Genomic DNA, 114,779 nt, shown 5'->3' with positions numbered 1-114,779 from the left:
GACTGCTGGGTGGCGTCGAGCCGGGCGACACGGTCGTCATCCAGTTCGGCCACAACGATCAGAAGCAGCCCGAGCTGCTCGCCTCGCGCGGCGGCTATCGCGACCGCCTCGAGCGCATGGTCGAGCAAGCGCGCGAGCGGGGCGCCACCGCGGTGCTGTGCACCTCGACCGAGCGGCGCTGGTTCGACGGCGACCGGGTCACGCCGACGCACGGCGACTATCCCAACGCGGTGCGTGATCTCGCGGACGAGCTGGACGCGCCGCTCATCGACCTCACCGCGTTCACGACGTGGCTCTACGAGGACCTCGGGCCGGAGGCATCCCGCGCCCTGCTCAGCCACTTCGCCCCCGGCGAGCATCCAGCCTGGCCCGACGGCCTCGCCGACGACACCCATTTCCACGAGCGCGGCGCGCGGCGCATCGCCTCGTTCGTCGGCTGGTCCTTGCGTGCCGCCGAGCGCCGCGACGGCGACGGCGAAGCCCTCGGGTCGCAGCTCCTGAGCTGACGGCGCCTCTCGCCGGCCCCACGCCGTTTCGAATCGCGCACTTTGCACAGAACGGCGCCCGCGGGTTGCAAAGTGCGCGATTCGAAAGGGTGGAGGGGTCCGTCGGCGATCCGCCTCGCCGGGCAAACCGGTGGAGGGGCCGCACCCGGCCCAGGATTCGAACGCGTCGACGGCGGCTGTCAGCGGCCGGCGTCGCCGGTCGTGGACTCGCGCACGACGATCTCGGGCTGATACACGATGTTGCCGAGGTCGGGACCGGCCGTCCCGGCGATGCGAGCCAGCAGCAGCTCGGCTGCCGTGCGGCCCATCTCGCGGGCCGGCTGCCGCACCGAGGTGAGGGGCACGGCGGCGAGGGCGGCGAACTCGATGTCGTCGTACCCGACGACCGCCACGTCAGCGGGCACGCGCACGCCACCCGAGATCAGGCCGTGCACGAGACCGATCGCGAGGTGGTCGTTCGAGACGACGAGCCCGTCGGGCCGATCCGCCGGTGCGCGCGCGGCCAGCTGCTCGCCGAACGCCCGGCCCAGGTCGGACGTGGTGCGCTCCGTCCAGATCAGCTCGAGGCCGGCATCCGGGTGTCGCGCGACGGCCAGGCGCGCGCCGTGCAGCCGCTCGCGCACCTGGCGGACCTCCTCACGCGCGCCGACGAAGGCCAAGCGGCGGCGGCCGGCGGCAAGCAGATGCTCGGCGGCGAGCCGCCCGCCCGCGACGTCGTCGAACGACACCGACGGAACCTCTCCGCCGTCGTCGACCGCGTCGACGAGGACGACCGGGATGCCACGCCCGCGCAACCGCTGCAGCCACGGCTGCAGGGGCCCGAAGGGGCTCACCAGCGCACCCTCGACCTGCACGCGCTCGAACAGCTCGAGGTGGTCGCGTTCCTTGCCGATGTCGTCGCTGGAGTTGCCGACCAGCACCCGCATTCCGGCCGCGGATGCGGCATCCTCCGCACCGGCCACCATGTCGGCGAAGAACGGGTTGGCGATGTTGATGACCGTCATGCCGAGCAGCCCGCTGCGTCCTGCCCGCAGCTGCTGAGCCGCCTGAAGCGGCACATAGCCGAGCTGATCGGCCGCTGACCGCACGCGCTCGACGAGCTTCTCGCTCACCATGTGCGGCCGGTTGAGTGCGTTCGAGACCGTGCTGATCGACACGCCGGCGCGCTGGGCGACGTCGCGGATCCCGGCTCGCTTCATGCTCGCCATGGTAGGCGCTTACCGGGGGAGCGGCCTCGCAGGTGGATGCCACCGGGGAGGCCGCGTCGCCCGGCGCGGGTCTAGCGCTTCTTGATGTTGGTGATGGCGTCGCTGTCGGCCGCGCGGCTGTTGGCCGCCTTCTTGTCGGCCTTCGCGAGACGCTTCTCTTTCAGCGTCTTGGCGGGCGCGGTCTTGCCGCCCTCCTTGCGCGTGGATTTGTCACCCATGGGTTTCGCTCCTTTGAGAGCCGCGGTGACCCTGTGGTGCTGAGGCTACACGTACGTCCCTCCGGCGAGGTCAGGCCGGGGCCGGACCGGGCCACTCCCACGTCTGCAGGCGGCCGCACATGCCGAACGCGGGCGGGCCGTCGTCGCGGTCGCCGCGCCCGACCGCGGCGCCGGCCATGAGACCCGGCATCCCGTCCCCGAGTCGAGCCAGGGCCTCTCGCGTACGCGCCGTCTCAGCCTCGACCGTCGCGGACCACAGGCGCTGCCATTTCTCGGTCTTCGGCCGCACCAGCCGGGCCGCGCGTTCGTGCAGCTCGGTCAGCGCGGCCGGTCCCCGCTCGTCGATCGCGGCCAGCAGTTCGAGGTAGCCGCGCATGGCCAGATCCCGGCGGGCGCGAGCCGCGGCGGCGCGCTCATCGACGGTGCCTTCGGCGGGGAGTGTCGCGGCGGCCGCGTACGCCTCGGGGTCGTCGAGCACGTCGGACGGGAAGGTCATGACGGCGTCGCCTGCCTCCGGCAGCCCGGCGTTCTGCATGATCACGACGAGCTCGAGTCCGCCGTGGTTCACGAGGCGGTGCACCGTGCCGGGAGAGAACCACACGACCTCGCCGGGTTCCAGACGATGGATGCCGCGCCCCGCGGCGGACACGGTGTGCACCTCGCCCGAGCCACTGGTCACGACGTAGCCCTCGCTCGAGACGGTGTGCAGGTGCGGGGACCCGCCGCGCAGACCGTCCTGTGCCTCCCAGTCGTAGACCCGCAGTCTGCTCACGGCCACGCCGCCGGGAAAGAGGGGCGCGGTCACGGTGCGAGCTCCGCCGCGATCGCGCGCGTCTCGTCCGGCGTCCAGATGCGGTCGCCGAACACATGGCGGTGGCTCAGCGAGATGGTGGCGCCGGGTCCGAGCAGGATCGGCTCGTCGAAAGAAGGAGAGGGCGCGAGGATGGGGAAGGGCTCGCTGCGCACGAACCACCTGATCGGGGGAGCACCGGTGGACGTGCCCGCGAAGGCGAGCACGGTGCCTCCGCCGTCGAACTCGTCGTGCTCCCCCGAGACCGCAACCCATGGAGCGGTCGAGCCCATCACGGCGTCGGCGCCCGCGTCGTCGGCGAGCCCGCCGGCGAGCACCCGGCCGCCGGTCCAGGCACGGGGCATCCGGATGACGAATCCGGTGTACCCGGCGCGGGGCCTGCCCTGCGTCGTCGGGCTGCCGAGCTCGAGGGAGCGGTCCGAGATGTTGCGCAGGGTCGTGTCGAAGTCGAGCTGCCACAGGCCGCGATCCGTGTCGACGCCGTGGAACCGGTGGCTGCGGGTCTCGGCCAGCCATTCGTCGCCGGCCCGCGTGATCCAGGTCAGCTGTTCGGCGAACGAGACGTCGGCGCCCGACTCACGGACCGTGGTGAAGCCGTCGTGCCGCATGCGGCCGACGTTGTCGAGCTGCGTGTAGCCGGTGTCGCGATGGTAGGTGGGGCCGCCCCAGAAGTTCTCGCCCGACACGTGGGTCCACGTCATCTGCAGACCCTTGTGCCACCGGTGATCCCACGGGCGGAAGGCGGTGAGCGGCGCGCCGTCGAGCGTGCGCAGCGGGTGCAGGAATGGCTTCGGACCCTCGGATGCCGCACCGCCCGGGTCGAACGCGTAGCGGGCGATGTCCAGTCCGGCCGTCGTCACGATGAGCTCGGTCTTATCGGCGCGCAGCGCGATATCTGCCATGCGCCCATTGTGCCCGAGGCGCATAGAAAACGCTTCCCGTCGTTCGGGCGTCCGAGCGATATTCGCGACGGTTCGCGGTCAGGCGCCGAGGGCCTCGGTCACCACGGCCCGAGCCTCCTCCTGCACCTCCGCGAGATGCTCGGGGCCGCGCAGCGACTCCGCGTACAGCTTGTACACGTCCTCGGTGCCGGACGGACGGGCGGCGAACCACGCGTGCTCGGTCTGCACCTTGACCCCGCCGATCGCGGCGCCGTTTCCCGGCGCGTGCGAGAGCTTGGCGATGATCGGCTCGCCGGCGAGCTCGGTCGCGGTGACCGCGTCAGGCGACAGCTTGCCGAGCGCCGCCTTCTGCGCCGGCGTCGCGGGAGCATCCACACGCTGGTAGGCCGACGCGCCGAACTCGGCCTCGAGCTCGGCGTACCGCTGCGAGGGCGTCTTGCCGGTCACCGCGAGGATCTCTGCCGCCAGCAGGCACAGCAGGATGCCGTCCTTGTCGGTCGTCCACACCGAGCCGTCCATGCGCAGGAACGACGCTCCTGCCGACTCCTCGCCGCCGAACGCGACGGTGCCGTCGAGCATCCCGGGTACGAACCACTTGAAGCCCACCGGCACCTCGAGCAGCCGGCGGCCGAGGCGCTCGGCCACGCGGTCGATCATCATCGAGCTGACCAGCGTCTTGCCGACCGCGGCATCCGTCGGCCACCCGTCGCGGTGCGAGAACAGGTAGTCGATCGCGACCGCCAGGTAGTGGTTGGGGTTCATGAGCCCCGCGTCGGGCGTGACGATGCCGTGCCGGTCGGCGTCGGCGTCGTTGCCGGTGAGGATGTCGTATTCGTCGCGGCGGCCGATGAGCCCCGCCATCGCCGACGGGGACGACGGATCCATGCGGATCTTCTCGTCCCAGTCGAGCGTCATGAACTTCCACGTCGGGTCGACGTCGGGATTGACGACGGTGAGGTCCAGCCCGTGGACTTCGGCGATCAAGGCCCAGTAGTCGACGGATGCCCCGCCCAGCGGGTCGGCTCCGATCCGCACACCGGAGCGGCGGATCGCCTCGACATCGATGATGTTCGACAGGTCGCGCACGTACGCGTCGCGGAAGTCGTACTCGCCGATCGTGTCGCCGTCGAGATCCTTGAACGGGGTACGGGCCACCCCGTCGAGCCCGGACGCGATGAGCGCGTTGGCGCGGTCTGCGATCCAGCCGGTCGCATCGGTGTCGGCGGGCCCGCCGTTCGGCGGGTTGTACTTGAATCCGCCGTCGCGCGGCGGGTTGTGGCTGGGGGTGACGACGATGCCGTCCGCGCGGCCGGGGTCGGCAGCATCCCGCCCCCTGTTGTAGGTCAGGATCGCGTGGCTGAGGGCGGGTGTCGGCACCCACGAGTCGCGGGCGTCGACGCGCACGTCCACGCCGTTGGCCACGAGCACCTCGACCGCGCTGCGCTCGGCCGGCAGCGACAGCGCGTGCGTGTCGCGTCCCAGGAACAGCGGCCCCTCGATGCCCTGAGCGCGGCGGTAGTCGACGATCGCCTGCGTCGTGGCGAGGATGTGGGTCTCGTTGAAGCTCGCGGACAGGCTCGAACCGCGGTGGCCGCTGGTGCCGAACGCGACGCGCTGCTCGGGAACGTCCGGATCCGGCGCGACGTCGTAGTAGGCGGCGATCACCTCGTCGACGTCGATGAGGTCGGATGCTTCGGCCGGCTGTCCTGCACGAGTCATGCCTTCCAGTCTGCCTCTCCTCGAGGCCGGGCGCACGATCCGCCCTCACCGAGCCGCGCGGCCCCGGCGGCCGGGCACGTGGCTAGGCTGGCACGCGTGACTTCCGAGGCCCCCGCCGCGCAGGCTCCCGCTCCCGTCCGCCGCACCTACAGCTACCTCGGCCCCGCAGGCACGTTCACCGAGGCGGCGCTCGCGCAGGTGCCCGAAGCGCGGGGGCACGACTGGCGGCCTGTGCGCAATGTGGGCGAGGCCCTGGCCGACGTCGTCGATGGACGCTCGGATGCCGCGATGATCGCGATCGAGAACTCCGTGGACGGGGGCGTCTCGACGGCGCAGGACGCGCTGGCCACCGTCCCCGGGCTGCGCATCGTCGGCGAGTACCTCGTGCCCGTCGAGTTCGTGCTGGTGGGCCGCCCAGGCGCCCGCATCGACGGCGTCTCCCTCATCGCCGCCCACCCGGTGGCGTACGCACAGTGCCTGCAGTGGCTCTCGCGCACCCTTCCGGCGCACGCGCACGTGCCGGCCTCGAGCAACGTCGCGAGCGCGATGGGCCTCGTCGACGGGACGAGCGATGCGGATGCCGCCATCGCGCCCCCCGGGATCCTCGAGCATCACGAGCTCGAGCTGCTCGCGTCGAACATCGGCGACAATCCGCACGCCGTGACGCGCTTCGTGCTGGTCAGCCGGACGGTCGCGCCGCCGCCGCCGACCGGGGCCGACAAGACGTCACTCATCGTCGAGCTGCCCGACGACCACCCCGGTGCGCTGCTCGAGATGCTCGAGCAGTTCGCGACCCGTGGCATCAACCTGTCGCTGCTGGCCTCGCGGCCCATCGGCGACGCGCTCGGCCGCTACCGCTTCGTGATCGACGCCGACGGGCACATCGAGGACGAGCGCATGGCCGACGCCCTGCTGGGGCTGCGCCGTTTCAGCCCGAAGGTGATCTTCCTCGGCTCGTACCCGCGCGCGGACCGCGCGGTCGTGCATTACCCGGAGCGCTACTCCGACGACGTCTTCGTCGAGGCGCGCGACTGGCTGCGAGGACTCATCTCGGGCGAGCCCGAGGTGCAGGAGTAGCGCTGGGGGCCACCGCTGCGCGGGATCATCCTCCGGCGTGCGACCCGCGGCGTCGACTTCGGCGGCGGCGCCCGCCAGTCCCGAGCCCGCACGCCCTCCGGAGATCCCGCTCCGCTGACTTAGCGGGAGATGAAGGCAGCGAGCAGCTCGAGGGTCTGCAGCCGGCCGGGCGAGGCATCCATCGGCTCGTTCTCGTACGATCCCGCGATCGGCGAGATCATCACCTCGTCGACGCCGTGCTGCGCGGCGAAGTCGCGGAGTTCGGATGCCACGGCTTCGGCCGTGCCGACGAACCACTTCGCGCGGGCCGCGGCCATGAACGTGTCGCCGAGGCCCGCGAAGTCGTCGGCGCGGGCGATCGACTCCTCGACCGTCTCGAGCGGGACGAGCGGCTTATTGGTGCGCAGCCGCGCCGTCATGCGCAGGTTGGGCAGCGCGCGCGCCTCGGCCTCGTCCTGCGTTGCGGCGACCAGGACGTTCGCGGTGAGGAAGGTGCGGGGCGCGGCGAGGGTCTCGCTGGGCTGGAACTGCGTGCGGTACAGCGCGAGCGCGCGCTCGAGACCCTCGCCCGAGAAGTGGTTCGCGAAGACGTAGGGCAGACCGAAGGATGCCGCGAGCTGGGCCGAGTAGTCGCTCGAGCCGAGCAGCCACACCTCGGGCGTCGTGGTGGCCGACGGGGTTGCGCGCACCTCGTAGGTGCCGCCGCTCGTGAACCGCAGCGACGCGCCTTCGGACGACACGAGCGACGCGATGTCGCGCACGTTCTCGGGGAAGCGCTCGACGTCGCTGGTGGTGCCGCTCTGACGCAGCAGCTGGGTGATGACCGGGTCCGAGCCGGGTGCACGTCCGATCCCGAGGTCGATGCGGCCGGGCGCGATGGCCTCGAGCGCCGCGAACTGCTCGGCGACCACGAGCGGGGAGTGGTTCGGCAGCATCACGCCGCCCGAGCCGAGGCGGATGCGCGACGTCCGTGTCGCCGCGGCGGCCGCGAGAACCGGCGGCGTCGTGGAGGCGACGGCCGGCATGTTGTGATGCTCGGCGAACCAGTACCGGCGGTATCCGAGCTCGTCGGCACGCGCGACGAGGTCGAGCGATGCCGCGACGGCCTGGGCGCTCGTCTGGCCGGTGCGCACCGGCACGAGGTCGAGGACGGACAGGGCCGGGGCGGGGGCTGCGGTACTCATCGTGGACTGCAACCGCGCGCCCCGGCATCCGCATTCCGGATCCGGTGCGATTTCGCGTCGAGCCGGCCCGCTTGCATGGGCTTGCGGAATCCTGCAAGTTCTTGCGTACACTGAGCGACATGTCGAAGCGTCTTGCCGAGGTCGCGCGCAAGGTCGGGGTGAGCGAGGCGACCGTCAGTCGCGTTCTCAACGACAAGCCCGGAGTGTCGGATGCCACGCGTCAGGCCGTCCTCACGGCACTGGACGTGCTGGGGTACGAGCGTCCGACGAAGCTGCGGGGGGAACGCGCCCGGCTGGTCGGGCTCGTGCTGCCCGAGCTTCAGAACCCGATCTTCCCGGCGCTCGCCGAGATCATCGGCGGAGGTCTGACGCAGAACGGCTACACGCCGCTGCTGTGCACGCAGAACGCCGGCGGCATCACCGAGTCGGACTACGTCGACCTGCTGCTCGCGCAGCAGGTGTCGGGCGTCATCTTCCTCGGGGGGAACTACAGTCAGGCGGATGCCGCGCACGAGCACTACGAACGCCTCCGGCAGGTGAACCTGCCGGCTGTCCTCGTCAACGCCCGTATCGATGCCCTCGACTTCGCCACCGTCTCGACCGATGACGCCGCGGCCGCCGAGCAGGCCATCCAGCATCTGCACCAGCTCGGCCATCGCCGCATCGGCATACTCCTGGGTCCCCTCGACCACGTGCCGTCGCAGCGCAAGCTCGCCGCCGCGCGTCGGTTGCTGGAGCATCTCGGCTCGCCGCTCGAGGATGACCTCGTGGTACGCGGCCTGTATTCGCTCGAGTCCGGCCAGGCCGGGGCGTCCCGCCTCTTCGCCGCCGGCGCGACCGCCGTCGTGTGCGCGAGCGACCCGCTCGCGCTCGGCGCCGTGCGCGCCGCGCGCCGGGCCGGGCTGCGCGTGCCGGCCGATGTGAGCGTCGTCGGATACGACGACTCGTTCCTCATGAGCTGCACCGAGCCGCCGCTGACCACCGTGCGTCAGCCCATCGAGTCGATGGGGCGCACCGTGATCGAGCTGCTCCTGTCGCAGATCGCCGGAACGACCGAACCCGGTGACGAGCTGCTGTTCGAACCCGAGCTGGTGCTTCGCGCGTCGACAGGCCCCGTCGCCGCCTGAGCCGTATCCACCGACCTCGACCGAAGAATCGGCCACGTCCCTGAGGACGTGGCCGATTCGCGTCGTCTGCACGGTGTTGCAAGATCGTAATCTTGCGTGAATCTGTTTAAGACTTGCGTAACTCCATTGACCGCAATACATTCACCTCATCGAGTCTTTCCATCGACGATGAGGAGTTCCGTGGACACCGAGGTCCTTGCACGCGGCAGCCGCGCGGTTCCCGCGACCGACGACCCGCTGTGGTGGCGGTCCGCCGTCATCTACCAGGTGTACGTGCGCAGCTTCGCCGACGGCAACGGCGACGGCACGGGTGACCTCGCGGGCGTTCGGCAGCGGCTGCCGTACCTCAAGGACCTCGGCGTCGACGCGATCTGGTTCAACCCGTGGTATCCGAGCCCCATGGCCGACGGCGGGTACGACGTGCAGGACTACCGCGACATCGACCCGCGCTTCGGCACCTTGGAGGAGGCGGAGCAGCTGATTCAGGATGCTCTGGCGCTCGGCATCCGGACCATCATCGACATCGTCCCGAACCACATTTCGGATCAGCACCCCTGGTTCCAGGCCGCGCTCGCCGCGGACCCCGGCAGCCCCGAGCGGGAGCGCTTCTGGTTCCACCCGGGCAGGGGCGTGAACGGCGATGAGATGCCCACCAACTGGGTGTCGAGCTTCCAAGGCGATACGTGGACGCGCACGACGAACCCGGACGGGACCCCGGGGGAGTGGTACCTGCACCTGTTCACACCCCAGCAGCCCGACCTCAACTGGAATCACCCGGACGTCCGTCGCGAGCACGAGGACATCCTCCGGTTCTGGCTCGACCGGGGCGTCGCCGGGGTTCGCATCGACTCCGCGGCCCTGCCTGTGAAGGATCCGGCCCTGCCCCCGTTGGACGGCTCGTCCTACGCGCCCGGCACGCACCCGCACCTCGACCGTGACGAACTGCACGAGATCTACCGCGATTGGCGTCGAGTTCTCGACGAGTACGACGGCACACGCGTGCTCGTGGGCGAGGTGTGGCTCGACGACGCCGAGCGTTTCGCCCGGTATCTGCGGCCGGACGAGATGCACACCGCCTTCAATTTCGACTTCATGACACAGCCGTGGAGTGCGACGGCCTTGCGGACATCGATCCAGCGCACGCTCGTCGAACACGAGCCGATCGGTGCGCCGGCGACGTGGGTGCTGTCGAATCACGATGTCACCCGCCCGGTCACGCGTTACGGGCGAGCCGACTCAGCATTCGCGTTCGCCCGCAAGCGCTTCGGCACGCCGACCGACATCGTGCGAGGAACGACGCGTGCTCGTGCGGCCGCGATGCTCGCCGCGGCGCTGCCGGGGAGCATGTACATCTACCAGGGGGACGAGCTCGGTCTTCCGGAGGTCGAACTCCCCACGGACGTCATCGAGGACCCGATGCACTTCCGCTCCGGCGGGGTGGACCCAGGACGCGACGGATGCCGCGTTCCGCTGCCGTGGGCAGGAACCCGGCCGCCGTACGGCTTCGGCCTCGATGCGGACGCCGCGACGTGGCTGCCCCAGCCCTCGGATTGGGCAGACCTGACGGTGGACGCGCAAGCGCGGAACGCGGCATCCATGCTGTCGCTCTACAAGGCGGCGCTGCATCTCCGGCGTGAGAATCCCGATCTGCGCGACGAGCGGCTGCACTGGCTCGAACTCGGTGCCGACGTGCTCGCCTTCCGCCGCGGTGAGCGGACGGTCTCGATGACGAACCTCGGCCCCGTACCGGTGCCGCTCCCTGCCCACCGACGGGTGCTGCTGGCGAGCACGCCGACCTCGTCGCTTGCCGTCTCCGGTGCGGCGCTGCCTCCTGACTCCACCGTGTGGCTCGAAGTCTGAGCCTCACACCCCACCACACCAACACCACAGCAGGACCGAAAGGACCAGACAATGACGTCCACGACCCGACGCGCCACCCTCGGCGCGCTCGCCTTCACCTCGGCGGCCGCGCTGCTCGCGGGCTGCGCTGCACCCGGCGGTGAGTCCGACGGCACGGTGACCATCTCCGTCGCCATCGACGCGGGCCTCGAGAAGGAGGCGCGTGACAACTTCGACGCGCGCGTAGAGGCCTTCGAAGAAGCCAACCCCGACATCACCGTCGAGGCACAGGAGTACACCTGGACCGCCCCGACCTTCACCACCGATCTCGCGGGCGGAACCCTGCCCGACGTCTTCCCGATCCCGTTCACCGACGGGCGCGGGTTGATCGCCAATGAGCAGATCGCCGACATCTCGGAGCTCGTGGCCGAGCTGCCGTACGCCGATCAGTTCAATCCGAACATCGCGCAAGCCGGCCAGGCGGATGACGGCGCGCAATGGGCGGTCCCGATCGCCGCCTACGGCCAGGGCCTGCACTACAACCGGGCCCTGTTCGAGGCCGCCGGACTCGACCCGGACGCGCCGCCGACGACATGGGACGAAGTGCGGGAGGCCGCCAAGCAGATCGCGGATGCCACGGGTGAGGCCGGCTACGCCACCATGACCTCGGGCAACACCGGCGGCTGGATCCTCACGACACTTGTCAACGCGTTCGGAGGCCGCACCGAGAACGAGGACTCGACCGCGCCGACGCTGGACTCCGACCCGGCCGTCGCGGACGTCCTGCAGTACCTGCACGACCTGCGATGGAGCGACAACTCGATGGGCTCCAATTTCCTCTACGACTGGGGAACGATCAACCAGGACTTCGCATCGGGTCGCATCGGCATGTACGTGTCGGGCGGCGGCAATTACGGCAACCTGGTGACCCAGAACGCACTCAACCCGGACGACTACGGACTCACGGTGCTGCCGCTTCAGGGCGAGGACCCCGGTCTGCTGGGCGGCGGCACGCTGGCCGCAGTCAGTCCGAAGGCGACTGAGGCCGAGCAGGCCGCAGCGGTGAAGTGGATCGACTTCTACTATCTCGCCAAGCTCGCCGATGAAGAGACCGTCATCGAGACGGCCGAGCTCGCGGCGTCGCTGGACCAGCCTGTGGGCGCCCCCGAGCTGCCGATCTTCGACCAGGAGCAGTACCAGCAGTACCAGGAGTGGATCGCGCCGTTCGTGAACGTGCCGATCGAGCAGATGGCGCCCTATACCGACGCGATCTTCGAGCAGCCGCTGATCGCCGAGCCCCGAGTGGCGACGCAGGACGTCTATGCCCTCCTCGACACGGTCGTCCAGGCGGTGCTGACGGACGAGAACGCCGACATCGCTGCTCTCCTGGCCGACGCGCAGACGCAGGCCGAGGCGCTGTACGAGGCCGCAGCCGAGTAGCGCGGCGCCGGTCTCCCGGGGCACGTGACCGCGCCCCGGGAGACCGCACCACGCTCGCTGCCCGGAACGACACGACAGGACCCGCCATGACGCAGCTGACGCCGACGACGGCACCGCCGACTGCTGCCGACACGTTCGAGACGATCGAGCGTGCGGCGCAACCTCCACGCCGCCGTCGCGGCATGTCCGGCTGGTTCCGCAGCGACGGACCCCACACTCTCGTCTTCTTGATTCCGTTGCTGTTCAGCTTCGTGCTGTTCTCGTGGAAGCCGATCGTGGATGCCGCCGTCATGGCGTTCCAGCAGACGAACCTCATCGCTCCGGCCGAATGGGTCGGACTCGAGAATTTCGCGACCGTGCTGAACGACCCGCTGCTCGGCACGGCCGTGATGAACACTCTGTGGTTCGCGCTTCTCGCACTCCTTCTCGGCTACCCGATCCCGCTCGTGGTGGCGGTGCTGATGAGCGAGGTGCGCCGCGGTCGCGGGCTGTACAGCGCGCTGGCGTACCTGCCGGTCATCGTCCCGCCGGTCGTCGGGGCGCTGCTGTGGAAGTTCTTCTATGACGCCTCCCCGAACGGCGTGTTCAACACGATCATCGGCTGGTTCGGCGTAGGCCCGTTGCCGTGGCTGCAGGATCCGTCCACGGCGATGCCGTCGATCGTGCTGTTCGCGACGTGGTCCGCCGCTGGCGGCACGGTCATCATCTACCTCGCCGCCCTCATCGGCGTGGCGCCGGAGCTCTACGACGCGGCCGAAGTGGATGGTGCGGGGGTGTGGCGCAAGGTGTGGCACGTGACGATCCCTCAGCTGCGCGGCGTGCTCCTGGTGACCTTCATCCTGCAGATCATCGGCACGGCGCAGGTCTTCCTCGAACCGTTCCTGCTCACGGCGGGCGGCCCCGCCAACTCGACGATGACGGTGCTGATGCTGATCTACAAGTACGCGTTCCAGAACAGCCTGGGCGGGGACTACGGGGCCGCCACCGCGCTGAGCATCATGCTCGCCGTGGTGCTCGCCGTCTTCTCTGCCGTGTACTTCCGCCTCACCAAGTCGTGGAGCACCTCGTGAGCGCGGTCGAGACGCCGGTCCGCGGGCGCCGCAAGACGGCCGCGGACGCCGATCGCGGCATCCTGTCCACCGCCGACTGGGGGCGTCGCCGCGTGCGCGCCACGACTCGCCTGACCCACGCGATCCTGCTGCTGTCGCTGATCGTGGTCGGGCTCGGCCCGATCCTGTGGCTGGCGAAATCTGCTGTCACACCGACGCAGGACACGCTGCGCCAGCCGCTGGCCCTGTGGCCGAACGGGATCGACTGGGCGAACCTCGGCGAGGCCTGGACGCGCGTCGAGATCGACAAGTACTTCTTCAACACCGTCGTGATCGCCCTGGGAGTGTGGCTGGTTCAGGTGCTCGTGGCAACGACGGCAGGCTACGCGCTCTCGGTGCTGCGACCGCGGTACGGCAAGCTCGTGGTCTGGCTCGTGATGGCGACGCTGTTCGTGCCGAGCATCGTGCTCCTGGTGCCGCTCTATCTGACGATCGTGCAGCCGCCGCTGTTGGGTCAATCCCTGATCAACACCTTCTGGGCGGTGTGGCTTCCGGCGGGGGCGAACGCCTTCAACGTGCTGCTGGTGATGCGGTTCTTCGACTCGCTGCCCCGCGAGGTCTTCGAGGCGGCCCGCATGGACGGCGCCGGTCCGTATCGGCTGTTCTGGTCGGTGGTGCTGCCGATGTCGCGGCCCATCGTCGGAGTCGTGTCGGTGTTCGCGGTGATCGCGGCCTGGAAGGACTTCCTGTGGCCGCTGCTCGTGCTGAAGGACCCGGCGATCCAGCCGCTGTCCGTACGGCTGCCGCAGCTCCAGCAGTTCATCGAGCTGGATGTCTTCCTCGCGGCACTCGCGATCTCGACGGTCATCCCGGTTGCGCTGTTCCTGTTGTTCCAGCGGATCTTCCTCAACAGCGCAGGCATGGGCGGAGCGGTCAAGGGCTGACGGATGCCTGGTGCCCTGGCCGCGGCGGCCGTCGCGGGCGGCGTGCTCCGTGCGCTCCGAGCACGGGCAGGGCTTGACGCATCTCAGGAATATCAACCAAACTGATATTCCTTCGTCCCACCCGGGTCGGAGATTCCTGACTCTCGACGGTGAGATGAGGCGGCATGATCAGGGCACGAGCACGGACCACGCGAGTACGGACCAGGCGGATGTGGGCGGCGGGAGTGGCGGCGCTCGCGATCGCCGGCGCGACGCTCGCCACGGCTCCGGCCGTCGCAGACGAGCGGGTGTCGGAACCCGGCGTGTACGAGGGCTACTCACCCGAGCTCTACGACGAGTGGGTGCGCGAATCCCAGTACGTCCCGATGCGCGACGGCACGCGCCTCGCGGTGGACGTGTACCGGCCGGCCGTCGACGGGGTGGCGGTGGAGACGCCGCATCCGGTGGTGTGGGAGCACCAGCTCAGCCGGGCGTCGGTCACCGCATCCGGCGCAGTGCGGCTCGCCGGCGTCGAGAGCGGAATGGCGGAGCTCACGAAGCACGGCTACGTGGTGGCCTTCGTCGACCGGCGGGGCAACGGCGCGTCGTTCGGCACCATGCAGGGCTATCACCCGAGGGCCGAGGCGCGCGACGCCCACGACGTCATGGAGTGGTTCGAGGACCAGCCGTGGTCGACCGACCGGATCGGGGTGTTCGGCTGCTCGAACACCGGAGAGGCGGCGATGCACGCGGCGACCGCCGGATCGCCGCACCTGAAGGCGGTGTTCGCGGGCAACTACTCGTTCCACAAGTTCGACGGCTTCAACCGCGGAGGGATCCGCGCCAACTGGGGCGTCGGCCCGAACCGCACCCTCGAGCAGGATCTGACCAACCTGCCGGTGGACGGCGACGACGGGGGTGCGCTGCTGCGGCAGGCCGCGCTCGAGCATCAGGCGAACACGTCGCTGCGCGACATGTGGCGCGCGGCGCCGTTCCGCGACAGTCACGTGGACGCGGTCGGCACGCAGCCCTGGGAAGAGTTCAGCGTCGCGACCTATCGCGACGAGATCGAGCGGTCGGGCGCGGCGCTGTACAGCTGGGACGGCTGGCAGGACGACTTCCGCAAGGAGGTGCTCGTGAGCGCCGCCTCCCTCGCCAACCCGCACAAGGTGCTCGTCGGCCCGTGGGGACACTGCGGTTCGGACGGCTTCGACATCGTCGCCGAGCGGCACCGGTTCTTCGACTACTGGCTGAAGGGCGTGGAGAACGGGATCATGGACGAGCCGGCGTACACGTGGCTCGTCGAGCACGGCGACGGTCAGAGCGAGTGGCGCCAGTCGGATGTCTGGCCGAGCCGCTCACACGAAGCGTCGCTCTACCTGGGTCAGGGGCGCAGCGGCACGGTCGAGTCGGTCAATGACGGCACGCTCGGGCTCGATCACCCCCGCGGGCGAGGCGGGGCGGACGAGTACCAGGTCGACTACGCGCTGACCTGCCCCGCGCCGGTCGGGCTGGGGCAGACGTGTCCGCAGGACGAGCACGGTCTGACGTACACCACCGAGGTGCTGACCTCGGACGTGGAAGTGACCGGTCATCCCGAGCTCGAGCTCACTCTGTCGTCCACGGCACCTGATCAGAACGTCTTCGTCTACCTGGAGGATGTCGCCCCCGATGGATCCGTGCGGATCGTCACGGACGGAAGGGTCAGGGCGGCGCTGAGCGCCACGGGCGATTCGCCCTGGGATGTGCTCGGTACGCCTTGGTACCGCGGCACGGAGGCCGACTACGAGGCGCTCGCGCCGGGTGAACCGCGGACGATGCGCGTGGACCTCCTGCCGACGTCGTACGTCTTCCCCGAAGGCCACCGGCTGCGCGTGACGATCACGGGGGCGGATGTGCGCGAGAGCATGCGGACCGAGTTCGAGCCGGCACCGCTGCTCATCGTGCACCGGGACGCGGTGCTCGCCTCCAAGCTGGTGCTGCCGGTCGACGGAGCCCCCGGCAACGTGGGAGGCCTGCGCTCGGCGCGCTGACCCGCGGGGTGACGCCCGGACGGCGGTGCTCAGCCGCCGCCGTCCGGGCAACCGTTCAGAGCCCGTCGGTCGAGTGGCCGTTCGGCACGACGATCGTCAGGGCACCGGGCTCGACGCGGGTCTTGACCGACACCGCCTCGCCGAACTCGTCGCCGTCGAGCTGCACCGGCTGCGCCTCGTGCGTCGCGAGTTCGATGCCCGCGCCGCGGGAGTAGCGCACGGCGTTGTCTTTCGTGCGCAGCGCGAGCACGCGCCGGCCGGCGCGGAAGCGCCGCAGGAAGCTGTTGTCCCACGCGACGCGGCGCCAGACGAAGATCCAGCCGAGCGGGCCCTTGGGCTGGAAGATGACGATGTCGAGCGCGCCGTCGGTGATGGATGCCTCGGGGATAAGCTCGAGCCCCGCAGGCAGCGAGCCGCAGTTGGCGAACAGCACGCTCTGCACGCGCGCGGAGTGCAGGCGGTGGCCGGGGAGCTCGTACATGACACGGAACGGCCTGGCGCTCGCGAGCGATCGCGCCGCGCCGTCGACGTAGGCCACCCAGCCCACCGTCTTCTTCAGCTGCGGGTTGGTGTTGGCGATCATCGCGGCGTCGAGCCCGATGCCGCCCATGACCACGAAGGCATGCTCCGCTGTCTCGCCGTCGGGGCGCCGCAGCTCGGACCACCCGATGTCCATCGCCAGGCGATCCCCGTCGAACACCGCACGCACCATGGCCTCGGGCTCGGTCAGCGGCAGCTTGAGGTTGCGCGCGAGGAGGTTGCCCGTCCCGCTCGGCACGATCGCCAGCGGCACACCGGAACCGGCCATCGCCTCCGACACGGCGCGCACCGTACCGTCGCCGCCGGCGACCAGCACGGCCGTCGCGTTCTCGGCCAGCGCCTGGCGCGTGACGTCGTCGCCGAGGTCGTCGACCGTGGTCTCGTAGAACAGCGGCTCCGACCAGCCGGCGTCGGCCGACGCGCGGGTCACGATGTCGCGCAGGGCGTCGGCGTCGACCTTGGTGGGGTTGTAGACGAGCGCGGCCTTCGGGGTCGGGCGCTCCTCGGTGTCGGCGAGCGGCTCGGTGCGTCCTTCGGTGTCGACGCGGCGGGCCCGGCCCGTCTCGTCGTCGGCGGTGTCGGGCTCGATGTCTTCGGGCTCGCGGATGACCTCGTCGGGCTTCGCCGCCGCGGCCGGGTCGGGCGCATTCTCGCGGTGGCCTCCGGTATCCGCCGCCACCTCCTCGGCGATCTGCGCTTCGGAGGCTGCCAGCTCCTCGGCGTCGGGGCCGTCCGCGTAGATCTCGTCCGCCGGATGCGGGGCGTCGGGCTCGTCGGGAGGCGAGGTCTGATCACCGGTTCCGGATGCCGCTGCCATGCGTCTTACTCTAAGTGCGGGTATCAGTTGTCGAGCGAGTGCGCGGGCGACACCACGCTGGTGAACTGCCGGAAGATGTCGGTCGCGGTCGCAGCGGCGGGATCAGTGCGCTGGGACGCGGTCGTGTAGACGACCATCGTCCATCCCTCGTCGGGCAGCGTGCCGCCCGCGCCGTAGTAGCCCGGGATGCCGGGGTTCATGAAGACCCAGTCGTTGACGACGAGGAACCCCATCGCCCAGTACTGGTCGTCGGTGTTCGTCCCGATTCCGGCGGTCGTCGAGGCGAACTGCAGCTCGTGGTACTCGTCCGAGAGCAGCTCGCCCGATCCGAGCGCGTCGAGGAAGACTGCGACATCGCCGGCGTTGCTGCCGGTTCCGCCGGCGAAGTGGGCCCACGAGGGGTTCCAGTACGTGACGTCCTCCCATACGCCGCGCTCGCCGTCGTATCCATGGAGCACGGGTTGTGGCCAGTCGCCGTCGCGAGCGAGTGTGGTGTCGTCCATCCCGAGCGGGTCGACAATGCCGGTCTGGATCAGGTCGGCCACCGGAGTGCCCGTCGCCTTCGCGAGGATGCCGACCAGGACGGCGGAGTTGGTGTCGGAGAACATCCAGTCCGTCCCCGGCTCGAACAGCGGTCCGCCGGCCGTTCCGATGTCGATGATCTCGTCGATCTGCCATACGCGGAACGGGTCGGCGTACAGGTCGGCCAGAAAGTCGTCCTGCCCGGTGAACTGCGAGTAGCCGGCCGTGTTGTGCAGCAGCATCTCGACGGTGACCGTGTCGGCCGCGGGAACCTCGGGGTACCACTTCGCCACGGTGTCATCCAGGTCGAGAACCCCGGCCTGCACCTGCTGCAGCAGCGCGGTCGTGAGCATCGGCGTCGACAGATTGCCGAGCATGTGGTGCATGTCGGGTGTCGCCGGGATGCCTGGCATGGAATCGCCGAGGGCGCCGAAGAGCACCGGCTCGCCGTCGTGCCACACGCCGGCGATGACGGCCGACAGCGCGTCGGCTTCGAACTCGGCGCGCAGGATGCCGGCCAGTTCTTCCGATACCTCGTCGCCGTTGAGGCACAGTCCGCCTTCGAGCGTTGTTCCGGTCGGACAAGCGCCGGCGACGGGCTCGGGGCCGGGCGTGGAGGAGGGCTCCGCCTCAGGCGTTACGACGGTGCAGGCGCTCAGCAGCAGCGCGCACGCGAGACCGGTGACCCCCGCCATCCCCCGGCTGCGCATGCCTCACTGTACTGATCAGCACGCCGGCGGCGCACTGTTTCCAGAAGAAATGGGTGCGCGACATCGCGTCTTGATGCCCGGATGCCTCGGCGCGGTGCGCGACTAAGCTTGCAGCGTGATCGATCCTGTGCTTCTTCGCGACAATCCCGAGCTGGTCAAGCGCTCGCAGGAGGCGCGCGGGGAGTCGCCGGCCACGGTGGACGACGCCGTCGAGGCCGACCGCGCCCGTCGCGCCGCGATCACGGCCTTCGAAGAGCTCCGCGCCGCGCAGAACGCGCACGGCAAACGGGTCGCGCAGGCGCCCAAGGAGGAGAAGGCCGCCCTCGTCGCCGAGGCCAAGGAGTTGAGCGAACGGGTCAAGCAGGCCCAGCACGCGGTCACCGCCGCGGAGGAGGCATCCGTCGCCGCTCTCGCCCGGATCGAGAACATCGTCATCGACGGCGTGCCGGCCGGTGGCGAAGCGGATTTCGTCACGCTGCGCACGCACGGCGAGCGCCCGGCTTTCTCGTTCGAGCCGCGCGATCACCTCGAGCTGGGCGAACTGCTCGGCGCGATCGACATGGAGCGCGGTACGAAAGTGTCGGGAAGCCGCTTCTACTTCCTCACCGGGATCGGGGCGCGCCTCGAGATCGCCCTCATGAACCTCGGACTGGATCGTGCTCTGCAGGCCGGATTCACGCCGCTGATCCCGCCGACGCTCGTGCGCCCGGAGGTCATGCGCGGCACCGGATTCCTCGGGCAGCACGCCGCCGAGGTCTACCACCTTGAAGAGGACGACCTGTACCTGGTCGGCACCAGTGAGGTGCCGCTGGCCGGGTACCACATGGACGAGATCATCGATCTGACCAAGGGGGCCAAGCGCTACGCGGGCTGGTCGACGTGCTACCGCCGTGAGGCCGGCTCGTACGGCAAGGACACGCGCGGCATCATCCGCGTCCACCAGTTCAACAAGCTCGAGATGTTCGTCTACACGACACCGGAGGACGCCGAGGCCGAGCACCTGCGCCTGGTCGCGCTGCAGGAGCAGATGCTGCAGGACCTGGGCCTCTCGTACCGCGTGATCGACGTCGCGGCCGGCGATCTGGGGTCCAGTGCCGCGCGCAAGTACGACGTCGAGGCGTGGGTGCCGACGCAGAACGCCTACCGCGAACTGACCTCGACCTCGAACTGCACGACGTTCCAGGCGCGACGGCTCGACATCCGCCACCGTCTGCCGGCCGATCCTGGCAACAAGGGCGGAGGTAAGACGCAGCACGTCGCGACGCTGAACGGCACGCTGGCGACCACCCGCTGGATCGTCGCGATGCTCGAGACGCATCAGCGCGAGGACGGTTCGGTGCTGGTTCCCGAGGTGCTGCGTCCGTTCCTCGGCGGACTCGAGGTCCTGGAGCCGACCGCGTGACCCCTGCCGACGATCCGTCCGCCGAGGCGCGCCTTCCCGAGACCGGTGAGATCGACCTCGTCGAACCGGCCGAAGCGGCCGACGTCGTCGAGGAGCTCGCCCGCGAGACGACCGCAGCCCCCTCCGTCGTCGAGCGCATGCTCATCGCCCTCGACGTCGACGGCACCGTGATCCTCGAGGACGAGTCGCTCAGTCCCGGCGTCGTCGAGGCCGTCGCAGATGCGCAGAGCGCAGGCCACGAGGTGATGATCGCCACGGGCCGCAGCTGGGGCAGCACCCGCGGCATCCTGCAGCAACTGCAGATCGCCCCCGAGTACGTCGTGTGCTCGAACGGCGCCGTGGTGCTGCGGCGCCTGGATGCCGGCGAGCTGGAATACGAGCGCTGGCACGTCGAGACGTTCGATCCGCGCGAGGTGCTGACGCTGCTGCGCGAGCACCTGCCTCAGGCCCGCTATCTCGTGGAACTGCCCGACGGCATGCGCCTGTACACCGAGTATCTGCAGGACTGGAACCTCGGCCATGCGCGACGCGTGCCCTTCGAGGAGCTCGGCGCGCAGCCCGTCTGCCGCATCGTCGTGGTCTCGCCCGGTCAGGGCGAGGAGGAGTTCCTCGAGCTCGTCGAGCGCATCGGGCTGCACAAGGTGTCGTACGCCGTCGGCTGGACGGCGTGGCTCGACATCGCGCCGCAGGGCGTCGACAAGAGCACGGGCCTGGAGCGCGTACGCACCGCGCTCGGCATCGACCCGGCGCACGTGCTCGTGATGGGCGACGGGCGTAACGACCTCGGCATGTTCCGCTGGGCGCTCGAGAACGGCGGACGTGCGGTCGCGATGGAGCAGGGACCGCAGGACGTGCGGGATGCCGCGGGCGAGACCACCGTCTCGGTCCAGGCCGGCGGCGTCGCCGCCATCCTCCGCTCCCTCTGAACCCGGATCGTCGCCCTCGCATCACGCGATGTTCACCGCGGGTGCCTAGATTCCGCGCATGACACTGTTCGAGCCGCCGCCGCCACGGCCGACGCACGGTCCGTTCGATGTTGTTCATCGCGGTCGCCGGCTGCGCCGGACGGTCGTGAGCCTCGTGTTGGCGGCCATCGCGATCACCGCCGGAGTGTGGTGGGCGACCGCGGCCAACGGTGGCTCTCCGATCTGGTCGGCGCCGCCGCCCCCCGAGGTGGTCGAACTGGCCGATCGGGGAATGCTCACCGAGGAGGCGAGACAGCTCTGGTACGACGCGTCACCGCGGGTGATGAGCCGATCCATCGACCGTGAATGCGGCTCAAGTGGGGAAGGTGCCGACCGCCCGGAGTTCTACGGCTGCTATCTGCCCGGCCCGGTTCGAGGGGCCGGCCGGATCGTCGTGTACGACCCGCCCGACGACCGGCTCGCGGGCTGGACGCTCACCACCGCGATGCACGAGATGCTCCACGCGGCATACGACGAGCTGGGCGATGGTGAACAGGCCGAGATCGATGCGTTGATGGCGGTGGAACTCGCACGGCTGCCGGCGGATCACCCGGTGCGTGCGCAGATCGAGCGCTCCGTGCGCGGGTACGAGCCGAATCGCGGCACCGAGTTGTTCGCCTACCTCGGGACGCAGATAGAACTGCCCGGCGGCTTCGCGCCGCGCGTCGAGGAGATCTTCGCGCGGTACTTCACCGACCGGGCGAGCGTCGTCGGCGTCTACGCGCAGACCGAGGGTCTGCTCGCGAATCTGGTGCAGAGCTACCGCGACAACGAGTCGGCCCTGCTCGCAGAGCTGCAGGCCACCCTCGACGCCGAGGCGCAGTGCCGCGCCGATCGGGCCTTCCATGACATGCAGGTGGCGCAGTACAACTCCGATGCCGATGCGTACAACGCGCTGGATCCTGCAGAACGGGCGCAGTGGTCCGTCACGACGACCGGTGCGGACGGCACCAGCACGACGGTGAGCTGGGAGGCACACCTCGCCACGCGTCTGGACGAGCTGAACGCCCTCCTGCCCGACATCCAGGCCCGCGAGGCGGCGCTCGTCGAGGCGAAGGCCGCGACCGAGGTGCGTCAATCCGAGCTCGACGCGCAGTACCGAGACGTCGTCGCCCTGTACGAGGCCGCATACCCGGGCATCGACATGGATTGAGCGCGGCATCCGTGTGCCCTTCAGAGGATTGCCAGCCGCTGTTGGAAGAATGGGCCAGCAGTGCTGTCGGATAGACTCGACGCCTGTTCGACAGATGCCGCAGAGCCCATGAGGTGAGCGGCGGAAGTCGGGAGGGTTGTCCGAGCGGCCGATGGACCTGGTCTTGAAAACCAGTGGGCAGCAATGTCCCGTGGGTTCGAATCCCACACCCTCCGCAGAGCGTGTCGGGGGCGAACGGTGAGAGCAACTTCCCCGAGAGGAACCGAGTGAGCGAGACGAGCAAGACCGCCCGGCGCGGCCGTCGCACGGTCGCGCGGCACGGTGCGCTGTCGTCGCCCAATCCGCTGGCGTTCCTCCTGAAGATCCTCGGGGTGATCGTCGCCGTCGTACTCGTGTCGGGAGCGGGCGTCGCAGCATATGCCGCATACGACCTTGCGGCCAGCTTCGGTGACGAAGCCGTCGAACTCGAGGGGCAGGGCACCGTCCCCCCCGACATCGGGGCCATCGAAGGCGGCGTCGATCTGCTGCTCGTGGGCACCGATGAGTGCGAAGAGGAGTACGCATACCTCTTCGGCGCACGATGCACCGGCGCCGACGCGGGCGGCCAGCTCAACGACGTCAACATGCTCGTGCACATCTCGAACAATCCGCGCCGCGTGACGGTCGTGTCGTTCCCGCGAGACTTGATGATCGCGCAGCCCTCGTGCACGCGCGAGGACGGCTCGCAGGCGTCGGCGACGTCGAAGACTCAGATCAATGAGGCGTGGGGCCGCGGTGGCCTGTCGTGCGTCGTCAAGACGGTGTCGGACCTCAGCGGCCAGAACATCCCCTACGCGGCGAAGGTGAGCTTCGGCAACGTCATCAACATCACCAACGCCATCGGCGGGGTGGATGTCTGCATCGGCAACGGCGGCATCCGCGACCGCAACACCGGCATCGATTGGCCCGCCGGTCCTCGCACGATCGAAGGCATCGAGGCACTCCAGTTCCTGCGTACGCGGTACGGGCTGGAGAACGGCAGCGACCTGGCTCGCATCAGCAACCAGGGCCAGTACATGTCGAGCCTCGCCCGCAAGCTCCGCAGCGATGAGGTGCTCTCCGACCCGGCAACGCTGTACAAGCTCGCCACGACTGCGGTCGACAACATCACGCCCAGCCAGTCGCTGACCAACCCGATGACCCTGGTGCAGATCGCGCTGGCTGTGAAGGACGTCCCCTTCGAGGAGATCAACTTCGTGCAGTACCCGGTCTTCACAGACCCCGCTGACAGCAACCGCGTCGTCCCCAATCACGAGGCCGCCGACAAGCTCTGGGCGGCACTCGAGGCCAACGAGCCGATCGAGCTGACAAGTGACCCCAACCTCACCGGCGGTGTGGTGACGGTCGACCCGCAGCCCACCGAGGAGCCCGTCGAGACGGCGCCCACACCCGGCGCCACCGATACGCTGGCCCCGACTCAGACCGCAGTGCCGCTGGACGACATCCCCGGCCAGTCCGCCGCCGACCAGACCTGCTCGGCCGGTAACCTGAGGGCCAACGGCTGATGGCGCGATCGAAGGGCCCCTCTGGCGAGGGGCAGACGCCACTCGCGCGTCACGGCGTGCTGCGGACGCGGCATCCGTTCGTCACCATGTTGTCGATGTTCGCGGTCGTGCTCGGTGTCGTCGGCGTGAGCGCCACCGGAATCGCCGCCTACACGGTGTGGGATGCGGCCCAGGCGATCGGTGCGAACGCGGTCGTGCTCGACGAAGACACGCCTCTGCCGCCGTCGCTCGGTGCCATCGAGGGCGGCGTGAACGTACTCGTGGTCGGATCGGACTCGTGCGAGGGTCAGGACGTCGCCCTCTTCCCGCGCTGTGCGAACGACGACTCGCCGGGTGAGCGCAACGACGTGACGATGCTCGTGCACATCTCGGACGAGCCGCGTCGCGTGACGGTCGTGTCGTTCCCGCGCGACATGATCGTGCCGATTCCGTCGTGCCCCAAGGAGGACGGCAGCGGCAACTACTCCGCGATGTCGGCGCAGATGATCAACGCCTCGTACATGTATGGCGGGCTCAACTGCACCGTGCTCACGGTCGAGCAGCTCACGGGCGAGGAGATCCACTTCGCCGCGTCGATCCGCTGGACCGGCGTGATCAACATGTCGGACGCGATCGGCGGCGTCGACGTGTGCGTCGCGGGAGACATCAGCGACAAGCACACCGGTTTGAACCTCACCGCCGGCAACCACACGCTGGTGGGCGTCGAGGCGCTGCAGTTCCTGCGCATCCGTCACGGCATCGGCGACGGCTCCGACCTCGGGCGTATCTCGAACCAGCAGCAGTTCATGTCGTCGATGGTGCGCAAGCTGCAGTCCGACGCGGTGCTCGCCGATCCGGGCCGCCTGCTCAACCTCGCGACGACCGCGATCAGCCAAGTGCAGCAGAAGCAGCTCGTCCTGAGCTCGGGGCTCACGAACCCCACGCTGATGGTGCAGATCGCCATGGCCGTCAAGGATGTGCCCTACGAAGACATCGTGTTCGTCCAGTACCCGACCCGCTATGCCTCGGGTGACGGCGCCAGTCGCGTGATGCCGGTGAAGGATGCCGCGGACGCCCTGTTCGCCGCGCTCGCCGCCAACCAGCCGCTGACTCTGACCGGCGACGCCAGCCAGGGGTATGGCGTCGAAGTGACCGGTGAGGCGGTTCAGCCGCCCGCTCCGGTCGACGGCTCCGGCGAGACGCCGGCGGCGGAGGAGCCGACGGGGGAGACGCCGATGGGGGAGACCCCGGCTGCTCCGGTCGCGGAGGAGCGTGTCGAGCTTCCGTCCGACATCGCGGGGCAGACCGCGGCGCAGACGACCTGCACCCTCCCGGAGAACTGAGGCCGGTTCGGCGCAGGTGCGCTCAGCGGTTATGATTGCTGGGCGCAAGAATGCTGCTGTGCAGTGTTGTTGCCTGGAGACGTCGCATAGTCAGGCCTAGTGCACCACCCTGCTAAGGTGGAGTCCCCTTACGGGGACCGAGGGTTCAAATCCCTCCGTCTCCGCCAAAAACCCCCGGTCAGTCACTGTTTCCCACGAAGCATGCGAATGATGGAATCTGCGGTTTCGCATGCCGTAGACGACAAGTGTCCCCCGGAGTGTCCCCAACCCTGCAAGGTGTTGCACCCCAAACAGGTGGCACCCTGCTGCTAGTCGCACGGCGGTGTAGGTGACGTCGATCAGCGTCCGCGCGCCCATTCGTCGGGTGTGCAGAGGATCGCGCGACGAGAGCCCCGGCCGTGCGGCCGAGGCTCTCGTAGCCTGTCGTCAGATCAGCTCGGTTGCCGCGTGTCGGCGCTCAACGTGAAATCAGCTCCACTGAGTCGAGGGCGAGATCGTGCTTCAGGCCTGATGTGCCGGTCACCTGGAATCGCAGAGTGACGGTGCCGGGCGCCGTGATGTGCACTGTGCCGAATTCGAGAGTTTTGAACGCCTGCGATGTCGCGTACAAATCCTGCTCAAGGCCTTGAGTGTGCCCGTTGATGTAGAGCTGGAAGCGGCCGCGGTCGGAATACTTCTTGACCCGTACCTTGACGTCGTAGGTGCCGGGCGCCACCACCGGCATTGCGAAGTCGACATAGTCCCCGACAGCATTCGCCGTCAGCTTGGTCAACTTCCCGCCGCTGGCACCACTGTCGTTGACGATCGAGACGGTGTCGCCGGATGACGATGTCGCAGGAAGCGCTTCGGTCTCGTGAACTGCCCCGGCTGGCAGTCCTCCGATGCGCTCCAGGACTATCGAGTCCAGCGGGATTCGGTATCCGGAGCTCGCGGAGTTCTTGCCTGTGACGGTGAATCGAATCGTCTTAGGCCCCGCGTGCGCAAACGAGACTGTGCCGATGTTCGTCGACACGAACGCCCCGCTGCTCGCGGCATAGAAGTCGAGGGGGACGCCAGCGTCGGTCCCTTGAATCGCGACCTGTGCGACCCCGCGGTCGCCGGCATTCTTCGACTTCACCAGCACTCGGTACGTACCGACGCTCGGCACATCGACAGCGTGCTCGATGAAGTCTCCGACAGCGTTGGAATCGTAGCGGCGCCACTTTCCTCCGCTGGCCTGCGTATCGGTCGAGTACACCGTATGCAGGTCTCCGGACGATGCCAGAGGAAGGTTCTCGACCTCGAAGGTGTGAACGCTTTGCCCAGCCGCCACGCACGTGCCGCTCTTTCGGAGCACGACCGTGTGAGACTTCCCCTCCGATCCGGCAGCGTTGACGCTGAGTTGCACGCCGGGGGTCACCTGGCTGACGGTGATGGTCGGATCGCTTTCGACGACGCACGCCGCAGGGAGCGCGACGGTAACCGCAATGCTGCCCGTGTGGACGTGCGTCGGATCGGCGACCGAGACGGCGATCTCATCGGCAGTCTCACGGACAACGACCGAGGCGATCGAGTCGCTCGTGATGGGCCCTGCGGTCGTGCTCCCCATCCGCCAGAACTGCGCGGCGGTGATGCCCAACGAAGGCTTCGACACTGCCTGCGCGTCGGACGTGTTCGACAGGACCGTGATCGGTGGTGCTGACGCATATGTACTGACCTGTGCCGGCGTCGCACCCGGAACCACGATGTAGGAGTACGTGCCGTTCGTCGGATCTACGCCGTGATCCATCCACATCGACAGGTAGTTGCGTGTTTTGGAAGCGGTGTTCCCGAAACCGCTGTAGGTGTTGATGTCGCTCCACTTCGCGGTGCGGGACTCGCGGAGACCCTGGACTGTGGCAGACCCCGGGAAGACGTAGCCGATGTCGGCTCCGGAGACGTTCCCCTGCAGATGAGCCCAGCTGACTCCGGTCATCGATTCAGTCCACCCGAGCGCAGTGGAGCGGGTGATCCCATCTGCGGTGAACGTGTTGTTGCCCGTGTCGTTCAGTTTCCGGTTCTCAACAATCGTCTCAACCACCTTGCCGTCCGTGGCGGAGATCCCGGCGCCCAGCGCGACGATCTCGTTGTCGAACATGAACCACGCCTTCCTCGCATCGAGCGTCTGCCCCGGGGGCCTGAGTCGCATGCCGACCACACCGTATTCGCCGAGCGTTGCGCCGCCAACGGCGTCGCTCCCGCCCCTTCCCTGAGTGACTGTGGAGTCCTTCAGCACGGTCGTTCCGGGCAAGCGATACGAGTTCACCGTCGGCCAGAAGTCACCGGAGAACTGTCCGAGATCCTCGTTGTAGAGGTACGTCATTCCGTCGCCGGTGTGCCACCCACGCTTGTGCTCAGCGTTGATCGACTCATAGTTGCTGATACGGGTGGAGTGCATGCTGATCCCGAAGCCGAACTCCGGCCGCAGATGCATGACCCGATCCATCTCGGGGAACTGGGCATTGCGAACGAGAGCGCCGCGGGCGGAGGTCGTGCTGTCGCTCATGATCGCCTTCGCAAGAACGATCATGTTGATGCTCGCGAGGTCATAGAAGTTCTGGTAGCTGTCTTCGACTATCCAACGTTTGACCATCGATCGGATGGCGCGCGCATCCGCCAACGGCGCGAACTGCGAGACGCGAATGAGCGACTGCATCAGGTGGTGGCCGGTCACATGGTCTTGAAAGCTGAAACGAGAGATCTCTCTCCCGCGGACCATGTCGGCCATGGCACCCTCGTACATCAGCGGCTCGAAACTGTCGTAGACCCACCGCATGACGACCTGCTTGCGCGGGTCGACCACTTCCCAGGTTGACCCGTCGAGAACGAACATGATGTTCGCTACATCTGAGAGCAGATTCTTCCCGTACCCGCCGGTGTAAGCGATGCTCGTGTGCTGGATGAATGAGCCATCACGATAGAAGCCGTCACCGCTAGATGCGTAAGCAAAGACGTCGCTGAGGCCATCTCGAGCCGCGCTCACCTTCGCGCCATCTTTGACGATGATTCCCCGGACTCCAACCACCACGGCCATCCACACCCGATTCGCTCCCGTCCCAGTCACTGACGGAGAGAAACGCTCGACACCGGCCATGTAGTTGGTGCGTTGCGTCGCTGTGAACTCGTCGTACATCATCACGACGATGTCGTTCAGCTCGAGCGGCGTTCCGATGTCCCAGTCCCACCAGTTGCCGACATCCGGGGTGTTCTCGTTATAGAAGTTGGCGTACATCCAGTCCATGGCCGACACGATGTCGGTTCGCAGCTGTGGATCGCCCTGCAGGCTCGAACCCTCCACAGAGTACGCGAGCGCCATCTGCTTCAGTTTGCGGTAGGTCAGCTTGACGTCGCTGCCGCTCCCGCCGAGATTGCTCCACAGCCGCGTTCGCGTGGGCGAGGTATCCATCGAGTTCCAGTGGGTGCTCGCCGCGGCCTCGATATCGTCGGTCCGAGCAGTGATGTCAGGGTCGGATTGAGGCAGGCCGGCGCCACCTGTCACCATCTCGTGCCACTTGGCCCGCAACTCGTCGAACTCGTCGGCTGCGTACGCGTTCTCAGCGCTCGCGGTGATGCTGCCGACGATCAGGCTGGTCGTCAGAGCGAAGCCGATCCAGACCCCCCACCTTTTCGATCGTCTTGGGGTTGGGATTGGGATGACGCGGGACGCCCTCTGCATCGGACGGCTGGCGGACCGTCGTCCCAGGTGTTCAGCACGCATAGTTTCTCCACCTCTTTGTGAACGCACCACGTTGGTACGCTCACACAATATGGAGCGCGCCAAAATTAAGCAACGATTCTCTGAGTGGGCGTGCGACTTTCTGCGCGGCGCCGGCGTAGTCATCCAGGGCGTATTGGCGCGGTTTCTCACGGTAGGGCACGCCGCAGTTGTGATTCCCGCAGTTGCGGTGTAGCGTCTGATCCGTTCTGGAGCGCACCAATTTAGAGAGTCAAGGATGACCACCACGCATTTTGTAGCCGACCTTCCCGTCACCGATGTCGACGTGCTCGTCGCGGGTGGAGGATGCGCCGGATTCGGCGCAGCCCTCGCCGCCGCCCGCGACGGCGCCCGCACGCTGCTCGTCGAGCAGGCGGGCTTCGTCGGCGGCATTCTGACGCGTGTCGGGAACCCGTGGTTCGACGGTGTCGCTCACTTAGGCAGCGGGCGCATCGCCGTCGGCGGCATCCCGGTCGAGGTACTTCAGCGACTTGATCTTGCCGCCGTCGGCCAGACCCATCTCGAGCACCCCTTCCTTCCTCTGGATCCAGAAGCGTTCAAGCATGTCGCCGACGAAATGCTCACGGAGCAGAGCGACTCGCTCGACCTCCTCTTCCACACGTCGGTCGCTGGAGTGCGAGCTGCCGACGGGCGGGTCGACGAAGTGGTGCTGGCGAACAAGGCCGGACTCACCGTCGTGCGACCGAAGGTCACCATCGACACGACCGGCGACGGCGATGTCGCCGCATGGGCGGGCGCGCCCATCGAGCGCAGCATGCCCATGCAGCCGCTCACACTCCATTTCCGCGTGGGAAACGTGGAAGACAGTGACACCCTCACTTCTCGCATGCGGGAGGTCGTCGAAGACCTGCACGACTCCGGCGACCTCGGTCTGTACTTCTTCCATGCCGAACACGACGACTTCGCACACGCTCCCGACGAGCTCGTGTTCAACATCACGCGCATGCCCGGGGACGGTACCGACCCCGCCGACCTCACCGCGGCCGAGATCCGCGGTCGCAAGGACGCCAACGCACTCGTGCGCGCCTGGCGGGAGCGCGTGCCCGAGTTCCGCGCCGCGTACCTCATTTACAGCGGTCCCTCGGTCGGAGTCCGGGAGACCCGGCGCATCGTCGGCGACTACCAGCTGACCGAAGAGGACATCCGAACGAGCCGCCGGTTCGATGACGCCGTGTTGAAAGGCGTCTTCTATGTGGACATCCATCCGACCGATCGCGCGGGAACACACGACTACGACGCGTGGACGCCAGAGCCGTACGACATTCCGTTCCGGACGCTGCTGCCTCAGGGCTGGGACGACCTGCTCGTCGCCGGCCGCTGCCACTCGGCGACGCGTCGAGCCGCCGGCTCGTCGCGGGTCACCGCAACCGCGATGGCGATGGGGCAGGCCGCCGGCACTGCCGCTGCTCTCGCGGTCGCGTCCGACAGGCGGGTGCGCGATCTGGACATGACCACGTTGCAGAATGCGCTACGGGGCGCCGGCGTGATCTTGGACTGACTACTTGCAACGCCCACACCCAACAACCAAGGAGAGACGAAGATGTTTCAGCGCAGAGCAACATGGGGGATCGCAGCCGCAGCGGCTGTCGCCCTGATTCTCGCCGGATGCTCCGGAACCGGCAGTGACACCGGGGACGACACCTCGGAAGACCAGAACAATGAACCCGTGACCATCGACTTCTGGAGCATGCCGTTCGGCGGGCACACCGAGGAGGAAGTGGCTGCCTACGTAGATGAGTTCAATACGAGCCAGGACGACGTCATCGTCGAACTGACCGGCCTGCAGTGGGCCGACGGGCGCGACAAGATCATCCAGGCCGTCGGCGCCGGCACGGGCCCAGATGTGTTCATCATGGCCCCCGTCAACCAGGACTTCCTGTCTTCCGGGTCGCTCGCCTCGCTGGCCGAGCTCGGATACACCGAAGAGGATGTCGACCCGTTCCTCAACATCATCGAAGCGGCTGCCGGCCACGACGGTGAGATCTATGGCGTGCCGATCGGGTACTACACAAACCTCCTCTACTACAACAAGACCGTGCTCGAGCAGTACGGCGTCGATGGGCCGCCCGAGACGTGGGACGAGCTCAAGGAGACCGCGGCAACGATCACCACCGAGTCCGCGGCAGCGGGGGATCCAGTGATGGGATTCCAGATCAAGGGCATGGACGACCACCTCAACGCCATCAACCACACCTGGGCGAACTTCTTCTACCAGGCCGGCGGCGAGCAGCTCGTCGATGACTTCACCAAGGCGGATGCAGACTCGAATGCCGGACGCGAAGCGCTCGAGTACCTCCGCAGCTTCGTGGAGGAGGGCATCTCTTCGCCCGGCCCCAGCGCCAAGGGCGGGTTCATCGATGGCACCGTTGCCATGTTCACCTTCCAACAGCTCCACCTGCCCGAGATCACCGCATCGACGCTGAGCGACGAGTGGGCCCTCGCTCCCATGCCCGAGGGTCCCGACAACGCGAGCTCCTACACTGACGGAGAATTCCTCGTCGCCAACGCGGCATCCGAGGAGCTGGAGGCCGCGGGCGCATTCATGAAGTGGATGACCTCACCCGAGCAGGGAGTGCGCTACATGGAGAAGGCGCCGCTGTTCGCGTACGAACTCGACAAGGTCAGCGACGACATCCGCAAGCAGGTCGATGCGCTGGTCGAGGCTGATCCGAATCGCGGCGCGCTACTGGAGCAGCTGACGCGTGCGAACCTCGAGAACATCACGGCTGAGCGCTACGCCCAGGCCGCCCGGTGGGAGGCCCAGAAGCAGTACATTGTGGCGGCGATCAACGGCGACATCTCGATCGACGAGGCGCTTGCCGCGATCGATGCCGCCGTCGACGAGGCCCTCGAGGTGGCGAGCTACTGATGCGAAGGCGACGAAGCGGGATGAGCGCGGCCCGGCGCGAGAGCATCTCCGCTTGGCTGTTCATGCTCCCCGGGCTCATCCCGCTCGTCGCGTTCCTGTACTGGCCGCTCGGTCAGGCTTTCGGGCTGAGCTTCTTCCAGTGGAATCTCCTGGGAGATCCGAAGTTCGTCGGGACCCTCCAGTACGAGCGCCTGATCGCCTCGGAAACCTTCCACCAATCGCTGATGGTGACCCTGGTCTACACGGTCGGGGTCTCGATCACCGCCTACGCACTGTCGCTCGGCAGCGCGGTGATGCTCAACAAGGCGATCCGCGGAGTCAAGGCGGTTCGCACGGTGTCGCTGCTGCCTGCGATCATCCCGATGGTCGTGGCCGGCGTCATCTGGAAGTTCATCTACGAGCCGACCGGGGGCCCACTGAACCAGATGCTCGCCGTGTTCGGCATCGAGGGCCCCGCCTGGCTTCAGGACCCGGCCCTGGCGCTGCCCTCGGTCATGCTCGTGTCGGTGTGGAAGGACTTCGGCATCTATATGCTCGTGCTGCTCGGTGGCCTGCAGCAGATACCGCGCGACATCGAAGAGGCGGCATGGATCGATGGGGCCACCCCCACCCAGACGTTCTGGCGCGTGAAGTTCCCGATGCTCGGCGCTGTCAACCTCTTCGTGCTCGTTCTGCTGATCTTCAATTCGTTCAAGGTGTTCGACCAGGTGTGGGTCATGACCGAGGGTGGCCCCGGGAACGCCACCCTGACGATCATCACCTTCCTCTACACACGAATGCAGGTCGACATCGGGTTCGCCGCGGCAGGTACGACGGTGCTCTTCCTGCTCGTCCTGATTCCTCTCACGCTGCAGGTCATCGCCCGACGAAAGGTCAAGTCATGAACGCCGCCGCGAAACGCACGGGCTACATCGCGGCGATCGTCGCGATCGTGATCTTCGCCGGTGCTCCCTTCGTGTGGATGCTGCTCGCGTCCTTCCAGCCGTTGCAGAACCTGCTTGGCGCCCAGATGGACGTCGTCGCTTTCGGCGACGTGACGTTCGACAACTACGTTCGCTTGTTCGAGCAGAAGGACTTCGGACGCTGGTTTCTGAACTCGGTGCTGGTCTGCACTGTCGTGGTCGCCGCGAATCTCGTGCTGGACAGCCTGGTCGCCTACCCCTTGGCCCGAATGAACTTCTGGGGCAAGCCGATGGTGATGCTGCTCGTGGTCGCCGCGATCATGATTCCCGCGCAGGTGATCCTCGTTCCGCTGTATATCCAGATGCGCGATCTCGGGTGGCTCAATTCCTACGCCGCGCTCATCGCCCCATACGTCATCAGCCCCACCGGCATCTTCCTGCTGCGTCAAACCTTCATGGCGCTCCCGCGGGAACTCGACGAGGCAGCCTTCATCGATGGGGCATCGCGACTGCGCACGCTCTGGTCGGTGCTCGTGCCCAACGCGCTGGCCATGTACGGCACTCTCGCCGTGCTGAAGTTCATGTGGACATGGGGCGAGTTCGCCTGGCCGTCACTCGCCATCAATGATGCGGACCTGCGTACCATCCCGGTAGGTTTGGCAGGCATGCGCAGCCAATTCGCCACCGAGTGGGACCTATTGATGGCCGGTTCCGTGGTGGCCATCATCCCCGTTGCGCTGCTCTTCGCCTTCCTGCAGAAGTACTTCGTCGCAGGGCTAACCTCCGGAGCGGTGAAAGGATGACCGCCGCTAAAGGTTCGGCCACACCGGGTGCCCGTCGGCCGACGATGACGGATGTCGCTCGCGAGGCGAACGTCTCACGATCTCTCGTCTCACTCGTCCTGCAGCAACCCGAGAAAGTCGGCGATAAGCGCAAGCGCGCCGTGCACGACGCAATGCGCCGCCTCGGCTATCGTCCGAACGCTGCGGCTCGCCAGTTGGCGAGCCAGCGCACCGACATGCTGGGCGTCCTCGTATCGGATCTGCACAATCCCTTCTACACGGAGGTCATCGACGGCATCCTCGAGGCGGCGGAGGACCTGCGCCACCAAGTGATGATCGCGAGTGGCGAGCGCGACCCGGCAAAGGAGAAAGCCGCTGCAGAGGCATTCGTGGAACTGCGCGTGGAGGGGCTGATTCTCATCACCCCTACCATGAGCACCGAAGACATCGAGGCGATCGCCTCCGACGTGCCCACGGTGATCGTGGGCCGGCCTGGCCCGCGTCCCGCCCGCACCGGCCGCGTACTGACTGACGACGCCCGGGGCGTGGGCGTCGCGCTCGATCATCTGCTCGGGCTCGGACATGAGGACATCGGATTCGTCGCCGCGGGCGAGAACCCCGGTGCTCGTGCGCGCGAGGATGCCTTCGTGCGTGCCATGACAGCCGTCGGCCTGGCAGGCCGAGCGCACGTCGCGAATGCCGCTCCGAACCAGGAGGGCGGCTACGCTGCCGGACGCGAGCTGCTCTCTTCGGAGCAGCGCCCGACGGCGATCCTTGCGTCGAACGACCTCGCGGCACTCGGCGTCCTCGGCGCAGCAGCCGACCTGAATCTCCGCTGGCCCGCTGACGTGTCGGTCGTCGGCTACGACAACACGATCCTCGCCCAGCTGCAGCCCATCGCGCTCACCAGCGTCAACCAGCCGCGCCGCCTCATGGGCCGCACAGCCGCCACACTGCTGCGCGACCTTACCCGCGGCGGCGAGCCGTCGTCGGTCACACTCGATCCGGAGTTGGTGGTCCGTTCGACGACGGGACCTGCGCAGAGTAGTTGAACCGAGTTCATGCCCGCCGCCGCGGACCCGGCACTCACAGCATCCGCTCCGTGTAGTGCAAGGCGTCGCAGGTGTCCCCGAGCACCACGAGGATGCTGGTTCCCCACGATTCTGAAGTGGTTTGGGTGTGTCACGCGCGATTTTCGAGCGTCGAGCATCACCCGATGGGGGTCGAGACCTGCGCCCGTGGCCGGAAGGTGCGGGGCGCCCACGATCGACGCGGGGCAGCGGCGTCGCGGCGACTGCCCCGTCGTCATCGAGTGTCTAACTCACGGCGTGCCCCAGAACCTGTCTTCGGCCGCCCCGTCTTCCGAGAACAGATGCACTTCGACGATTTTCCCGTCCCGCACGGTCAGTAGGTCGACTCCTGCCATATCCATGGACGCGTCCGAGCGGCTGCCGGAGAATCGCACGGGCACGGCGACGAGCTCGCCGTTGACCATCGAGGAGCCGGTCACGTCAAGACGGAACGTCCCTTCGCTGGCGGCCATCATGCCGCCTAACAGCGCGCCCACGCCACCGATTCCGGAATGGTCTCCGGAGAACCGGTTCGCGCCGGGCTGGTGCCACACCACAGTAGTGTCCAGCAGCTCCATCGCCGCAGACACGTCGCCTCGGCCGAGGGCCTCGAAATAGGAAGCGGCAACCGCCGCGGGACTTTGTACGCTCATGTCGGTCTCTTTCGTCGTGAACTATCGCCTCATAGTTTCATTTGGTAACTTGTTACCTCAAGGTAACTGGGAGGAGGGTAGATGGCTCAGCCCGAGTGGAATGTGATGCTCGCTTCCTGCCCGTCAAGAACCTCGCTGGCACGAATCGCGAACAAGTGGACCGCCATGATTGTGATCGCCCTCAGCGGCGGCCCGCTGCGGTTCGGCGAAGTGCGCACAGCCGTCGAAGGCATCTCGGGGAAAGTGCTGGCCGACACCCTCCGAGATCTCGAACGCGACGGTGTCGTCACCCGAACGGCTTATGACGAGATGCCGCCACGTGTGGAGTACCAACTCACGGATCTCGGGCGCACCTTGCAGGAACCCCTCGCGGCGCTCGGGCGATGGGCGGAGCAACACATCGAGGAGGTCATCACGGCGCGAACCGCGTATGACTCGCGTTAGTGCATGGAACTCCACCCGATCACGAATCGTCACGGCGTGTGTGGCTCATAATGGCGGGATGACAGCGCCCGCCGTTCCTTCCCACATGCTCTTCGGCGACGCTGATGGGTTGACGGAACTGTTCGTGAAGGAGCATCGCGCATGACGGTCATCCCGACTCCGGACCTCATGAGTATCGCCGCGAACCTCTATCGGCTGCGCATTCCTGGCGGACAGGCCCACGCGCTGAACAGCTACATCTGGGTCGGCGCGGACGGAGTGACGTTGATCGACGCGGGCTGGCCCGATAGCGCCGAGCTCATCGCGGCCGCTATCGAATCCGTCGGGAAGCATCGCAGTGATGTGATTCGGTTGGTACTCACCCATTTTCACGACGACCACGCGGGATCTGCTGCCGAGATCGCGGAATGGCGTCCCGGCATGGTCGTTGCCGCCGGCAAGGCCGATTCGGACGTCATCCGCGGACGGGTCACGGGCGAAATGCCTACCCTCACAGAAGCGGAGCGAGCGATCCATCCGGGCTTCGAGAGGCCCCCGATGGCGCCGCCGTGCCGCGTCGACCTCGAGCTCACCGGCGGCGAGGTTCTGCCTGTCGGACGTGCCGGCGCGCGTGTCATCTCGACCCCCGGCCACACCCCGGGAAGCATCGCATTGCACTTGATCGACGAGGATGTGGTGCTCGTCGGCGACAGCGTCGCCGAGTTCGAAGGCGAGGTGATCCTCGGCGTTTTCAACAGTGACCGTGGCAGCCTCCGAAGGTCCGCGGCAACGCTGGCATCGACCGGCGCGACGATCGCCGGCTTCGGCCACGGCGACGTGGTTGGCGCAGAAGCTGCTCAGCGCATCGCAGCCGCGTCGGACCCGTTCGCCTAGCGAGGCACCGGAGACGGTCACCGACGGTACGACAACACGCCTACCCTCAAGGTGCAATCTGCCGGATCGCCACGAGGCCGGGTCACGGCGTCAGCCTCTCGAATCGTCTGTCGCCCCTTCCAAGTCTTGCGGGCCAGCCGACCGGGGGCACCGGGGCCTGAGCTGGAGCGTGGTCAGTAGTCGACGTGCGCTTCCTTCGAGATGTCGAGGTCCGTTTCTGCCGCAGACCACGCGCTGAGCGCGTTGTCGAGCTGTCGTCGGAGCCACGCGGCAGACAATGACTCAGCCTCGAGGAGTGCCAGGGCTTTCAGTCTTTCGTCGACCGTCCCCGCGAGATCTTCGGGCTCGAAGCGAGTGGATACCATGCGATGAACCTCTCTCTAGCGATCACGCGTCTCAGCGTGTTCCGACAAGTCTGCGCAGGCCCTCTTCATGCACCCACGAATCCAGCGTCGTGACGGCAGAGAGCGAAGGCGAACTCGGAAGCAGGTGGTCCCCCGAGACATTGAACCCCACAAGCGTGGCGTCATCATCCTCGACCACATAGCGCGGGTCGTTGTCGACCCGCAGAACACGGTTGACGAAATCCGGGAGCAGCATCTGCTCCGGACCACCGACGTCTACGGAACCGGCGAGCGGCCTCCCCATCGCCAACTCCACGAGCGCGTCGGCGACATCCGACGCTGCTACAGGCTGCACCGGCCTCGGCGGGAGGTGGACCGTGTCCTCGGTCGTGTTCCACTCCGCGATCCTGCGCGCGAAGTCGTAGAACTGAGTGGATCGCAGGATCGAGTAGGGGATGGGGCCCGACACCACGGCTTGTTCCTGAACCCCCTTTGCAGCGAAGTATCCCTCTTCGCCTGCATGGTCCGCGCCGACGATCGAGAGGACCAGGTGATGCTTCACGCCGGCTCTCTCCTCAGCCGCCAGCAGATGGCTCGTTGCTTCTTCGAAGAACGAACGTGCGGCGGGGCCCGAAAGATCGGGCGAGTTCGTCACGTCGATCAGGACGTCCGCGTACTCGAGCGCCGCGTCCAGACCTCGACCCGTTCTCGCGTCCACGCCGCTCGCCGGCGAAGCCACGACGACGGCTTGGGCTCGCCGCTCCAGCTTGTCAACGACCTTCCGGCCGACGTGGCCGGTCCCACCTAACACCACGATCCGCATTCTGGCTCGCTCCGTTCTGGACGCGACACGTGTTCGTGCGGATGGCGTCCTCAAAGTACAGACCACGGAACAGCACGATGTGTGACGGCGCGAGCAGAGTCTCCGAGTGGAGCTGAAGGATCTCGCCTGGCCTCGTTCGCCCTAGCCAGTGCCCATCGAGACCACTGCCGAGGCGAGAATCTCCACCAGAAGTGCCGCGTGTTCCCCGCGTGGGTCGAGGTCGGGGTCGAAGACGGTGACCGAGATCCCGGCGGCGTTCGGGGCGAGGGCAGAGACGAGTTCGATGAGCTGGTCGGGGTTCAGTCCTCCCGCGGCCGGGCTGTCGACAGCGGGCATCCATGCGGGGTCGAGGACATCCACGTCCAGCTGAAGCCAGTAGCCCGAGGGACCGGCTGCTCGGGCGATGCTCTCGGCGACGTTCGTCATGCCGAGGTCCATCGCCCGTCGCGCAGGGATGACAGCGCCGAGCAGAGAACTGGCTTCGTCGAGATGCTCGTCGTCGGCGCGGCATCCCACCTGCGCCACCCTCGCGGCGCGGAAGTACGGACCGCGGTCGTCGATGTCGGCGAGCTCGGGCCAGTGAAGCCCCACGCTTGCGGCGAGGTCCTCGCCGGCGACACTCGCGCACAGCCGGCTGTTGCCCGGATGCCGGAAGTCGGTGTGGCCGTCGATATGGATGAGTCCTGCGTCGGGCAACTGGGCCATGGCGAGGCCTACTCCGAGGAGAAGGCTGCAATCTCCGCCGATCACGAGGGGATGATGGCCGTCAGCAAGGATGGACGTGAGACGCCGAGCGAGTCGGCGAGCGTGGTCCACGATCGCCGCCTGGTTGCGCACCTGCCGCTGAGGGCGGTTGCCATCGTCGTCGACATAGCGCCCCGGTAGAACCACCCCGGCATCTACTGCGCCGTGCGCGAGTAGACGCCGGTGAAGGCCTGCCTCGCGCAGGGCTTCGGGGGCCTTGCCCGCGCCAGGGACGCCTCCCGGCTCCGGTGGACGAAGTCCGAGGTTCGTGGGGGATGAGAGCAGCGCGATCGCCATGTGTACGGCTCCGGTCCAGGTGCATCCGTCACTGTCGGGATGCGCCGACTTCGAGTATGAAGTCGTTCATGAGGGCGGCACACTCGGCGGAATGCGTTTCGAGTAGAAGGTGGCCTGCGTCGAAGAGGTGCATGTCGAGGCGTTCCAGCTCCCGGTGATATGCCAGCACCTCCTCGATCTCGAAGAAGACGTCGTGGCGCCCCCACAGCAGCAGCGCGGGTGGTTGATGCCGCTCGTGGAACTCCGAGATGCGGGCGAACTCCGCGACGTGGTTCGCGTAGTCCATGGCGATCCGGAACTGGACTTCGACGCCGCCCGGTTGGTTCATCCGTTCCCAATCGGTGTGCCACCCCTCCGGTGCGATGAGCGGCTGGAGCCGGTCCGGCACGCTGAGGTATTGAGCCCGAGTGCCTTCGAAATCGAGATACTCGGGCATCTGTGCACGGCGCTCGGGTGTGGGATCCGCCCAGTACGCGCGGACGGTGTCCCATGCCTCGCCGAGACCTTCTTCGTGCGCGTTGCCGTTCTGGATGATGAGCCCGAGGACACGGTCCGGTTCCGCCAGTGCGAGGCGATACGCGATCGGCGCGCCGAAGTCGTGCACGTAGAGGAAGAACCGCGACAGTTCCAGCTGGCGGGTGAACGCATCGATCGTCCGCGCCATGTTCTCGAAGGTGTGGTCGTAGTCCTGCGGCACCTCGGTGAATCCGAATCCGGGCAGGTCTGGCGCGATGACATGGGCGACCTCGGCGAGTGGCGTCATGACGTCTCGAAAGGAGTGCGAGGAGCTCGGGAAGCCGTGGAGCAGCAGCAGTGCGGGAGTCTCGGAGGTTCCCGCTTCGCGGTAGAACACTCGAGAGCCTTGGATCTCAGTGAAGCGGTGCTTGGTCTTTCTGACGGTTCTCATCGGTGATCCTTCCGCTGATGTTCCGATCGTGGCAGATGTCGATTCCCGGGTCGACGCCCAAGACGGCTGCCACCGGAGCCGGCCGGCCTGGCGGCGCGCCTGTCGGCTCAGCTCTCGCAGGGCTTGCCTCAGGCACCGTCTCACAACGGCCCCGCAACCCCATCGACCGCGCGACCGGCTGTCGCCCGTCGTCCGATCATGCGCGTGATCGGAAGCACGAGAACTCCGACCACCGCCAATGTCGCTGCCACGATGAGCAGAGCGCCTCCCGTGACCATCGAGCCTCCGACGGCAAGAGCAGTCGGGCCCACCGCCGCAAGCGCGACGACGAGGCCGAGTAGCGTGCCGGTGATGGCAAGGACCGCGGTCTCGGACGCCAGCACCTGCGCAACCTGCCGACGTGTCGCACCGGTCAGGCGCAGGAGCGCGAGTTCCCGTCGTCGCGCCAGGATCGTGACGGTCAGTGTGTTGATGACGGCGATCGCGGCATATGCGATCGTGATCGCCACCATCAGGCTGTTGATGATCGTCTGGACCCCCAGCCCTGCGGCGGCCATGCCGGCGATGGTGCGCGCGTCGCCGACGTGAACGCCTGCCGAGCTCGAGAACTCCGTGCGGAGCGCCTCTCGCAGTTCGCTCTCCGAAACGCCGTCCGCCGCTCGCACGAGCACCGTCGATGCTTCGCGAGGCGTGGTGTGGGGGGCGAGCAGGTCGGCGGGCATCAGGATCCGCTCGTATCCGATGCGGTCCGGATATGTCGCTACGAGCCGCAACGTGTCGGCTGAGCCATCGCCGAAGCGGAAGAGCACGTCGTCGCCGATCGACAGGCCGAGCTCCTCGGCATTCCGGGTCGGCAACGCGATCGACGCGCCGGTGAGATCCGCCAACGTGCCCTGCTCCGCGCGGAAGGTCGTCACCTCGGCAGTCGTCAGGCCGGTCACGCTCCAGGGGCGGTCCGGGTGAGAGGCGTCGTAGGGCTTCTCGATCCATCCGCCGCTCAGGATGACAGGCCCGGCGGCTTGTGCAGCATCCAGCGCGCCCGCCCGCTCGCTGACTCGTTCCGCCTGTCCGGGGGCCTGGATGACGGCGTCCGCGCGGAATGGAGCGACTGCGGCCGCGAGCGCCGCCCCGCGTTGGATCTCCTGCGAGGCCAGGTTGCCCACTCCGATGCCCACCACGAGCGCGATGCATGCCGTGACCGTGCTGAGTTGCCCCGACCTCAGGCGCAGGCTGTCGGATGCCACGACGCCCAGGGGACCTGATACGGATCGCACGATCGGGCGCAGCAGCGCGTTTGCCACCCGCAGCCACACGGGGGCGAGGAGGGCCGCAGAGATGCTCCCGGCGAGGACCGCCGGTCCGCTCGTGGCGGTCACGAGGGCCGGCGGCATGAGGGCCGTGATGATCGCGAGTGCGATCGCCCCCATCCCGAAGATCACGCCGAAGATCCATCTCGTCACGCCGACGCGCACCTTCGGGACGGCTGCTTCCTGCAGAGCGTCGATGGCGCGTGACCTTCGAGCGCTGCGCGAGGCGGCTGCTGTGGCGAGGAACAGGACGAGCAGTGGCGCGATGGCTGCGATCGCGACCGGGATGACCCCCACTTCGAGCTGCAGGGTCGGAGGAAACAGGCCGACTGCGGACACGACCCCGAACACGCTGGCCGTGATCGGGTATCCGAGCAGCACGCCGATGCCTATGCCGGCGACGCCGATCACCATGGTCTCGATCATGATCACTCGGCGGGCCTGCTTCCCGGTCGCACCCGTCGCGCGGAGAAGACTGATCTCGCGAGAGCGCTGACGCACCGACAGCGAGACGGTGCCCGACACGATGGTTGCCAGGACCACCAGCACGATGCCGGCGAAGACCGCTCCGGTGACGATGGCCGGGATGCGGGAGGCAGACACCGCGGGATTCTCCGCCGCGCCACGGCCATCGCCTTCGAGAACGACCACATCGGCAACCGACGCGTGAATGGCTTCACGGACCTCGGCGCGATCCGCTCCGGCGGCCGGATCCACGGCGATTGCGTCGACCGACCCTGATCCGCTCGCCTTGGCCGCCGCTTCATCCGAGATGAAGACAGTCTCCGGCGAGTGAGCGTCGCCGAGGATCCCGACGATACGCCGCTCTTGCTCCTCACCGCCGATCGTGATGCTCACGGCGTCACCCTCCGTCAGCGAATACGCCTCCGCCAGCGAGGCGCTGAGAGCGACTGTTCCGGCGTTTCGCGGCAACTCGCCCGAGCGCGTCTCGTACGGCCCGGCGGCCGCAGATGACGCGTTCTGCACGACGACCGGCTCCAGGTCGTCTTCGTGTCGAACGTGCCCTTGGATCAGGTAGACGGGGACCGCGCTCTCGACTCCCTGGATGCCGTCGAGCGTGGACGCAGCAGCAGGGTCGATCCGGCGCCTCTCCGGGAAGGGCCGATAGTCGGTGGTCCGATCGCCCTCGGGTGACAGCATCACGTAGTCGGGGCTTCCGATGACGATCATCTCCGCGCTGGAGAGGCGGTCGGCGGGAGCGGTGAGCCGGATGCCGGTCTCGAAGAAGCCGCCCGCCGTCATCACGAGCGCCGCGCCCAGGGCGGTGGAGATGAAGACGGCGACGAACGCGGCAAGACGGTACCGGATGCTGCTGAGAGCGATGGCCCACATCAGCGCACCGCCATATTGCTTGCGACGCGGGTCAATGCGCCCGACACCGTCTCGGGCGTAGGCGCCTCGAGCGAGGTGGCGATGTGGCCGTCGACAACAATCACGACCCGGTCGGCGTACGACGCGGCGATGGGATCGTGGGTCGTCATCAGGATCGCCTGGCCATGCTGCGTGACCGAATCACGCATGAGACGGAGAACGCTCGCTGCGGTAGCTGTATCGAGCGCTCCGGTGGGTTCGTCGGCGAACAGCACTTCGGCGTGGCTGGCGAGAGCGCGGGCGATCGCGACCCGCTGCTGCTGACCGCCGGACAGCTCCCCAGGGCGATGATCTGCGCGGTCCGCGAGTCCGACCCGTTGGATGGCTTGTAGGACGGCGGCATCCTCCGCACGCCTGCCGGCCAAGAGCATCGGCAACGCCACGTTGCGCTTCACCGTGAGCGCGGGCATGAGGTTGAAGGACTGGAAGATGAAGGCCGCGTGCGCGCGGCGGTACTCGGTGAGTTCGTCGTCCGACATGCCGCTCAGATCCCGTCCGGCTAGGAGCACCCGCCCCGACGTGGGCACGTCGAGCCCTGCCGCGCAGTGCAGCAGGGTGCTCTTGCCTGAGCCGGAAGGTCCCATGATGGCGGTGAACGAGCCGCGCGGGACCTCGAGCGACACGCCGCGCAGAGCCTCGACCGTCCGTGCGCCGGAGTTGTACGTCTTCCTCACATCTCTGAGCGCGATCGCCGCGCCGCTGTCATCCGTGCGATCTTCCGCTCGTTTCCTGCTCATCAGTCCTCATCTCGTTATTTGTGTGACCCATGCACAATATCGAGATCCGAGCGGTCGAGGAGGGGGGATAACCCCCGGTTTGCGCCTCGGCGATCGGAGGAGCGTGGTTACATCAGTAGATGTCGCAGTCGGAAGCCGCAGGACCAGCAGAAGGGCTGCCACCCGCTCTCCGCCGGGCCTGGGGTGCCCGCGCACCGAGGGGCGCGCGGGGAAGACGCGCCTCGCTCGACATCGACACCATCGTCATGCGTGCGGTTGAGCTTGCAGACGCAGGCGGCGTCAGCGCGTTGTCACTGGTCCGCTTGGCGGACAGCCTGAATGTCACACCGAACGCGCTCTATCGCTATCTCGATTCCCGCGAAGAGCTCGACATACTGCTTCGTGAGTACGCGCTCGCGGACCCGCCTTCTGCAGCTCCCCACGACGACTGGCAGGCGGCCGCCCGCGATTGGGCGCATCGGCTTCGCGCTCGATACCTTGCTCACCCGTGGCTTGCTGATCTCAGGTTGACGGTGCCGATCACCCCGAACGCCCTGGGTTGGCTTGAAGCGTTGCTCGCGAGGCTGGAAGGCAGCCCACTCGGCACTGCCGAGACGATCCGAGCGGCCACTCTCCTGGACGGATACATCCGGGCGCAGTTCATCTCGCAGCGCGACGTTCGAGCATGGGCAGAGGACCCGTCATCGGAAGACGGCGACCTGACCGGGCAAGTCCTTCCGTTCATCGATGCGCGGGGCTACGACCGCGTCGCAGCGCTGTTCCGCGAAGGCGTCTATCGGGAACCCACGAAGGAGATTCACGACCGCGACTTCGAGTACGGCCTTGATCGGATCCTGCTGGGTCTTTCCTTCGCCGAAGGTTCGCAGGATCACTCGCCCGCGACATCCCGCGGAGCGCGCCCGCGCGGCTGAGACGGCGTCGCGCTGGGGGCGGGCAGCGCCGGAGTCGGCAGCTCGAGCGGAACACCCGCCTCGACGGTGTGCAGCACACCGAAGTGGCGCAGGTCGAGCGGGGCGCCGGCTGAGAGTCGGTAGGTGGTCGCATCCGGTTCCACGTCCACGCGCAGCGTGCGACCCTCCACCAGGATGCCGAATGACAGGCGCGACATCGGCACAGTCAGCCGCGGCGCGAACTGCAGGCCGTTCTCGCCGTCTCGCATTCCCCCGAACCCGCAGACCAACGCGTTCCACACGCCCGCGAGCGCGGCGATGTGCAGCCCATCGTCGACGTTGTCGTGCAGGTCGTCGAGATCGATCGTCGCCGCCTCCATGAGGTAGTCCATCGCCAGCCCGAGGTGGCCGACCCGCGCCGCCACGACCGCCTGTGGGGAGGCCGACAGCGACGAGTCGCGTACCGTCAGCTCCTCGTAGTAGGCGAACGCCCGCGCTGTCTCGTCCGATGTGAACGCTTCCGGCACGAACTGGAGCGCGAGCACCAGGTCGGCCTGCTTCACGACCTGCTTGCGATACAGGTCGAAATACGGGAAGTGGCTGTGCAGCGGGTACTGCGCGGTCGTCGTGGCGTCGAAGTCCCACCGCTCCTGCTCGGTGAACCCCGCCGACTGCTGGTGCACGCCGCGCTCGGCGTCGAACGGGATGTGCAAGGCCGACGCCGCAGTCTCCCACCCTGCCACCTCTTCATCCGAGACCCCCAGGGCACGGGACTGCTCCGGATGCCGCCGCGCGGCCGCACCCGCGGCGCGGAGGTTCTTCTGCGCCATGAGATTGGTGAACACGTTGTCGTCGACGAGCGCCGAGTATTCGTCGGGACCGGTGACGCCGTCGATGTGGAACGAGCCGCGGTCGTCCCAGCGGCCAAGGGCGACCCAAAGGCGAGCCGTCTCGACGAGGATCTCGGTGCCGTAGTCGCGCTCGAATTCGGCGTCGCCGGTCGCCGCAACGTAGCGGACCACCGCCGCCGCGACGTCGGCGTTGATGTGGAATGCGATCGTTCCGGCCGGCCAGTAGCCTGAGCACTCCCTGCCGTCGATCGTCCGCCAGGGGAAGGCGGCGCCCGCCAGATGCAGCTGCTCCGCCCGCCGGCGCGCATGGCCGATCGTCGCGTGCCGCCACAGAAGGGCGTCGCGCGCGGCCCCGGGTGCGGTGTAGATGAGGACCGGCAAGACGAAGGCGTCGGCATCCCAGAAGGTGTGCCCTTCGTAGCCCGCTCCCGTGAGCCCTTTGCCGGGAATCGATCGCACCTCGGCGCGTGCCGCCGATTGCAGCACCTGGAACATGGCGAAACGCACGCTCTGCTGCAGCCGTGCAGAGCCCCCGATCCTGACGTCGGCGCGGGACCAGAAGTCGTCGAGGTACTCCCGCTGCTTCTGTGCGATGCCGTCCCAGCCCAGGCGCATCGCCGCCTCCACGGCGGCTTCGGCGCGATCGCGGAGCGCGGCATCCGCCAGCGAATCGGACCATTCGTGGCCGACGAGCTTCGTGAGACGGATGCTGCCGCCGGCGCCGAGCCGTGTGTTCACGGTCGTGCGGGCGAGATCGGGCGACGTCTCGCTGTCCACGCGGGCGTCGCGCGCTCCCGAGATCTGGTGGTCGACGGCCACGGCGACGGAGATCCCGCTCCGCTGGGTGCGGTGCAGCAGGGTGGCACGGGCTCCGCCGGCGAAATGGCCGACGGAAGCGAGCGGCTGACGCAGCGGCTCCATCACGCGAGGATCGGGGTGGACGTCGGGCAGCGGCTCGTTTGCGACGATCTCGGAGAGCAGCGTCACCTCGACCGGCGCGTCGATCGCGGTGACCTCGTAGTCGACGGCGGCCACCGATCGGTGGGCGAGCGACACGAGGCGCGACGAGGTGATCCGCACCGTGCGTCCGGCGGGGGAGGTCCACTCCACGACGCGGCGCAGGACGCCGGCGCGGAAGTCGAGGAACTGCTCGTGGGTCCGCAGCCTTCCGGTCCGGATGTCGAAGGGCTCGTCATCGACCAGCAACCGGATGATCTTGCCGTCCGGCACGTTGATCACCGTCTGACCCTGGTCGGGATAGCCGTAACCGTCCTCGGCGTACGGCATCGGGTGCTCCTCGAACACTCCGTTGAGGTACGTGCCCGCGGCGCCGCAAGGGTCGCCTTCGTCCAGGTTCCCGCGCCAGCCGAGGTGGCCGTTCGAGAGGGCCAAGACCGACTCGCGGTGCGACTGCCCCGCCTCCTCCCAGGCCGACCAGCCGATACCCCACTCGACGACGTCGAATCCCTGCCCTCGACTCATCCCTGATGGCTCCCTTCGTTCGACGTCTCGTACGCTACGGCGTCCCTCCCACGCCTGCTCAGGGGTTGACAGGGTTGTGGCACGACGGCGATAACGCGCGGAGCGCCGACGCGTGAGTCCCGCAGCGAGGATCCCCCCGTTCGGTGCGCGCATCGCCGGGATGCGGTTCACACGACGTCGTCCAGCGAGGCACAGTGGAGCACATGGCTATTCCGATCATCGAGCAGTCCGCCCTCGGCGGGGACTTCGAGGGACTCGCGCAGGGTTCCGAGGTCTCCTTCTTCCTGGAGCGCATCGAGCGTGAAGGTGCCGGCCCGCGGCTGCATCGCCATCCGTACAGCGAGACCTTCGTGATCCGGTCCGGGGCGGCACGCTTCACGGTCGGCGACGAGCAGGTCGTGGCGAGCGGAGGGCAGATCCTCGTCGTTCCGGCACTGGTGCCGCACCGGTTCGCCGTCGTCGGTTCGGAGGTCTACGAGGCGATCCACATCCACGCGAGCGAGCGCTTCATCACCGAGTGGCTCGAGTAGCCCTTCCGCGCTGGGGATTCACGCGGAGATCGACGACCCGGTCACGTCGACGCAGATCTCGGCGTGGTGGTGATGGCCGCAGTCACGTCCTCGTCTCCGGCGGCAGTGCGCGGCCATGTCATGACCAATGGCACATGTCTGTCCGGGCGCGCGCTCCTAGCGTCGGAGCATCGGCCGACGCGGAGTGAGGTCTGACGTCAGCAGCTGCGTCGGCAGCCGGGAGCCCAAGGAGACAGGCATGAACAGCTCGAACACTCAGAACTCGGTCGAACGCGGTTACCGCCTGTGGTTCCTGATCGACGGGGTCGTCACCGGCGCGAACGCGGCGGCATACCTCGTCCTCAGCCAGGTGCTTCCGGGGCTCCTCGGGTCGACGGCGGTGCTGTACCTGACGGTGGGCGTCGTCCTCGCCCTGGTGACGGCAGGGCTGTTGACGGTCGCATGGTCGAAATCGCGACGAGGGACCCTTGCGGTTCTGCTCATCTTCATCAACTTCGCGTGGGCGGCAGCGTCGCTCGTGTCGGCGGTGGCCAACCCGTTCGGCTTCACCGCGATCGGCGTGATCTGGACCGTTGCGCAGGCGATCATCGTGCTCGGCTTCGGGCTTCTGCAGGTCCGCGCGCTCCGCGCGGCCCGCGTCGGTCAAGCAGATGCGCTGCGGATCACGAAGGTCTGACGATCGCGTGAAGACGGGCAACGGGACGTGACTGCTGGCACTCTCGCTCCGATTTGCGCATCCGTAGACTACGGCCATGGTTCCCGCGAGAAGGGCGCGTTGGACGACACAGCGAAAGCTCGCCTGGGCGAGCATCGCGTGCGCGGATGTTCCGGCCATCATCGTTCTGCTGGAGTCGACGCTCACCGACTTCGCGGGGCCCACACTGCCGTGGGTGTGGTGGTCCGCATTCGTGCTGTTCATCCTCACGTTGATGCTCGTCCACGGGATCCTGCCCCGGTCGAACCGGGTGCCAGTGAACGCGCTCCTCGTCGCGCTGATCGCGCTGGCCGTCACCCTGGTCGCCTTCTATCCGGAGCAAGGGTGGAACGCCCTCCTGTTCGTGGTGACGGCGGCGGCGATCTCGTTCTTCTGGGATCTGCGCACCGTCATCGTCGTCGCGGCAGCGCAGACGGCGACGGTCGGGGCGATGTTCGCGTCTGCGGGTTGGCCGCTGGCAGACGTACTGATGGGGATCTTCGCTTACGCCAACTTTCAGGCGTTCGGGGTCCTGATCGTGTTCGCGCTTCGCAGCGAAGCCCACGCCCGGTCCGAACTGGCGGTGACCAACGCGGAACTCCGGTCGACCGCTGCGCTGCTCGAGATGACGAGCAGGGAGGCCGAGCGTCTGCGCATCGCGCGCGACCTGCACGACCTCGCCGGACACCATCTCACCGCGCTCTCGCTCGAGCTGGAGGTGCTCATGCACCTCGTGCGTGAGGGCGCGGAGAGGGAACACGTTGAAAAGGCCCGACGCATCGCACGGGATCTCCTCGCGAGCGTCGGGGTCGCCGTGAGTGAGATGCGGGAGGCGCCGAACTCGATCGAGCCCGCACTTCGCTCGCTGACGGACCAGATCGCGGCACTCGATGTCAGCATCCTGGTGCACGAGAACGAGCCGATTCGAGACGAACATGCCGTCATCGTGATCCGCTGCGTACAGGAGGCGATCACGAACTCCATGAGGCACTCCGATGCGACCAGACTGGACGTGGTCGTCGATGCCGAGGCGCGCGGCATCCGGGTCTCCATCGTCGACGACGGGAGCGGCTCGGCCGATGTCGTCCGCGGGAACGGGTTGAACGGGATGGCCGAACGATTCGAGGGCGTCGGCGGAACCCTCGAGGTGGGTTCCCCAGCCGGCGGAGGATTCAGGATCGTCGGCACCATTCCTCTCATCGTGCAACCTCCCGCCGCTCGGCAGAGCGCGGACGCGTCGCCATGATCACCCCGATCCGGATCGTCGTGGTCGACGATCAGACACTGGTGCGAGAGGGGATCCGCAGTCTGCTCGCCCTCAGCTCGGATGTCGAGGTCGTCGGAGAGTGCGCCGACGGCGACGAGGCGCTGCGATTCCTCGCCGTGCACGAGGTGGATGTCGTCCTGCTCGATCTGCGCATGCCCGGCCGCGACGGAATCTCGACCCTCCAGGAAATGCGCGAACGAGGGATCGACACGCCGGTGCTCGTGCTGACCACGTTCGATGACGACGACCTCGTTCTCGCAGCGCTGCAGGCCGGTGCAAAGGGCTACCTCCTGAAAGCGGTGACGCTCGAGCAGCTGCTCGGTGCGGTGCGCACGCTCGCGGCCGGTGGAACCCAGGTGCAGCCGTCACTCACCGACCGGCTCCTTCGAGCGGTCGCTCGAACGGAGACGGCGGCCCAGCCCCCGCACGACCCGCTGACGAGCCGCGAGATCGACGTCCTCAGGCTGGCGGCAGCGGGCTGGTCGAACCGGCAGATCGCGCAGGGACTGCACTTGGCGGAAGGCACCGTGAAGAACCACATGTCGAGTGTGCTGCTGAAGCTCGGCGTCAACGATCGGGTCAAGGCGGTGCTGAAGGCTCTGGAGTCAGGGCTCCTCGTGACTCACCCGAGCGACGGCGGCTGACACATCCTCCGGATGCGCCGCGGGCCGAGTGCAGTGGTGACTTCTGGCACCTGTGTGCACCACACCGCCCCGCCTACCGTGTAGTCGACAGCTGCTCGCACGCCGCGGGGAGCGCGATCCCGAGGAGTGCCGCGATGACCGCCACCTATACGTTCGACGTCTTCTCGACTCTCGACGGGTACGGGTCGTACGGTGCCGAGGGCGACTGGGGCGCGTATTGGGGCAAGCAGGGGCCGGAATTCATCGCCCGCCGCTTGTCGCTGTACCAAGCCAAGCAGCGGATGGTCTTCGGGGCGAACACCTATCGGCAGTTCGTCGAGCTGCTGGGTCCGAGCACCGACGGGGCGGACGCGAACGACCCCAACACCCGCATCCAGAACATGCCCGCCACGGTCGTGTCCAGTTCACTCCACGGCCCCCTCGACTGGCCGGGCGGGGTGGATCTTCAGTCCGGAGATGCCGTCGACGTCGTCAGCCGGCTCAAGGCGGACTCCGCGGTGCCGTTGCGCTCGCATGGGAGCCTGTCGATGAACCGTGCACTGATGGCGGCGGGCCTGGTCGACCAGATCCTGGTGACCGTCTTTCCTGTGATCAGCGGGCTGACCGGAACCGCGCCGATCTTCCGCGGTGCTGCTGACTTCGACCTCGAGCTCATCGAGGCCCGGACGCTGGACGGCCACACGCAAGAGCTCACTTATCGGCCCACGCTGCATCGGTGATGATCGCATGAGTGAATCGCCGGCGACCCGGGCTCCGGCCGTTGCGTCCGATACTGCGGCCACTTCTCCGCCACGCCCCCCGTCCGGCGGATTCCGAATGTTCCTGCAGGTGCTGGTCAACACCGCAGCGGCCAACATCACGACGAGCTTCCTGTGGTTCGCGCTCACCTTCTGGATCTATGCCGAGACCCGCAATGTGCTCGCCACCGGGCTCATCGGCGGCGCGTACATGTTCTTCGTCTCGGTGTTCAGCGTCTTCTTCGGCACTCTCGTCGACCGCTTCCGCAAGAAGGCCATCATGGTGTCGGCGACCGTCGCGGCGCTGGCGGTCTTCGTGGTCGATTCGGCGTTCTTCTTCGCGGTAGGCGGAGACCAGATCCTCGATCCCGCCATGCCGTGGTTCTGGATCTTCGCGATCGTCATGCTGGCCGGGGCCGTCGTCGCGCAACTGCGCAGTGTCGCACTGTCGACCACCGTCACGCTCCTGGTTCCCGACGAGCGCCGCGCGAAGGCGAACGGCCTGGTCGGCACTGCGCACGGAATCGGGATGCTGGTGACCAGCGTGTTCAGCGGCCTGTCGGTGGGATTCCTCGGAATGGGGTGGACGCTCGTGATCGGGGTGACGGCCCTCGCGGCCACGCTGATCCACCTGCTCCCGTTGCGGATACCCGAGCGCGAGATCGTGCGCACCGAGCAGCCGGGCGGCTGGGTCGACATCCGCGGGGGCTGGCGTGCCGTCCGCGCGGCGCCAGGGCTGCTGGCGCTCGTGCTCTTCACCGCACTCAACAACGTGTTCCTCGGCGTGGCGATGGCGGTCACCGATCCGTACGGCATCGATATCTTCGGTGTTCAGGCCTGGGGCGTGTGGTTCGCCGTCGCATCGACAGGATTCATCGTCGGCGGGGCCGTCATCGCAGCACGCGGACTCGGCACGAATCCGGTTCGCACGCTGCTGCTGGTCGCAGCGCTCATCGGGGCGGTGGGAGCGCTGTGCACCATCCGCGAATGGGGTTGGCTCTTCGTGGCCGGGTGGTGGGTGATCATGGCCCTGATTCCGGCCGTCGAGGCCGCCGAGCAGACCGTGATCCAACGCGTCGTCCCCTACGAGAGGCAGGGTCGCGTCTTCGGCTTCGCGATGATGTTCGAGGCCGCATCGGCCCCGATCATGGCGGTCTTGATCGCACCGCTGGCCCAGCTGTGGGTCATCCCGTATATGCGAACGGACGCCGGCCGACAGCAGTGGGAGTGGCTTGTCGGTGCGGGGGATTCGCGCGGCATCGCCCTGATCTTCCTGGGCGCCGGGGTGATCTGCACGATTCTGGCCCTCGCAGCCCTCGTCACGCCGCAGTACCGCCTGATCTCCGCGCAGTACCGGAAGACAGCGCCGTCCATCCATTGATGCCTCACGGTCGCCTGCCCGGGAACGGGAACGGCTTCCCTTTGTGACCCTCGTCCTCGATTCAGCGCCCGCTCTCGTGCTCGGTGATCCGCCAGTAGTAGCCGCTCGGGTCGAGCAGGCGGAAGTCCGTGAGGCCCCAAGGCCGGGGGGTCAAGTCCTCGTCGAGCGGCCATGCGGAGTCGAGGACTCTTGCCCGTGCCGCCTCGAGGTCGGCGACCTCGAGCACGAGCTCCACTCCGGTCGGAGGTCGTCTGCTCGCAGTGTCAGCCGGTGCACGGCGCGCGGCGCCGACGCGCACGCCGCCGAGCTGCAGCGAGACGTACTCCCACGCTGTCCCTCGCTCATCGCGCAGAAGGGTGAACCCGAGAACCCTGCAATAGAAGTCGACCGTCGCATCGAGGTCGTCCGGGAAGATCTCGATGCGTAGACCGGTCATGGGGGTTCATCTCCCTCGCTTTGCCGGCAGTCCGCTCGCTGCGGCCGATCTGCCCGGATCCTCCGAAACTAGCGGTACTTCGCCATCGTCAGCTGGTTCGTGCGGCGGTACCCCGCGAGCTTGCGTGGCCGAAGCGTCCGCTCGACGGCGATCGTGACCACCATGTCGGGCTCATAGGCGATGCGCATGCCGGCCTGCCGCAACGCCAGAGTCACGTCCAGGTCCTCGCTGATCGCGCCATCGCCACTGGTGACGACATTCCGGATGGCGGCCCACGCCGCACGCCGCACGGCCATGTTGTGGCCGTACATCACAGGTCCGCTGCCGATCATGACCTCGTGGACGGTGCGGAAGAGGCCGTACATCCCGCGCCCGACCACGCGGTCGTCGGTCGAGAGCTTGGTGAACCCTGCCGGTCCGGCGAGGCCGGCCAGCTCGGGATCAGACGCGAACGCGTGCCGGATCGCTCGTGCCCAGGCCGGGGTCACGAATGTGTCGGCGTCGATCCGGGCAATGACCTGCGAGGTCGCGGCGTCCATGCCGGTGTTGCGCGCGTACGTGATCCCCCTTCGGCGCTCGGTCACGACTTTCACACCGGCCCACGAGCTCGCAACCGCCTCCGTCTCGTCCGTCGAGTCGTTGTCGACGACGATGATCTCGTCGACGGGGTCGATCTGCTCAGCCAGAGCGCGCAGACATGCCCCGAGCATCCTCGCCTCGTCTCGAGCCGGGATGACGACGCTCAGGCTGAGCCGCTCACCGATCACGGGACCGACGCTACGCAGCGGACGCCCGGTTGGGAGACCGTTGACAGTGGCGGATGCGTCGAGTAGATCTCGCCGGTGAGCGTGGACGATCCGGTCAACGACCGCCGTCGAGCCGGTGCCCTTGCACCGCGTCGTACGTTCGCCGCAGCAGGTCGCCGACGCGGTCGATCTGGCCCTGCAGCAGCCGCACGACGAGGAAGTCGACGATCGCCATCTGTGCGAGCCGGCTCGACATCGCGCCGGTGCGGTAGCGCGACTCGCGCGCGCTCGTCACGAGCAGATGATCGGCAAGCTCCGAGAGGGGGGAGTCGGGGTAGTTCGTGATGGCGACGGTCGTGGCGCCGCGATCGCGCGCGAGACGGAGGATCTGATTCGCCTCGAGCGTCTGTCCGGAGTGCGAGACGGCGATGGCGAGGTCGCCAGGGCCAGTCAGTGCCGCCGAGGTGAGCGCGAGGTGGGCATCCGACCAGCAGAAGCTCGAGACGCCGATGCGGTGGAGCTTCAGGTGCAGATCCTGTGCGGTGAGCCCGCTCGACGCTGCGCCGAAGACTTCGATGCGGTTCGCGGTGCTGATCGCGCCGACGACGGCGTCGAGGGCGTCGAGGTCGAGGCTGCGGGCCGTCTCCTCGATGGCGCGCGCCTCCTGATACGCGACCTTGGTGACGACATCCAGCGCGGAATCGCCTGCGTCGATCTCTGCGTCGTCGACGCGGAACAGCTCACGCGCCGCCTGCTCCCGGCTGTGGGCCGCCGCGATCGCGATCCGGAACTCCTTGTAGCCGCCGAAGCCGACCGCACGGCAGAAGCGCGCGACCGACGTGGGGGAGGTATCGGCAAGCTCGGCCAGTCGTGTGATGGTCGACTCGACGACGATCGACGGTCGGTCGATCACCATCTGGGCGATGCGGTTCTCGGCTTTCGACAGCGACGGCATCCGCTGGCGCAGCGAGACGAAGACGTCGGTCATGGGTCCACTCCCAGCGCTGCAGCAGCATCGGCGACCCGGCATCGCATCGCCTGGATCGGCTCTGTCGAACCTCGCAGTGGATGTACCCGGTTGCTGACGAATACTACCGAGCGGCGACCGCCGGCCTCCGCTGCGACAGCCGTGCCCGTGAACCCGGTATGCCCGACGGCGGGGGAGCGCAGACCACGCATCCACTCCTCGTCGATGCGTGGCCCGAGCGCTTGGCGGTAGTCATCACCGGCGATCGCAGATGGCGTGGTCATCGCGCGCACGACGGCCGGGGCGAGTGCGCTCTCACCGGGGGGAAGGCGCAGCGCCTCGGCCAGTTTCAGCAGGTCCCGCGCGGTGCCGAACAGGCCCGCGTTGCCTGCCACGCCACCGAGCGCCCATGCCGTCTCGTCGTGCACTTCGCCGTGCACGAGCCCGCGTCCGGGCTGATGCTCCGTCGCGGCGACCCGGGCGTGCTGGTCCACGGCGGGGCGGTAGCCGGTGTCGTGCATTCCGAGTGGCTCGAGCACGTGCCGCTCAGCCAGGACGTCGAGGGATGCTGCGCCGAGCGTCTCGGCGGCAAGACCTGCCCAGATGTACCCGACGCAGGAGTAGCGGTGCGAGCGACCGGGCTCCTCGACCGGCCGAGCTCCGGCGCGGAAGCGCACTGAGCCGGGGTCCGGGGCGCGGTCGAGCCATTCGGCGGGGAAGCCGGCGGTGTGACTGAGCAGGTCCGCGACCGTGATCGCTTGCAGGCTCGCCTGACGGAACTCCGGCAGGAACTCGCCGACGGGGATCGACGGGTCGGCACCGCGCTCGTCGAGCAGCGTGAGCAGGGTCGCGGCGGTGACGAGCTTCGTGACCGAGGCGAGGTCGAATCGGGTCGTCGCGTCGACCGCGGCGCCGGGCTCCGCCGCAGGCTCGCCGGGTGCGTTCCACACCCGGGTCCTTCCCGCGGAATGCTCGACGGCGATCTCGCCGTCCACCGCGATCACGACGGCAGCCGCACCGTACACACCTCGGGATGCGCCCGATTCGAGGAGTTCGGCGACGCCGGTACGACGCCCACCCGGCTCAGCGGTCCCATCGAAATCGAGCATGTGGAAAAAATAACCGAACGACTTCACAATTGCGACAGTTTTGTCCATACTGGGTTCTCGACCGCCCGAAGACGTGAAGGACATACCCGGCCGATGCCCACGCAACCATCCTTGCTCGATCGCTCAGAAGGCGATGACCGCGTGCTGTCACCGACCGAGGCGCGCCTCGCGGCGTCGACCGATCTGGACGCGCTCGCCAGCGTCGAGGTGCTGCGGCTGCTCAACGCGCAGGACCGCGTGGCCGTCGACGCCGTCGACGCCGTGCTGCCGCAGCTCGCCCAGGTGGTCGACATCGCCGCCGAGCGTTTCCGCCGCGGCGGCGTCATCCACTACTTCGGAGCCGGGACGTCCGGCCGGCTGGGAGTTCTCGATGCCGCCGAACTCCTGCCGACGTTCAATCTCGAACCCGGCCGCGTCGTCGGTCATATCGCAGGGGGTGAACGAGCACTCGTCCATGCGGTCGAGGACGCCGAGGACTCGGATGCCGACGGCCGTGCAGACGCGGCGGGAATCGGCGCCGACGACGTCGCCATCGGTCTGGCGGCGAGCGGGAACACGCCGTACGTGGGCGGTGCCCTGGCGACCGCGCGAGCGGCCGGCGCCTACACGGTGCTGATCTCGAGCAACCCGCATGCCGCGCTCGCGCCACTGGCCGATTCGAACATCGTCCTGGAGACCGGAGCGGAAGTGCTCACCGGGTCGACGCGACTGAAGGCCGCCACCGCGGAGAAGCTCGTCCTCAACGGGTTCTCCACCGCGCTCATGGTCGCGGTCGGACGGACCTGGTCGAACCTCATGGTCTCGGTCGTCGCGACGAACGCCAAGCTCCGCCGCCGCACGGTGAGGATCCTCCAAGAGGCCGCCGGCCTCGACGAGGACGACGCCCGTGCGGTTCTCGCCGCCGCCGACGGCGAACTCAAGACCGCGATCGTCTCGGCGCTCGCCGGCACCGATGCGAGCGCGTCGCGCCGGCTGCTCGACGACCACGACGGATCCGTGCGCGCGGCGCTGGCCGCGGCATCCGATATCGACATCCACAGCACCGATGAATCACCACCGCAGTCCACCCACACCGAAGGAGAATCACAATGAGGCGACGTATCCTCACCACCGCCGCGCTCGTCGCCGGCTTCACCGTCGCGCTCAGCGCATGCGCGCCGAGTGCCAACAGCGGCGACCAGGAGGGGTCCGACGAAGAGGTCACCCTCAAGGTCTGGTCGTGGCGCACCGAAGACGTCGAGGCGTACAACAAGATCTTCGACGTGTTCGAAGAGGAGCACCCTGGCATCACGGTCGAGTTCGAGGCGTTCCAGAACACCGAGTACAACCAGATCCTCACCACCGGCCTCGCCGGTAGTGACGGGCCCGACGTGCCCATGGTGCGCGCGTACGGTCAGCTGCAGCCGAACATCGAGGCCGGGCAGCTCGAGCCGATCGACGGCGAGGTCGAAGGGCTCGACGACATCGCCGAAGGCGTCCTGGCCGGAGCCAAGGGCAAGGCCGACGGCAAGACGTATGCGGTGCCGCTGGCGACGCAGACCCTGCAGATGTTCTACAACAAGCAGATCTTCGAGGAGCAGGGTCTCGAAGTGCCCACGACGTGGGAGGAGTTCATCGACGTCAACGAGAAGCTCCTCGCCGCGGGCATCACGCCCATGGCCCTCGGTGCGAAGGACGACTGGATCCTGCCGATCTTCGCCGACATCATCGGCAGTGCCCGCTACGGCGGCTCGGAGTTCGAGCAGAGGGTGCTCTCGGGCGAGACCGACTTCACCGACCCCGACTACGTCGCGTCGCTGGAGCTGATCACCGATGTGCAGAAGTACCTGACGCCCGATGTGGTCGGTGTCAGCTACACCGACAGCCAGATCCAGTTCTCGTCGGGCCAGGCCGCCCAGTTCCCCGGCGGGTCGTTCGAGATCGCCACCTTCCGCAACCAGGCTCCGGAGCTGGAGCTGGGTTCGTATCAGGTGCCGCTCCCGGAAGGGGCCGTGCTCGACGCACCGGTGTCGCCGGCGTATGCCGACGGCAACTTCGCCGTCAACTCCAAGTCCGAGAACAAGGAAGCCGCGTTCGAGCTGCTGAACTGGCTCGCGACTCCCGAGTTCGGGCAGCTGGTGGCCGACGAGCTCAACCAGTTCTCGGCGATCCCCGGCGTGACCTACTCCGACGAGGTGATGCAGGAGGCGTGGGACAACTACGAGAAGGGCCAGGCCCCGTACCTGCTGCTGGTCGACTTCCGTTATGGTGAGCCGCTCGGAACCGCCGTCCTCGGCACCGAGATCCAGAAGATGTTCCTCGGCGAGGTCGACGCGGCAGGCGCCGCTGCGGCGTTGCAGGCCGGCATCTCGCAGTGGTTCACTCCTGGCGAGTGACCAGCCCGATCACACCCATCTAGGAGCCACGAAGACCATGTCCGCCATTGCCGTGCCGAAGGTGCGCGCCAAACGCGTCACCACAGGCGTGACCCTGTCGCGGCGGCGGGCATGGTCTTCGTCCTTCCCGCGCTCGTGCTGTTCGCGGTGTTCATCGCGTACCCGCTGCTCACCGCGCTCAGCTATTCGTTCTTCTCGTGGACAGGCATCGTCCGGGGTGACTTCGCCGGACTCGACAACTACTTGACGCTGTTCACGCAGCTGCCGTACAGCACCGACATCCCGAACGCGTTCGTCCACAACATCCTGCTGTTCGTCGGCGCGATGGTTTTCCAGAACACGATCGGACTGGCCCTCGCGACCCTGCTGCACCGGCAGCGCCGGTTCAAGCGGTTCTTCCAGACGATGTACACGCTTCCGTATCTCGTGTCGCCGCTGGTGATCGGATACCTCTGGTCGCTCATGCTGTCGCCGCTGTTCGGACCGTTGAACGCGGTGCTGCGGGCGGTCGGGCTGGACGCGCTGGCGCAGCCGTGGCTCGGTAACCCGCAGACCGCGATCTGGGTCGTCGTCATCGTCACCGCGTGGCAGTGGATCGGGTTCCCGGTCCTGCTGTACGGCGCCGCGCTCGGGGGCATCCCGGAAGAGATCGACGAGGCGGCATCACTCGACGGTGCGACGTCATGGCAGCGCTTCCGTACGATCACGCTGCCGATGCTCCTGCCCGCGATCGGCACGGTCAGCGTGCTGACCTTCATCGGCGCGATGGAGGCCTTCCCGATCCCGTACGCCCTCGGTGGGTCGCAGGGCAACCCGGCGGGTGCGACCGACGTGCTGAGCCTGCTGTTCTACCGCACCGCGTTCGAATCCGGATCGTCCAATGCGATCGGAACGAGCTCGGCGATCGCCACGCTGCTGTTCCTCTTCATCTTCGGCGTCTCGATCCTCATCACCGTGCTCCTTCGCCGCGTAGAACGGAATCTCGTCTGATGACCGCGACGCTCAGCCCGCCGCGATCCGGCACACCCACTGAGGACCGCCGCGCCGCTCCCCGTCGCGGGCGTCCCCGTGCCACTTTGGGCGGATTCGCGACGAGCGGCTTCCTGTGGCTGTACGCCGCGATCTCCATCGCGCCTCTGCTGCTCATGGTGTCGAATTCGCTCCGCACCTCGCAGGACATGGCGCAGCATCCGCTCGGTCTGCCGTTGCCCCCGAACTTCGCGAGCTATCCGAAGGCCTGGGTCACGGCATCCTTCGAGACGTACTTCTTCAACTCGATCTTCGTCACGGTCGCGTCGGTGCTCCTGTCGACGGCGGTCTCGCTCCTCGCGGCCTACGCGTTCGCGCGCACCCGGTCGAAGCTGTTCACGACGCTCGAGGGGCTGTTCCTCTCCGGTCTCATGCTTCCGGTCTACCTCGCGATCCTGCCGCTGTTCTTCCTGCTCGACTCCATCGGCATGATCTCGAACCTGTGGAGCCTGATCCTCGTCTACGCCGCGCTCGGCATCCCCTTCTCGACCTTCGTGCTGGCGAGCTTCTTCCGGCAGCTGCCGATCGAGCTCGATGAGGCGGCGCGGCTGGACGGAGCGGGTCCGTTCACGACGTTCTGGCGCGTTCACCTGCCGCTGGTCAAGCCGGCGATCGCGACGGTGATCGTGTTCCGGTTCGTGCCGGTGTGGAACGACTTCTTCTATCCGCTGATCCTGATCCGCGATCGTGACGCCTACACGCTGCCGGTCGGCATCACCCGGTTCTTCGGGGAGTATCAGACCGACTGGGCGACGCTCTTCGCGGGGCTGACCTTGGCGACGATCCCGCTCGTCGTGCTGTTCCTGTTCGCCACGAAGCAGATCGTGTCGGGGCTCACCGCCGGAATGAGCAAGTGAGCGTCGTCCTCGGAATCGACATCGGAGGCTCGGGCACGCGTGCAGTCCTGGCGGAGAGAACGGGGACGGATGCCACGGCCCTGACACTCGGGGGAGTCCTGACCGGCGACCCCATCGGCGTGACGGCGACGGGCAGCACGGTGCCTTCAGCCGCGCTCGCACTCGTGCGGCGGGTGGCTGAGGCGTGGCCCGATCGGATCCGCGAGCTGACCGGGATCGGCGTGGGCGCGACGGGGGTGGCGACCCTCGTCGAGCGGCCCGCGGACCTGGTCGACGCCCTCGCGGCCGAGGTCGCCGCGCTGACCGATCGCCGCGTGGGGGTCGCCGTCGCCATCGACGCGGTCACCGCCCATCTGGGTGCCCTCGACGGTGAGCCGGGTGCCATCGTCGCGCTCGGTACGGGAGCGATCGCGTTCGGCACGGACGGCGCGGACATCTGGCGCCGCGTGGACGGTTGGGGCCACCTCCTGGGAGATCGAGGCGGCGGAGCCTGGATCGGGATGCACGGACTGACGGCCGCGATGCGCGCGCACGATGGCGTGGATTCCACCGGCGAGGTGCTTCTCGACGCGGCCCGAGCGCGCTTCGGCGAGCCGCTCGCATGGCCCGCACAGCTCTACACGCGCGACGACCGGGCCGGCGTGCTCGCGTCCTTCGCGGCCGACGTCGCTCGCGCCGCTGAAGCGGGGGATGCCTGCGGCACCGAGATCATGACGCATGCCGGCCGGGAGGCCGCTCGCAGCGCCGTCGCCGCGCTCGACCCGCGGCTGCCAGCCGTCGTCGCGGCGACGGGTGGCGTGTTCCGTCCCGGCGAGACGCTCGCCCTCGCGTTCGAACGTGCGCTGACCGAGCTTCGGCCGGGCGTCGAGGTGCGCGCTCCCGCGGGCGACCCGTTGCTCGGCGCGGCGATTCTGGCCGAGCGCGTCGCGGCCGGGCGGATCGCGACGCACGCGCCGTACGTCTGGGTCGGCGGAACGCCCGGCGCGTGAGCCGGCGTCAGCTCGCGTCGGTCCTGACCTCGGTGCCCGCGGACGCCGCGCGCACCCGAGCGCGGCCCAGACCGGCGGCGGCAGCCCCCGCGGCGAGCAGGACCGCTGCGGTGAGGATGCCGCTCGGCGAGCCACCGCTCGCTGCGAGCTCCGAACGCCCTCCGGTGCCTGACGGAGACGCCGGGGAGGCGGGCAGCGCGACCGGCTCGCTCTCGGCGGCGCGGCCGAGTCCGACGGCATTCACCGCTGCGACGCGAAATCTGTAGGAAGCTCCGGAGGAGAGACCGGCCAGCGTCAGGTCGCGGGCATCGGCGGCCGCCTGACTGGACTGCACGACGGTGCCGTCGGACTGGATCGCGCTGACGACGAAGCCGGTGATCGGCTCCGTCGCTGCAGCGCCCGTGACGCCGCCGGTGTGGCTCTCGCCGTCTGCCCAACGCACGGTGACAGCGCCGCCGTCGGCGATGTGTGCGACGACGGATCCCGGTGTGGGCGGCAGGCCGGCCACCGGACCGATCACCACGCCCCCGCTGACGCTGTTGAAGCCGACGACGTGCTGCGTGTAGAAGTGGTTGCCGGCGTTGAAGATCGCATCGGCGGGATTCATGTTGGGCGCGATCGTGAACTGGCCGTAGCGGATCGGCAATGCGTCCGCCTGCGTCACCCCGGCGAACGGCTCCGTGGTGGGGGAGACCGACCATGCAACCGTGGCGCCGGTCTTCACCCAGCCCTCGAGCTGGATGCCGGAGCCCGGGATGGGTGGAGCCGTCGATGGATCGACGACGGGATCGAACTCGTCGCCGTGGATGATCCCCAGGGTCTGGCCCGTGTCCAGGACAGTGGTGTTGCAGTCCTGCGCGAACTGTGGGCCGGCTGTGATCGTCCAGCAGAGCATCGGGTCGAGAAAGACCCGCTGCCCATTCGGCTTCACCTCGGAGGCCTTCTGCGTGCGCTGGATGACCGTGTCCTGCGGGGCGGGCTCACCGATCGGGCCCAGTCGTACGTGCGGGCTCGACCCCGTGAAGTCGACGGTGAAGCCCTCGTCGAGGCGTCCCGGCATCTGGTCGATGGCCGTGTAGATCAGGTTGGCGTCCCCGCCGGGGTAGTGCTGGATTCCTGGACCGATGCCGAGGACGCCCCTGGTGCCGGTGCCGGCTCCCGGGCATGCCGTCGGGCATTCCGTGCCGTTGACGAACGCGACCTCGCGCTCGGTATCGACCCCCTGGATCGTCACCGTGGCATGGGCGAGGAACCCCCTCACGCTGGTGCCGTCGTAGTTCTCACCCGCGGGGATGTCGGTGTTGACCACCGGCGTCGCCGGGTTCTGGATGGCGCCGGGGTCGAGGACGAGTCCCGATGTGCCGGTGTCGACCGAGACGAAGATCGGGTCGCTCCCGTTGACGGAGATGTACGTGGCGGGCAGGAAACTCCCGCCCGTCTCGATCAGAACGACAGGGATGTCGAGATATTCGGGGATCGCGGCATCGTCGCCGGTCTCGGCAGCTGCGGATGGGGCGACGATGAAGAGCGACAAGCACGCCACGAGCACTCCCCAGACGGCGCCGCGCGCGCGCTCGATTCCGTGCATCCGCGATCTCCTCTCGCTCCCCGTTGCAGAGCGTAGCGGGCGCGCCGCCGACGCGTCGATGACCGATTTCCGCGGGGAGATGAACGCCTCAGGGCACGGACCGCTTCCGACCCATCCGAAGTCCAGCTCTCTCTTGACCTGCATCGCCTGCACCGCTACCGTGTCGTTGAATCCATTCAATTTAACGATTCAGAAGTGCCCTAGCCGACGACGTCAAGGAGCAGAGTGATGACACACGCGGGTTCGAAGGCCCAGACATCGAGAGAATCGGGATCCTCATCGCGGAGGCGCCTACAACGGGTGCTCGCAGTTGCGGCCTCGGTCGCAATGCTGGCGACTGCGGTTCCCGCGGTCGCGCAGGCCGCACAGAACGCGTCGATCACGCGGGACGGTGCCAGGGTGACGATGTGTGGTGACGAGTACTGCGCGACGCTCGAGACCGGTGACGGCGTCTTCGTCAGCAGCCTCGTCGTCGGGGGTGCCGAGATGCTCGAGGGCTCGAAGGGGCTCCGTACATCTGTCACGACTGCCGCCGGGGCGGTGACCTCGCGCGAGACGACTGGTGAGATCACCATCGAGGAGCAGCCCACATCGATCTCCGTCAGCTTCGGCACGTCGCTCGTCGACGAGACCTGGACGTTCGGCGTCGAGGATGCCGCTCTCACGCTCGACATCGAGCGGACCTTCAAGGCATGGACCGCCCTGACCGATCAGGGGACGCCGACGATCTCACTGGCATCGGATGCTGTCGACAACATCCGCTGGCCAGGTGACGGCGGCAACTTGCCGGTGGGCGGCGACCGGCTCGAGTCGTTCCAGACCGGATGGCTGGCGGCGGGTCAGCTCGCTGCTCCGAACATCCGGACGGCGAAGCGGCAGATGGACTACACGCTGCTGAGCGAATCCTCGAACACCGCGCTCTCGATCACCGGGACGACGAGCTACGACGATGTGCGAAACGGAAGGGCGACCGAAGTTCGTCGCTCCGGAGATGAGACGGAGTCGCTCGACGTGTCGGTCATCATGTCGTCTGGGGGACTCGGCTTCGCGGGCGGCAATCCCCTCGGCTACGCCGTGTCCACGACGAAGGACGGCTCGCCGATCTTCCTCCCCGTCGGCGCGAACGCCGGTCAGACCGACACGGTGAGCCTCACCTTCGCGCCGGCGAGTTTCGAGGACCACTACGACCTCGGTCAGCTTGCCGGCGTCAATGAGCGCGAGCTCAGCAGGGTCATCAATGACTACGCCCGGTGGATGATGCAGGACTACGACATGGGGGCGTCGACGGAACAGCCGCAGCTCCAGTCGGAGGTCCCGCCGCTGGAGATGCACTGGATCGGCGAAATGATCGAGGTCTTCGGTTCCGACGCGGCCATCGAGTCGTATAAGGAGGGGCTCCAGGACATCCACGATCACATGACCGAGGCATCCGGGCGCGTCTTCTGCTGCCACCCGGGGTGGGGACCTACCTGGGGGCACGATTATGGTGACCACATCCCTTCCTACGTTCTCGGGCTAGTCCAGGCTTATCGCCTGAGCGGCGACGCCGAATGGCTGGAGCCGCTCCGCGCCCGGGCGAACCTGAGCATCGACTACCTGCTCGCCAATTGGACGGATCCGCAGACGCATTTCGTGCGCAACGTGAATCCGAATGTGGGGGAGCCGGACTACGACAACGACTATTGGGAGTCGTCGACCGGCACGTTCAACGGCTACACGACCGCGCTGCTCTATGACGCACTGACCTCCTGGGCGCAGCTCGAAAGCGATGTCTTCGCCAGCGATGCTCGCGCGGCATCCCTGAGGGAGGTCGCCGGAACGATCAAGACGAACTACAACCGCGCAGCCGCGGACGGCGGGTTCTGGTCGGAGGCCAGCCACACGTTCCTCTATGGAACCGGGAATCAGGATGCGCTGTACCTGCCGGTGAACGCTGCGGTCCTGAAGACCGATATTGCGGATGCCGCACGAGAGCAGGCGATCGTCACAGCCATCCGCCAGCAGAACGAGGCCGGCAACTACGACCTCAATCCGATGAACGTCCAGGATCTGTACCTCGCCGACACCGTGTCGCGGACGGCAGGCAAGGGAGGTGAGAACGGGGGCTGGTACGGGATCCCGGAGGGCGACTTCTATGCCGGCCTTGCTCTCATCGATGACCCCAGCGTGCTGCAGACCGCGATCACGAGTTTCCTGACCCGCTATCAAGTCGATGGCTTCTACGGCTCGAGCACGTACGACAGGGCCGACCCGACTCTCAGAACGGGTGCCGCTCAGTTCTTCCCGCTCACGGCGCTGCCCGCGCGCGGCCTCTACCGCTACGGCTACGGCTTCCAACCGGGGCTTGACCGGCTCGTGCTCGCGCCTCACATCTCGGCGGCGATGCAAGGTAGTCGCGTCGACTACCGGTGGCGCGGGGTGGACATGTCCGTCGCCTACGATTCGATCCACGACTTCGGTCTGACGTTCGAGGAGCCCAGTCCCACGCCCGTCACCGTCGAGTGGGGGCATCAGGCTCCGGGCAGCACCGTGCAGGTGTCGGTCACCGGCCAGGGCTCGCTCGATCTGACGGTAGACGAGAACGGCACCGCCGCTGTCGAGCTGCCGGCCGGCATCGAGGGCAGCGTGGCTGCATCCTGTTCGACCTGTGTGGCCCCACCGCTGGCCGAGGCTCCGAGCGAGCGAGCGATCTCTCAGGTGGATGCGGCATCCGGAACAATGCGGGACGACCTCTACGGGCAGGTGGGAGTGCAGATCGCTGTCGGTCCCGCGCCGGTGGAAGTCTCGAGCCTCGGACGCTTCAAGGTGAGCGGGAATGCGGACATCCACCGTGTGAAACTGCTCGACGTCGATGGGGCGATCGTCGCCTCGGGCGTCGTCGACATGTCGCACGACGCGGACGCAGACGGATTCGTGACTGCGCGGCTCAGTGAGTCGGTGCTGCTCGAGCCCGGCATCTACTACGCCGTGAGCGTGGAGACCGTCGGGGGCGACTCATGGATGCAGGAGGCGACGGTCGGCGTGAGCGGTGAGGGGATCACGGTGCTCGGCGCTGTGACCGGCCGAAACCTCGACGTCGTACCGGGCGCACTCGGCAACGGCGCGACCATCGGGTACACCGTCGCCGGAGAGCCGCGGGCCTGGATCCAGGAGCTCGTCTCGCCTGAGAGTATGCGAGCCGCCTCCGGTGAGGAGATCGTGATCGACGCAACCGTGTTCGGGCAGGCGGAGAAACATATTCGAGGCACGGTGACCGTGTCGGGGCCCGAAGGGTGGGAGGCGGAAACGAAGCCGTTCAAGCTGAAGCCGAAGGGCGACGTCGTCTCCGAGACGGTCTCGACGACGGTCAAGGTCCCCGATGCCGCCAGCACAGGGGTCTACTCGCTCACGGTCACCGCGACCACGGACGACGGACTGGTATCGGAGCGGGAGGTCGTCGTCTCGGTATCGAACATCCTGTTCGACTTCGACGACGGGACCACTCAGGGATGGCAAGCCGGTGACGGAGTGACCGAGATGCGGGCGGTCACGACGACGGCGAACGGTCCGGGATCTCCATATGCGGGTTCACACGCGCTCGAGTTCTTCGGGCGTGGGATGACGGGGCCCGACCCGAGGACCATCTCGGTCGTCCTCGACGAACCCATCGACCTCACGAATGCGACAGAGCTCTATGCGTTCGTCAACAGCTACGGTGCGTGGCCGCACACGCCGGACAGTTACCAGGCCACGATCACGTTGCACAGCGGCTCCGAGAGCATCTCGCAGACGACCGACTACGACGCGAATACGTGGAATCGAGCGGCGGTGGACGTATCGGGCTGGGAGTACAGGAACGCGATCACAGCCATCGACGTGACGTATGTGGTCAATGTGGACGCCCAGGGGTACAGTCTCGGCTTCGATCTCGACTCGGTCGGATTCGACCTCTCGGGAGCGCCAGCGAGTCCCGCCCGCACGGAGTCAGCGGGCTGATCCCGCCGGCGGACAGGGTGGAGGCGGCCGAACGCCGTCTCCACCCTTCCTTGCTTCACCCGGAGCTTGACGTGGACGCTCTCGTGACGATCTCGGGTTCGAACAGCACATGCTGGTGCTCATGCTCGTCGCCCGAGGCGAGTTCAGCGAGCAGCATCGCTGCCGCCTGGGCGCCCATCTCGCGGCTCGGCTGCCGGATGGAGGTCAGCGGGACCGCTGCACTCGCCGCGTACTGGATGTCGTCGTAGCCCATCAGGGCGAGATCATCCGGTACGCGCACACCTGCGGCGAACATCGCCTGCAGCACGCCGAGCGCGAGAAGATCATTCGCTGCGAACACGCCGGTCGGCCGCTCGTCGGGTGGGAGGGCCAGGATCTGTTCACCGACGTGGCGCCCGGCCTCGACGCTGAACGAGTCGGCATCGAACACCGCGAGCTGGGCATCCGCCACGCCCGCAATGGCCGCCCGTACGCCATCGTGTCGCGCTTGCACTTGACGGATCCTGGCCGGCCCACGGACGAACGCCACCCGCCGGCGTCCGGTGTCCAGCAGATGTGCCATGCCCATCCGGCCGCCGGCGAAGTCGTTCACCGCAAGCGAGCAGAACTCCGGGGCCGCGGTCGCTTCATCGAGCAGAACGGCACGGGCGCCCCTGGCGCGCAACTCACGCATCTGCCTCTGCACATCGCCCGTGGGGGCGACGATGACACCGGCGACCCGCTGCTCCACGAAGAGGTCAAGGTAGTCCGACTCTCTGCCGGCATCCTCCTCCGTGTTGCCGAGGAGCACCGCATAGCCGGCTGTCGTCGCGACGTTCTCCGCGCCCTTGATGAAATCCGTGAAGAACGGATTCCCGATGTCCAGGACCAGGAGGCCGATCGAGCGGCTCCGACCGACTCGAAGGTTCCTTGCAGCGATATTGGGTACGTATCCGAGCGCGTCGATGGCTTGCTGGACCCGCGCCGACGTCGCAGGGGCGAGGACGTCAGGCCGGTTGAGGTAGTTCGAAACGGTCCCGACCGAGACCCCAGCCGCGGCAGCGACTTCGGAGATCCCGACCTCTGCCGGCGGCCGGCGCGACGGGCGCGGCCTTTCGCTGCGCCTCACGTAATTCAGGGCGTCGACGGCCTCCTGAATTCGCAGCGCCGTGGGCGGTGCCACCCGATCGGGGCGGTTGTAGAAGTTCGATACCGTTGCCACGGACACACCCGCCGCAGCCGCGACGTCGACCAGTCGCGGGATGTCGTCCGATGCGGAAGCGGTGTCGAGCCCATCGCCGGCGGTCATGTCGCCGCTGCCCATGGGTGCGGTACCGCCGTCCTGCTCACGTCCATATCGTGCCACACCGTTCACGCGGCGTCGGCGGTCGGACTTGACGGGGGCGGTATCGCTCCATACGATTCTGGTGTTGAATTGAATGCATTCAATCGCACCGACGGCAACATGGTCGAGCGGACTCTCACCGACGAAGATGAGGAACCATGAAGAAGACAACGATCGGCGGGCTCGGCCTTGGGCTCGCCCTGTCGCTTTCGCTGGCCGGATGCGCCGGACAGACGGCGCCCACGGCCGACTCCATCGAGGTCGGCCCGGCCACGGGGACCCTGTCCTACGAATCCTGGACGCCGACAGAAGCGACGTTCGACACCATCATCGAGGGCTTCACCGCCGAGAACCCTGATGTCGAGCTGACGGGCACGCTCGCGCCGCTCGAGGATTATCAGACCTCGCTGCAGACACAGCTGCGCAGCGGGTCCGGGCCCGACGTCTTCGTCGTGAGCCCGGGTGCCATGTACAACCAGTACCGCGAGTACTTCGAGCCGCTGGACGCCTATGCGGAGGCATTCGACGGCGAAGACTGGGCAGACATCTTCAATCAGGACGCACTCGATCGTGCGCAGACGGATGGAGCGACCTTCGGACTCCCCGTCGGTTACGGGGTTGCGGGATTCCTTTGGGTGAACAAGACGCTTCTCGCTGAAGCGGGTGTCGAGGTTCCGACAACCTACGACGAACTCGTTGCCGCGTCTGAGGAGCTCAAGGCGGCCGGGATCCAGCCGATCGCGCTGGGAGGCAAGGATGCGTGGATGAACATCGACTACTTCCTCGCCATCGCAGCCTCGATCGACAAGGACGCCCTGTACGCGGCACTCGAGGGGGAGGGTGAATGGACGGACCCGGCTCTCGTCGAGGCGTTCGAGATCTGGTCGGGACTGTTCACCGACGGCGTCGTGCAGGACGGCGCGATCGGTGCAGCGACTTACTCTGACACGTACGACCTGTTCACAGAGGGCAAGGCGGCGTTCTTCGCCAACGGCAGCTGGAATCTGGACATGTACGTGAACTCGCTCGATCGGATCGCCGCCTACGACATCGACGCCATCGCGATGCCCCTTCCTGGTGTGGATGGCGGCGCGCCCATCACGGGCGATGTCAGCGGGATCGTCGTGGTCAACAAAGCCAGCAAGAACAAGGGCGCTGCTTATCAGCTCGCGTCCTACATGAGCCGCGGTGAGGGCGCGCAGGTGCTGCTCGACGCCTTCCTCGACTTCCCTGTCACGAACGACGGCAAGACACCGACGACAGCGCCGGAGGAATCGCAGACGGCGCGCGCATCCATCGAGACGCTCATTGAGACGAAGCTCGCCGGCTACCGTCAGGTGCCGCTCGCCTCCGTCTCCGAAGCGCTCAGCGCCGCGCTCGCGGGCGTGGCCACCGGTGATGTCACAGGCGAGGAGGCAGCCCAGCGGGTCCAGGACGCGGCCGACAACGGGTGATGAAACCCCGTCGTCCTCCGAACGCTCCTACCTAGGGTCTCCAAATGACTGCAGCGACACAGGCGCGGCGGCGCAACACGCCGCCGGCATCGACGCCTCCGGCCGCACCCCGTACCCGGTCGTCGGGACGCACGCGCGGACGCGGGAGTGATGAGGCGGGCTGGCGCCGTGGCTGGCTGGGGCCGGTCATGGTGCTCCCCGCGCTCTTGATCTTCGGGATCTACATCGCATGGCCGGTCATCAGCAACGTCTACACGAGCTTTCTCGGCAACTCGGAGCTCGACTCGACGCTGCGCTTCGTGGGTCTGGAGAATTACGAGTGGATGGCGAGCACCCGCTCAAGCCAACTGGCATTCCGGAACGTTGCGCTCTTCGCTGCGCTCACGATCCCCGTCCAGATGCTGCTGGGTCTCGTCTTCGCCGTAGCGCTCGAGGGTCGAGGGCCGCTGAGAGCGCTCATGCGCACGCTGCTGTTCCTGCCAGTGGTGCTGACGCCCGTCGTCGTCGGGTACCTCTATGCCGACCTGCTCGAGACTTCGAGCGGCCCGGTGAACACCGCACTACGCCAAGCCGGACTCGGAGGGCTCACACAGGCATGGCTTGGAGATCCAGCCTTGGTACTCGCCGTCATCGCTTGCGTGAACGTGTGGATGTGGACCGGATTTAGCATGGCCATATATCAGGCGGCGCTGACGTCCCTCGATGAGGAGGTCCTGGAGGCCGCAGCGCTCGACGGTGCGTCCCGCGCCCAGACGTTCTGGCGGATCATCGTGCCGCTGCTTCGCCCGGCGCACTACTCGTTGCTCATCCTGGGGGTCATCGGAACGTTGAAGATGTTCGATCTCGTGTACGTCTTGAGCGGCGGCGGGCCGGACTATGCGAGCGAGATGCCGACCACGCTGCTCTTCAGCACGCTCCTTGACGGACGCGACGGACGCGCCGCCGCAATAGGCACGGTCGTCTTCCTCCTCGCGATGATCATCACCGCCATCCAACTGCGCCAGTACGCGAAGGGCAGCAAGTGATCCGGTCAGGCGGGCGTAGCGCCCTTGTCATCATGCTCGCGGTCACGATCCTCTGGATGCTGCCGCTCTACCGCCTGGCGACGGTCTCACTCGAGGGGGAGGGCCTCGGCAACTACGCCGATGTGCTCGCACAGGAGGGACTCGGCCGCTACCTGCTGAACAGCGCGATCGTCACTTCCTGCACCGTCGCGGCCGTGCTCGCGCTCGCCTCCATCGCGGCTTTCGCTTTCAGCAAGCTTCGATTCCGGGGGCGCGGACTTCTGTACGCGTTGTTGCTGAGTGCGATGATGATGCCGGTTGCGGCGATCCTGGTTCCGTTGAGCGACATCCAGCGCGTATTCGGACTGACCAACACGTATCCAGGCTTGATCCTTCCCTACACCGCTCTGGCACTGCCGTTCGCGCTCGTGTTGCTGAAGAACGCCTACGACGCGCTCCCCGACCAACTGCTGGAAGCCGCCGTCGTCGACGGTGCGGGTGCCTGGCGCGCTTTCACGCGCGTGCTGCTGCCGTTGACCGCGCCGACCCTGGCGATGGTCGGAATCTGGACGTTCCTCAGCTCGTGGAACGAGTTCCTGCTTGCGCTGCTGTTCATGTCGGCGCCCGAGATGCGGACGATCACTGTGGTGCCGGCGAGCTTCCAGCTCTCGTTCTTCGTGGACGTGCCGAAGATCTTCGCCGCTCTGGTGCTGATCCAATTGCCTGTGGTGCTGCTCTATGCGGCGTTCCAGCGCAACTTCCAGCGGGGCCTTACGGCTGGAGCAGTGAAGTGACGCGTGATGCGCCGCGCCAGAAGATCTGCTTCCTGTTGCGCGTGGATCCGGACCGGATAGGCGACTACTTGGAAGGACACGAGACCGTGTGGCCGGCGATGCTCGAGGCCCTCCGCGACAGCGGCTATCGCAACTATTCGATCTTCGTAGACGAATCCGGACTCATCGTCGGATACCTCGAGACGGACGACTTCGAGGCGACCCTGGCGGCGATGTCGGCGACAGAGGTCAATGCAGCGTGGGGACGGCATATCGGGGACATGTTCCTCCCGGTCGATGACGCACGACCCGTGGGGCGGGTCGTGCCGCTTCGCCAGGCGTTCGACCTCGACTCCGCCCTCGATTCGGTGACGACGTGAGCGCCGTGCGCATCGCGATCCTCGGCAATCCGTCGCAGCCGGATGTCGAGTGGTCCTCTGAGAACCTCCGCTGGCTGGCCGCTGCAGGATTCACGGCGGTCCAGCTCAACATCGCTTGGTCCTATCGCCCCGGCGACGAGGCGCTCAACCTCGAGGACGTCGCTCTCGTGCCCGGCTCACCGGAGCCTCTCTCAGCCTCGGGGCCGGACTCGCTTGCGCGTAGGCGCAGCGAGTTGCGTGCGCGCAGCGCCGCGGCGAAGGCCGCGGGGCTGCGCACCCTGTTCCACTTCGGCGCGCCGTTCCAAGGGCGTGTCGGATTCGAGGGTGGCGTGCTTCCCCAGTGCATCCGAGACCCTGCCACAGGTGAGCGCTACGCCGACGCCATCCGTCGCTTCGGCGCCGACTTCCCCGACGTCGACGATCTCCTCGTCTACACGTACGACCAGGACGCATGGCTGTGCAGCGAATTTGATGGGTGTGAGAGGTGCGCCGGAATACCGCTGCACGACCGCCTGCCTCCCTTCCTCTCCGCCCTGGCGCGAGCGTGGGGCGCGGTACGCCCATCCGGGCGTGTCTGGTGGGAGCCGTGGGAACTCTCGGCGGGCCAGACGCTGGCGGTCATCCCGCACCTCGACCCAGCCATGGGCCTCATGCTGCACAGCAGCATCGGGGAGGTCGTCTCGACGATCGCCGGCGATCGGTTCGTTCGGAATGCTGCGGCACTCGCACGTGAACGGTCGATTCCCGTCGTCGCGGAGGTCTTCCTCTCATCGGCCAATGAGGAGGTCGAGCCGTTCCGTCGCCTTCCCGTGCCGCTCGTGACGCTCCGGCAGCTTCGAGACGTCGAGCGGGTCCGGGGCGTCGTCGGCGTCAAAGAGTATTTCGGCGTGGTGCCAACCCGATTCGACGTCAACATGGCCGCTGCCGCAGCGTACTTCGAGGACCCACTGATACCCGAGGCGGCGGCGCTGGAGTCGATCGCAGCCGGGTGGGATGCTCCCTGGCTCGTGGAATTCTGGACGCGCGCGTCGACCGCCTATGAGCTCTATCCGTGGGATTCGTCGTGGTTCGCGCGACAACTCGGACGCAGCCAGCCCAGCCACGAACTCTCCGCAGCGACAGTGCGAGGTGCACAGTCGAAGGCATCGGAGTGGGATACCCCTGCCTGGCGGTCAACCCGCGGGTCGACGTTCATGCGGCTAACGAATGAGGAACCCCATCCCTGGCTGCTCGAGGATGTGGGGTTGCGGTTCGCCACCGCTGCGGCAGAGATGGAGACTGCGCTCGCGGCCTTCGACCGCTGGTTCGTCGACCGAGGCGATGAGGCGTCGGCGGAGCTGCGTACCCAGCGCTCTGAGGCCGAAGCGTTCGTCACGCGCGCGGATGCCTACGCGCACCATGTCCGATCGACGAACCTGGCCGCGCTGATCCGTGCGTCCCCTGAACGGCGGGCGGATCTGGCCGTGGAGCTGCGCGGCGTGATGCAGGCGGACCGGGACAATCAGCTGCGCGAGCTCGCGCGCCGTTCGGCTGCGACGCTCGCGCAGGCGCCTCCCCGTCCACTCCAGGTCGCAGAACGGTGGGTCGTGCCGGACCGGGTCGACACTGCCGACATCGACGCGGCGCTCGCCTTGCTGGAGCAGGATCTCGATGCGTTCCTCGAGCGGTACTTCCTTCCCGGCCCCGACGCGGCGCGGGCGGGCCAGTTCAGTCTCACTTCCCGCTGATACCACGATCTGAACCCCGCGCGACCCAAAGTGCAACCGCCAGGTTGTGCGGAATCAGGACACGGCCGTCGAGACCCGCTCGACGATGCGGAACGGGGCCTTGATGAGTTCGGGAGAACGCTCTTCCGACTGGCGACCGATGCGGTCCAGCAGCAGCCGGACCGCGGTCTGGGCGATGAACTCGCGCCCGGGGTTCACGCTCGTCATGGTGGGCGCGGAATAGCGCGTCTCTTCGACGTCGTCGAATCCGATCACCAGCATGTCGCGGGGGATGTCGAATCCCCGCACCTGAAGCTCGTGCATGGCGCCGAGGCCGAGTGTGTCGTTGAAGGCGAAGATCGCATCGGGTCTGATGCCGCGATCGAGCACCGCGGCCATCGCCTGAGCGCCGGTCGACCGGTGCCACAGCTGTGCCTCGCCGTAGAGGGCAGGATCATCGGGCACGCCCGCGGCGGAGAGCGCCTGACGGTAGCCCTCGAGCCGCAGAGCGGCAGAGCCCACCTTCTCCTCCGGGTGTACGCCGATCGCGGCGATCCGCGTGCGCCCGAGGCTGAGGAGGTATGTCGTGGCAGCGCGTGCGGCCTCGACGTTCTGCATCGTGACGTGGTCGAACCGCGGGCTGAATATCCGCTCGCCCAGCAGAACCAGGGGCGCCTCCCCGGGAAGAAGATGCTCGTCCTCGGGGCCGAGCGCCAGCGGGCTGTAGAGCAGTCCGTCCGTGGTGTGCCGGCGGGGTCCACGCAGTGCATCGAGCTCGCCGTCCCGGTCGCCGCGCGTGCGCTCGATGACGACGGTGAGGCCGGAGGCATGACCGGCGTCCATGATGGCGTCCGCAAGCTCGGCGAAGTAGGGCAGTGACAGTTCGGGGAGGGCGAGGCCGATGACGCCGGTCGCCCCGCGACGCAGGTTCCGCGCCGAGACGTTCATCTTGTAGTTCAGCTCGCGGAGAGCCTCCTCGACGCGCAGCCGCGTCTCTTCGCGGATGAAGGGGTAGCCGTTGATGACGTTCGAGACGGTCTTCGCCGACACGCCGGCTCGCTCCGCGACGTCCTGCATCGTCGGTGTCACCCCTGTGCCCTCCCATCGCGTGTTCTCGGCCAGCACCCTCGCGGCCTCTCACGCATTCTTCATCGATGTAGGAACACTGTCAAGTGACTCTTGACCCGTGTGCAGATGGTGAGATACCGTGCTGCTTGTTCATCGATGAAGAAGATCTACCGGCTCCGCGACAGAGAAGGATCGGAATTTCGCCAATCCACGCCTGCCGCGCCCACGAACCTGACGAAGAATGCCCACCTGCGAGGAACGCCGAAGGACATTCTTCTACATCGATGAAATGAACTGACTTCGCACGCGTCGCCCGGACGCAGACGGAGATGGATCGCTATCAAGGAGGATCAGCATGATCAGCACACACAGCAGGAAGCTGGCGGGCGCCGCGCTCGTCGGCGCTGCCGCGCTCGCAATCACGGCGTGCAGCGCCGGCGGCGGAGACGCCGGGGATGACGGAGACGGTCCGGTCACGGTGAACGTGTGGCACGGCTTCACCGAGGCGGACGGCACCGTCGTCCAGGAGATCGCCGACGAGTTCAACGCTTCGCAGGATGACTACGAGGTCGCCATCGAGGTCAACCCGTGGAACGTCATCACCGACAAGCTCCTTCCCGCGGTCTCGTCGGGGAACGGTCCGGATGTCGTCGTCCAAGGCGTCGACTCCGGTCAGGGTTACGTCGAGCAGGGCGTCTTCCAGTCGATGCAGGGCTTCTACGACGACGCCGAGAACGAGACCGACACGTACTACCAGCACGTCGTCGACTACAGCGTGTACGACGGTGAGGCGTATGCGGTTCCGATGGGTTACGCACCCTTCGCGGTCTGGTACAACACCGCGATGTTCGAGGCGGCGGGCGTCACCGAGATGCCCCAGACCTGGGACGAGTGGATCGATCTGGCGGAGCAGCTCACGGTCGATGAGAACGGCGACGGCACTCCGGAGATCTACGGACTGTCGGTCGCCGACAAGGAGACGACGTTCATTCCCACCTGGCTCGAGGCCGGCGGGGGCGAGGTCTACCAAGACGGGGAGGTCACGCTCGACACGGAGCAGAACGTCGAGACGCTGCAGTGGTGGCGTGATGCCTATACGCGCAACTGGGGTCCGACGAACGTCTCGCTCGCGGAGTCTGTCGACATCTTCAAGGCCGGAAAGGCCGCGATGGTCGTGATCGGCCCCTGGATGATCGGCATCGCCGACAGCGTCGACCTCGAAGTCGGCGTCTTCGAAGTGCCGGCGGGTCCCGAGAAGGTCGCCGCGCAGGCGGCGGCGAACTACTGGTGGCTCACGTCCCAAGCGGACGACGAGGCGACGGCGGGCGCATATGCCTTCCTGCGCTACTTCAACTCGCACGATGCACAGGTGAAGTGGGCGCTCGAGGCGAATTACCCGCCCAACCGCACCGACATCACGTCCGAGGAACTCGCTGAGAACCCTTACGTCGAGACGATGCAGGCGTTCACCGAGAACACTTACGTCCGCCTCGCGGGATTGCCCGGGGGAGTCACGGACGTCAACGCCGAACTGGACACACTCTCCATCCACATCACGCAGGGGACAGGTGGTGAGGTGGCGACGCTCGTCGGCGAGACCGACGCCGCGCTGACCGACATCCTTTCCGAGTTCGAATGAGCTCGCGGCCGGTGGCTGCGCCCGTGGCCACCGGCCCGCATCCTCCCAGGAGCACCCCATGACGACGACATCCGCACCGCGACGGCGCTACCGGCCGCCGCGACAGCTCGTCGGGAACAGCCGGGCGATCCAACGGCGGGAGCTGAGGCTCACCGGCAAGTCGCTTCTCTTCCTCGCGCCCGCGCTGCTGATCATCGCCGCGTTCGTCTTCATCCCGGCCTTCACCGCGCTGTGGACGTCTCTGACCGATGCGAGCGGGTTCGGCGAGGCGAACTGGGTCGGCCTGGACAATTACGTCGAGGCGTTCACCAGCCCGGAAGTGCTGCGAGCCATCCTCAACACCGTTCTCTACGCCGCCATGTACGGGCCGGCAGTGATCGTCGTCGGACTCGCGGCCGCGCTGCTGCTCAATCGCACCGACATCCCGTTCCGCGCCTTCTTCCGGACGGTCATCTTCCTGCCCTTCGTCATCTCGATGGCGGTGGCCTCCCTCGCCTGGAACTTCCTCCTCGATCCCAACCTGGGGCTCATCCCGTACTGGCTCAGCCAGATCGGGATCCAGATGGAGGACGTCTTCGCATCCACCACGTGGGCCCTTCCCGCTGTCACCGCGGTGGCGGTGTGGAAGAACTTCGGCTACTTCATGGTCATCTTCCTCGCCGGCCTGCAGGGCATCTCGGCGCACCTCTACGAGGCGGCGAAGCTCGATGGCGCGGGGCCATGGCGCTCGTTCCGGGCGGTCACTCTGCCAGGCCTGCGCGGCACGATGACGTTCGTCATCATCTTCGCGATCATCGGCGCCTTCCAGGCGTTCGACCAGATCTACATCATGACCCAGGGCGGTCCCGATCACGCGACGGAGACGATCGTCTACCGCATCTACACCGACGGATTCCGCGACTTCAAGCTGGGCTTCGCGTCCGCGCTGTCGTACATCCTCCTGGCCATCACGCTCGTGCTCGGACTCATCCAGCTGAGGATCGGCGCCAAGCAGGAGAAGGAGCTGGAATGACCACGACACTCAGCGACGGCGCTGCACTCACCCTCACCGAGGCCGTCACGACCTCCGGGCGTCACCGGCGACCGAGCGTCGGGCGTGCGTCGATTCTCAGCCGCGGCGGTGCGCTCGTCGGCCTGATCATCCTCACTCTCGTCACTGCATTCCCGGTGGTCGTGGTCACGCTGGCGGCATTCTCGCCCGAAGCGGAGGTGAACTCGTGGCCGCCGACGCTCGTCCCCTCGACGTTCACCCTCGAGAACTTCGCCGATCTCTCGTCGCGCATTCCGGTCCTGCAGCAGTCGTGGAACTCGCTCGTGTTCTCGGGCGCGGTCACGCTCTGCTCGCTCGCGTTCAACGCCCTCGCCGCCTATGCGCTGGCGCGCATGGAGTTCCGCGGGCGCACCGCGCTCTTCACCGTCCTCGTGGCGACGATGATGATCCCGTTCCAGGCGCTGCTCGTACCGATCTACCAGCTCGTGGCCGACCTCGGCTGGGTGAACTCGTTCCTCGGGCTCGTGGTCCCGCGTGCCGCCGACGTCGCCGGCATATTCCTCCTGCGTCAGTTCTTCATCACGCTGCCGCGCGACCTGGACTCGGCGGCACGGCTCGACGGTGCGGGCGAGTTCCGCATCTTCTGGTCCGTCATCCTGCCCAACGCCAAGCCTGCGCTGCTGACGATGGCGCTGTTCCACTTCGTGGGCAACTGGAACGACCTGCTGTGGCCGCTCATCATGACGAGCGACTCGTCAGTCCGTCCGTTGACTGCTGGCCTCGCACTGCTGACGGGGTCGGCGACCGGCGCGGCGCCCTACAGCGTGATGATGGCGGGCGCGCTGGTCGCGATCCTCCCGCTCGTCCTCCTCTACATCGTCATCCAGAAATGGTTCATCGAGGGTGTCGCCCTCACCGGAATGAAGGGTTGACCACGACCGTGAAGTGGTATCAGGACGGAACACTGCACTTCGGTCTCGGGATCGAAGACACCTTCGTTCCTCAGACGCGAGCCGGCGAGCGCGCGCTCGATGAGTACGAGCTGACCGAGCACTACGAGAACTGGCACGGAGATCTGCAGCTCGCCTCCGACGTCGGCGCGCAGTTCATCCGGTGGGGCATCCCGTGGCACCGTGTGAACCCGGCTCCGGGAGAGTGGGACTGGGAATGGGTCGACCGCGTCCTCGGCCGCTTCGATGAGCTCGGCATCCGCCCCATCATCGACCTGCTCCACTACGGCACTCCGCTGTGGATGCAATCCGAGTTCGCGCACCCCGATTTCGCGCGGCACTTCGCCGACTACGCAGTCGCGTGCGCCGAGCGGTACCGCGACCGGGTGACCGATTACACCCCGGTGAACGAGCCGATGATCCATGCGCGTTTCTCCGGTGACGTGGCCTACTGGCCTCCCTACCTGTCAGGCGAGCGGGGCTACAACACGATCGCGCTCGCGCTCGCCGAGGGCTTCGTGCGGGCGCAGCGCGGAATCGCCGAGGTGCTCGGCGAACGCGCGACGTTCGTCCACGTCGATGCGACGGCACGGTTCGCCGGCGACGTGGACGGTCAGCATCGCCCGCTCGTCGCCCTGCAGCGCGCGCAGTCGTTCCTCGTGGAGGATCTGGTGACGGGTGGGGTGGATGAGCGGCACGACATGCTCGGCAGTCTCCGGGCGTCGGGGGTGACCGACGACACCCTCGCCTGGTTCGCCTCGCATGCCGTGAAACCCGACGTCATGGGGGTCAATTACTACCCGCGGCACTCGACGCAGCTCATGGAGGAAGGCATCGTGCACGCCGGCGGGTTCGTCGACCCGTGGCCCACTCAAGACGACGGCGTCGCGGGACTCGAAGAGCTTCTGCGCACGTACGCCCACCGCTACGGCGCGCCGGTCATGCTCACCGAGACATGCGTGACGGCGTCCGTGGAGGAGCGCATCGCGTGGCTCGATGCCTCGGTCGCGAGCGTGCGTGGGCTGCGCGAGGGAGGACTCGATGTCGTGGGCTACACCTGGTGGCCTCTGTTCGACATGTACGAGTGGACATATCGCCACGCCGACACGCCACGCTCGGAGTCTCTGCTGACGATGGGCCTTTTCGACCTCGTCGAGTCCTCGCAGGGACTCCTGCGTCGCAAGAACCCCGTTGCCGATCGCTTCCGGCAAGTGGCGACGGATGCCGCGGCCAACGCTCCGATCTCCAGGACCGGGGCCGCCCGGTGACCGCGTCGGCTGAGGCGGAGCCGTACGCGGCGTACCTCTTCGCCCACTTCGTCGGCGAGGACGGACCCGATGCCGAGCAGGTGCACTTCGCGGTGAGTCGCGGCGAGACGCTCACGGAGTGGGACCTTCTCGCCGGTGGCGCGCCCGTGCTGCGCTCGCAGGTCGGCACTGGCGGGGTCCGCGACCCCTTCCTGCTGCGGCTGCGCGACGGCCGCGGATTCGTGCTCCTCGCGACGGACCTGCAGGTCTACGGCATCGGTCACTTCCGCGATGCGCAGGAGCACGGCAGCAGCTCGCTCCTGATCTGGGAGTCGGAGGATCTCGTGACGTGGGAGGGTCCGCGGCGCATCGAGGCCATCTCACCGGACCGTGCGGGGAACGCGTGGGCGCCTGAGGCCGTGTGGTGCGACGAGGCTCAGACGTACGCGGTCTACTGGGCCTCCAACCTCTACGACGAATCGGTTGCCGAGCGGCGCAGCACCGACAGCTACAACCGCATGATGATCGCCACCACCCACGATTTCGTGACCTTCAGCGAACCCGGCGTCTGGGTCGATGTCCGCCGCGGACCCGGTTACGGGACGATCGACTCGACGGTCGTCCGGCACGGCGGCACGTACTACCGCTTCACCAAGGACGAGCAGCCCGAGATCATGCAGGTCTTCCAGGAGCGAAGTCCCGAGCTGCTCCGCGAGACGACGGATGCGGCGGGGTCGGCGTGGGCACTCGTGGCCGAACGGATCGGGTCGGAGCATGTGAGCCACGGCGAAGGGCCGATCGTGGTGCGGTCCCTCGTCGATGATCGCTGGTTCCTGCTGCTGGACTGGCCGCCGTACGGGGGAGGCGAAGGCTACGTCCTCTTCGAGACCGATGACCTCGACTCCGGGCGCTGGACGCCCGCCGACCGGCTTCCGCCGCGCTTCCGGCATGGCTCGATCATCCCGATCACGGCGGCCGAGCGCGAGCGTCTGCGTGCGGGCTTCCCACCCGGCGTCCCCGCCGAAGCCGCGGCGCGCAGCGGGGCGATGTGATGATGACGCATGCCGGCCATGATGCCTTCACCGTCGTGCTCCACGGCGGACCGGGGGAGACAGGTCCGCTGTACACGCGGCTGCTCGCCACCGACCCGGTCGGCCCGCACGGCGGCGCGCTGCTGCTGACTGCCGAGGTCTACCGGGATGTGGGGGACGCCGGACCGGTCTTCCCGATCTATCGGAGTGCCGACGGCCGCCAGTGGGAGCTCGTCGCCGAGGTCGCCGACACCGCGTACGGTGTCGGCAACCGGTATCAGCCCGTGCTCTACGAGCTGCCCGCGCCGTTCGCGGGGCTGCCGGCGGGGACGATCCTGCTCGCGGGGAGTTCGATCCCCTCCGACATGTCGTCGACCACGCTCGTGGTCTACTCCAGCGGTGACGGCGGACGCTCCTGGGAGTACCGAAGCACGGTCGACTCCGGTGGGCCCGCGGAGTACGACCCGTCGCCGTCCGCGACCACGACCGCCGTGTGGGAGCCGTGCCTCGAGCTGATCGGGGATCACCTGGTCTGCTTCTACGCGGATGAGCGGCGCAAGTCGGACGGGATGCTGCAGGTCATTGTGCATCGCACGACGAACGATCTCGTCAGCTGGTCGGAGCCGCACCTCGATTTCGGCGTCGCAGACCGATTCACACGCCCCGGTATGTTCGTGACCACGGGGCTGATGCCGGATGGCATGCATCGCGGTGTGCTCGAGATCGTCGGGCCCCGCGAGGTGCCGATCCGAATGGTCGGGTCGACAGACGGGCTCGACTGGGGCGCGCCCGACGACATCGGCGAGCTACTCGTCGCGTCGGACGGGACGATGCTCTCAGGGACGCCGAACATCCATTGGCGCAAGGAACCCAGCGGCACCGTCACTGTTCTCGCGACGGGGCGCCACAGCCTCGACGCCGACGGACGTGAGACCAATCGCGCACTCGTCAACCTGTCCGGCGGGTCCGGGACCTGGCACTCGTTCGAGCTCCCTGTCGCGGCCGAGCGCCGGCTCGATGCGGATTCATCCGGGTACAGCCAGTCGCTGCTGTGGAACGCCGCGGGTGAGCTGGTGCAGGCCACGACCGTCCGCAACGACTTCGACAGCCACGACATCGTCGTCGCCGTGTGCGCCGAACCGCTGTGGCGACATCGCGCCCCCGCATCCGTGTCGATGGATACCGAAACCCCGAGAGAGATCGCATGACCACCGCACATCTGACCGTAGACACCCACTTCGCGATCGGAACGGTCCGTCGCACATTGTTCGGCGGCTTCGTCGAGCATCTGGGCCGGCACGTCTATGACGGAATCTACGAGCCCGGGCATCCGTCCTCCGACGAGGAGGGTTTCCGCGCCGACGTCGTGGACCTGGTCCGAGAGCTGGGAGTGTCGACGATTCGCTACCCCGGCGGCAACTTCGTGTCGGGATTCCGGTGGGAGGACAGTGTCGGCCCGCGTGAGGAGCGCCCGCGCCGACTGGACCTCGCATGGCACTCGACCGAGACCAACGAGGTCGGACTCCACGAGTTCTCGTCGTGGCTCGACAAGGTGGGCAGCGATCTCATGCTCGCCGTCAACCTGGGCACGCGCGGTACGCAGGAGGCGCTCGACCTGCTCGAGTACACGAACATCGCGGGCGGCACCGCCCTCTCGGAGCGGCGAATCGCGAACGGGCGTACGCAGCCTTTCGGAGTCAGAACCTGGTGCCTGGGCAACGAGATGGATGGGCCGTGGCAGCTCGGTCACCGGTCGGCAGACGACTACGGCAAGCTGGCTTCGCAGACCGCGAGGGCGATGCGGCAGCTGGATCCGGATGTCGCGCTCGTGGTCTGCGGTTCCTCCAGCGCACACATGCCGACCTTCGGCGAGTGGGAACGCGTCGTCCTCGGCCACGCCTACGACGATGTCGACTACATCTCGTGCCACGCGTACTACGAAGAGAAGAATGGCGACCTCGGCAGCTTCCTCGCCTCGGCGGTCGACATGGACCGGTTCATCGAGACGGTCGTCGCGACCGCCGACCACGTCAAAGCCGTCCGCGGCAGCGACAAGACCATCGACATCTCGTTCGATGAGTGGAACGTCTGGTACATCTCCCGCTTCGAGAACGTCGACCGCATCGGCGGCATCGACAACTGGCCCGTCGCCCCGCGGTTGCTCGAAGACGTGTACTCGGTGGCGGATGCCGTCGTGTTCGGCAACCTGCTCATCTCGCTGATCCGCCACGCCGACCGGGTGACGAGCGCGTCGCTCGCGCAACTGGTGAATGTCATCGCCCCGATCATGACCGAGCCCGGCGGACCGGCATGGCGCCAGACGACGTTCTTCCCCTTCGCGATCACGTCGCGCCTCGCTCAGGGTGAGGCGCTGGAGCTCAAGCTCGACGCGCCGACCTACGTGACTACCGAATACGGCGAGGTGTCGCTCGTCGACGCCATCGCCACGCACGATTCCGAAGCCGGCCGCGCGGCGGTGTTCCTGGTCAACCGCAGTCAGGACGAAGCAGTGACGGTGACCGTCGATGTCGCATCGCTCGGTGACGTCCGCGTCCTCGAGGCGCACACTCTCAGCGACGACGACGTGTACGCCAAGAACACCCTCGCCGAACCCGAGCGTGTCGCGCCCCGCGCGAACGAGACTGTCGTGCTCGAGGGCGGTGTTCTCACGCTCGAGCTGCCGCCGGTGTCGTGGACGGCCCTTTCTCTCGGCTGAGCGTCGGGGGCTTCGCCCGGCGATCCGTCATCGAGCGCGTTCCTGAGCTGCCAGCTCGGCGAGCCTGCGCAGGAGGTATCGACGCTCGGGCTCGGTCGGTGCGAGCGACAACGCGAGGCGGTACCGGGCGTCAGCCGCGTCCCGCCTGCCGAGTCTGCGCAGCATGTCCGCCTGCGCAGCCGGCAGCAGGTGGTAGCCGCTGAGCGCGCCGGATGCCGTGATCCGGTCGAGCTCCTCGAGCGCTGTCTGCGGATGCCCGGCGAGTCCGCGGGCGACCGCTCTATTGAGCTCGAGCACGGGCGAGGGCGAGGAGTGGATGAGCGCGTCGTAGCACCGGACGATCTCAGCCCAGTCGGTGTCGTCCGTGCTCGCCGCGCGCGCATGCACGCGCTGGATCTCGGCCTGGAGACGATACGGGCCGGCTGCGGCATCCGTTCGTCCCGAAGCATGGTCCGAATCGAGCCGTTCGAGGATGGCGAGGCCTTCGGCGATCTCGGCGGCGTTCCATCGGGTGCGATCCTGCTCGTCGAGGGGCACGAGGTCTCCGGCGTCATCGACCCTGGCGCGTGACCGTGAGTGCTGCAGCAGGAGAAGCGCGAGCAGTCCGGCCGGTTCCGGCTCGTCCGGCATCAGATCGACGACCAGGCGCGCGAGCCGAACCGCCTCGTCCTGCAGATCGACTCGCAGGAGCTGATCGCCGGAGCTGGCCAGATATCCCTCGTTGTGAACGAGCATGAGGACGGAGAGGACTCCGTCCAGACGCGGCCGCAGATCATCGCCCTCGGGCACGCGGTAGGGGATCCCAGCCGTGCGGATCTTGCGCTTGGCCCGCACGAGACGCTGCGCCATCGTCGCCTCGGGGACGAGGAAGGCGCGGGCGATCTCACCGGTCTCGAGTCCGGCCACGGTCCGCAGGGTCAGCGCCACCCGCGCCTCGAGAGACAGCGCCGGGTGGGCGCAGGTGAAGATCAGGCGAAGCCGGTCGTCGATCTCGGTCGCCGCAACGGCGATGTCGGCGGGGTCTGTCGGCTCACCGGGCGCATGCAGCTCATCCATCACGATCCACTCCCTGACCTTGTCGAGCTCGACACCTCGGCGTCGCAGGATGTCGAGCGCGCGATTGCGGGCGACGGTCGTCAGCCACGCTCCCGTGTTGCGAGGCACGCCCTCGGACGGCCATCGCACGGCGGCGCGCTCGAACGCGTCCGCGGCGGCCTCCTCGGCCACATCCCAGTCCCTCGTCGCACCGATGAGCGTCGCGACGATGCGGGTCCATTCCTCGCGATATGCGCGCTCGACGGCATTCCGCACCTCCGCGGCCCCGCTTCCGATCGCTGTCATCCCCGGAGTCACCATCCCCTTCGCCGGTGGTGAATCGTCCCACCCGTGTTCACGGTATGCCCCAGCGACGAACGGCGAAGCGCGAATTCGACACCCTGTCGAATTCGACGATCGCCGTTCGTCGTACGGGTGAAGTGAGACACTGCACTCGATAGGAGCAACCCATGAAGCACATGCTGCTGATCTACGGCAACGAACAGGCGTGGAACGAGCTGACCGAGCACGGCAGGGACAGCCTGGATGCCGCGCACCGGGAGGTGCTTGCGGAACTCGAAGCGTCGGGCGAACTCGTCCTGTCCAACGAACTCGACACCACGACCGCGAAGGTGGTGCGCCGCACCGACAGCCGTCTGCTTGTCACCGACGGACCGTTCACCGAGTCGAAGGAGATGGTCGGCGGGTTCTACATCGTCGACGTCCGCGATCTCGACCGTGCCATCGAGATCGCCGGCAAGCTCGAGGAGCCCACCTTCTCGGTCGTGGAGATCCGCGCGCTGATGCACTGACCCACCGACGCCACGTCGGGCGCCCTTCGCATCGGGGACGGCTTCTCGAAGACGGCGGCGACCCAGGCTTGCACCAGCGGTTCAGATGTCGCGGCAGTACACCGTCAAAAGACGATGGTGTGGTTGCCGTGTTGGATGACGCGGTCTTCGGCGTGCCATTGGACGGCGCGGGAGAGGACGGCGCGTTCGACGTAGGCGCCGCGGGCTTGGAGGTCGGCGGCGGTCATGGTGTGGTTCACGCGGGCGACGTCCTGCTCGATGATGGGGCCTTCGTCGAGGTCTTTGGTGACGTAGTGGCTGGTGGCGCCGATGAGTTTCACGCCGCGTTCTTTGGCTTTGCGGTAGGGCGCGGCGCCGATGAAGGCGGGCAGGAAGGAGTGGTGGATGTTGATCACCGGGACGCCGACCTGGTCGAGGAAGTCCTCGGAGATGATCTGCATGTAGCGGGCGAGGACGACGAAGTCGACGTTGCCTTTGAGCAGTTCCAGGATCTTCGCTTCGGCTTCGGTCTTGTCGGGGCCTTGGGAGTGGACGTGGAAGAACGGGATCCCGAAGGAGCGGACGTCTTCGGCGGTGTTGGTGTGGTTGCTGATGACCATCGGGATGGTCACGGGCAGTTCGCCGCGGCGGTGGCGCCACAGCAGTTCCAGCAGGCAGTGGTCGCTGGTGGAGGCGAGCACGGCCATCCGTTTCGGGATGGACTGGTCGGTCAGTGCCCACTGCATGCCGTAGGGGGTGAGGGTCTTGTCCAGGTCGGCTTCGATCTCGGGGATCGCGGCGGCAAGGTCGGGGCGGTGGAACACCACGCGTTGGAAGAACGCGCCGCCCTCGGGGTTGTCGGAGTACTGGTCGAGGGTGACGATGTTGCCGGCGTTGCGGGCGATCAGCGCGGTGACGGCGGCGACCAGGCCGGGCTGGTCGGGGCCGTGGACGATCAGGCAGGCCTGGTCGCGGAGGGCTTCGGTGTGCGGCGACATGGGTGTGGCCTGCCGTTCAGGACTGCGCGGCGATGTAGTCGCGGGTCCACTGGGACGTCGCGAGCAGCCCGCCGAAGGTGTAGAAGTGCAGCTTCACCGGACCCGATGCCGGGTCCTGGGCCAGCAGCTCGGACAGGTCGGACACGAACCGGTCGGGGCCGGCGGTGCCCATCAGGTTGGTGAGGGAGAACCCGTACTTCTTCACGATCATCGCGTTCGCGCCGACACCGAACCGGCGGGCGAAGTTGATCAGCCGCTTGATGCCGGCGGGGCCGGGAGTGCCGATACGGATCTGGGTGTCGATGCCACGGGCGCGGACCTCTTTGATCCACGCCATCACCGGGTCGGTGTCGAACGCGAACTGGGTGAGGATCACCGAGTCCAGACCCTGCTGCGCCAGCGACAGCGCCTTCTCGTCGAGGTGACGCCACAGCACGTCGCCGGGGATGTCGGGGTGTCCCTCCGGGTACCCGGCGATGGACACCTCCTTCACTCCGTACTTCTGCAGCAGCCCGGTCTGGATCACGCTCAGTGAGTCCGGGTAGGGCCCTTCCGGCTCTGCCGGGTCGCCGCCGACGGCGAACACGTGCTCGCTGGCACCGACCTCCTGCAGGCGGCCCAGGAACTCCTCCAGCTGACCCTGCGACGCCAGCCGCCGCGCCGAGATGTGCGGCACCGGGATGAACCCGAGATCCTTCACAGCCTTGGACGCCGCGACCCGCATCTCGAGGTCCTCGTTGCCCAGGAACGTCACATTGATCTTCGTCCCCTGCGGGATCACCGACGCCGCCTCCTGCAGACCAGGGACATCCTTCCCCGTCATCTCCAACGAGAAGCCCTCGACCAAATCGACGGCTGCGGCCTTGTTCATTGCGGGTGCGATGTGCGCCACGTGCCTACCGGCCGCGGTAGGTCGTGCGGGCGAAGTCGCTCAGTGGTGCCGGTGCGACAACGGCACGGATGCGACATTGCCGGTGCGGTTCGACTGAGGGCTTTCGCGACACCGGATCCTCACCCCACAGAACCTCGACCTCGGCTCCGTCGGCGATCGATTCCTCGACCGTGGCGAGCGAGACGAAGAGCGAGTCATTGACGAGATGACCGGCGTCGGTCGAGATCCCCACAAGCTCGTCCTCAACGAGCACCGCGTCGTACTGGTGGTACGCGTACCGCGCCTTGGGAAATTCGATCCACTTCGAGGGCAGTCCGTCCTGGAGGTGAGATCGCATCGCGTCGGCGACGTCATCCGAATTCCAGATCAGGGTGACTTTGCGTCGCGTGGCGACTTCAGCGCGCCGCTCGAGTGCACCGCGACCGACGAACTCATGATCGAATTTCACGTGTCTGCCGTATCCCAGTTCTGCGGGAGTGAGGTAGTAGTCCTCGATGCGCTCGCTCTGGAAGGAGCCACCGAGTGAACCCACTCGGCTGGACGGCAACCACTGTCGATAGGCTGCCATCTCCGGTCCGAAGATGGCAGGGACGGGTGTTGGGATCCATCCCGCTTCGAGAGGCGTGCTCCCGTATGCTCTTGCGCCCACGGCCTGGATGCCGAATCGAACGCCACCGTTCATGATGGCCTCGCGGACCGCGAGACCGTCCTCCCATGGGCCAAAGAGCTCAAAGCCTGGCTGGCCCGCCATTCCGTGCCGAAGTGCGCGCACGTGCCGCCCCGCGATCGTGAATTCGGTCATGTGGAAGAACTTCACCGACGGGACGGCGGTACCAGTGAGCTCGCCGATCAGATCGAGCGCCCTCGGGCCCTGCAGCTGAAACCGGTACAGCTCAGGATCGCCCTCGCGGACGAGCGCGTTGCCGTCCAGCCGATATGTGACGTCCAAGGACGACTGTTCGATGTTGTAGCGAACCCAATCCACAAGGCTGTGCTGACCGACCAGATCGAAGCTGTTCTCGCCGAGATAGAACAGGATGCCGTCGCCGATGACGTATCCATCGATATTGACACCGACGAACTGCTTGGCGATGCCGGGACGGAACCCAACGAAGCTGTTGACCGCGAGACCGCTCAGCAACTGTGCGGCACCGGCACCTTCGATGAACAGGTTTGTCATGTGCTGCGAGAGGTCCATCAAGGCGACGGTCTCCCGCCATGCGTGCTCCTCGCTCCTCCAATTGGAGAACTCGGCCTCGATCGGAAAGATGAACGCGGGAAAGTCCCTGTTGCGCATGAGCGGAACGACTCCTCCCGCGTCGACGATTGCATCGTCGATGCTGGGGGTCGCAGCGAAGTTCCGGGTCAAGATGAGCTCCTTTGCTCTGGCGCGCTGACCGCGCGGCTGGCTCGCTCCAAATTATGAGCATTCGATTGCGCATTGACAACGGCTTCCCTTTCATGCGTAACTGCAAGCCAAACCTGCAAGGGAGGCGTCGCGTGGCGCGATCGTCGGACGGAGTGTCGGCCCTGACGCGCGTGCTCAGGATCTTGGATGTCTTCACCGTCGACACGCCCTTTCTCACGGTCTCGGAGATCGCTCGTCGGGCTGGGTACCCGATCTCATCCACGCACCGCATGGTGCAGGAGCTTGCTGGCAACCGTCTCCTCGAGCCCGTCGAGCGGAACCGGTATCGGTTGGGCAATCGGCTGTGGGAACTGGGCTCGAAGACTCCTGGGTCACTCGGGCTCCGAGAAATCGCGCAGCCGTTCATGGCCGAGTTGCATCGCCGAGTCGGTCAGCACGTTCAACTGGCGGTGCTCTACGGCGTCGATGGGTTGATCGTCGAACGCATCTCGGCGCAGGATGCGGTTGTCAACGCGGCAGTCGTCGGCGGACGCATGCCGCTTCCGCACACCGCGACCGGGCTCGTACTGCTGGCGCATGCTCCGGACTCCGTAGTCGCCGAAGTACTCCAGGTCGGATTGCATCCGCCGAGCAGTCGGGCAATTCAATCGGCCGCCGAACTCGACGCCGCACTCCGATCGACGAGGCAACACGGATTCGCCGTCGCCGATGGCTTCATCTACCCGGGCTCGGCAGGGCTTGCCGCGCCGGTTCGTGGTCCTGATGGTCGAGTGGTCGCCGCGCTCGGCGTCGTCATCCCGAGCGACCTTGCGACCAGAGATGTGCTCTCGCGCGCGATCCAGCAAGCCGCGAGGGCTGTCTCTCGCGCGTACATCCGTGCCTACCTGCCACCCGGGCACCCGGATGCGCGCCCTGGTGGCCCGTGGCGCTATCTCGTGAACTCTTCCGTGCTGTCGATGCGCTATCTGGAGAGGCGACCTATCGAGCAGCACAACTCCGACTGAGCCCGCACCCGATGCAGGGTCTGTGGGCGGCGCGATACGTCCGCCGGTAGAACTTGCGCATTGCGAAATCGATTGCGCTCATCTAGCCTGGTGCTGTCGGCACGACCGGATGGATTCAAAGATGAATGACGACGCGCTCGACCTGCTCGCGCTCATTGAGCGCCCGCCTCCGTTGGGAGGAATGGGTTTTCGTAACCGCGCCGGTCGCACCCAGGCGATCTGGAGGGACGCGGATCCTGGTACGGGGATCGTGGGCAGGCGCATTGTGCACGCGCGCACGATGCAACTGGCAGGTCCTGCGCAACTCCGCCGGCTGGGCGTCCGGCCAGGACGCGGCTACCACAAGTGCGGCAGTGATGACCAATGGGACTGGGTGCGCGCCTTTCGCCTGGTGGTGCACGCGGACGGTCAGTGGCAGACGGTTCTCGACATCCGAGAGCTGCCCACTCCGAGCGGTTCCGACGCGCCTTCGCTCTGGTACGACTTGGGCGGGTTGTCGGCTTCCGCCGCCATCATCGAGGTTCTCCAATGTGGGCTGGACGATCAGTGGACGCCTTGGAACCTCGCAGACGGCGCGTTCGAATTGATCGGTGCGCGACCGCCAGTCCCGATTCAGCGGGAGCGAAGACTGGCCAACCGTGGTGTCACCCTTCAGCCCTTGCCATCCGGGGTTCACGCCGAGGAGCGCCCCGGCGAGGTGAGGTACCGCACAGCCGGGTACGAAGTGGGATTCGCACTCGGGCGTGCGGGCTTCAGCTATCTGGCTCTCGACGACGAAGCTGCGGGGTCGACCATGATTGACCTTCTCCATCGCGCGCCAGGCGTCGACCTGCAGGGAATCATGCTTCATCCGGTCGGTGGGTCGTCGCTGGTCGGGCCCGCGCTGCGCTGTGATGTCGAGGGCCACGTTCGGGTCGAGGGGAACCGGGTTCGGTACGAGGTGTCTGTGCCCGCTGCGGGCCAGAACTTCACGCTGGACTGGCGGATGTATGCGGATCGGATCGAGCTCGTCGCGGAGCGCGAAGGAGAGAACTCGATCGAAGCGTGGGAGAGCGCAGCCTGGCAGATCGCCTTCGATCCAGGCACCGCGGCGACCGCGACCCTAGGTCGTCCGCGCAAGGTGGGACGCACGGGACTGCTCGAACTCCCGGTGCTTCTGCATGCGCCCGGTCACGGAAGCATCCGGGTGATCGCTCAGGGTGAAACGGCGACGTGGCGTTCTGACGCCGACCGTCAGAACTCCTGGCTGACGGGGGAGCTCAAGCTTGGCGAAACGCCTACCGATCGAGGCACTACCATCCTCGAGCCAGGCAGCCATCGGTGTGCGGTGACCTGGTTGATGGCGGGGCACGGGATCGAGGCGAGCCAGAGCGCTCCGGCGCCCGTGGCCCGCGCGTTGCGGCGCGCGGCGATCACGGGGCTCTCGTACCGTGCAGATACCGGCACCTTGAGCAACAACAGCATCTCCATACATTGTCCAATGAGCATGGACACGTGGTCTGCGCTCGCGACGTCGTACGGGGAGGTCATGCCTGGGATCGACGCCGTCGAGTTCCTGCGCGACTCCCTCGAACGATGGCTGGACGGAGGACCGGGGTACGGCTCCGGCACGATGCGCGATGGCTCGCAGCTTCGGCCCGCGGAGGACGAGTACCTCATCACCGGAGTCGGAACGATGCTCGGGCTCGGCGAGTATCTGGATCACAGCCGAAACTCCGCGTGGGCGCGCCGCTACTCCGACCGCATCAAGCAGAAGCTGGAACAGCTTGCCGCTCGAGATCTCGACGGTGACGGCCTGATCGAGAGCCCGCATCGACGCGGCGTGAGTGGCGACCACGATTGGAGCACCAACTGGTACGACGTCGTCTCGTTTGGCTGGAAGGACGCCTACGTCAACGCGCTCCTGTTCAAGGCGCTCACACTTCTCGGTGAAGTGCTGTCCGATCTAGGCGCGCCCGAGCTTGTTGCGGGTGTCGCCGCGTGGCGCGTGAAGCTGCGCGATGCCTTCGGTCCGACATTCCTCAACCCGGAGACCGGTTGGGTGGCCGGATGGCGCAGCGCGGACGGCCGATTGCACGACTACGCATTCCTCGCTGTGAATGGAGTGGTTGCCAACAGTGGGGTGCTGTCTGCGGAAGTATCTCGTCAGGTCATCGGGGCGCTGTGGGAGGAGTACCGAAGCGTGGGGGAGCCAGACGCGCGGCTCGGACTGCCCAACAATCTCTGGCCGATTCCCGACGAGGACCTCACGGAGCCGATGCACGGATTTCCTCACGGGTTCTACCTCAACGGGGCGCTGTCGCACTCGCAAGCACGGCACTTCGTCGACGCCCTCTCTCGTGTGGGCATGATGCCTGAGTCCGAGAGATTGCTCGGCGCGCTGTGCGAGACGCTCGCGGACGGAACCGCGTTCGGCGGGTCGCAGACGGGCGGGGACTGGCGCTACTGGGATGGCGCTCAATGCGGCTACGAGGGTTTGCTCACGGAGCAGTTCGGCGTCATGGCACTGGCCATCGAGCGGCACCGCCTACGGGGATGATCGCGACAGATGGAAAGGTGCCAATCGTGAGCCGAACCAACCATGCGAAGGAGTGAGATGCAGGATTGGCGTGGCCGAATGCTGGCCCGAGTCGAGAGGGTCCTTCGCGACGATATTCGTCCGTCTCTGTATTGGCTCCGGGACAACGTTCCGCTCTCTGCATGGGAAGCTCCTGGCGAACCGGTGGCCGTAGCGGTCGCTCTCGAAAAGCCGTACGCGACGCTGGGAGAGGGCGATGCATGGGTGCGCGCCTGGGGAACGACCTGGTTCCGGCTTGCTGGCACAGTTCCCGCTGCGTGGCTGGTGCACGATGACGAGCAGCTGGAGCTCTCGATCGTCCAACTCGTCACGCTCCGGATCGCGCGAGGCGGGAAGCGATGATCGCGATCACCGACGTCGATCTGCGAGTCGCCGCGGTTCGCACACGGCTTCCGTTTCGATACGGGATCGCCGAGATGACCGCCGCGCCGCACGTCGCTGTCGAGGTGCGGATTCGTGATGGCCAAGGCCCAGAGGTGAGTGGCTGGGCATCTGAGCACCTCCCTCCGAAGTGGTTCACGAAGAACCCGCACACCTCCTTCTCAGATGACCTCGCTGACATGGTGGAGGTAGTTGAGAGGGCGGCGGCATTCGCATCGGGGTTGTACGCGCCGGACGCTTTCCAGCTCTGGCGCTTGATCGACGCCGCTCAGATGCGATGGGCGGGGGTGCATGGCGTCCCCGGACTACTTGCGGGTCTAGGAACGTCGCTCGTCGAGCGAGCAATGATCGACGCCGTGTGCCGAGCGCAGCGGATCCCGTTCCCTGTCGCGCTTCGCAGCGGCGTACTGGGCTTCGACCCGGGGACGATTCACGAGGAACTGGAAGGTGTCCGCTGGCGGGCTCTCTTTCCCGACCGGCCCGCCACATCGATCGCGCTGCGGCACACGGTCGCGCTGACGGATCCGCTCCACGGGGCTGACGTCCAAGATCATCCTGTCGATGATCTCCCCGTGAGCCTGGAGTCGGTCCTCTTGTCGCACCGCGTCCGTTACCTGAAGGTGAAGACCGTCGGTGATCCCGTCGTCGATCGGGATCGACTCGCAACGATCTTCGGTCTCTGCGAGAAGTCCTCGATCACCCCGCGACTCACAATCGACGGAAACGAGTCCATGCGCGATGGCGGCAGCCTCACGTCGTGGATCGGCTTTCTGCTGCGCGACCCGGACATCGGCGGATTGTTGCGAGAGAGTCTGATCGCTGTCGAACAGCCCCTTCATCGGGACGTGGCCTTAGGTGCGGAACTGGCCGTCACTCTTGCAACACTCATGGAGGACGGCGTGGCCGTGATCATCGACGAATCCGATGACGATCTGCATGCGGTGAGGCGAGCAATGGATCTGGGCTACGCGGGCGGCACCTATAAGGGATGCAAAGGGGTTTTCCGCGGGTTGGCGAACGCCGCTCTCGTCGCAAACCGACGCCGGCTTGGTCACCGCACGCTGCTGACCGCGGAAGACCTGTCGACCCTTCCTCCGCTTACCGTCGCTCAGGATCTCGTCGTCGCCGCCACGATGGGCTTGGAGCATGTGGAGCGGAACGGGCAACACTATTTCGGCCGGTTGGCCCCGATCTCCCCGGATGCAGACGGTCTAGCTGTCTCGGCGCATCCCGACCTGTACCAGTTAGGCTCCGATGGCGGAGCACATCTGCGCATCTCGGACGGGATGTTCGCAATCGGAAGCATCCTGGATGCTCCGTTCGGCTTCGCTCCTGAACTGAACCTCACAGGACTTCAGGAACTCAGCATCGATTCTGCTCGCGCCGCGATCTGACCGTATGGGTCCCGATGGTTGAGCAAACGGTTGTGCCCATGCATCGACTGTGCTTGGATCACTTTGATCTGCGTTGCGACGAGGTGATCGTCTCGCCCGCGCAACAGGCGGATCGGGTGACTCGCGTCGACGCGGCCGCCCGCCTGAGAGAGAGGACGTCAGCCCATGGCCCGCCTCAAGGATGTCGCGGCGCTGGCGGGTGTATCGCCGAGCGTGGCCTCTCGAGTCCTCAACAACGACACAAGTGCTCGGATCAACGACAACACGCGTCAGCGCGTGATCGATGCCGCGGCCGAACTTCGATACGTGCCCGACCACCGTGCCCGCGCTCTCCGTCTGTCGCGAGCGGACGCCATCGCCCTGATCGTTCCCGAGGTCAACAACGCGATCTTCTCGAGCCTGCACCAAGGCGTGCAGTCTGTGGCGCATGAGCGAAACTCCGCTGTGTTCCTCGCGCAGTTCGACGCCGAGACCGCTGACGCCAACGCGCTTGCGCAGCTCATCGGCAATGGGCGTGTCGACGGCGTCATCGTGCAGCGCAACGAGCATTTCACCGACGATGATCTGATCGCTGCCATCCAACTCGATGTTCCCGTCGTGCTGGTCAACACCCGGCTCGATGGTCACGCGGGATCTGTTGCATTGAATGATCGCGAGGCGGTGGCGATCGCCGTCACACACCTGGTCGAGCTGGGTCATAAACGGATCGGGTTCGTTGCTGGCGCGCCTCGTCACGATGCCGCGACGCGACGGCTCGAGGGCTTTCGGGATGCGATGACCGTGGTCGGCCTGGCTGCTCGCGAAGACTGGATCGCGCCGGCTGGGTGGGAAGCGCCGGCCGGCGCGGCGGCAACGTCCGGGCTTTTGAAGTTGGCCGCTCGTCCCACCGCCCTCGTCACGGCTAGCCTGAACACTGCCATCGGCGCGATGCGTGCCGCGCACGACGCCGGGATCCAGGTGCCCGGCGATCTGAGCATTATCGCGGTGCAGGATGCGTGGATGTCGGAGTACACGGTGCCCCGGCTCACGACTGTCGCTATGCCGATGCGCGAGGCGGGGGCCCGCGCTGCGAGCATGCTACTGGACCACCTCGGTGGCGTTCCTCTCAGCGACGAACTGGTCACGGAGCCTCACCCTCAGCTCATGATCCGCGAATCGACGACGGCGCCCGTTGGCGGCGCGCCCGCGAGCCGGGCGACGTAGCCGCGCGACGTCCTTCGGTCGATCAGTGCTCGAGCACGTCGCAGACGAGTTCGGGATTGATGGACCCGTCGAAGCATGCAATGCGATGCGAAAGAGTCATGGATTCGCCCGCTTCGAGCGAGAGCCCTTCGTCATAGGCGACAGCGAACCCCGCGAGAGGGAATGGATCGAACCGGTAGAGGAACCTCCGGGAGCCGGGATTCGTAGCCGGGCCCTGGTGGAGACCAACAGTCACTGACTCGCCAGAAGCGATGCGGCCATCGATGATCAACGTCGTGGCGCTCACCCCGGACGCAGTGACGGGCTCGCCGTCGCCCGTGAGACGAGTTGCCCCGAATCCTTCCGCGAAACGAAGGAACCACCCTCCGTACCCGCCGTCCGGTCGGCCGCGCTGGGCGGGTGTTTCGAGCCGGAGCTGTTGATCGGTCGCATTGGTGAGCACGGTGTCCAGCTGCAGAAGCCAGCCCTCGACATCCTGCACGCGGAGGAGGCGGAGGCGGTGGCTGCGCACTTCCCGCAGGAGCACGGTGCCCTCACTGTCGAGCCACCCGATCCGGTGTGTGAACCGCCCCGCCGTGGTGTCGATTTCAGTCCAGGATTCATGGCGAATCTGCCCGTGATCGTCGGCCACGACGTATCCGCGCTCCGGGCCGAAATAGGTCCCGCCTCCCCACATGTTGTGCGCGCCGACACGGGGCATCGCGAACTGAAGTCCGTGATGCCACGGGTGGTCCGGCGGTGCGAATCCGCTGATGACGTGCCCGCCGAGCGTGCGCAACGGGTGGAAGTACGGTTTCGGCGTGTTCACAGCATCGATGGAGTCATCGTGGACCCGGTAGTCACCGATCGTGCGGTCACCCAGGACGAGCTGGAGATCTTCACCGTGCCGGAAGAGGGCGATCTCAGACATGAACGATTGCTTGCTTCCTGCTGGGGCCGGCTGCGTCGAGCGCATCGTAGAACGGATCCCCCTGCGCGATCTCGCCCCGTGCGACCGACCTTTCTGTCGCGGAGCTCTTGTAGAGCGCGGTGAGCAGCTCGAGCGTGCTCCTGGCGTCGGCGGCCGTCACATCGGGTCTACGTCCTTCTCGCCATGCTGCGAGGATGCCGCGGAGTTGCGCGCGATGCGCATTCACCTCAAGGGGAGGCTCGGGTTCTGGCCAGTCATCGACGATCCGTGTCACACCCTCGCCATCCAACTGACGAACACTCCATTCGTCTTGTTGAGGCAGATACAGAGTGTCGAGGCCGAGTGTGGCTCTCTCTGTCGTGACCTGTAGGTGAGTCTCCTGGCGACTGCTGAGGACTGTCGAGAGGAGGGACGCGATGGCGCCGGATTGGAAGCGCACCACGGCTGCAGATGTGTCCTCGACTTCGATCGGGCGGGCGAGAGTGTCCGCGACGCCGGACACGGTGGCCCAATCCCCGCCCATGAGCCACACGAGAAGGTCGATCGCATGGTAGGCCTGCGTCGTCGTGGCACCGCCGAATTCAGTGCGGAACTTGCCGCGCCACGGAATGTCCCAATACTCCGGACCTCGATACCAGTTCGTGTGCGCGACGCCGATCAGAGGGCGCCCCCAGCGGCGGTTCCGAAGTGCAGCGTACGCCTGTTGTGACCCACCGGCGTAGCGGAACTGCGAGACGCTGACGCACCACCGGCCGGTGTCTCGCTCCGCGGCGATGATGCGGTCGGCGCTGGCGAGGGAGCCGGTGAGCGGCTTCTCGCAGTAGGCCCATGCACCCGCACGCATCACCTCGATGGCCATAGCCTCATGTAGGTGCGGCGGGGTTGCCAGAGCAACGACATCCGGTCGCTTCGCCGCCAGCATCTCCTCGATGCCGCTGTACAGGTCTGTGCAACCGAATCGGTTTCCCGCTTCGGCGCGCCGGTCAGCGTCGAGATCCACGATCGCGACAAGCTGCGCCTCATCGCCGAGCGACTGGACCGCCGGGAGGTGCGCGGCGGCTCCGATTCCGCCCGCCCCGACTACTGCCACGCGTGCCGTCTCTTGAGAAGTCATGCTGCTCTCAGCCTTTCAAGCCTGTTGTGGCGATTCCCGAGGTGAGGTACTTCTGGCCCACGAGGAAGAACCCGAAGAGTGGGCCGAGGGAGAGCACTGCCATCGCAAACATCGGGCCCCATGCACTGTCTCCGCTGGCATCGAGGAAGGCGTTCAGCCCCAGCGGGACCGTGTAAAGACGCGGATCCTGCAGATAGAGAATGGGGCCCAGGAAGTCATTCCATGTCCAGATGAAAGTGAAGATCGCCGTGGTGGCCAGGGCTGGCATCGTCAGGGGCAGGATGATGCGCCAATACGTCTGCCACGGCCCTGCCCCATCGACTTTCGCAGCTTGGTCGAGCTCGCGAGGAAGCCCTCGGAGGAACTGCACCATGAGGAAGACGAAGAACGCGTCGACCGCGAGGAACTTCGGGACGACGAGCGGAAGGAATGAATTCACCCACCCCAGTTGGGAGAAGAGGATGTACTGCGGGACGAGGAGGACGTGCTGGGGAAGCATGAGCGTGGCCAGCATCGCCGCGAAGAGGATCTTTCTCCCGCGGAACTCCATGCGGGCGAACGCGAAGCCCGCGAGAGAGCAGGCGAACATGTTCCCGACGACCGATAGTCCCGCCACCACCGTCGAGTTGAGGAAGTACGTGCCGAAGCCGATACCGGAACCTCGCCAACCCTGCTCGTAGTTTTCGAGGGTCACCGGGTTTGGGATGGGACTGACCTCGGTGAAGATGAACTGGCCCTCCTTGAAGGACGCGCCGAGCATCCATATGAGCGGATAGAGCATCAGGAGCCCGAAGCCGACGAGCATCAAGTGGGCGAACGGACTGCGCTTCCGTTCTCGATGACCGCGCAAGCGGCCGGGTCGTTTTCCTCGCGCGCCGGGGGGAACGGTCAGAAGTTCAGTCGTCATAGTGCACCCAATACTTCGACAGCCAGAAGTTGACGGCGGTTACGATCGCGATGAAGAAGAAGAGCACCCAGGCCATGGCGCTGGCGTAACCCATCTCGAAGTTGGTGAAACCCTTCTGATACAGGTAGAGCGTGTAGAACAAGGTGGAATTCACTGGCCCGCCTGTCCCGCCCGAAACGACATAGGCGGGAGTGAACGCCTGAAACGCTCCAATCAGCTGCAGGACCAGATTGAACAGCACGACGGGTGTCAGCATGGGGAGGGTTATGTGCCAGAAGGCGCTCCACTTAGACACGCCATCCACGGCGGCTGCCTCGTAGAGGTACTCCGGAACCTGACGCAGGGCGGCGAGAAAGATCACCATCGGCGAACCGAACGTCCAGATGTTCAGAATGATGAGCGTCCCCAGCGCCGTTTCAGGGTTGCCGATCCAGCTTTCCCCAGTGATGCCGAACCAGGCGAGGACCTGGTTGATGAGGCCGTTCTTCCCGAACATCTGACGCCACAACACGGCAATCGCCACGCTGCCACCGATGAGAGAGGGTAGGTAGTACACCGATCTGTAGATCGCCAGTCCCCGCAGACCGCGGTTCAGAGCCACAGCGAGCAGCAGCGCGAACGCGAGTTGCAGCGGCACCGAGACGAAGACGTACACCAGTGTGACGCGTACCGACTCCATGAACTTGGGGTCGGACGTGAACATCTCGACGTAATTGTCCAGGCCTACCCACTCGGCCGATCCGAGCAGGCTGAAGTCCGTGAACGAAAGGTAGAACGAGTAGAGCATCGGGCCGAGGGTGATGACGAAGAAGCCGATCAGCCACGGCGTGAGGAAGAGGTAGGGCGCGAGCTTCTCGCGGCGGACCGCGCGCCGAAGCGACTTCGCCGATAAGGATGGGCGGGTTCCGCCTCCACCCGACGGGGAGTCGAACCCCGAGCGCGCGGACGTACGCGCGCCGCCGCCGTCCTTGCGCTCGGGGGTGTTCACGATCTGTCTCATCGATTCAGCTGAGCTCTGCTTCGGCCTGGGCAAGGAACTGCGATGCGGCTTCGCTCACACTGATCTGCCCGAACTGGATCTGTTGCGCGAACTCGCTGAAGAGAGTGTTGACCGTACCAGAGCCCGCCGGCGCCGGAACGGGAGCCGGCGAACCGTCCTCGCGGACAGAACCATAGATCTCAGCTGCGGCCGCTGCCGGCCCACTCAGGTCAGACGTGGCGGCTTCGAAAACGTCTTCGTTGGAGGGGAAACCGCGGTCGGTTCCCAGGATGGCGTTGGCTTCTGCATCGTTCAGCAAGAAGTTCACGAGCCGCGCAGCTGCCTCGGGGTGCTCTGTCTGAGCTGAGACAGTGAGATTCATCGCGGCACGAAGATACTGACCCGGGGTCGGGGTCTCGCCGGGCATCCGCGCGATGGTCAGCTCATCCGGAGTACTGTCCGCGACCGATGCAAACTGATTGGTGAAGAGGAACGTCGACGCGACGACGCCTTGCAGGACAGCGTCATACGGTGTTCCGAGATACTCCGTGGAGACATCCGGGCTGGGAACGGCGCCAACGTCGCGCATGTCCGCCCAGTACTGCCAGTACTCTTCGAGCGTGTCTTGAGTGAAGCCGATTCCATCCACTGTGAGGAATTCCTCGCCGTGCTGCTTGGCCCAAACTTCGAACACCTGGTAGCTGTGCGAAAGATCGAAGGTTCCCCACACTGTGCCACCGCTGGCCTCCGTGACCGCGGCGGAGTACTCCTCAAGGTCATCCCAGGTATAGCCGTCAGACGGAATAGGCACCCCGAACTCGGCTGATTTCGTCTCGTCGAATATGAATCCGTGCGTGTTCGACCCGAAAGTCAGTGCGGCTAGCTCGTCGTCGACGGTGTTCATCTCGATGACGTCTTGCGGCCAGCCGGTGAGCGACAGCTCTCCCACGTCCACGGCGTCGTTGAGGTCGTACAGTTGGCCACGGTCAGCGAACTCCACCAGAACTTCGTTGTAGAGCTGAATGACATCGGGGGAGTTTCCGCCGGCATATTGTGTCGTTATCTTGTCGAGGTACCCGTCGAATCCGCCGAAGTCACGAACGACGGTGATGTTCGGGTTGGCCTCTTCGAATGCATCGAGTGCTTCGTTGGTGAGTTCGTGCCGTTCGTCACCGCCCCACCAGGTGAAGCGGATCTCGACCGGAGCGTCATCGGCGGGCTCGGATGAGCACCCAGCAAGACCGATTGCCAGCGCGGTGGCGGCCGCTCCGGCAAGGATCTGCGAGTTACGTCGTCTGTTCACTGTGTCTTCCTTCTCCTCGTTGAGAGTTGCTGAACACTCGCTGGATGCACTGCCCGTGCCCCCATGAAATCAATAGCACAATCGATTGCACAAGCGATTGAACCTCACTATAGGAGGAGGGGTATCAGTCCGTCAACGTCTCGCGTGCTGGGCTGACGCAGCCAGAATGCTGATCGCTAATAATCGGGGATGCGTCTTCCGCCGGCGCGTCATAGCGTGGGACGAAGGAGATTTCGAGTCATGCCTGAGAAGAAGACACCTACCCTGCTGTCCGGTGGCAACCCGCAGATCCCCAAGGGCGACGGGCCCGGCCCGGTGCGGGATTACCTCGGGGCGATGCCCGGTTGGAAGGGCGATGTCGGCAAGCAGCTCGACGCTCTCATCGAGAAAGTGGTGCCGGCCGTTCGCAAGGCGGTGCGGTGGAACCAGCCGTATTACGGGCGCGAGGACGGTTGGTTCCTGTCGTTCCGGTGCTACACCGGCTACGTCCAGGTGCAGTTCCTCAGGGGCACATCGCTCGAGCCGATGCCGCCCAAGCCGTCGAAGCACGACGAGATCCGGTATCTCGACATCCACGAGAACGACCAGCTCGACGAGAAGCAGGTGCGCTCGTGGCTCGAGCAGGCGGCCGAGCTTCCCGGCGCGGCCCTCTGACCCTTTTGCACGACATCTCCCCTCGCTGTCGGATCGGTGCCACGCTCTTCGTTGTAGGAGTGAGAGGCGGCCGACGGAGACGCCGCACGGAGGAGGATGCAGATGGCGCAGTACGCACTCATGGTGTGGGGCCCGAGCGAGTACGGCGAGCACGGCAGCTACCCCACGGCCGAAGAGAACGCCGCTCAGCGGGAGGCGACCGGCGCCTTCAACGCCCGGCTCCGTCAGGAGGGGCGGTTCGTCTTCGCGAACGGGCTGGCCGAGGCATCCGCCAGCACCGTCGTCGACGGCACCGGGTCGGCTCCGATCATCACCGACGGGCCGTATGTCGAGTCCAAGGAGCACATCGCGGGTTTCTGGATCGTCGAGGCCGACGACCTTGACGTGGCGCTGGCGCTCGCGGCAGAAGGGTCGCAGGCGTGCCGCCGCAGGATCGAGGTGCGGCCGGTGATCGGCGCGTGACCCAGGGTGCCGTCGTCGAGGCGGCGCTCACCGGCGTCCATAGAGAGGAATGGGCGAGGGTGGTGGCCTCGCTCGCACGGCGATTCGCCGATCTCGACCTCGCCGAGGAGATGGCCGCCGAAGCGTTCGCCGCGGCTGCTGAACGCTGGCCGAGCGACGGAGTCCCGCCGAACCCCGGTGCCTGGATCACGACGACGGCGAACCGCAAGGCGATCGACCGCCTGCGTCGCGAGTCCCAGCGCGATGCGAAGCACCGGGAGGCGCTCATGCTGTACGACGACACCCCCGTCGAGTCGGTGGGGGCGATCGACGACGACCGGCTGCGCCTGCTGTTCATCTGCTGCCACCCCGCGCTCGCGATGGAGGCACGCGTCGCGCTCACCCTGCGCATGCTGGGCGGCCTGACGGTGGACGAGATCGCCAGAGCCTTTCTCGTCGGTGAGGCGGCCATGAGCCGGCGCATCACGCGGGCGAAAGACAAGATCCGCACGGCGCGAATTCCGTACCGGATGCCGCAGGCACAGGATCTGCCTGCGCGCCTGGACGGCGTGCTCGCGGTGCTCTACCTCGTGTTCAACGAGGGCTACCTTGCGACGGGGGACACGTCGCAGCCGATCCGTCGCGACCTCACCACGGAGGCGATCCGGCTCACGCGGCTGACGAGGTCCCTGCTTCCGCGCGAGGGCGAGGTGACCGGGCTGCTCGCCCTCATGCTCCTGATCGAGGCCCGGGCAGCGACACGTCTCTCGAAGTCGGGGGAGCTGGTGCGCCTCGACGAGCAAGACCGGGGCTCGTGGGACCGGGCGATGATCGACGAGGGCATCGCGCTGGTGCGTGAGCGCCTCGACGTCGTGGCACGCGGCGATGGCATGCCCGGCCGGTACCAGATTCTGGCCGCCATCAACGCGGTCCACACCTCGGTGCCGGACGCTCGCGACACCGATTGGTCGCAGATCGTCGAACTCTATGACCAGCTGACCCTGATCGATCCGAGCCCGGTCGTCGCGCTGAACCGTGCGATCGCGCTCGCCGAGCTCGATGGTCCATCGGTCGGCCTCGGCGCGGTCGACCGGCTGACGGACGACCTCGACGGGTACCACGCGTTCCACGCCGCGCGCGCGGATCTGCTGCGCCGCCTCGGCCGTTCCGCCGAGGCGCGCGAGGCCTATGACAGAGCGATAGCACTCGCCGGCAACTCCGCCGAGGTCGCCTACCTCGCCCGCCGCCGCGGTCAGCTCGCGGGCTGAGGCGGGCGCGGATCCGCCGATCCCGCGACGTGCTCGAGCGCCTCCCCGAGGATCTGCGCGGCCTCCGGAAACCGGCGAGGATCCTCGCTGGCGTAGTTGAGGCGAATGTACGGCGCCGGCGGCTCCGCCGGGAACCACTCACCGCCCGGTGCGACGATCAGCCCTCGCGCCTCGGCCTCTCGCACGAGCAGCGCCGTGTCGGTGCCGTCGGGCAGACGTGCCCACAGGTTGAGCCCCCCGCCCGGTGTGATGTCGATGTGCGCGGACGGGGCGTGGGCGCTGACGCTGTCGAGCAGCAGATCGCGGCGGGCGCGCAGCTGCTGGCGGACACCGCGCAGGTGAGTGCGCCAGGCAGGCTGCGTGACGACGTCGAGCGCGGCGGACTGCAGCACTCCGCTGACGTACATGGACTCCGCTGCGCGGTCGGTGAGGATGCGCTCGCGAGCCGGACCTCGCGCGACGAGGGCCGCGACTCGCACGGCGGGTGAGACGCTCTTGGTCAGCGAGCGAAGGTAGATGACGTGACCCTCGTCATCGGAGGACGCGAGTGGGACCGGCTCGACATCGATCGCAAGGTCATGCGCCCAGTCGTCCTCGATGAGGAACGCCCCCCGACGCCGCACCACGTCGAGGATCGCTCGCGCGTTCTCGGTGGACCACCGAGCCCCCGTGGGGTTGGCGAAGGTCGGCTGTGCATAGAAGACGCGTGCACCGGTGCGTGCCAGCGCACGGTCGACTTCGTCGGGATCGGGCCCCTCCGCGCCGGACGTCACCGGGACGAGCACGACCCCGGTCTGCTCGGCGGCGAGCATCGCTCCCCAGTAGCTCGGCGACTCGATGAGCAGGGGCTGGCCCGGTCCGACCAGTCCGCGGAAGATCGACGACAATCCGCCCTGGCTGCCCGACGTGATCACGACATCGCGCGCCGAGGGCGGGACCACGCCCGCGGGGGCCGAGGCGGCGAGCTCGCCCGCGAACCACTCCTGCAGTTCTGGCATCCCAGCCGCTGGCGAGCGCATGACGGCGGCACGAGAGCGGGCCGCGCGCGCCAGCGCCGCGCGCACGAGCCGTTCCGGGAGCAGGTCGGATGCCGGATACCCCGAGTGAAGGCCGATCGCATCGGGGGCGACGGTCCGCTGTGTCGACGACAACACCGACACCCGCGCCGGCGGCGTGCCCAGGGCCGAGGTCTGCCAGCCGTGGTCTGCCGGACGGGGAGAGCGAAGCGTGCGGATGAACGTGCCGACGCCCGGGCGGCTCTCAATGAGACCCGCTGCCGCCAGGCGACGCATCGCCTTCTGCACGGTGACGGGACTCGCCCCGTACTGGGCGACCAGGGTGCGACTCGACGGCAGCTGAGATCCCGGGGGTGCGGCCGCGATCCACGCGCGCAACCCGGCGTCGATTCTCGCAGTGCTATCCTGCTCCATGACAGTACAGAGTAGCGCTACTCGTTCGATGCGCACAGTGCTACCGAGCGTCGCCGGCCTCGGATGGGGTCTTATCGGGGTGGTCGCGTTCTCGTTCACGCTCCCCTTCACGCGTGTCGCCGTCGATGGCCTGTCGCCGCTGTTCATCGGATCGGGCCGCGCGGTGATCGCGGCCGCGCTCGCGGTGCTCGCTCTCACCCTCACTCGACAGCGCTTGCCCACGGCGGCCCAATGGGCACGTCTCGCGATCGTCGCCGCGGGAGTCGTGGTCGGGTTTCCGCTGCTCACGTCGTTCGCACTGATGACCACCCCGGCCAGCCACGCGGCGGTCGTCATCGGACTGCTTCCCGCGGCGACGGCCGCGATGGCGGTCCTGCGTGCGAAAGAGCGGCCGCGCCGCTCGTTCTGGGTGTTCGCGGTCCTGGGAGCGGCAGCGGCCGTCCTCTTCGCGGCCTTGCAGAACGGGGGGATCGGCCAACTCCGCGCCGCGGATCTGCTGCTGTTCCTCGCCGTCATCGCGTGCGCCATCGGATACGCCGAGGGCGGGCTCCTGGCGCGCGAGCTCGGCGCGTGGCAGACGGTGTCGTGGGCGCTCGTGGTTGCCGCGCCGCTCATGATCGGCAGCACGATCTTCGCGATCGTCCAGCAGCCGCCTCGCGCCGATCCGATCGAGTGGGCCGCGTTCGCCTACTTGGGGATCGTGAGCATGTTCCTCGGCTTCTTCGCCTGGTATCGCGGCCTCGCGATCGGACCGATGGCACAAGTCAGCCAGGTCCAGCTCGTCCAGCCGGTGCTCGGCATCCTGTGGGCGGCTGTTCTGCTGCACGAGCAGATCGGATGGCCCACCGTCATCGGCGGCCTCGCGGTCATCGGCTGTGCGGCCCTCGCGGTGCGCACTCGTTCGCGACCGGATTAGCACTCTCCTCTGGCGAGTGCCAGAGATCTTGGTATCCTGGTCACACGACATTTCCGGCGGACGTGCGCGAGCGGCGGGAGTCTCGCAGACCTCCCACCTCTCGGGCGACCGTGCACAGCGATGTGCCTGATCCGACGCGACGGCGTGCTTCCGCTGGACGATTTCCAGATACGGAGGCGAGCATGTCCGACGAGAGCAACATCCGGTTCGAGATGCGCAAGGTCACCGCGATCGAATGGGTGATCCTGGATCATTCGGTGCCGCGAGACCACCCGCAGCACACCGTGGCCTGCGTGTACGAGATCGACGACCTCGAGTACGACGTGGTCTGGCTGCGCGACTTCGGCCTGGCCGAGCACTACATGTCTCCGGCGGAAGTGCTGGACGACCTCATCCGAGTGAGTCAGAGATCCACCCGGTCTCCGTCGCGACGGCCGGTCCCGATCCCGCACCGTCCACCCCGTGCCGAGCGCATTCCTGCCTGAGACCGCCCGGTCGTGCGCGTCGAACGTCCGGCCGGCCGCTGGCGGCAGCATCCGGAATCCGCTATGCGCTCCCAGCCGCTCGGCGAGGAACGGAAGAAGCGGCCTCGATCTGCTCGAGCGCGGCCACGGCGCGCCCGGGGCCGTCCTCTGGGGCGATGCCCTCGGCGATCCTCTCGGAGGACCTCGCGTATGCCGGGTCGCCGATGAGATCGCGGATCCTGGCGGCCAGGTGCGGCACGTTGGCTCTGCGCAACGGCAGCGGCTGCGGTCCCGCGCCGAGCTCATGCACGCGGCGGCCCCAGAACGGCTGATCGCCGAGAACCGGGCAGATGAGGGTGGGTCGGCCGGCGCGGAGGCCCGCCGCAGTGGTGCCTGAGCCGCCGTGGTGGACGACCGCCGACACTCGCGGGAACAACCAGTCATGCGGTACGTGATCCACGACCATCACATCCTCGGACGACTCGGCATCCAGGGCACCCCATCCCGTGGCGACGACAGCGCGCACGCCCGCCTCGCGAGCCGCGTCGAGCACGACGCGACCGCGCTCGGCCGCCTTGGCGCCGAAGCCCATGCTCCCGAATCCCACATAGATCGCCGGACGGTCGCTCGCTACGAACGCCTCGAGTTCGGCAGGAGGTCGCCACGCCTCTTCGCGCTCGCGGAACCAGTAGCCCGTCACGTGCGCCGTCGCCGGGTAGTCCGGCGGCACGGGCACGACGTGCCGGCTGAACGGGTACAGCACGGGAACCGGCGCGCCGTCGAGACCGTGCAGGTAGTCGCTCAGCCGGCTCATGCGGCCCAGGCCCAGACACTCCCGGCGGAATCGGTTGATCATGCCGCCGTAGGCGACCGCGGTGAAGCGATTGAACTGGTACGTGAAGCGGTTGAGAGCACCGCCGAGCGACCGCGACAGGAACGGCACCGGGAAGGCCGCGGTCGGTGTGAGGAACGGAAGCGGTAGGGAGGCGACGAATGGCACGTTCTGCCGCTCTGCGATGTGGAGTCCCGCGAGCGCCTTGGGATGCGACACGATGACGGTCGGCTCGACACGCTGTGCGACCGCCCATTGCTCGTCCAGCGACACACGCATCGCCGCCGACATCCGCCGCGCCATGGTCAGCGCTTGGGTCGGGCCGCTGAGTCCCGCCATGGCGGCACGCATGACCCCATCCATCTCTGTCGCGATGGGGTCGAACGCGACGGCGGGTGACGCCACGCCGCGATACGCCTCCGGTGCTGCCAGGACGGCATCGTGCCCCTCGAGTGCCAGCCGATCGGCCAAGGCTGCGTAGGGCTCGACATCGCCGCGCGTGCCGAATGTGAAGATGAGTACTTTCATGGATGCCTCCGTCAACGTCGAATCGACGCCGACCAGGCTTCCCGGCACTCCGCTGTGAACCTTACCGGTCCCGAGCCCCAGCCGCACCGGTCCGGGCGGAGTGGACCTGCGCGACGTCGGACAATGGAGAGGTGCCCGCAGAGCGCGAGCCCGCATGCCCGCACCTCAGGAGTGCCATGACAGCCGTCATCCCGCCGCCCGATGCAGCCGAGCGCTATCGCATCGAGCCCACCGTTCTGCAGGCGCTGCGCAGTCCGCGCATCCTGACCCGCGAGGTCCTCGCCGGTCTGGTCGTCGCCATCGCGCTCATTCCCGAGGCGATCGCGTTCTCGATCATCGCAGGCGTCGACCCCCGACTCGGGCTGTTCTCATCGTTCATCATGGCCGTCGCGATCGCGTTCCTGGGCGGGCGCCCCGCGATGATCACCGCCGCGACCGGGGCTGTCGCTCTGGTCATCGCGCCGGTGGCCCGCGAGTACGGCATGGACTACTTCATCGCCACCGTGATGCTCGGCGGGCTGATCCAGATCGTGCTGGCGGTGCTCGGCGTGGCGAAGCTCATGCGCTTCATCCCGCGCAGCGTCATGGTGGGCTTCGTCAATGCGCTGGCGATCCTCATCTTCGTCGCGCAGGTGCCGCAGCTGATCGGGGTGCCGTGGGCGGTCTATCCCATGGTCGTGATCGGGCTGTTGATCATGTACCTGATGCCGCGACTCACTCGCGTCGTGCCGGCGCCGCTGGTGGCGATCGTGCTGCTCACCGGTGCCGCGGTCGTGTTCGGCATCAACGTTCCGACGGTGGGGGATCAGGGCGAGCTGCCGCAGAGTCTGCCTGAGCTCTTCATCCCGAACGTGCCGTTGACCGGCGAGACCCTGGCGATCATCGCCCCGTACGCCGCTGCCATGGCGGTGGTCGGACTGCTCGAGTCGCTCATGACCGCGAAGCTCGTCGACGACATCACCGACACGCACTCCCGCAAGACCCGGGAGGCGCTCGGCCAGGGAGCGGCGAACGTGCTGTCAGGGCTGTTCGGCGGCATGGGCGGGTGCGCCATGATCGGCCAGACGATGATCAACGTGAAGGCCTCCGGCGCACGAACCCGCATCTCTACGTTCCTCGCGGGCGTGTTCCTGCTGATCCTCGTGCTCGTGCTGGGCGACGTGGTCGCGATCATCCCGATGGCAGCACTCGTCGCGGTGATGATCGTCGTGTCGGTCGCGACGTTCGACTGGCACAGCATCCGTCCGTCGACACTGAAACGGATGCCGAAGAGCGAGACCGTCGTGATGCTGATCACCGTCGGGATCACGGTGTGGACGCACAACCTCGCGATCGGCGTGGGGGTGGGCGTCGTGGCGGCCATGGTGCTGTTCGCCCGGCGCGTGGCGCATTTCGTCACTGTGACACGGCGGATCGATGAGGCCGAGCAGGTGCCCACCGTGCGCTACTCCGTCGACGGCGAGCTGTTCTTCGCCTCGAGCAACGACTTGACGACCCAGTTCGAGTACACCCACGATCCCGACCGCGTCATCATCGACATGACGCGATCACACGTGTGGGACGCGTCGACGGTCGCAGCGCTCGACGCCGTGCAGACGAAGTACGAGCGGCTGGGCAAGCAGGTCGTTCTCGAGGGCATGAACGACGCCACCACGCGATTCCATGGGCGGCTGTCAGGCGGTCTGGGCGGCGCGAGCTGACGCCAGGCCGGATCACCAGCCGCTGCGGGTCGGAGTGTGTCCCTCGCGGGCATCGTCGGGCATCGCCATCTCGGCGCGCATGCCGAGAAGGCGAATCGGCCGGTCGGGGTCGATCTTCGCGACGAGCTCCATCGCCTTCTCGACGACCGCGTCGCGATCGGTGGTCGAGGGGATCTTCTTCGTGAACGTCTTCGTGAGGAACGGTGCGTAACGCACCTTGAGCCCGAGGCCCACGACCGGGCGGTCGTCGGCGGCGACCTCGTCGAGCACCTGATCGAGGAGCGTGCGTGCGGCGTCCTCGATCTGGGCCCGTTCGACGATGTCGACCTGGAATGTCGTCTCCTTGCTGTGGCCACGAGGCACCCAGGGTGTGTCGTCGACAACGGAAGAGCCGTCGCCGCGCCCCAATTGCCGGTACCACAGGCCCATGTTCGGGCCGAACTCGCCGATGAGCGGGGCCTCGTCGGCTGCCGCGAGCTGTGTCACGGTCAGGATGCCGAGACCCGCGAGTCGCTTGGACACCTTCGAGCCGACACCCCACAGGTCGATCGTCGGGCGTTCGCCCATCACATCGAGCCAGTTCTCTGCGGTCAGGCGGAAGACGCCGCGTGGCTTGCCGAATCCGGTCGCGACCTTCGCGCGCACGAGCGTGTCGCCGATCCCCACACTGCAATGCAAGCGCGTGCGATCGAGTACCGCCTGCTGCATCCGCCGTGCGTAGCCCTCCGGATCCTCGGTCTCGACACCCACGAAAGCCTCGTCCCACCCGAGCACCTGCACGACGGCTCCCGGTTGCGCGCGCAGCGTCGCCATCACCTGCTCGGACGCGGCGTTGTACGCCTCGTGGTCGACGGGCAGGATCACCGCATCCGGAACCTTTCGCGCGGCGATCCGCAGCGGCATCCCGGATCCGACCCCGTACTCGCGGGCCTCGTACGACGCGGTCGACACGACGGCGCGCTCGGTCGGGTCGCCCCGTCCGCCCACGATGACGGGCTTGCCGGCGAGTTCCGGATGCCGCAGCACCTCGACCGCCGCGATGAACTGGTCGAGGTCGACGTGCAGCACCCAGTTCCGGCGCGACGTCGATGACATGCGCTCAGTCTGCCCGGCGCGGCGGACAGAGTCACGCGCGGTTCCCGAGCAAGGAACAAATATTCGATAGAAGTCAACCCCTTGCGCGTTGAGGGTGTGGTATAGCGCGCCCAAAGAGAACGCGTCCCGTGACTCAAGTCGAAGAAAGATTCGATAAACTGCTCGAACGCATGTACAATGGATGCATGACAGATCCCTTCGCCGGTGTGGAGCAGGCGCTCGCAGACGCGCGCGCGGCGTGGGAGTCTGCGCGTGCCGGCGAGGCGCCGGTGGATGGTCGCAGCGGCGCATCGATTGCGGCGTTGAGTGAGGCGGTCGGGCTTCTGCGCCGCAGCGTGGATGCGGTGCATGTACAGGTTGCGGCCGAAGTCGCGCGGGCGTCGCGTCAAGAACTGGGCAACGCCGGGCTGGCGAAGCAGCAGGGATTCCGCACGCCGGCCGCGATGATCGCCGCGAGCACCGGCACCAGCGTCGGTGAGGCCGCCCGGCTGGTCGCCGTCGGAGAGGCCACGACACCCCGCATGACTCTCACCGGAGCGGAGGCCCCGCCGAAGTACCCGGAGGTCGCCGGCCGGCTGGACGCCCAGCGCATCAGCGTGGCCGCTGCCGCAGCGATCGTCGCCTTGCTCGACAAGGTCGCACTTCGGGTCCCGACGGAGGGGCTCCAGCAAGCGGAGCGGACGCTGGTGCAGCAGGCGTCAGGGCTCGCGCTGGATCAGCTCAACAAGATCCTGCAGCGAGCCGAGGCGTGGCTCGACCCCGACGGGGTGGAGCCGCGCGAGGCGGAGCTGCGCGGCCGGGCGTGGCACTTCCACGAGGACCGCTCCGGAATGCTCGTCATCAGCGCCAAGCTCGACCCCGAGACCGCTGCCCCCGTCAAAGCGGCGATCGAGGCGATGGTCGGTGCGGAGCTGCGCAACCAAGACAGCCGGCGATGTGAACGCGAGGCGGGCGTCGCGTCCGGGCTTCCCGACGAGGACCGGCGGACGATCCCGCAGATGCAGGCAGACGCGATCGCGATGATCTGCCGTCATATGCGGGGCTGCGATTCGAAGGGTGTCCCGACGGGTGGCTCGAGCGTCGTGGTGAGGATCGGACTCGAGCAACTCGTGTCGGGCGAGGGTCACGGCACGATCGACGGCATGGCCCAGCCGGTGTCGGTGGCTACGATTCGCCGGATGGCCGCCGACGCGCAGATCATCCCACTCGTCCTCGGTGGCGACAGTGAAGTCCTCGACTTCGGGCGTGCGAAGCGTCTGTTCACCACGCCGCAGAAGCTGGCGCTCGGCGAGCGTGACGGCGGCTGCGTCGGATGCGGCCTGCCACCCGGTATGACGCAGGTCCACCACCTCCGATGGTGGGACAGAGACACCGGCCCCACAGACCTCGACAACGGGGTGCTCCTCTGCGTGAGATGCCATCACCGCATTCACGACGACGGCTGGGAGATCCGCATCGAGGGGACCGGCGTTCGCGCGAAAGTCTGGCTGATTCCGCCCGTCTACGTGGACCCCACCCGCACCCCTCGCCTCGGCGGTCGGGCCCACCGCGACTACGTTCTGAGCGCTTGAGGTCGGCGCCGTTCGCAACCTCCGATTCTGTGCACGGATGCTGGAGCCCAGGCTGGCCGCCACGCGTACAACGCCGCGCGTCGGCTCGTCAACCCCCGTGCACCCGGTGCGGCAGCATCCGTAGCGTGATCCTTCCCTGAGGAAGGAGTCGTGATGGCAGTCAGCGGACTGTTCGCCAGCGAGACGCTGACCGCATCGATCACGACGCTCGCCGAGCTGGTCGATGTCGTGCAGAGTCACGACCGGGCGTACGTGCGCTACAGCGAGGGACCCGAGCGGGATCGCGACAGCAGCGTCGACACCGAGAGCGGGCTCACGCTGCCGGGGCTCTCGGTGAACCCTCTGCATCCCGAGGAATGGTGGACGAGGCCGCTCGAGGACTGGCTGGCCCGGCAGGTGTGCCAGTACCGGGAGCTGCAGCACAAGAATCCAGACCGCTTCGCGTGGGTGCTGACGGGAACCGAGGTGGGGCGAGGCCCCGACTGCGAACCACTGCTGCGGGAAGTGACCCCGATCGCGCGGCTGGACGACCGGCTGCTCGAAGAAGCCGACCGTCGGTACAAGGCCCGCTTCCGCGCGGGCCAGGGACCGGAAGACTGACAGAGAGGACCACGAGAATGTCTGACACCCTTCCCCCCGAGGTGCCGCCGGCGCCGGACGGGCAGCCTGGCGTGCAGCCGCTGCGCGACGACGACACGTCGATCGAGCCGGATCCCACGCGCGATCCGGCGCAGGCGGACTGGGATCGCACCGAAGCCGTCGACGCGGGCGTGCCGGCGGACGAACTCGACGCGGCGACGGCCACCGGCGACGATCCGGCCCAGCTTCCCGCCGATGACGACGAGGTGCCCGCGGCCGATCTGCCGGGCGAAGGCCGGCAGCCCGAGACGCAGGGCATGTCCCCGGAAGCGGCCGAGCTGGGCGACGAAGGTCAGGGCGACCTCGCGCCCGAGGATCTCTGACGCGTGGCAGACGAACAACGGGCATCGGTGGCGGCAGACATTGCCGAGGTGTCCCCTTGAGGATCCTCATGTGGCCGGTTCACGGCGCCTACACGGATGCGTTCGTGCGGGGCGATCACGAGTACCTCATGCCGGTCGAGCCCGGCGTCGACCTTCCGGGCCCGAGTGCATGGGGCTGGTCGCGGGCGCGAGAGGTCGCCGCCGAGAACCTGCGCGACGAGCACATCGACGTCGTGGTGCTGCAGAGTCCGGACGAGGCGGCGAATGTACGACTGCTCACCGGGATGGTCCCGGGGCGGGACGTCCCCGCCGTCTATCTCGAGCACAACACGCCGGGACCAGGCTCCTGCGTGCATCCGCTGTCGGGCCAGGACGAGGTGCCGATCGTGCATGTCACGCACTTCAACCGGCTGTTCTGGGACAGCGGGCTGGCCCCCACACATGTCGTCGAGCACGGAGTGCCCGATCCCGGCCCGCTGTACACCGGCGAGCTGGAGGGGATCGGCGTGGTCGTCAACGAGCCGGTGCGCCGGTGGCGCGCGACGGGCACCGACCTGCTGCCGGCGTTCGCTCAGGAGGCTCCGGTGGACGTGTTCGGAATGGGCGGCGAGCGGCTCCATGCCGCGTTCCCCGGAGAGCACGGCGTCGTCGCGGCCGGAGACCTCCCGCCGTCGCGGCTGCACCCCGAGCTGGCGCGTCGCCGGGTCTACCTGCATCCCTTCCGCTGGACCTCGCTGGGTCTGTCTCTGCTCGAAGCGATGCACCTCGCCATGCCCGTCGTGGCGCTGGCGACGACCGAGGTCGTGCGAGCCGTGCCTCCTGGCGCCGGCGTCATCTCGACGGACGTCGACGAGCTGCGCCGCGCAGTGCGCGCGTTCCTCGCCGATCCCGAGATGGCTCGAGAGGTCGGGCTCGAGGCGCGCCGGCACGTGCTCGCTCGCTACGGACTCGGGGCATTCCTCGCTCGCTGGGATGCCGTGCTCGACGAGGTGATCGCCTCGCATTGGGCGCGACGGACGCCGCACGTCGCCGCCACGAGCGTCCACGCGCTCCGCACGGCATCTCTCGCGTCCGACGGTCTCTGACGGAGCCTGGTCGAGGCGATCGACGCGGCCGCCTGACACGAAGAGCACGGGACGGATGCCGCGGCCACAGGTCGCGGCATCCGTCCCCGCTCACACGAAGCCGAACAGCGGCGGGAACGCCACCACCACGATGGCGGCCCACGCGAGGTACACCGGCACATAGCCGGTCTGCCACCGTTCGAGCCGGTCGAACGGCGTGCGGCGCATCACGAACCGCAGCTGCAGCCAGCCGGCGCCCGCGAGGTTGGCGACCAGGATGATGTTGAGGCCAAGCGATGCCAGCTTGTTCGGGCTCGCGCCGAATTCCGCGATACGGCCCACCATGGCGACGAGCACCATGATGTCGACGATGAGCGCCGCGGCGATCATCACGAGCTGCAGGCGATCGAACCACGACGGCGGGGCCAGCGGCTCGCGGGCCGACTGCGAGTAGAGCAGCAGCGCGAGCACGACGACCAGCACGATGTCGAACAGGATCAGCAGGTCGCGCTGGCCGAACACCTCCGGCGCGTCGCCCCCGGAGTCGACCAGGTTGCCTTGGAGGAACCCGGCGACGATGAACGCCAGCAGCAGCAGCGTGAACAGAGGCGTGAACAGCCGCGTCAGCACGGGGGCGATGTTCTCGATCACGCTCTGCTTCGCCTCGACGAGCCACGCCGCCACGATGATCGCGCCTGCGGCGCCGCAGGGCACCAGCCAGTCGACGACGAACCGGCTGGCATCGAGGTCGATCGCCGCGAACACCGCGACCGTGAGCCCGATGAGCACGGCGCCGCCGAGCGCGATGAGCACGAAGTACACGAACCATTCGCCGGTGAACCGGATGAAGTCCATGCGCGCTCGCCCCGATCGGACCGCGCCGTTGACGTAGGCGATGCCCGTGACGAGCCACAGCAGCACCACCGAGTGGAGGGCGGCGAGGAACAGCGTCGCCCCGTCGGGAGCGAACGGATACGCGGCCATCATGACCGCGGTCAGCGCGAACGGCACCCCGACGATGACGGTCGTGCGTACCGAAGCGTGCCGTCTCACCAGGAAGCATGCCGCGAGGAAGGGCAGGACCAGCAGCGCGGCGAAGCGTGCGTAGAACGCGCCGTCCGAGGCCCAGTCGATGCCGAACAGCGCGGGCGCCTTGATGGCCAGACCGGCCCCGACCGCCAGGCCGAGCGCGAGCCACAGCGAGCGCCCGCGCGGCTGGGCGGGGGCGTCCGCGAACATGAGCTGCTTCCACAGGCGCTCGGAATGCTCGCGCGCGAACTCACGTGAGAGGTCGTCGAGCGCACCGAGCCGCTTGACGCCGACGAGGAACGCCTCATCAGGAGCGAGACCGGATGCCTCGAGCCGGCCGATCTGCCCGCGCAGGTGGTCTTCGAGCTCGTCGACGTCGCGGCCGGCGATCGCTTCGCGCCGTGACACGTACTCGCGCCACGTCGTGATCTGCTCCTCGACGCGCGGATCCAGGTCGCCGGTCATGTCAGGCACCTCCGAGCGCGGGGGCGCCGGCGAAGGCGCTGCCGCCGTCGCGGTCGGTCCAGACGCGCTGCAGCGCCGTGCTCACGACCCGCCACTGGCGGCGCTGCTCCGCAAAGGCCGCCGTGCCCGAGGCGCTCAGCCGGTAGTGCTTGCGCGGGCGGCCGGTGGGGGAGGCGCCCCACGTGGCCTCGACGTGACCGAGTCGCTCCAGACGATGAAGCAGGGGGTACAGCATCCCGTCGCTCCACTCCAGCTCGCCGTCGGACAGCTCGCTCACGCGCTGCAGGATGGCGTAGCCGTACGACTCGCCCTCGGCGAGGATGCCGAGGACCATCGGGGTCGCGGCGGCGGCGACCAGGTCCTTGCCGATCTTCATGCGGATGCTCCCATACCTAGATCTGTCAGGTACATAGAGCTACAAGGTATCACGAGGTGCGCGCCGCAGCGCATGGGCCGCGGCAGGATGCTCCACAATGGGCACGCGGCCGCTCGTTCCGGTCGCGTGAGCGCAGGCGAAGGAGCCGACATGGCACCACGGCGGCAGCGGGCACCCCGCTCGGAGTTGAAGAACACCGCGTACGAGATCTTCATCGGCATCCTGTCGATCCTGTCGATCGTCAATCTGGTGCTGATGTACGCGCTCGCGTCCGACCCGGCACTGCAGCTGGTGCTGTCGGTCATGAACGGCCTGTTCAGCGTCATCTTCCTGGGCGACTTCATCTACCGCATCAGCACCGCCCCGTCGGCGACGCACTACTTCTTCCGCGGGTTCGGCTGGGCCGACCTGCTGGCGAGCCTGCCCTTCGCGCAGCTGAAGATCCTGCGGATCTTCCGGCTGCTGCGGGTCTACCGGCTGATGCGCGACCTCGGGCCCCGCACCGTCTGGACCACACTCATCCACGACCGGGCGAACAGCGCCCTCATGACGCTGCTGCTCATGGGCATCCTCGTGCTGCAGTTCGGCAGCCTCGCCATCCTCGCCGTCGAGGAGGACGCCGAGGGCTCGAACATCGCGTCGGCCTCCGACGCGCTGTGGTACACGGTGGTCACGATCTCGACGGTCGGGTACGGCGACCAGTTCCCCGTCACGAATGCCGGACGGTTGATCGGCGCGCTCATCATCATCGTCGGCGTCGGCATCTTCGGCACGTTCACAGGCTATCTCGCGAACCTCTTCCTCGGCCCTTCGCGGAGCGAGGAAGGGGCGGATGCCGCGGCCGATGCGCCGACGGAGCCCGACACCGCCGACGCGGCCCGAACCACGACCGACGCGGCGACTCAGGGGATCGCGGCGGGCGCCGTCTCGGGCGCGGTGGCCACCGGCGCCGCGGCGGGCGTCGCCGCGGCCGGGGCGGCGGACGAACCCGCCGCCGATGCGGCCGATGATCGCGAGGCGCGCGTGAGGGCGCTGCTCGCGCAGTCGGAGGCGGCGATGGCGGAGGTGCGCCGGCTGCTCGCCGCCGACCGCTGACGGCCCCGCCACGCCGAGCCGCGGGCCTGCCGCGGTCAGCGGGCTCGGGTCGAGGCCCGGACGACCAGCTCGGGCTGGAAGACGGTCTGACGCGCGATGCTGTCGGGGTCGGTGGCCTCTTCGAGCACGATCCGCAGCGCCGTGCGACCGATCATGCGGCTCGGCTGACGGATCGACGACAGCGGCACCGCGGCGGCGGCTGCGAAGGCGATGTCGTCGAAGCCGATGATCGCGATGTCGTCGGGCACCAGCATCCGTCCATCCACGACCAAGGACTGCAGCAGCCCCAGCG

At 67.3% G+C, this 114,779-nt stretch carries 101 protein-coding genes and 2 tRNA genes (2 of these 103 running past the window's edge); 64 read left to right on the top strand and 39 right to left on the bottom strand.

Annotated elements, in window-relative coordinates; all coding sequences use genetic code 11:
- Nucleotides 1-506 carry the 3' portion of a rhamnogalacturonan acetylesterase gene (locus HF576_RS05465; protein ID WP_168911714.1) on the top strand. Its footprint begins 169 nt before the window's first position, so 506 of the gene's 675 nt are visible here — the last part of the coding sequence; the start codon falls outside the window, past its left edge; it ends in the stop codon at nt 504-506.
- A 179-nt stretch (nt 507-685) separates the two neighbouring features.
- Here the strand turns inward: HF576_RS05465 and HF576_RS05460 are convergent, their stop codons facing one another.
- The 5 genes from HF576_RS05460 to pgm all read right to left on the bottom strand — a co-directional run bounded on the left by HF576_RS05460 (nt 686) and on the right by pgm (nt 5,364).
- The gene (locus tag HF576_RS05460; RefSeq protein WP_168911713.1) at nt 686-1,705 is read right to left on the bottom strand and encodes a LacI family DNA-binding transcriptional regulator; all 1,020 of its coding nucleotides are present in this window, start codon (nt 1,703-1,705) and stop codon (nt 686-688) included.
- 80 nt (nt 1,706-1,785) lie between these two features.
- Nucleotides 1,786-1,932 carry a hypothetical protein gene (locus tag HF576_RS05455; RefSeq protein WP_168911712.1) on the bottom strand — a complete coding sequence of 49 codons (147 nt, stop codon included), beginning with the start codon at nt 1,930-1,932 and terminating at the stop codon, nt 1,786-1,788.
- A 70-nt stretch (nt 1,933-2,002) separates the two neighbouring features.
- On the bottom strand, nt 2,003-2,737 hold the full coding sequence (locus HF576_RS05450) for a cupin domain-containing protein (RefSeq protein ID WP_168911711.1): 735 nt from the start codon (nt 2,735-2,737) through the stop codon (nt 2,003-2,005).
- Nucleotides 2,734-3,645, bottom strand: coding sequence for a DUF6807 domain-containing protein (locus tag HF576_RS05445; RefSeq protein WP_168911710.1), 912 nt, complete (start codon nt 3,643-3,645; stop codon nt 2,734-2,736). The genes HF576_RS05450 and HF576_RS05445 overlap by 4 nt, the downstream gene beginning before the upstream one ends.
- 78 nt (nt 3,646-3,723) lie before the next feature.
- Nucleotides 3,724-5,364 (bottom strand): phosphoglucomutase (alpha-D-glucose-1,6-bisphosphate-dependent), encoded by a 1,641-nt coding sequence (pgm, locus tag HF576_RS05440; RefSeq protein ID WP_168911709.1) that lies wholly within the window; start codon nt 5,362-5,364, stop codon nt 3,724-3,726.
- A 96-nt stretch (nt 5,365-5,460) separates the two neighbouring features.
- Between pgm and pheA the strand changes: the two genes are divergently transcribed.
- Nucleotides 5,461-6,441, top strand: a complete 981-nt coding sequence (pheA, locus tag HF576_RS05435; protein ID WP_168911708.1) for a prephenate dehydratase — start codon at nt 5,461-5,463, stop codon at nt 6,439-6,441.
- 119 nt (nt 6,442-6,560) lie between these two features.
- Here the strand turns inward: pheA and HF576_RS05430 are convergent, their stop codons facing one another.
- Nucleotides 6,561-7,625 carry an LLM class flavin-dependent oxidoreductase gene (locus HF576_RS05430; RefSeq protein WP_168911707.1) on the bottom strand — a complete coding sequence of 355 codons (1,065 nt, stop codon included), beginning with the start codon at nt 7,623-7,625 and terminating at the stop codon, nt 6,561-6,563.
- Between the two features lie 119 nt (nt 7,626-7,744).
- Here HF576_RS05430 and HF576_RS05425 point away from each other — a divergent pair, with 119 nt between their 5' ends.
- The 6 genes from HF576_RS05425 to HF576_RS05400 all read left to right on the top strand — a co-directional run bounded on the left by HF576_RS05425 (nt 7,745) and on the right by HF576_RS05400 (nt 16,036).
- Nucleotides 7,745-8,752, top strand: coding sequence for a LacI family DNA-binding transcriptional regulator (locus tag HF576_RS05425; RefSeq protein ID WP_168911706.1), 1,008 nt, complete (start codon nt 7,745-7,747; stop codon nt 8,750-8,752).
- A 168-nt stretch (nt 8,753-8,920) separates the two neighbouring features.
- Nucleotides 8,921-10,612, top strand: a complete 1,692-nt coding sequence (locus tag HF576_RS05420) for a glycoside hydrolase family 13 protein (RefSeq protein ID WP_168911705.1) — start codon at nt 8,921-8,923, stop codon at nt 10,610-10,612.
- A 51-nt stretch (nt 10,613-10,663) separates the two neighbouring features.
- Nucleotides 10,664-12,031, top strand: coding sequence for an ABC transporter substrate-binding protein (locus HF576_RS05415; RefSeq protein ID WP_168911704.1), 1,368 nt, complete (start codon nt 10,664-10,666; stop codon nt 12,029-12,031).
- Nucleotides 12,032-12,117: 86 nt separating this feature from the next.
- Nucleotides 12,118-13,101 carry a carbohydrate ABC transporter permease gene (locus tag HF576_RS05410; RefSeq protein WP_425522975.1) on the top strand — a complete coding sequence of 328 codons (984 nt, stop codon included), beginning with the start codon at nt 12,118-12,120 and terminating at the stop codon, nt 13,099-13,101.
- Complete coding sequence (locus HF576_RS05405; protein ID WP_343234170.1) at nt 13,098-14,024, top strand: carbohydrate ABC transporter permease; 927 nt, start codon at nt 13,098-13,100, stop codon at nt 14,022-14,024. Before HF576_RS05410 ends, HF576_RS05405 begins: the two co-directional genes overlap by 4 nt.
- A 209-nt stretch (nt 14,025-14,233) precedes the next feature.
- Nucleotides 14,234-16,036, top strand: coding sequence for a CocE/NonD family hydrolase (locus tag HF576_RS05400; RefSeq protein WP_168911702.1), 1,803 nt, complete (start codon nt 14,234-14,236; stop codon nt 16,034-16,036).
- A gap of 55 nt (nt 16,037-16,091) precedes the next feature.
- Here HF576_RS05400 and HF576_RS05395 read toward each other — a convergent pair whose 3' ends face one another.
- A complete protein-coding gene (locus HF576_RS05395; protein WP_205834730.1) occupies nt 16,092-17,393 on the bottom strand; it encodes a diacylglycerol/lipid kinase family protein in 1,302 nt (433 codons plus the stop codon).
- Nucleotides 17,394-17,416: 23 nt separating this feature from the next.
- Complete coding sequence (locus HF576_RS05390; RefSeq protein ID WP_168911701.1) at nt 17,417-18,625, bottom strand: serine hydrolase domain-containing protein; 1,209 nt, start codon at nt 18,623-18,625, stop codon at nt 17,417-17,419.
- 115 nt (nt 18,626-18,740) lie between these two features.
- On the opposite strand from HF576_RS05390, the gene serS reads away from it, so the two are divergent.
- From serS to HF576_RS05355, 7 genes are all read left to right on the top strand, one after another.
- Nucleotides 18,741-20,027 carry a serine--tRNA ligase gene (serS, locus tag HF576_RS05385; RefSeq protein ID WP_168911700.1) on the top strand — a complete coding sequence of 429 codons (1,287 nt, stop codon included), beginning with the start codon at nt 18,741-18,743 and terminating at the stop codon, nt 20,025-20,027.
- Nucleotides 20,024-20,953 carry an HAD family hydrolase gene (locus HF576_RS05380; protein ID WP_343234169.1) on the top strand — a complete coding sequence of 310 codons (930 nt, stop codon included), beginning with the start codon at nt 20,024-20,026 and terminating at the stop codon, nt 20,951-20,953. The genes serS and HF576_RS05380 overlap by 4 nt, the downstream gene beginning before the upstream one ends.
- Before the next feature lie 58 nt (nt 20,954-21,011).
- Nucleotides 21,012-22,145, top strand: a complete 1,134-nt coding sequence (locus HF576_RS05375; protein ID WP_168911699.1) for a hypothetical protein — start codon at nt 21,012-21,014, stop codon at nt 22,143-22,145.
- 130 nt (nt 22,146-22,275) lie between these two features.
- A tRNA-Ser gene (locus HF576_RS05370) sits at nt 22,276-22,360 on the top strand.
- A 51-nt stretch (nt 22,361-22,411) separates the two neighbouring features.
- A complete protein-coding gene (locus HF576_RS05365) occupies nt 22,412-23,689 on the top strand; it encodes an LCP family glycopolymer transferase (protein WP_168911698.1) in 1,278 nt (425 codons plus the stop codon).
- Complete coding sequence (locus HF576_RS05360) at nt 23,689-25,011, top strand: LCP family protein (RefSeq protein WP_168911697.1); 1,323 nt, start codon at nt 23,689-23,691, stop codon at nt 25,009-25,011. The genes HF576_RS05365 and HF576_RS05360 overlap by 1 nt, the downstream gene beginning before the upstream one ends.
- 75 nt (nt 25,012-25,086) lie before the next feature.
- Nucleotides 25,087-25,178, top strand: a tRNA-Ser gene (locus tag HF576_RS05355).
- Nucleotides 25,179-25,468: 290 nt separating this feature from the next.
- Here HF576_RS05355 and HF576_RS05350 read toward each other — a convergent pair.
- Nucleotides 25,469-28,747 carry a polysaccharide lyase family 8 super-sandwich domain-containing protein gene (locus HF576_RS05350; RefSeq protein ID WP_168911696.1) on the bottom strand — a complete coding sequence of 1,093 codons (3,279 nt, stop codon included), beginning with the start codon at nt 28,745-28,747 and terminating at the stop codon, nt 25,469-25,471.
- Between the two features lie 235 nt (nt 28,748-28,982).
- Between HF576_RS05350 and HF576_RS05345 the strand changes: the two genes are divergently transcribed.
- The 5 genes from HF576_RS05345 (at nt 28,983) to HF576_RS05325 (ending at nt 34,370) form a co-directional block, all read left to right on the top strand.
- Entirely contained in the window at nt 28,983-30,263 is a 1,281-nt protein-coding gene (locus HF576_RS05345) for an FAD-dependent oxidoreductase (protein WP_168911695.1), read from the top strand.
- 168 nt (nt 30,264-30,431) lie between these two features.
- Nucleotides 30,432-31,634 (top strand): extracellular solute-binding protein, encoded by a 1,203-nt coding sequence (locus HF576_RS05340; RefSeq protein ID WP_168911694.1) that lies wholly within the window; start codon nt 30,432-30,434, stop codon nt 31,632-31,634.
- A 20-nt stretch (nt 31,635-31,654) separates the two neighbouring features.
- Entirely contained in the window at nt 31,655-32,518 is an 864-nt protein-coding gene (locus HF576_RS05335) for a carbohydrate ABC transporter permease (RefSeq protein WP_168911693.1), read from the top strand.
- Nucleotides 32,515-33,339 (top strand): carbohydrate ABC transporter permease, encoded by an 825-nt coding sequence (locus tag HF576_RS05330; RefSeq protein ID WP_168911692.1) that lies wholly within the window; start codon nt 32,515-32,517, stop codon nt 33,337-33,339. The genes HF576_RS05335 and HF576_RS05330 overlap by 4 nt, the downstream gene beginning before the upstream one ends.
- Nucleotides 33,340-33,383: 44 nt before the next feature.
- Nucleotides 33,384-34,370, top strand: a complete 987-nt coding sequence (locus HF576_RS05325; protein WP_168911691.1) for a LacI family DNA-binding transcriptional regulator — start codon at nt 33,384-33,386, stop codon at nt 34,368-34,370.
- Nucleotides 34,371-34,639: 269 nt separating this feature from the next.
- On the opposite strand, the gene HF576_RS05320 is transcribed toward HF576_RS05325, so the two are convergent.
- Nucleotides 34,640-35,041 carry a nuclear transport factor 2 family protein gene (locus HF576_RS05320; protein WP_168911690.1) on the bottom strand — a complete coding sequence of 134 codons (402 nt, stop codon included), beginning with the start codon at nt 35,039-35,041 and terminating at the stop codon, nt 34,640-34,642.
- 81 nt (nt 35,042-35,122) lie between these two features.
- On the opposite strand from HF576_RS05320, the gene HF576_RS05315 reads away from it, so the two are divergent.
- Together HF576_RS05315 and HF576_RS05310 are read left to right on the top strand one after the other, a co-directional pair.
- Nucleotides 35,123-35,485 carry a winged helix-turn-helix transcriptional regulator gene (locus HF576_RS05315; RefSeq protein WP_168911689.1) on the top strand — a complete coding sequence of 121 codons (363 nt, stop codon included), beginning with the start codon at nt 35,123-35,125 and terminating at the stop codon, nt 35,483-35,485.
- A 141-nt stretch (nt 35,486-35,626) separates the two neighbouring features.
- Entirely contained in the window at nt 35,627-36,358 is a 732-nt protein-coding gene (locus tag HF576_RS05310; RefSeq protein ID WP_205834729.1) for an MBL fold metallo-hydrolase, read from the top strand.
- Between the two features lie 173 nt (nt 36,359-36,531).
- Here the strand turns inward: HF576_RS05310 and HF576_RS05305 are convergent, their stop codons facing one another.
- The 6 genes from HF576_RS05305 to HF576_RS05280 form a co-directional block, all read right to left on the bottom strand.
- A complete protein-coding gene (locus tag HF576_RS05305; RefSeq protein WP_168911688.1) occupies nt 36,532-36,723 on the bottom strand; it encodes a hypothetical protein in 192 nt (63 codons plus the stop codon).
- Between the two features lie 31 nt (nt 36,724-36,754).
- A complete protein-coding gene (locus tag HF576_RS05300) occupies nt 36,755-37,525 on the bottom strand; it encodes an SDR family oxidoreductase (RefSeq protein WP_168911687.1) in 771 nt (256 codons plus the stop codon).
- Between the two features lie 141 nt (nt 37,526-37,666).
- Nucleotides 37,667-38,566, bottom strand: a complete 900-nt coding sequence (locus HF576_RS05295) for an arginase family protein (RefSeq protein ID WP_168911686.1) — start codon at nt 38,564-38,566, stop codon at nt 37,667-37,669.
- A 28-nt stretch (nt 38,567-38,594) separates the two neighbouring features.
- Complete coding sequence (locus tag HF576_RS05290) at nt 38,595-39,473, bottom strand: alpha/beta fold hydrolase (RefSeq protein WP_168911685.1); 879 nt, start codon at nt 39,471-39,473, stop codon at nt 38,595-38,597.
- A gap of 140 nt (nt 39,474-39,613) precedes the next feature.
- Nucleotides 39,614-42,133, bottom strand: coding sequence for an ABC transporter permease (locus HF576_RS05285; RefSeq protein ID WP_168911684.1), 2,520 nt, complete (start codon nt 42,131-42,133; stop codon nt 39,614-39,616).
- Nucleotides 42,133-42,909, bottom strand: a complete 777-nt coding sequence (locus HF576_RS05280; RefSeq protein ID WP_168911683.1) for an ABC transporter ATP-binding protein — start codon at nt 42,907-42,909, stop codon at nt 42,133-42,135. Before HF576_RS05280 ends, HF576_RS05285 begins: the two co-directional genes overlap by 1 nt.
- A 119-nt stretch (nt 42,910-43,028) precedes the next feature.
- Between HF576_RS05280 and HF576_RS05275 the strand changes: the two genes are divergently transcribed.
- Nucleotides 43,029-43,820 carry a TetR/AcrR family transcriptional regulator gene (locus HF576_RS05275; RefSeq protein ID WP_168911682.1) on the top strand — a complete coding sequence of 264 codons (792 nt, stop codon included), beginning with the start codon at nt 43,029-43,031 and terminating at the stop codon, nt 43,818-43,820.
- On the opposite strand, the gene HF576_RS05270 is transcribed toward HF576_RS05275, so the two are convergent.
- Nucleotides 43,778-46,132 carry a glycoside hydrolase family 65 protein gene (locus HF576_RS05270; protein ID WP_168911681.1) on the bottom strand — a complete coding sequence of 785 codons (2,355 nt, stop codon included), beginning with the start codon at nt 46,130-46,132 and terminating at the stop codon, nt 43,778-43,780. The genes HF576_RS05275 and HF576_RS05270 overlap by 43 nt on opposite strands.
- A gap of 203 nt (nt 46,133-46,335) precedes the next feature.
- On the opposite strand from HF576_RS05270, the gene HF576_RS05265 reads away from it, so the two are divergent.
- The 6 genes from HF576_RS05265 (at nt 46,336) to HF576_RS05240 (ending at nt 51,385) form a co-directional block, all read left to right on the top strand.
- On the top strand, nt 46,336-46,662 hold the full coding sequence (locus HF576_RS05265) for a cupin domain-containing protein (protein WP_168911680.1): 327 nt from the start codon (nt 46,336-46,338) through the stop codon (nt 46,660-46,662).
- Between the two features lie 238 nt (nt 46,663-46,900).
- Nucleotides 46,901-47,338: a hypothetical protein gene (locus HF576_RS05260; protein ID WP_168911679.1), complete on the top strand. Its 438-nt coding sequence runs from the start codon at nt 46,901-46,903 to the stop codon at nt 47,336-47,338.
- Between the two features lie 76 nt (nt 47,339-47,414).
- A complete protein-coding gene (locus tag HF576_RS05255; protein WP_168911678.1) occupies nt 47,415-48,602 on the top strand; it encodes a sensor histidine kinase in 1,188 nt (395 codons plus the stop codon).
- A complete protein-coding gene (locus tag HF576_RS05250; RefSeq protein ID WP_168911677.1) occupies nt 48,599-49,267 on the top strand; it encodes a response regulator in 669 nt (222 codons plus the stop codon). Before HF576_RS05255 ends, HF576_RS05250 begins: the two co-directional genes overlap by 4 nt.
- Nucleotides 49,268-49,401: 134 nt before the next feature.
- The gene (locus HF576_RS05245; RefSeq protein WP_168911676.1) at nt 49,402-49,986 is read left to right on the top strand and encodes a dihydrofolate reductase family protein; all 585 of its coding nucleotides are present in this window, start codon (nt 49,402-49,404) and stop codon (nt 49,984-49,986) included.
- A 97-nt stretch (nt 49,987-50,083) separates the two neighbouring features.
- On the top strand, nt 50,084-51,385 hold the full coding sequence (locus tag HF576_RS05240) for an MFS transporter (protein WP_240948638.1): 1,302 nt from the start codon (nt 50,084-50,086) through the stop codon (nt 51,383-51,385).
- A gap of 61 nt (nt 51,386-51,446) precedes the next feature.
- On the opposite strand, the gene HF576_RS05235 is transcribed toward HF576_RS05240, so the two are convergent.
- From HF576_RS05235 to HF576_RS05220, 4 genes are all read right to left on the bottom strand, one after another.
- Nucleotides 51,447-51,821 carry a VOC family protein gene (locus HF576_RS05235; protein WP_168911674.1) on the bottom strand — a complete coding sequence of 125 codons (375 nt, stop codon included), beginning with the start codon at nt 51,819-51,821 and terminating at the stop codon, nt 51,447-51,449.
- A gap of 68 nt (nt 51,822-51,889) precedes the next feature.
- On the bottom strand, nt 51,890-52,588 hold the full coding sequence (locus HF576_RS05230) for a glycosyltransferase (protein WP_168911673.1): 699 nt from the start codon (nt 52,586-52,588) through the stop codon (nt 51,890-51,892).
- Nucleotides 52,589-52,682: 94 nt separating this feature from the next.
- Entirely contained in the window at nt 52,683-53,555 is an 873-nt protein-coding gene (locus HF576_RS05225) for a MurR/RpiR family transcriptional regulator (RefSeq protein WP_168911672.1), read from the bottom strand.
- A complete protein-coding gene (locus tag HF576_RS05220; RefSeq protein WP_168911671.1) occupies nt 53,552-54,643 on the bottom strand; it encodes a serine hydrolase domain-containing protein in 1,092 nt (363 codons plus the stop codon). Before HF576_RS05220 ends, HF576_RS05225 begins: the two co-directional genes overlap by 4 nt.
- A 141-nt stretch (nt 54,644-54,784) precedes the next feature.
- Between HF576_RS05220 and murQ the strand changes: the two genes are divergently transcribed.
- The 5 genes from murQ to HF576_RS05195 all read left to right on the top strand — a co-directional run bounded on the left by murQ (nt 54,785) and on the right by HF576_RS05195 (nt 59,893).
- Entirely contained in the window at nt 54,785-55,735 is a 951-nt protein-coding gene (murQ, locus tag HF576_RS05215) for an N-acetylmuramic acid 6-phosphate etherase (RefSeq protein WP_343234168.1), read from the top strand.
- Nucleotides 55,732-57,018, top strand: coding sequence for an ABC transporter substrate-binding protein (locus tag HF576_RS05210; RefSeq protein WP_168911669.1), 1,287 nt, complete (start codon nt 55,732-55,734; stop codon nt 57,016-57,018). Before murQ ends, HF576_RS05210 begins: the two co-directional genes overlap by 4 nt.
- 111 nt (nt 57,019-57,129) lie before the next feature.
- A complete protein-coding gene (locus tag HF576_RS05205; RefSeq protein WP_168911668.1) occupies nt 57,130-58,008 on the top strand; it encodes a carbohydrate ABC transporter permease in 879 nt (292 codons plus the stop codon).
- Nucleotides 58,008-58,904, top strand: a complete 897-nt coding sequence (locus HF576_RS05200) for a carbohydrate ABC transporter permease (RefSeq protein ID WP_168911667.1) — start codon at nt 58,008-58,010, stop codon at nt 58,902-58,904. The genes HF576_RS05205 and HF576_RS05200 overlap by 1 nt, the downstream gene beginning before the upstream one ends.
- Complete coding sequence (locus HF576_RS05195) at nt 58,901-59,893, top strand: BadF/BadG/BcrA/BcrD ATPase family protein (protein WP_168911666.1); 993 nt, start codon at nt 58,901-58,903, stop codon at nt 59,891-59,893. Before HF576_RS05200 ends, HF576_RS05195 begins: the two co-directional genes overlap by 4 nt.
- A gap of 7 nt (nt 59,894-59,900) precedes the next feature.
- Here the strand turns inward: HF576_RS05195 and HF576_RS05190 are convergent, their stop codons facing one another.
- Entirely contained in the window at nt 59,901-61,481 is a 1,581-nt protein-coding gene (locus HF576_RS05190) for a fibronectin type III domain-containing protein (RefSeq protein WP_168911665.1), read from the bottom strand.
- Nucleotides 61,482-61,781: 300 nt separating this feature from the next.
- Between HF576_RS05190 and HF576_RS05185 the strand changes: the two genes are divergently transcribed.
- Nucleotides 61,782-65,456, top strand: coding sequence for a COG1470 family protein (locus tag HF576_RS05185; protein WP_168911664.1), 3,675 nt, complete (start codon nt 61,782-61,784; stop codon nt 65,454-65,456).
- A 55-nt stretch (nt 65,457-65,511) separates the two neighbouring features.
- Here the strand turns inward: HF576_RS05185 and HF576_RS05180 are convergent, their stop codons facing one another.
- Nucleotides 65,512-66,744, bottom strand: coding sequence for a LacI family DNA-binding transcriptional regulator (locus HF576_RS05180; RefSeq protein ID WP_168911663.1), 1,233 nt, complete (start codon nt 66,742-66,744; stop codon nt 65,512-65,514).
- Between the two features lie 194 nt (nt 66,745-66,938).
- On the opposite strand from HF576_RS05180, the gene HF576_RS05175 reads away from it, so the two are divergent.
- From HF576_RS05175 to HF576_RS05155, 5 genes are read left to right on the top strand one after another with little or no spacing between them, the layout of a single operon-like run.
- Nucleotides 66,939-68,234: an ABC transporter substrate-binding protein gene (locus HF576_RS05175; protein WP_168911662.1), complete on the top strand. Its 1,296-nt coding sequence runs from the start codon at nt 66,939-66,941 to the stop codon at nt 68,232-68,234.
- 44 nt (nt 68,235-68,278) lie between these two features.
- On the top strand, nt 68,279-69,259 hold the full coding sequence (locus HF576_RS05170) for a carbohydrate ABC transporter permease (RefSeq protein ID WP_168911661.1): 981 nt from the start codon (nt 68,279-68,281) through the stop codon (nt 69,257-69,259).
- 32 nt (nt 69,260-69,291) lie between these two features.
- Complete coding sequence (locus HF576_RS05165; protein ID WP_168911660.1) at nt 69,292-70,032, top strand: carbohydrate ABC transporter permease; 741 nt, start codon at nt 69,292-69,294, stop codon at nt 70,030-70,032.
- Entirely contained in the window at nt 70,029-70,391 is a 363-nt protein-coding gene (locus HF576_RS05160; protein WP_168911659.1) for an L-rhamnose mutarotase, read from the top strand. The genes HF576_RS05165 and HF576_RS05160 overlap by 4 nt, the downstream gene beginning before the upstream one ends.
- Complete coding sequence (locus HF576_RS05155) at nt 70,388-72,118, top strand: hypothetical protein (RefSeq protein WP_168911658.1); 1,731 nt, start codon at nt 70,388-70,390, stop codon at nt 72,116-72,118. Before HF576_RS05160 ends, HF576_RS05155 begins: the two co-directional genes overlap by 4 nt.
- Before the next feature lie 54 nt (nt 72,119-72,172).
- Here the strand turns inward: HF576_RS05155 and HF576_RS05150 are convergent, their stop codons facing one another.
- A complete protein-coding gene (locus HF576_RS05150; protein ID WP_343234167.1) occupies nt 72,173-73,186 on the bottom strand; it encodes a LacI family DNA-binding transcriptional regulator in 1,014 nt (337 codons plus the stop codon).
- A gap of 334 nt (nt 73,187-73,520) precedes the next feature.
- Between HF576_RS05150 and HF576_RS05145 the strand changes: the two genes are divergently transcribed.
- The 7 genes from HF576_RS05145 to arfA are packed head-to-tail and all read left to right on the top strand — an operon-like array spanning nt 73,521 to nt 81,739.
- Nucleotides 73,521-74,804, top strand: a complete 1,284-nt coding sequence (locus HF576_RS05145; RefSeq protein ID WP_168911657.1) for an ABC transporter substrate-binding protein — start codon at nt 73,521-73,523, stop codon at nt 74,802-74,804.
- Between the two features lie 58 nt (nt 74,805-74,862).
- Nucleotides 74,863-75,816 (top strand): carbohydrate ABC transporter permease, encoded by a 954-nt coding sequence (locus HF576_RS05140; protein WP_168911656.1) that lies wholly within the window; start codon nt 74,863-74,865, stop codon nt 75,814-75,816.
- A complete protein-coding gene (locus HF576_RS05135) occupies nt 75,813-76,727 on the top strand; it encodes a carbohydrate ABC transporter permease (protein ID WP_168911655.1) in 915 nt (304 codons plus the stop codon). Before HF576_RS05140 ends, HF576_RS05135 begins: the two co-directional genes overlap by 4 nt.
- Nucleotides 76,724-78,013 (top strand): family 1 glycosylhydrolase, encoded by a 1,290-nt coding sequence (locus HF576_RS05130; protein WP_240948637.1) that lies wholly within the window; start codon nt 76,724-76,726, stop codon nt 78,011-78,013. Before HF576_RS05135 ends, HF576_RS05130 begins: the two co-directional genes overlap by 4 nt.
- Nucleotides 78,010-79,044 (top strand): glycoside hydrolase family 43 protein, encoded by a 1,035-nt coding sequence (locus HF576_RS05125; RefSeq protein ID WP_168911653.1) that lies wholly within the window; start codon nt 78,010-78,012, stop codon nt 79,042-79,044. Before HF576_RS05130 ends, HF576_RS05125 begins: the two co-directional genes overlap by 4 nt.
- Nucleotides 79,044-80,231, top strand: a complete 1,188-nt coding sequence (locus HF576_RS05120) for a hypothetical protein (protein ID WP_168911652.1) — start codon at nt 79,044-79,046, stop codon at nt 80,229-80,231. The genes HF576_RS05125 and HF576_RS05120 overlap by 1 nt, the downstream gene beginning before the upstream one ends.
- Nucleotides 80,228-81,739: an arabinosylfuranosidase ArfA gene (gene arfA, locus HF576_RS05115; protein ID WP_168911651.1), complete on the top strand. Its 1,512-nt coding sequence runs from the start codon at nt 80,228-80,230 to the stop codon at nt 81,737-81,739. Before HF576_RS05120 ends, arfA begins: the two co-directional genes overlap by 4 nt.
- 27 nt (nt 81,740-81,766) lie before the next feature.
- On the opposite strand, the gene HF576_RS05110 is transcribed toward arfA, so the two are convergent.
- Nucleotides 81,767-83,080: an RNA polymerase sigma factor gene (locus HF576_RS05110; protein WP_168911650.1), complete on the bottom strand. Its 1,314-nt coding sequence runs from the start codon at nt 83,078-83,080 to the stop codon at nt 81,767-81,769.
- Nucleotides 83,081-83,244: 164 nt separating this feature from the next.
- On the opposite strand from HF576_RS05110, the gene HF576_RS05105 reads away from it, so the two are divergent.
- Nucleotides 83,245-83,586 carry a YciI family protein gene (locus tag HF576_RS05105; RefSeq protein ID WP_168911649.1) on the top strand — a complete coding sequence of 114 codons (342 nt, stop codon included), beginning with the start codon at nt 83,245-83,247 and terminating at the stop codon, nt 83,584-83,586.
- A gap of 104 nt (nt 83,587-83,690) precedes the next feature.
- Here the strand turns inward: HF576_RS05105 and purU are convergent, their stop codons facing one another.
- From purU to HF576_RS05090, 3 genes are read right to left on the bottom strand one after another with little or no spacing between them, the layout of a single operon-like run.
- Nucleotides 83,691-84,563, bottom strand: coding sequence for a formyltetrahydrofolate deformylase (purU, locus tag HF576_RS05100; RefSeq protein ID WP_168911648.1), 873 nt, complete (start codon nt 84,561-84,563; stop codon nt 83,691-83,693).
- A gap of 16 nt (nt 84,564-84,579) precedes the next feature.
- Nucleotides 84,580-85,434 (bottom strand): methylenetetrahydrofolate reductase, encoded by an 855-nt coding sequence (locus HF576_RS05095; protein ID WP_168912082.1) that lies wholly within the window; start codon nt 85,432-85,434, stop codon nt 84,580-84,582.
- Between the two features lie 25 nt (nt 85,435-85,459).
- The gene (locus tag HF576_RS05090) at nt 85,460-86,824 is read right to left on the bottom strand and encodes an aminomethyl transferase family protein (protein ID WP_240948636.1); all 1,365 of its coding nucleotides are present in this window, start codon (nt 86,822-86,824) and stop codon (nt 85,460-85,462) included.
- Between the two features lie 152 nt (nt 86,825-86,976).
- Between HF576_RS05090 and HF576_RS05085 the strand changes: the two genes are divergently transcribed.
- From HF576_RS05085 to HF576_RS05070, 5 genes are all read left to right on the top strand, one after another.
- Nucleotides 86,977-87,828 carry an IclR family transcriptional regulator domain-containing protein gene (locus tag HF576_RS05085; protein ID WP_168911647.1) on the top strand — a complete coding sequence of 284 codons (852 nt, stop codon included), beginning with the start codon at nt 86,977-86,979 and terminating at the stop codon, nt 87,826-87,828.
- Between the two features lie 121 nt (nt 87,829-87,949).
- A complete protein-coding gene (locus HF576_RS05080) occupies nt 87,950-90,367 on the top strand; it encodes a glucosidase family protein (protein WP_168911646.1) in 2,418 nt (805 codons plus the stop codon).
- A 42-nt stretch (nt 90,368-90,409) separates the two neighbouring features.
- Nucleotides 90,410-90,748 (top strand): hypothetical protein, encoded by a 339-nt coding sequence (locus HF576_RS20915; RefSeq protein ID WP_485020505.1) that lies wholly within the window; start codon nt 90,410-90,412, stop codon nt 90,746-90,748.
- Nucleotides 90,745-92,181: a hypothetical protein gene (locus HF576_RS05075; RefSeq protein WP_168911645.1), complete on the top strand. Its 1,437-nt coding sequence runs from the start codon at nt 90,745-90,747 to the stop codon at nt 92,179-92,181. Before HF576_RS20915 ends, HF576_RS05075 begins: the two co-directional genes overlap by 4 nt.
- 165 nt (nt 92,182-92,346) lie before the next feature.
- Nucleotides 92,347-93,384: a LacI family DNA-binding transcriptional regulator gene (locus HF576_RS05070; RefSeq protein WP_168911644.1), complete on the top strand. Its 1,038-nt coding sequence runs from the start codon at nt 92,347-92,349 to the stop codon at nt 93,382-93,384.
- Nucleotides 93,385-93,406: 22 nt separating this feature from the next.
- On the opposite strand, the gene HF576_RS05065 is transcribed toward HF576_RS05070, so the two are convergent.
- Genes HF576_RS05065 through HF576_RS05045 form a run of 5 tightly spaced genes read right to left on the bottom strand, consistent with a single transcriptional unit; the run spans nt 93,407 to nt 98,597 of the window.
- Nucleotides 93,407-94,339: a DUF6807 family protein gene (locus tag HF576_RS05065; protein WP_168911643.1), complete on the bottom strand. Its 933-nt coding sequence runs from the start codon at nt 94,337-94,339 to the stop codon at nt 93,407-93,409.
- Entirely contained in the window at nt 94,287-95,408 is a 1,122-nt protein-coding gene (locus HF576_RS05060; protein ID WP_168911642.1) for a Gfo/Idh/MocA family protein, read from the bottom strand. Before HF576_RS05060 ends, HF576_RS05065 begins: the two co-directional genes overlap by 53 nt.
- A gap of 7 nt (nt 95,409-95,415) precedes the next feature.
- A complete protein-coding gene (locus HF576_RS05055) occupies nt 95,416-96,315 on the bottom strand; it encodes a carbohydrate ABC transporter permease (RefSeq protein ID WP_168911641.1) in 900 nt (299 codons plus the stop codon).
- Entirely contained in the window at nt 96,305-97,315 is a 1,011-nt protein-coding gene (locus HF576_RS05050) for a carbohydrate ABC transporter permease (RefSeq protein WP_168911640.1), read from the bottom strand. Before HF576_RS05050 ends, HF576_RS05055 begins: the two co-directional genes overlap by 11 nt.
- Nucleotides 97,316-97,319: 4 nt before the next feature.
- The gene (locus tag HF576_RS05045) at nt 97,320-98,597 is read right to left on the bottom strand and encodes an extracellular solute-binding protein (protein ID WP_168911639.1); all 1,278 of its coding nucleotides are present in this window, start codon (nt 98,595-98,597) and stop codon (nt 97,320-97,322) included.
- Between the two features lie 240 nt (nt 98,598-98,837).
- Between HF576_RS05045 and HF576_RS05040 the strand changes: the two genes are divergently transcribed.
- The 3 genes from HF576_RS05040 (at nt 98,838) to HF576_RS05030 (ending at nt 100,960) form a co-directional block, all read left to right on the top strand.
- Nucleotides 98,838-99,251 (top strand): DUF1801 domain-containing protein, encoded by a 414-nt coding sequence (locus HF576_RS05040; RefSeq protein ID WP_168911638.1) that lies wholly within the window; start codon nt 98,838-98,840, stop codon nt 99,249-99,251.
- Nucleotides 99,252-99,353: 102 nt separating this feature from the next.
- The gene (locus HF576_RS05035) at nt 99,354-99,713 is read left to right on the top strand and encodes a YciI family protein (RefSeq protein ID WP_168911637.1); all 360 of its coding nucleotides are present in this window, start codon (nt 99,354-99,356) and stop codon (nt 99,711-99,713) included.
- Nucleotides 99,710-100,960 carry a DUF6596 domain-containing protein gene (locus HF576_RS05030; RefSeq protein ID WP_168911636.1) on the top strand — a complete coding sequence of 417 codons (1,251 nt, stop codon included), beginning with the start codon at nt 99,710-99,712 and terminating at the stop codon, nt 100,958-100,960. The genes HF576_RS05035 and HF576_RS05030 overlap by 4 nt, the downstream gene beginning before the upstream one ends.
- Here HF576_RS05030 and HF576_RS05025 read toward each other — a convergent pair.
- Nucleotides 100,945-102,390, bottom strand: coding sequence for an aminotransferase-like domain-containing protein (locus HF576_RS05025; protein ID WP_168911635.1), 1,446 nt, complete (start codon nt 102,388-102,390; stop codon nt 100,945-100,947). The genes HF576_RS05030 and HF576_RS05025 overlap by 16 nt on opposite strands.
- Here HF576_RS05025 and HF576_RS05020 point away from each other — a divergent pair.
- Nucleotides 102,389-103,306, top strand: a complete 918-nt coding sequence (locus HF576_RS05020; protein ID WP_168911634.1) for a DMT family transporter — start codon at nt 102,389-102,391, stop codon at nt 103,304-103,306. The two genes, HF576_RS05025 and HF576_RS05020, sit on opposite strands and share 2 nt — an antisense overlap.
- A 182-nt stretch (nt 103,307-103,488) precedes the next feature.
- On the top strand, nt 103,489-103,791 hold the full coding sequence (locus HF576_RS05015; protein WP_168911633.1) for a hypothetical protein: 303 nt from the start codon (nt 103,489-103,491) through the stop codon (nt 103,789-103,791).
- 61 nt (nt 103,792-103,852) lie between these two features.
- On the opposite strand, the gene HF576_RS05010 is transcribed toward HF576_RS05015, so the two are convergent.
- Nucleotides 103,853-105,130: a glycosyltransferase gene (locus HF576_RS05010; RefSeq protein ID WP_168911632.1), complete on the bottom strand. Its 1,278-nt coding sequence runs from the start codon at nt 105,128-105,130 to the stop codon at nt 103,853-103,855.
- 176 nt (nt 105,131-105,306) lie between these two features.
- Between HF576_RS05010 and HF576_RS05005 the strand changes: the two genes are divergently transcribed.
- The gene (locus tag HF576_RS05005; protein WP_168911631.1) at nt 105,307-106,830 is read left to right on the top strand and encodes a SulP family inorganic anion transporter; all 1,524 of its coding nucleotides are present in this window, start codon (nt 105,307-105,309) and stop codon (nt 106,828-106,830) included.
- A 12-nt stretch (nt 106,831-106,842) separates the two neighbouring features.
- Here the strand turns inward: HF576_RS05005 and HF576_RS05000 are convergent, their stop codons facing one another.
- Entirely contained in the window at nt 106,843-107,925 is a 1,083-nt protein-coding gene (locus HF576_RS05000) for a DNA polymerase IV (protein WP_205834728.1), read from the bottom strand.
- 185 nt (nt 107,926-108,110) lie between these two features.
- Here HF576_RS05000 and HF576_RS04995 point away from each other — a divergent pair, with 185 nt between their 5' ends.
- From HF576_RS04995 to HF576_RS04980, 4 genes are all read left to right on the top strand, one after another.
- Nucleotides 108,111-109,496, top strand: coding sequence for an HNH endonuclease signature motif containing protein (locus tag HF576_RS04995; protein ID WP_168911630.1), 1,386 nt, complete (start codon nt 108,111-108,113; stop codon nt 109,494-109,496).
- Between the two features lie 153 nt (nt 109,497-109,649).
- Nucleotides 109,650-110,096: a DUF6098 family protein gene (locus tag HF576_RS04990; RefSeq protein ID WP_168911629.1), complete on the top strand. Its 447-nt coding sequence runs from the start codon at nt 109,650-109,652 to the stop codon at nt 110,094-110,096.
- 17 nt (nt 110,097-110,113) lie between these two features.
- A complete protein-coding gene (locus tag HF576_RS04985; protein ID WP_168911628.1) occupies nt 110,114-110,458 on the top strand; it encodes a sugar ABC transporter ATPase in 345 nt (114 codons plus the stop codon).
- Nucleotides 110,459-110,514: 56 nt separating this feature from the next.
- The gene (locus tag HF576_RS04980) at nt 110,515-111,543 is read left to right on the top strand and encodes a glycosyltransferase (protein WP_168911627.1); all 1,029 of its coding nucleotides are present in this window, start codon (nt 110,515-110,517) and stop codon (nt 111,541-111,543) included.
- A gap of 90 nt (nt 111,544-111,633) precedes the next feature.
- On the opposite strand, the gene HF576_RS04975 is transcribed toward HF576_RS04980, so the two are convergent.
- Complete coding sequence (locus tag HF576_RS04975) at nt 111,634-113,016, bottom strand: hypothetical protein (RefSeq protein WP_168911626.1); 1,383 nt, start codon at nt 113,014-113,016, stop codon at nt 111,634-111,636.
- A 1-nt stretch (nt 113,017) separates the two neighbouring features.
- Entirely contained in the window at nt 113,018-113,392 is a 375-nt protein-coding gene (locus tag HF576_RS04970; RefSeq protein ID WP_168911625.1) for a PadR family transcriptional regulator, read from the bottom strand.
- Nucleotides 113,393-113,542: 150 nt separating this feature from the next.
- Between HF576_RS04970 and HF576_RS04965 the strand changes: the two genes are divergently transcribed.
- The gene (locus tag HF576_RS04965; RefSeq protein ID WP_205834727.1) at nt 113,543-114,487 is read left to right on the top strand and encodes an ion transporter; all 945 of its coding nucleotides are present in this window, start codon (nt 113,543-113,545) and stop codon (nt 114,485-114,487) included.
- Between the two features lie 35 nt (nt 114,488-114,522).
- Here the strand turns inward: HF576_RS04965 and HF576_RS04960 are convergent, their stop codons facing one another.
- Nucleotides 114,523-114,779, bottom strand: the 3' end of a protein-coding gene (locus HF576_RS04960) for a substrate-binding domain-containing protein (protein WP_168911624.1). The gene runs 754 nt beyond the window's last position; only the last 257 of its 1,011 coding nucleotides appear in the window; its start codon lies beyond the right edge, outside the window; the stop codon is at nt 114,523-114,525.

The sequence above is a fragment of the Microbacterium salsuginis genome (genome assembly GCF_012524205.1).
Classification (GTDB): domain Bacteria; phylum Actinomycetota; class Actinomycetes; order Actinomycetales; family Microbacteriaceae; genus Microbacterium; species Microbacterium salsuginis.
The sequence above is the reverse complement of the archived record's forward strand: the minus strand, read 5'-3'. Positions and strand labels throughout refer to the sequence as shown.

Excerpts from the sequence above, each read along its gene's own strand:
- arfA (WP_168911651.1), top strand. The coding sequence starts at position 80,228 with ATGACCACCGCACATCTGACCGTAGACACCCACTTCGCGATCGGAACG.
- HF576_RS05000 (WP_205834728.1), bottom strand. The coding sequence starts at position 107,925 with ATGTCATCGACGTCGCGCCGGAACTGGGTGCTGCACGTCGACCTCGAC.
- HF576_RS04985 (WP_168911628.1), top strand. The coding sequence starts at position 110,114 with ATGTCTGACACCCTTCCCCCCGAGGTGCCGCCGGCGCCGGACGGGCAG.
- HF576_RS05280 (WP_168911683.1), bottom strand. The coding sequence starts at position 42,909 with ATGAGCAGGAAACGAGCGGAAGATCGCACGGATGACAGCGGCGCGGCG.
- HF576_RS05255 (WP_168911678.1), top strand. The coding sequence starts at position 47,415 with ATGGTTCCCGCGAGAAGGGCGCGTTGGACGACACAGCGAAAGCTCGCC.
- HF576_RS05005 (WP_168911631.1), top strand. The coding sequence starts at position 105,307 with ATGACAGCCGTCATCCCGCCGCCCGATGCAGCCGAGCGCTATCGCATC.
- HF576_RS05180 (WP_168911663.1), bottom strand. The coding sequence starts at position 66,744 with ATGACCGCCGGCGATGGGCTCGACACCGCTTCCGCATCGGACGACATC.
- HF576_RS05420 (WP_168911705.1), top strand. The coding sequence starts at position 8,921 with ATGAGGAGTTCCGTGGACACCGAGGTCCTTGCACGCGGCAGCCGCGCG.
- HF576_RS05310 (WP_205834729.1), top strand. The coding sequence starts at position 35,627 with ATGACGGTCATCCCGACTCCGGACCTCATGAGTATCGCCGCGAACCTC.
- pgm (WP_168911709.1), bottom strand. The coding sequence starts at position 5,364 with ATGACTCGTGCAGGACAGCCGGCCGAAGCATCCGACCTCATCGACGTC.
- HF576_RS05200 (WP_168911667.1), top strand. The coding sequence starts at position 58,008 with ATGACCGCGACGCTCAGCCCGCCGCGATCCGGCACACCCACTGAGGAC.
- HF576_RS05395 (WP_205834730.1), bottom strand. The coding sequence starts at position 17,393 with ATGGCAGCGGCATCCGGAACCGGTGATCAGACCTCGCCTCCCGACGAG.
- HF576_RS05210 (WP_168911669.1), top strand. The coding sequence starts at position 55,732 with ATGAGGCGACGTATCCTCACCACCGCCGCGCTCGTCGCCGGCTTCACC.
- HF576_RS05145 (WP_168911657.1), top strand. The coding sequence starts at position 73,521 with ATGATCAGCACACACAGCAGGAAGCTGGCGGGCGCCGCGCTCGTCGGC.
- HF576_RS05290 (WP_168911685.1), bottom strand. The coding sequence starts at position 39,473 with ATGAGAACCGTCAGAAAGACCAAGCACCGCTTCACTGAGATCCAAGGC.
- HF576_RS05410 (WP_425522975.1), top strand. The coding sequence starts at position 12,118 with ATGACGCAGCTGACGCCGACGACGGCACCGCCGACTGCTGCCGACACG.
- HF576_RS05040 (WP_168911638.1), top strand. The coding sequence starts at position 98,838 with ATGCCTGAGAAGAAGACACCTACCCTGCTGTCCGGTGGCAACCCGCAG.
- HF576_RS05400 (WP_168911702.1), top strand. The coding sequence starts at position 14,234 with ATGTGGGCGGCGGGAGTGGCGGCGCTCGCGATCGCCGGCGCGACGCTC.
- HF576_RS04975 (WP_168911626.1), bottom strand. The coding sequence starts at position 113,016 with ATGACCGGCGACCTGGATCCGCGCGTCGAGGAGCAGATCACGACGTGG.
- HF576_RS05320 (WP_168911690.1), bottom strand. The coding sequence starts at position 35,041 with ATGAGCGTACAAAGTCCCGCGGCGGTTGCCGCTTCCTATTTCGAGGCC.
- HF576_RS05250 (WP_168911677.1), top strand. The coding sequence starts at position 48,599 with ATGATCACCCCGATCCGGATCGTCGTGGTCGACGATCAGACACTGGTG.
- HF576_RS05140 (WP_168911656.1), top strand. The coding sequence starts at position 74,863 with ATGACGACGACATCCGCACCGCGACGGCGCTACCGGCCGCCGCGACAG.
- HF576_RS05360 (WP_168911697.1), top strand. The coding sequence starts at position 23,689 with ATGGCGCGATCGAAGGGCCCCTCTGGCGAGGGGCAGACGCCACTCGCG.
- HF576_RS05060 (WP_168911642.1), bottom strand. The coding sequence starts at position 95,408 with ATGACTTCTCAAGAGACGGCACGCGTGGCAGTAGTCGGGGCGGGCGGA.
- HF576_RS05270 (WP_168911681.1), bottom strand. The coding sequence starts at position 46,132 with ATGAGTCGAGGGCAGGGATTCGACGTCGTCGAGTGGGGTATCGGCTGG.
- HF576_RS05460 (WP_168911713.1), bottom strand. The coding sequence starts at position 1,705 with ATGAAGCGAGCCGGGATCCGCGACGTCGCCCAGCGCGCCGGCGTGTCG.
- HF576_RS05095 (WP_168912082.1), bottom strand. The coding sequence starts at position 85,434 with ATGAACAAGGCCGCAGCCGTCGATTTGGTCGAGGGCTTCTCGTTGGAG.
- HF576_RS05260 (WP_168911679.1), top strand. The coding sequence starts at position 46,901 with ATGAACAGCTCGAACACTCAGAACTCGGTCGAACGCGGTTACCGCCTG.
- HF576_RS05165 (WP_168911660.1), top strand. The coding sequence starts at position 69,292 with ATGCTCGCGGTCACGATCCTCTGGATGCTGCCGCTCTACCGCCTGGCG.
- HF576_RS05050 (WP_168911640.1), bottom strand. The coding sequence starts at position 97,315 with ATGAGACAGATCGTGAACACCCCCGAGCGCAAGGACGGCGGCGGCGCG.
- HF576_RS05265 (WP_168911680.1), top strand. The coding sequence starts at position 46,336 with ATGGCTATTCCGATCATCGAGCAGTCCGCCCTCGGCGGGGACTTCGAG.
- HF576_RS05175 (WP_168911662.1), top strand. The coding sequence starts at position 66,939 with ATGAAGAAGACAACGATCGGCGGGCTCGGCCTTGGGCTCGCCCTGTCG.
- HF576_RS05240 (WP_240948638.1), top strand. The coding sequence starts at position 50,084 with ATGTTCCTGCAGGTGCTGGTCAACACCGCAGCGGCCAACATCACGACG.
- HF576_RS05245 (WP_168911676.1), top strand. The coding sequence starts at position 49,402 with ATGACCGCCACCTATACGTTCGACGTCTTCTCGACTCTCGACGGGTAC.
- HF576_RS05390 (WP_168911701.1), bottom strand. The coding sequence starts at position 18,625 with ATGCGCAGCCGGGGGATGGCGGGGGTCACCGGTCTCGCGTGCGCGCTG.
- HF576_RS04965 (WP_205834727.1), top strand. The coding sequence starts at position 113,543 with ATGGCACCACGGCGGCAGCGGGCACCCCGCTCGGAGTTGAAGAACACC.
- HF576_RS05110 (WP_168911650.1), bottom strand. The coding sequence starts at position 83,080 with ATGACAGCGATCGGAAGCGGGGCCGCGGAGGTGCGGAATGCCGTCGAG.
- HF576_RS05120 (WP_168911652.1), top strand. The coding sequence starts at position 79,044 with ATGATGACGCATGCCGGCCATGATGCCTTCACCGTCGTGCTCCACGGC.
- HF576_RS05190 (WP_168911665.1), bottom strand. The coding sequence starts at position 61,481 with ATGCACGGAATCGAGCGCGCGCGCGGCGCCGTCTGGGGAGTGCTCGTG.
- HF576_RS04995 (WP_168911630.1), top strand. The coding sequence starts at position 108,111 with ATGACAGATCCCTTCGCCGGTGTGGAGCAGGCGCTCGCAGACGCGCGC.
- purU (WP_168911648.1), bottom strand. The coding sequence starts at position 84,563 with ATGTCGCCGCACACCGAAGCCCTCCGCGACCAGGCCTGCCTGATCGTC.
- HF576_RS05345 (WP_168911695.1), top strand. The coding sequence starts at position 28,983 with ATGACCACCACGCATTTTGTAGCCGACCTTCCCGTCACCGATGTCGAC.
- HF576_RS05135 (WP_168911655.1), top strand. The coding sequence starts at position 75,813 with ATGACCACGACACTCAGCGACGGCGCTGCACTCACCCTCACCGAGGCC.
- HF576_RS05035 (WP_168911637.1), top strand. The coding sequence starts at position 99,354 with ATGGCGCAGTACGCACTCATGGTGTGGGGCCCGAGCGAGTACGGCGAG.
- HF576_RS04990 (WP_168911629.1), top strand. The coding sequence starts at position 109,650 with ATGGCAGTCAGCGGACTGTTCGCCAGCGAGACGCTGACCGCATCGATC.
- HF576_RS05025 (WP_168911635.1), bottom strand. The coding sequence starts at position 102,390 with ATGGAGCAGGATAGCACTGCGAGAATCGACGCCGGGTTGCGCGCGTGG.
- HF576_RS05220 (WP_168911671.1), bottom strand. The coding sequence starts at position 54,643 with ATGCTCGATTTCGATGGGACCGCTGAGCCGGGTGGGCGTCGTACCGGC.
- HF576_RS05055 (WP_168911641.1), bottom strand. The coding sequence starts at position 96,315 with ATGACGACTGAACTTCTGACCGTTCCCCCCGGCGCGCGAGGAAAACGA.
- HF576_RS05170 (WP_168911661.1), top strand. The coding sequence starts at position 68,279 with ATGACTGCAGCGACACAGGCGCGGCGGCGCAACACGCCGCCGGCATCG.
- HF576_RS05065 (WP_168911643.1), bottom strand. The coding sequence starts at position 94,339 with ATGCGCTCGACGCAGCCGGCCCCAGCAGGAAGCAAGCAATCGTTCATG.
- HF576_RS05235 (WP_168911674.1), bottom strand. The coding sequence starts at position 51,821 with ATGACCGGTCTACGCATCGAGATCTTCCCGGACGACCTCGATGCGACG.
- HF576_RS05455 (WP_168911712.1), bottom strand. The coding sequence starts at position 1,932 with ATGGGTGACAAATCCACGCGCAAGGAGGGCGGCAAGACCGCGCCCGCC.
- HF576_RS05350 (WP_168911696.1), bottom strand. The coding sequence starts at position 28,747 with ATGCGTGCTGAACACCTGGGACGACGGTCCGCCAGCCGTCCGATGCAG.
- HF576_RS05335 (WP_168911693.1), top strand. The coding sequence starts at position 31,655 with ATGAGCGCGGCCCGGCGCGAGAGCATCTCCGCTTGGCTGTTCATGCTC.
- HF576_RS04970 (WP_168911625.1), bottom strand. The coding sequence starts at position 113,392 with ATGAAGATCGGCAAGGACCTGGTCGCCGCCGCCGCGACCCCGATGGTC.
- HF576_RS05315 (WP_168911689.1), top strand. The coding sequence starts at position 35,123 with ATGGCTCAGCCCGAGTGGAATGTGATGCTCGCTTCCTGCCCGTCAAGA.
- HF576_RS05305 (WP_168911688.1), bottom strand. The coding sequence starts at position 36,723 with ATGGTATCCACTCGCTTCGAGCCCGAAGATCTCGCGGGGACGGTCGAC.
- HF576_RS05330 (WP_168911692.1), top strand. The coding sequence starts at position 32,515 with ATGAACGCCGCCGCGAAACGCACGGGCTACATCGCGGCGATCGTCGCG.
- HF576_RS20915 (WP_485020505.1), top strand. The coding sequence starts at position 90,410 with ATGCGAAGGAGTGAGATGCAGGATTGGCGTGGCCGAATGCTGGCCCGA.
- HF576_RS05295 (WP_168911686.1), bottom strand. The coding sequence starts at position 38,566 with ATGGCGATCGCGCTGCTCTCATCCCCCACGAACCTCGGACTTCGTCCA.
- HF576_RS05080 (WP_168911646.1), top strand. The coding sequence starts at position 87,950 with ATGAATGACGACGCGCTCGACCTGCTCGCGCTCATTGAGCGCCCGCCT.
- HF576_RS05325 (WP_168911691.1), top strand. The coding sequence starts at position 33,384 with ATGACGGATGTCGCTCGCGAGGCGAACGTCTCACGATCTCTCGTCTCA.
- HF576_RS05020 (WP_168911634.1), top strand. The coding sequence starts at position 102,389 with ATGACAGTACAGAGTAGCGCTACTCGTTCGATGCGCACAGTGCTACCG.
- HF576_RS05285 (WP_168911684.1), bottom strand. The coding sequence starts at position 42,133 with ATGTGGGCCATCGCTCTCAGCAGCATCCGGTACCGTCTTGCCGCGTTC.
- HF576_RS05430 (WP_168911707.1), bottom strand. The coding sequence starts at position 7,625 with ATGAGTACCGCAGCCCCCGCCCCGGCCCTGTCCGTCCTCGACCTCGTG.
- HF576_RS05075 (WP_168911645.1), top strand. The coding sequence starts at position 90,745 with ATGATCGCGATCACCGACGTCGATCTGCGAGTCGCCGCGGTTCGCACA.
- HF576_RS05225 (WP_168911672.1), bottom strand. The coding sequence starts at position 53,555 with ATGACCGACGTCTTCGTCTCGCTGCGCCAGCGGATGCCGTCGCTGTCG.
- HF576_RS05010 (WP_168911632.1), bottom strand. The coding sequence starts at position 105,130 with ATGAAAGTACTCATCTTCACATTCGGCACGCGCGGCGATGTCGAGCCC.
- HF576_RS05015 (WP_168911633.1), top strand. The coding sequence starts at position 103,489 with ATGTCCGACGAGAGCAACATCCGGTTCGAGATGCGCAAGGTCACCGCG.
- HF576_RS05415 (WP_168911704.1), top strand. The coding sequence starts at position 10,664 with ATGACGTCCACGACCCGACGCGCCACCCTCGGCGCGCTCGCCTTCACC.
- HF576_RS05300 (WP_168911687.1), bottom strand. The coding sequence starts at position 37,525 with ATGCGGATCGTGGTGTTAGGTGGGACCGGCCACGTCGGCCGGAAGGTC.
- HF576_RS05425 (WP_168911706.1), top strand. The coding sequence starts at position 7,745 with ATGTCGAAGCGTCTTGCCGAGGTCGCGCGCAAGGTCGGGGTGAGCGAG.
- HF576_RS05275 (WP_168911682.1), top strand. The coding sequence starts at position 43,029 with ATGTCGCAGTCGGAAGCCGCAGGACCAGCAGAAGGGCTGCCACCCGCT.
- HF576_RS05375 (WP_168911699.1), top strand. The coding sequence starts at position 21,012 with ATGACACTGTTCGAGCCGCCGCCGCCACGGCCGACGCACGGTCCGTTC.
- HF576_RS05070 (WP_168911644.1), top strand. The coding sequence starts at position 92,347 with ATGGCCCGCCTCAAGGATGTCGCGGCGCTGGCGGGTGTATCGCCGAGC.
- HF576_RS05445 (WP_168911710.1), bottom strand. The coding sequence starts at position 3,645 with ATGGCAGATATCGCGCTGCGCGCCGATAAGACCGAGCTCATCGTGACG.
- HF576_RS05105 (WP_168911649.1), top strand. The coding sequence starts at position 83,245 with ATGAAGCACATGCTGCTGATCTACGGCAACGAACAGGCGTGGAACGAG.
- HF576_RS05205 (WP_168911668.1), top strand. The coding sequence starts at position 57,130 with ATGGTCTTCGTCCTTCCCGCGCTCGTGCTGTTCGCGGTGTTCATCGCG.